The sequence below is a fragment of the Bartonella sp. AP88HLJMH genome (genome assembly GCF_042195605.1).
Taxonomy (GTDB): domain Bacteria; phylum Pseudomonadota; class Alphaproteobacteria; order Rhizobiales; family Rhizobiaceae; genus Bartonella.
Genome location: NZ_JBHIOR010000007.1, coordinates 1 through 101,645, shown reverse-complemented (window position 1 = coordinate 101,645; position 101,645 = coordinate 1). Strand labels below are relative to the sequence as shown.

Below are 101,645 nucleotides of genomic sequence, written 5' to 3'. Positions count from 1 at the left end.
ATCGGTATTCGTCCAACGTCTAAGACGACGGTTACAGGCGTTGAAATGTTCCGCAAGCTTTTAGATCAAGGTCAAGCGGGTGATAATATAGGAGCTCTGCTACGTGGTGTTGACCGTGAAGGGATTGAGCGTGGTCAAGTATTGGCAAAGCCAGGATCCGTTACGCCTCATACACGTTTTAAAGCAGAAGCTTACATTTTGACAAAGGATGAAGGTGGACGTCATACACCATTTTTCACGAATTATCGTCCTCAGTTTTACTTCCGTACGACGGATGTTACAGGTATTGTTACGCTTCCAGAAGGAACGGAAATGGTTATGCCAGGTGACAATGTTGCGATGGATGTTTCGTTGATCGTTCCGATAGCGATGGAAGAGAAACTTCGTTTTGCTATTCGTGAAGGTGGTCGTACTGTTGGTGCCGGTATCGTCTCTAAGATCATTGAATAAATAATGCTTGTTAAAGGGGTGTTAAAAGTGTTTTAGTTTTGAGAGTTAGGGGTATAGCTCAGTTGGTAGAGCGGCGGTCTCCAAAACCGCAGGTCGCGGGTTCAAGTCCTGCTGCCCCTGCCAAAGAGGGATTTTACATATAAGGGAGTGGATTTTGCTGCCTTTTTCGCTTTTTTTGATATGGGGCTTGTTTTTTTGTGTGTGAAACGGTATTGAATAGAAAGTAAGGAAATTGCATAAGTCTGAAAGTTGGCTTTTGCGTTTTTTTCCTGTTTATTTTGTTCTATAAAACACAATGGGACTAGAGAGAGTATAGTGTGACGATGGCATCTAAAACCAATCCGATTACCTTTTTGAAGCAGGTTTATGCAGAAACAATTAAAGTGAAATGGCCTACACGTCGTGAGACGGTTATTTCTACTATTATGGTTTTGTTGGTAACTGCATTGGCTTCAGCTTTCTTTTTTATTGTGGATCAGGTTATGCATTTTGGTGTTTGGCGGGTTATTGATCTTCTGAAATATCTTTTTAGTTGAGAATGTAAGGAAGTGTGACTGTGGCAGCTCGTTGGTATATTGTTCAGGCATATTCAAATTTTGAAAAGAAAGTAGCGGAAGCTATTGATAAGGAGGCAAAGCAAAAGGGACTTGATCATCTTTTTGAAAAGATTTTTGTTCCAACAGAGCGTGTTGTAGAGGTTCGTCGTGGACGCAAAGTTGATACTGAGCGAAAATTTTTTCCTGGTTATGTTCTTGTTCGTGCTGAGTTAACAGATGAAGTTTATCATCTTATTAAGAATACGCCTAAAGTGACAGGTTTTTTAGGGTCGGATGCGCGTCCTGTTCCTATTTCTGATCGAGAGGTTGAACAAATTCTCAAACAAGTTCAGGAAAGGGTTGAGTCTCCAAAGTCCTCTGTATTGTTTGAGGTTGGAGAGCAAGTTCGCGTTGCTGATGGTCCTTTTGTTTCGTTTAATGGAATTGTTCAAGAGGTTGAAGAAGAGCGCTCTCGTCTTAAGGTTGAAGTGCTTATTTTTGGGCGTCCTACGCCTGTTGATTTGGAATTTGGTCAGGTTGAAAAACTCTGATTAAACTTAGAGTAGTTTTAATTACTTTAAGGAAGGAGTGGGAGGTGATTTATAGCTTTTGTCGGCTTAATGATCCGAACCACGTGACTGCAAGCGGGTAACGGGCAAGATGAATTGTCAGTATACCAGTGAAATTAAGGGCAGATTGTTATGGCAAAAAAAAGTATAGGTCAGCTTAAGTTGCAGGTTCCTGCAGGAGCTGCTACTCCATCTCCACCAATTGGTCCAGCTCTTGGGCAGCGTGGTATTAATATCATGGAATTTTGTAAGGCGTTTAATGCAGCGACACAAGAAATGGAAAAGGGGGCACCGATTCCAGTTGTTATTACGTATTACCAAGATAAGTCTTTCACCTTTTCTCTCAAGACGCCTCCTGTATCCTTCTTTTTAAAGAAGGAAGCAAACCTGAAATCTGGCTCAAAAGAGCCTGGTAAAGTGTCTGTAGGAAGCATTTCTCGCGATAAAATTCGTTCGATTGCGGAATCAAAGATGAAAGATCTTAATGCGAATGACATTGAGGCAGCAATGCGTATGGTTGAAGGTTCTGCTCGCTCGATGGGCTTGGAAGTGGTGGGCTAATATTATGGCAAAAGTAGCAAAAAGAATAAAAAATATCCGAAAAGATATTGATTTTAATGAACTCTACGCTTTAAAAGATGCCGTTTCAATGGTTAAGGAGCGTGCCGTTGCTAAGTTTGATGAAACAATCGAAATTTCAATGAACTTGGGTGTTGATCCTCGTCATGCTGATCAAATGGTTCGAGGCGTTGCTCATTTGCCTAATGGAACAGGGAGAAATATTCGTGTTGCCGTTTTTGCTCGTGGGGATAAGGCTGAGGAAGCTAAGGCGGCAGGAGCTGATATTGTGGGTGCCGAAGATTTATTTGAAAGCGTTAATAGAGGGACTATAGATTTTGATCGTTGTATTGCAACGCCAGACATGATGCCTCTTGTTGGTCGTCTTGGTAAGATTCTTGGTCCACGGAGTTTGATGCCGAATCCGAAAGTTGGTACTGTAACACTTGATGTCGCCGGTGCTGTCAAAGCTTCTAAAGGTGGTGCTGTTGAGTTTCGCGTGGAAAAAGCTGGTATTGTGCATGCTGGTATTGGTAAGGCTTCTTTTGGTGTTGAAAAAATCGTAGAAAATATAAAAGCCTTTGCAAGTGCAGTTATTAAAGCCAAGCCGCAAGGTGCAAAAGGTGAGTATATTAAGCGCGTTGCTGTTTCGTCGACTATGGGAATTGGTGTTAAAGTTGATCCAGCAACGGTTCGTTCAGAGCTAGTATAAGCTGATTTATAATTTTGTTTTGGGGTATGGGAATATCAAAATTGTATTTAAAATGCTGATTTTGATCAGCTCGCTATCTAAGCTTTATAGGGCTTAGGTTGTACCGGGAGAAATTCCGGAATATCCTGTCCGAGATTGTAGGTGATGCTTTTAAGTATCTTAATCAAAAAAACCTGCATGAGACTGGGGTAAAAACTGAGAGTTAAAAGACTTAAAGGGTTTGAGCCAAGGTTGCCTTTGAACGCTGTGCGTGAAAAAGGGGACAGGATCCTCATCGGTGACATGAAGTATTTTATGTTATCAAAGGTAACCAACAGGTTTGTTTTAAGCAAATCTGTTAAATGGAGAGAGACAGTGAATAGAGCGGAAAAACGCGAATTTGTTACATGGCTTAACGAGGCTTTTCGGAAGTCTGGTTCTGTTGTTGTTGCACATTATTCCGGTCTGACAGTTTCACAGATGAATGATCTGCGTTCGAAAATGGGTGAAGCTGGCGGTGCCGTTAAGGTCGCCAAAAACCGTCTTGCTAAAATCGCTCTTCAGGGCACGGAATCTGAATCGATAGTGGGTTTGTTTACTGGACAAACACTTATTGCTTATTCAGAAGATCCAATCACAGCACCGAAAGTTGCTGTTGATTTTGCGAAAAGCAATGACAAATTTGTCATACTTGGCGGTTCAATGGGTGCAACAAGTTTAACTGTAGATGCTGTGAAGTCATTGGCTTCATTGCCTTCATTAAACGAGTTGCGTGCAAAACTTGTGGGTATGATTTCTACCCCTGCGACCCGTATTGCACAGGTTGTTAATGCCCCTGCTGGTCAGGTTGCACGTGTCATTGGAGCATATGCTCAGGAGGATAAGGCGGCTTAAGGCTGTTTGTATTCACGTTTATGGAAGAGCTTTAATGCTTTTCTGTTTTTTTGAATAAGATTTAATAATGGTTCAAATCTTTTAATTGAAGGAATTTAAAAATGGCTGATCTAGAGAAGATCGTAGAAGACCTTTCTAATCTAACCCTTTTGGAAGCCGCTGAGCTTTCTAAGTTACTTGAAGAAAAGTGGGGAGTTTCGGCTGCTGCTCCTGTAGCTGTAGCTGCTGTTGCTGGTTCTGCTGCTCCAGCTGCTGAAGAAAAAACAGAATTTGATGTTATTCTTGTTGAAGGTGGCGCACAAAAAATTAATGTTATTAAGGAAGTTCGTGCTCTTACTGGACTTGGTCTTAAAGAAGCTAAAGATCTGGTTGAAGGTGCACCTAAGCCTATTAAAGAGGCTGCTTCTAAAGAAGAAGCAGAAAAAATTAAATCTCAACTTGAAGCTGCCGGTGCTAAGGTGGAACTTAAGTAAATTTAATTTTATCGGCGGGCATTTATGTTCGCCGATTTTCTTTCTCTTAATACAAAGAGGGAAAATAATGAGTAAAAAACTTTTCCCAATGGTTTCGTAACAGGAATGGGATAGGTTTGGATTACTTACCCCTTCATCATAGAGTCAAAGAGATAAATGGCTTATGTTGGTGGGGAAAGTTAATGATGCTCATTATTGAGTGTCAAGTGAACTGGTCTGCATATGCAGGTTAATGGTATAAGGCTTTCAAGGTTGGTCTACCTTGAAGAGTAAAGATCAAGGAGCGACGATGGCTCAGACTCACGCAATGATGTCTCAATTCAATGGTCGTAAGCGCGTACGGAAATTTTTTGGTAAGATTCCTGAAGTAGCAGAAATGCCGAATCTTATTGAGGTTCAAAAAGCCTCATACGATCAATTTCTCATGGTTGAGGAACCGAAAGGTGGGCGACCAGATGAAGGTTTGCAAGCTGTTTTTAAATCGGTTTTTCCTATTTCAGATTTTTCCGGTACAGCTATGCTTGAGTTTGTAGGTTATGAATTTGATTTACCAAAATTTGATGTTGAAGAGTGCCGTCAACGTGATTTAACTTATGCTGCCCCATTAAAGGTCATATTGCGTTTGATTGTTTTTGATGTTGATGAGGATACTGGCTCCAAAGATATCAAAGACATTAAAGAGCAAGGCGTTTATATGGGCGATATGCCTTTAATGACGACGAATGGTACCTTTATTGTTAATGGTACGGAGCGTGTTATTGTTTCTCAGATGCATCGTTCTCCTGGTGTCTTTTTTGACCATGATAAAGGAAAGTCCCATTCATCAGGAAAGCTTCTTTTTGCTGCTCGTGTTATTCCGTATCGTGGTTCTTGGCTTGATATTGAGTTTGATGCTAAGGACATCATTTATGCGCGTATTGATCGACGGCGCAAGATTCCTGTTACTAGTCTTTTGATGGCATTAGGTATGGATGCGTCGGATATTTTATCGACGTTTTATGATAAAGTGACTTATGAGCGTGATGGAGAAGGATGGCGAGTTCCTTATTCTGTGGATCGCTTTAAAGGAATGAAGCTCATTTCTGACCTTATAGATGCAGATAGTGGTGAAGTCGTTGCGGAGGCTGGTAAAAAATTAACAGTTCGTACTGCGAAGTCTTTGGTAGAAAAAGGACTTAAAGCGGTTAAAGTTAGTGAAGATGATTTATTAGGTTGTTATCTAGCCGAAGATATCGTCAATTACGAAACAGGTGAAATCTACCTTGAAGCTGGTGATGAAATTGACGAAAAAGTATTAAAAGTTCTGCTCGATGTTAGTGCTGATCAAGTCAATATTCTTGATATTGATCACATGAATATTGGCGCTTACATCCGCAATACTTTGAAGGTGGATAAAAATGAAAGTCGGCAGGATGCGTTATTTGATATTTACCGGGTGATGCGTCCAGGTGAACCTCCAACAATCGATACAGCAGAAGCAATGTTCCATTCATTGTTTTTTGATCCAGAGCGTTATGATCTTTCAGCTGTCGGGCGTGTTAAGATGAATTTACGTATGGATCTTGATTGTCCAGACACAGTTCGCATTTTACGCCAAGAGGATATTCTTGCTGTTGTTAAGATGTTGGTTGAATTGCGTGATGGACGTGGTGAAATTGATGATATTGATAATCTTGGCAACCGTCGCGTTCGTTCCGTCGGGGAGTTGATGGAAAATCAATATCGCATTGGTCTTCTTCGTATGGAACGTGCGATAAAAGAGCGTATGTCATCGGTTGAAATTGATACAGTTATGCCACAGGATTTGATCAATGCAAAGCCTGCGGCAGCAGCAGTCCGTGAATTTTTTGGGTCTTCACAATTGTCGCAGTTTATGGATCAAACCAATCCATTGTCAGAAATTACCCATAAGCGCCGTCTTTCTGCTCTTGGTCCAGGTGGTTTGACTCGTGAACGTGCGGGTTTTGAAGTCCGTGACGTACATCCTACGCATTATGGTCGTATTTGTCCGATTGAAACACCAGAAGGCCCCAATATTGGTCTGATTAACTCCTTAGCAACATTTGCGCGAGTTAACAAATATGGCTTTATTGAAAGCCCATATCGAAAAATTATTGATGGAAAAGTCACAAAAGAAGTTATTTATCTTTCAGCGATGGAAGAAGCAAAGCATTATGTCGCTCAGGCTAATTCTTCATTAGATAACGAAGGTCGTTTTATAGAAGAGTTTGTTGTTTGCCGTCATGCTGGTGAAGTTTTAATGGCGCCGCGTGATCATGTTGATTTGATGGATGTTTCACCAAAACAGTTGGTTTCAGTTGCAGCAGCGCTTATTCCTTTTTTGGAAAATGATGATGCGAATCGTGCGCTTATGGGATCGAACATGCAGCGTCAAGCAGTTCCTCTTGTACGCGCTGAAGCGCCATTTGTTGGGACGGGAATGGAATCTATTGTTGCGCGCGATTCAGGAGCTGCTGTGAGTGCAAAACGTAGTGGTGTTGTTGATCAAGTCGATGCTACCCGTATTGTTATCCGTGCAACAGAAGATTTAGATCCTTCAAAATCAGGCGTTGATATTTACCGCTTACAGAAATTTCAGCGTTCTAATCAGTCCACTTGTATTAATCAGCGTCCTCTTGTACATGTCGGTGATAGGGTAGAGAAAGGTGATATCATTGCAGATGGTCCATCCACGGATCTTGGTGATTTGGCTCTTGGGCGGAATGTTCTCGTAGCCTTTATGCCTTGGAATGGATACAATTATGAAGATTCTATTTTGTTATCCGAGCGCATTGTTGCTGATGATGTGTTTACTTCAATTCATATCGAGGAATTTGAAGTTGCGGCACGCGATACAAAACTTGGACCTGAGGAAATTACGCGCGACATTCCTAATGTTGCGGAAGAAGCGTTAAGAAATCTTGATGAAGCTGGCATTATTTATATTGGTGCTGAAGTTCAACCAGGTGATATTTTAGTTGGAAAGATTACCCCGAAAGGTGAAAGTCCCATGACGCCGGAAGAAAAGCTTCTGCGTGCAATTTTTGGGGAAAAGGCATCCGATGTTCGTGATACTTCTATGCGTATGCCTCCTGGGACTTTTGGTACTGTTGTTGAAGTTCGCGTTTTTAATCGCCATGGCGTGGAAAAAGATGAACGTGCGATGGCAATTGAGCGTGAAGAAATTGAGCGTTTAGCAAAAGACCGTGATGATGAACAGTCTATTCTTGATCGCAATGTTTATGCGCGCCTCACCGATATGTTGACAGGTAAAGTTGCTGTAGAAGGTCCGAAAGGCTTTTCGGGTAGTAAAAAGCTTGATAGTACAGTAATGGGGCATTATCCGCGATCCCAGTGGTGGCAATTTGCTGTTGAGGATGAAAAGCTTCAAAATGAAATTGAAGCTTTGCGCAAGCAATATGATGAATCAAAAGAAGCATTACAACGTCGCTTTATGGATAAGGTTGAAAAGGTCCAAAGAGGTGATGAAATGCCTCCTGGTGTCATGAAAATGGTGAAAGTTTTTGTGGCTGTGAAGCGCAAAATCCAACCAGGTGACAAGATGGCGGGACGTCACGGGAATAAGGGTGTTGTTTCACGTATTCTTCCCGTAGAAGATATGCCATTTCTTGAAGATGGGACCCATGCTGATATCGTCTTGAATCCGCTGGGTGTGCCTAGTCGTATGAATGTTGGACAAATTCTTGAAACGCATCTTGGTTGGGCATGTGCGGGGATGGGCAAGAAGATTGGTGCTTTGTTAGAGTTATATCAAGAGACTGGGGATATATTGCCGTTGCGTCAGCGTATTGAAAATCTTATGCCTGATGATAATCATAATGAACCAGTTCGTCAGTATGATAATGAAAGCCTTTACAAATTGGCATTGCAGATGAAGAAAGGGGTTTCAATTGCAACGCCTGTTTTTGATGGAGCACATGAGTCTGATATTAACATGATGCTGGAAGACGCAGGCTTAGATAGTTCAGGGCAGGTTACGCTTTATGATGGTCGTACTGGGGAGCCTTTTGATCGTCCAGTAACGGTGGGATATATTTACATGTTGAAATTGCATCACCTTGTTGATGATAAGATTCATGCGCGTTCTATTGGTCCCTATTCACTTGTTACGCAGCAGCCATTAGGAGGTAAGGCACAATTTGGTGGTCAGCGTTTTGGTGAAATGGAGGTATGGGCGCTTGAAGCTTATGGTGCTGCATACACTTTGCAGGAGATGCTAACAGTAAAATCAGATGATGTGGCTGGTCGAACAAAAGTCTATGAGGCAATTGTGCGTGGTGATGATACATTTGAGGCAGGTATACCCGAAAGCTTTAATGTGTTGGTAAAAGAAATGCGCTCACTTGCTCTTAATGTGGAGCTTGATGATGCGCGTGAACTTATTGCACAGCGGGCATTGTCTGATACGGCAGAATAATAATTCAAGGAGCGCACTAGAAAAAGGCTGCGCTCTTATTACTTTAAGAGGCTCAATAACCTTATTAAGGCTATACAGGTCATTTTTAAAAGTAAATGTATTTTAAAGAAGATCTGTTATAAAATAAATGAGATATTACAACAGGTTCTAAGAATCTTTGAAGGAGAACAGCATGAACCACGAGGTCATGAATCTTTTCAATCCTCAAGCGCCAGCGCAGACATTTGACTCTATTCGTATTTCTATTGCGAGTCCTGAGAAAATTTTGTCCTGGTCGTATGGTGAGATTAAGAAGCCTGAGACGATTAATTATCGGACTTTTAAACCAGAACGTGATGGTCTTTTTTGTGCACGTATATTTGGCCCTATTAAGGACTATGAATGTCTATGTGGCAAATATAAACGCATGAAGTATAAGGGCATTATTTGTGAAAAATGTGGTGTAGAGGTTACTCTTTCGCGCGTACGTCGTGAGCGTATGGGGCATATTGAACTTGCGGCACCCGTTGCGCATATATGGTTTCTTAAATCATTACCAGGCCGTATTTCTACACTTTTAGATTTAACTTTAAAAGATATTGAACGGGTTCTTTATTTTGAGAATTATATTGTAACCGAACCAGGGTTAACATCTCTTAAGCTCCATCAGCTTCTTTCTGAAGAAGAATATATGCTTGCTATTGATGAATTTGGAGAAGATCAGTTTACAGCTATGATTGGCGCTGAAGCTATTTACGAGCTTTTAGCTAGTATGGAGTTAGATAAAATCGCTAATGATTTGCGTCTTGAATTAGCTGAAACAACTTCAGAGTTAAAGCAGAAAAAATTGATTAAACGACTTAAAATCGTTGAAAATTTTCTTGAATCTGGAAATAAGCCAGAGTGGATGATTATGAAAACAATTCCGGTTATTCCACCGGACTTGCGTCCATTGGTTCCGCTTGATGGTGGGCGTTTTGCGACATCAGATCTGAATGATCTTTATCGGCGTGTTATTAATCGTAATAACCGCTTGAAACGGCTGATTGAATTGCGTGCTCCTGGAATTATCGTACGCAATGAAAAGCGTATGGTACAAGAAGCTGTTGATGCATTGTTTGATAATGGACGGCGTGGGCGTGTGATTACTGGAGCCAATAAACGTCCTCTTAAGTCTTTATCAGATATGTTGAAGGGCAAGCAAGGGCGTTTTCGTCAGAACTTACTTGGGAAGCGTGTTGATTACTCGGGGCGTTCTGTTATCGTGACGGGTCCTGAATTAAAATTGCATCAATGTGGTCTTCCCAAAAAAATGGCTCTTGAATTATTTAAGCCTTTTATTTATGCGCGGCTTGATGCAAAAGGCTATTCATCAACGGTAAAGCAGGCAAAGAAGCTTGTTGAAAAAGAACATCCAGAAGTTTGGGATATCTTGGATGAGGTTATTCGTGAACACCCTGTTTTACTCAACCGCGCGCCAACATTGCACCGTTTGGGGATTCAGGCTTTTGAACCTATCTTAATTGAGGGAAAAGCTATACAGCTACATCCATTGGTGTGTACTGCTTTTAATGCAGATTTTGATGGTGATCAGATGGCGGTTCACGTGCCGCTTTCTCTTGAAGCACAGCTTGAAGCCCGTGTTTTGATGATGTCCACCAATAATATTCTTCATCCGGCAAATGGTGCTCCCATTATTGTTCCCTCACAGGATATGGTTCTTGGTCTTTATTATCTTTCAATTGTTTCTGAAAAAGAACCAGGTGAAGGAATGGCCTTTTCTGATATAGGTGAGCTTCATTATGCCTTGGAAAATAAGGTTATAACGCTTCATACGAAGATTAAAGGCCGTGTTAAGAATATGGGGAAGGATGGAAAAGAAGTCTCTAAACTTTATGATACGACACCTGGTCGTTTGATTATCGGTGAGCTTTTGCCAAAAAGTGCGGATATCTCATTTGATATTGTCAATCAAGAGATGACGAAAAAGAACATTTCTAAAATGATTGATCATGTTTATCGGCACTGTGGACAAAAAGAGACGGTTATTTTTTGTGACCGTATTATGCAGCTTGGCTTTTCTTATGCTTGTCGTGCAGGAATTTCATTCGGTAAGGACGATATGGTTATTCCTGATAGTAAGTCGCGTTTAGTCGCAGAAACAGAAGCTTTGGCTAAGGAGTACGAACAGCAATATAATGATGGTTTGATTACACAAGGTGAAAAATACAATAAGGTTGTAGATGCTTGGGGTAAATGTACAGATCGCGTCGCAGATGAAATGATGAAACGTATTCAAGCTGTGGATTTTGATCCTAAAACAGGTCGTCAACGGCCGATGAATTCTATCTATATGATGTCGCACTCTGGTGCTCGTGGTTCTGCTAACCAGATGAGACAATTGGCCGGTATGCGTGGATTAATGGCAAAACCATCGGGTGAAATTATTGAAACACCCATTATTTCAAATTTTAAAGAAGGTCTAACTGTTAATGAATACTTCAATTCCACGCATGGTGCACGTAAAGGACTTGCTGATACTGCGTTAAAGACGGCGAACTCTGGTTATTTAACACGGCGTCTTGTTGATGTTGCACAGGATGCTATTATTTCAGCAGTTGATTGTGGTACCGCAAAAGGGCTTACCATGCAGCCGATTGTTGATGCAGGACAAATTGTTGCCTCCCTTGGGCAAAGAATTCTTGGTCGTACAGCGCTTGTTGATATTCTACATCCTGTCTCTGGAGAGGTTATCCTTGAAGGTGGAGCAATGATTGAGGAAGCTGATGTCGCGAAGATTGAAGCAGCTGGGATTCAATCTGTTCAAATTCGTTCTGCATTAACATGTGAAACACGTCTTGGTGTTTGTGCAAAATGCTATGGTCGTGATTTGGCGCGTGGAACACCTGTTAATCAGGGAGAAGCGGTTGGTGTTATTGCTGCTCAATCCATTGGTGAGCCGGGAACACAGCTTACTATGCGTACTTTTCACTTAGGAGGAACTGCGCAGGTTGTTGATTCATCGTATTTAGAGGCATCTTATGAAGGTAAGGTGGAAATTCGTAATCGTAATGTAGTTCGTAATTCTGAAGGCCATTTGGTTGTTATGGGGCGTAATATGGCTATCCTTATCAAGGATGAGTTAGGAAAAGAGCGCGTTGTACATCGTGTTAGCTATGGTGCTCATATTTTTGTTGATGATGGTGATGTGGTTAAACGTGGCCAACGTATAGCAGAATGGGATCCTTATACACGTCCAATTTTAACGGAAGTTGAAGGCTATGTGGGTTTTGAAGATATGATTGATGGTTTATCTGTCACTGAAACAGCTGATGAATCTACGGGTATTACGAAGCGTTTGGTGATTGATTGGCGCGCTAATCCACGTGGTGCGGATCTTAAACCAGCTATTATTATTCACACGGATAAAGAAGGTGAATCCATTGCTAAATTGTATAAGGGAGGTGAAGCCCGTTATATGATGTCAGTGGAAACTATTCTTTCTGTTGAGCTTGGTGCTCATGTTAAGGCTGGTGATGTTATTGCTCGTTTGCCAATGGAAAGTGCCAAGACGAAAGATATTACGGGTGGTCTTCCTCGTGTGGCTGAGCTTTTTGAAGCGCGTCGTCCAAAGGATCATGCGATTATTGCTGAAGTAAGTGGTACAATTCGATTTGGCCGTGGTTATAAGAATAAACGTCGTATCATTATTGAACCAAATGATGAAACTCTTGAGGCAGTAGAATACTTGATTCCAAAAGGTAAGTTGTTCCACTTCCAAGAAGGCGATCAAATTGAAAAGGGAGATTATATCCTTGATGGTAATCCAGCACCTCATGACATCTTGGCGATTAAGGGGGTTGAAGCTTTGGCATCTTATCTTGTTAATGAGATTCAGGAGGTTTATCGTCTGCAGGGAGTTCTTATTAATGATAAGCACATTGAAGTGATTGTTCGTCAAATGTTGCAAAAAGTTGAAATTACTGAATCTGGAGATTCTGGTTATATTCCAGGTGATAATGTTGATCGTATTGAACTTGATGAAATCAATGATAATTTGATTGCAGAAGGGAAGAAACCTGCATCTGGTAATCCCATTCTTCTTGGAATTACAAAAGCTTCTCTTCAAACACCTTCTTTCATTTCGGCGGCATCGTTTCAGGAAACAACACGTGTTCTTACTGAAGCAGCAGTTTCTGGTAAAATTGATACTTTGCAAGGACTTAAAGAGAACGTTATTGTCGGTCGTCTTATTCCAGCAGGTACGGGTGGTACAATTTCTCAAATCCGTCGTATTGCTGCAGTTCGTGATGATTTGATTGTAGATGAGCAGCGTAAGTCTAGTAATAACGAAGTGGCTAAGGCTATGTTGACAAATATGACAACCGGGGCCGTTACTGAATAATTTAAATACAACACCACATAATATAAAAACGTCTGAATAGAAAGTTCAGACGTTTTTTATTTCGAAATGCAGAAGTTGTATATTTTCTTGAAAAATATCAAAAATTATAAGGCGATAGTTATTTTAAACATCTTTAGTAGCTTATTATTTTGTAATGATGCTTATCTTTTTTGTTACTTTATTTTAAAGTTTCTTAATTTCTAAAAGCAGTATAGAATTTTTCCAAAATATGTGAAACTCAAAAATCATATTCAAGGAAAAGAGTTGATTATCTACAAATCAAATAAGATTGATTTTGAACTTTAGGAAAATTTTTGATTGATATCTTCTATAAAAATTTAAAAGGACTTATGATGAAAGATCAAGAGTCTTTTCTATAATCTAAAAAATAATTGATTCTCTACTATACAATGTTTGTGAATGTATTTTCTTCTAAATTAGAATGCAGAAAAGTAGAGATTAAGGTGCTCACTAAGTTTTATAAAAAATAGACATATTTCTTATAACAATGTGATCTATGCAGACAGAATAATAAAATGTACGAATATTATTCAATTGGAAAATTAACACGTGAGTTTTCAATAATAGCTCGAACTTTGCTATGAAGAAGAGGGACTTCTTATCCCTTTTCGGTGTGGAAGTACACGGCTTTATACATAAACGGATCGTCATAAGTTAAAACAAATCCTGTATGCTAACAGAGTAAAATTTTCGTTGTCTGAAATATCTGATATGTTGACAATGGTTGGAAAACCACCTGATGATGAGAAAAAGCTTAAGAAATTAATTGCAGGAATTCATAAAAAACGAACTGATTTAAAGCAGATGCAGCATGATGTTGATGATCTTCTACAGGATTTAGAACGAATTGAAGAGAGTTTTTTTGAGAGCTTAGCGGAGTTGGGGGGTAGTCATTGATTATAAATTTATTTTGTCTTCTTTTAGACTAATTTCTTTCTCTTAAAAGAGATAGATTATACCGTCTCTAAGGGGAATATTTACCACTGCGTGAAATGTGTAAGTCATTTAAAGAAATAGAGTGTTTGAAAAAGCTGCAAAGGTATTTTCGCAGTATATTATTCTTGATAAGAAAAAACTATTTTTCATAAAGAAAGTAAAAACAATGACAGTTTCTCCTATGAGTGTTTTTCAATCTATATTGTCACGAAAGTCAATTCGCGCTTTTACTGATCAGCCAGTTAGTTTGGAAACAATCAAAGAAATCTTAAAACTTGCAGCACGTGCACCATCTGGAACAAATATTCAGCCATGGCAAGTAATTGTGCTTACAGGAAGTGTATTACAGAAAGTAGGGCAAGAGCTTTCACAACTTGTGCTTTCAGGTGTAAAAGGAGAGCGTGAATATAGTTATTATCCACGTCAGTGGCGTGAGCCCTATATTTCAAGGCGTCGAAAAGTTGGTTTGGATCTTTATCAGAGTCTTGGAATTCAAAAAGGTGATGAAGAAAAAATACTTCATCAAAAGGCGCGAAATTTTTTATTTTTTGATGCACCTGTAGGACTCTTATTTACAATGGATCACGACATGGAAATGGGGAGTTGGCTTGATTTGGGTATGTTTATGCAGACCATTATGTTAGCTGCACGTGGATTTGGATTAGATACCTGTCCTCAAGCTGCTTTTGCTGATTATCATAAACAGATTCGTACGCTTTTATCTATTCCTTCTGATCGCCATATTATCTGTGGTATGGCACTTGGTTATCGCGATATGAGTGCTCCAGAAAACAATTTTGAGACAGAACGAGAATCGTTAGAAAAATTTGTACGTTTCATTGAAACATACCCATAAAATATTTTATACAATTAAGCATATGTTTTGAAGAACTTAGTGCATTATGAAAAATATTTCCGATAAGATTTCTCATCCTTATTGAATTTTAATATTGCATATTAACACTTATTTTACTACGTTTGGAGCATTGGGAGTGGTGACTCTAGGGGCATTGTTCGTTTTAAAGGTTGGCTAATGGAAAACACTATAGAAAGAAAGTGTTGGGTGGTAGCAAGACGAGCGACATTCGTGTTTATTGTTGTCATTTTTTTAGTTTATCTCGCAATTTGATTTTAAGCGGAAGAAACGTTATGAAAAAGCATATATGCTCAAGCTGTACTATAGTTTAAGGTGATACGTGTTTCTATCTGTTTTTGAACTTTTTAAAATTGGGATTGGTCCTTCTAGCTCACATACGATGGGACCAATGACTGCTGCTAATATGTTTTTGCAAAAGATAGGGGATTTTTCTCAGTCGTCTGATGTTCAAGTTTCTCGTATACGTGTTTATCTTTATGGTTCTTTAGCTTTCACGGGTATTGGTCATGCAACAGATAGAGCTATCATATTAGGACTTTTAGGAGAAAAAGCTTCTACTGTTGATCCTGATAGCATGGGGTTTTTGTTAGAAAAAGTTATACGTGAAAAAAAAGTGCAACCAGAAGGTCATCCCGCTTATCAGTTTGATGTGCAACGTGATCTTATTTTTGAACGAAAGCAAATCCTCCCTGGACATACAAATGGACTATCCTTTGAAGGACTTGATACTGATGGGAATGTTCTGTTGCGGCAGATTTATTATTCTATCGGTGGTGGCTTTGTTGTGACTGAGGATGAATTAAGCCATATGAATGATAATATACAACCAGAAGCATTTGAGGTACCATATCCATTCGATTCTGCTTGTACAATGTTATCAATGGCAGAAAAATCAGGACTTTCAATTGCTGAAATGAAGCGCTTAAATGAAGAAACAAAGATAGAGCGTTCTTCTCTTGATGTAGGGCTTGATGAAATTTTTTCAGCGATGACAAATTGCATTGATAGAGGTCTTTCACAAGAAGGTGAGTTGCCTGGTGGATTGCGTGTTCTAAGGCGCGCTAAAAAGCTGCATGAAACGCTTTTGGAAAAACAAAAGAAAAATTACAATTATCCACTTTGGGCAAATGATTGGCTTTCGGTGTATGCTATAGCAGTCAATGAGGAAAATGCAGCAGGTGGTCGTGTTGTTACAGCACCAACAAATGGAGCAGCCGGTGTCGTCCCAGCCGTTTTGCGTTATTATCTTCAGTTTAATGATGATTCAGATCGAGAGGGAATACATAATTTTCTATTAACGGCAGCAGCTATAGGCGGTGTTATCAAACATAATGCCTCTATTTCTGGTGCAGAAGTTGGGTGTCAAGGTGAAGTTGGAACGGCATCTTCAATGGCCGCAGCAGGGTTGACCGCAGCGTTAGGTGGAACACCAGCTCAAATTGAAAATGCGGCAGAAATTGCGCTTGAACATCACTTGGGAATGACATGTGATCCTGTTGCAGGTCTTGTACAAGTGCCTTGTATTGAGCGTAATGCAATGGGAGCTGTTAAGGCGGTAACGGCTTCTTCTCTTGCATTATATGGTAATGGAGATCATTTTGTTTCTCTTGATGCTTGTATAGAAACAATGCGCCAGACTGGTCATGATATGAGTGAACGCTATAAAGAGACAAGTAAAGGTGGTCTTGCAGTCAATGCGATATCTTGTTAAGAGCTGGAACATTTTTCAATCCATAACTGGACTTTTTGGAGAGAGATCGTATTTCCTAATAAAGCTTATGTTTTTTGTTCCTTATAAATCAAAATTCCACTTTAATGCAGCAGTAGTTTGAAATAAATCTGAGATGATTCAGTGTTTTCTTAACGAATAATAGGTGTTGCATGCAAGCTTGGAGGGGAGAGTGTTGTACATCTGTTTGATTTGTCTCTAAAGTGGGGAAAAAGTGTAATTTGGAAAAAATAAGAAAGCGTAAAGTAAAATTAGTGATCAATCTGCCATTATTTTTAGCTGGGTTTTATGGCTTTAAAAAGTTTCCATAGCCATATATCTTTTAAGTAATGGAAGATTATGCCTGAGTATCCAAGAAAAATTTGTTTTAAGTCTGAATAATTATGATGAAGAAAGTAGAATTTTAAAGGTTTTAATTTTTTAAAAGTGAAGTTTTTTTCTACCTAGTATGGTAAAAAATGCCTTAAAAAAACACTAATTTACAATAATTAAGAGATATATTGGAAATATCTTTTTTATTTATAAATTTTGTACCGACAAAAAAATTAAAATAAATAATAACGTATACATTAAGAAATATTTATAAAAATTCTCATGAGAATAGAATGCAAACGATAGAACATTGTCGTGTTACGCGTTCGTGAGTTCGTTTTAAAAAAATATCTCTCAGGCCTCCCCCCAAGCTCATTTCGCGATGGCACCTGTGAATGATATAACGGTAAATCCATTGAGCTGTCTCTATCTTTATGCTTAATAAAAAGAAGTACGCTGGCATGGTTACACACTTTACCAGAGCCCCCCTCTGTACAGGGGGACTAAAGCACTTGGCATTTGAAACGGTTCATTATAGGCATTTTTAGTCTTTTTGGGACAGTTTCACGCTACACACTAATCTCGCTCATAACATGCAAGAGACGGGTTTGATTGATTCAACATAAACAGATTTTAAATGAGAGAATCTTACGATATTCGAGATTCTCATCTAACAAACAAAATAATTAATTATCTTTATAAATCAGTATCTTGCATATGAATAATATAATGTAAGTTTTCCATGAATGGTATAAAATCTATAGAGTATTAGCATCTTTATTTATAAAGGGAGAAAACCAGCACTATCATCCTTTTTTCAACTTTCAATATTACAAAAGATCCTAGTACTTGAAATGATTCATAAGGGATACTTTGATTCCTTTTGTAAATGCTTTATATGTCAATTTTGCTCGTGATGAGCAAGCGAGCGATTTTGACTGATTCAATATAAGAAGTAAAATAAGAGTATTTTACGAAAATCTCTTGTTCAATATGCAAAAAATAAATTATAATTATAAATTAAAATCTTATGGGAATCGTTATCATAATATTTAATCTGATAATTTATTTACGTTTTTTCATCGATAGTATTTGTATTTTCCAATTTTCTGTGCCTGTTGACATAAATACAAGTAAGAGAAGTGAGATTGTTTTTTTTACAGCGTTTATGTTGTATAGGGAGCGTTATTAAGAGGGATTTTCTTTATTGAACTTTTACAATAATCCCACCAAATGATAAGCTTTCATCTAATGAAGCTATTCATTTTTTCCAGAAAGATATCAAGGATAATTTTTTATATTAAATCCAAAAGTGGAAAAATATTGGGTATTTTTATGTCCTTAACAATGTTTTATTGAAAGCTTGGAGATATTGGATAGTTGGAAAAGCTGTCAGAAAATTCAACAATTTAAGAAAAAAGTATGTTTATCAAAAGGTTTTCTAAGGCTGTAGATAATGGTTAATAATAAAATAATTTTTTAGAGAGGGTCTGTAGAATTAAATATTTGTTGCTCCTAAACGGATTTTAATAGGCACATTACCAGTTTGGCTCGCAACGCGTAAATGAATGCGTACAGGAGGCATTATGAGACGACGGTTGCGCATTGTTTGGCAAATGAGAAGGTTAACAAGAGACTGTGTATCTAATGCAGTAGAATTATATTTTAAACCAGTAAGTTTTGCGGCAGCATCGTGAAGAGAACGCAGTGAAAGGAGGGATGATTGCTTCAATAAAACTTCTTTTTTATGGAATGAAGCAAAAGCATTATCTGTCATAATACTATCCTTAACGCAGAATTCAAAAATTTTTAGTAGGCTACAGTATAGCAGTTAAAATTTGCTTTCTTTAATGTAGAGCAAGCGTCAAATGCAGCTTTTTTTGATTGAAACCCTGTAAAGCGCGCTCGGTAATAACGCTGCCCATTTTTTTCAAACAGTTGCATATGTGAAGATGCGTTCTTTAAAGTGGAAAAAGCTGTATTTTTTGCTTTTAAAAGTAGAGTTTTTGCTTGTTCTTCACTAGGAAGAGAACCAATTTGGATAGCCCATCCGGCATTTTCGGACAAAGAGACTGTTACAATTTTATGAGTCTCAGCCGGTATAGTTTTTTGAGGATTCGGTATTGGTATAATTACCTTATTGACAGCCGTTATTGCGATATTGGAGTTTTTAGGTTGTTCTGCAAATGCTGTCAACATAGTCGAAATTTCATCGTCAAAATTACTTGAATCAGCTTTAATGGTCGGTATAGGAGTATTGGCCCCAGTGGGTAAGTGATAGCGTACAGAAGCTATTAAACGTTCACCACTTTTCATTTGGCTTGCTTTGGGCAAATATTGATTCAATAAGCTAGCCATATGCTCGTCACGTGCAGTAGATGATTTACCTCCCATAACAACAGCGACAATAGAGCGCCCCTCAAGACGCATCGAAGTTGCTAAATTAGAACCTGACATTTGTGTGTAGCCTGTTTTAATTCCATCGACACCTTTCATTATTTTAACAAGTTTATTATGGCTGTTAATTTTATGTCCACGGAAATTAAAACTTTTTGTTTTGAACAATTTATATTGTTTGGGAAAATGTTTACGTAAAGCTAATGATAAAGTCGCTATATCTCGTGCTGTAGAATAATTGCGCACATCCGGAAGTCCTGAAGCATTTGCAAAATGTGTATGTTTCATGCCAAGTTTACGGGCTTTTACTGTCATCATTTGAGCGAATTTTTTTTCACTACCTCCAAGATATTCTGCAATGGCAGCAGCAACATCATTTGCGGATCTTGTAATGAGTGCTTTAGCTGCTGATTCTGCAGAAATTGTTTGGCCTGCTTTAAATCCAATTTTTGTCGGTGGACGCATTGCTGCATAATGTGAAACAGGAATTGGTGTATTTGGTGTCACACGACGCATCTGCATAGCTTCAAAGAGTAAGTATAATGTCATCATTTTTGTTAAAGAAGCAGGATAACGTTTCAGTGTTGCATTGGCTTGAAATAAAGTTTTTCCCGTAGTAGCATCTATAACAATAGCCGCATACTTATCAGGATAGGCCCCTTGAGGTGTGGCGGATGCCCAACAGTAAGAAAAAGCTAACATAACAAAAGAAATTGCTATTGTTTTACAGTAGCGCATAATTTTTTGATAATTAATATACACTTGCAGTATCCTATTTCTCCATTTATCCTAAAAAACTTCTATAAAGCTTCCTTTTCTGTAATTTATTGATGCAGTTTAGACGAATGGTATTACTAATTTGTTTACAGAAGTTATTTTATGAGTGAGTGATTGAAGTCTAACCATAGAGGGAAATTTTTTTCTAATACAAACAGGTATTGCAATAGTTATGAAAGAATTTAAAATTAATAAAAATGTGCTGCATGGAAAACGATAATGGGACAGATGCTCATAATAAACTCTATAGCTCATATTATGCATAATGAAAAGGGCAAGAATTGGGATGAAGGTAGGCATGGTGCGGTTATAATGCCTAAGGCTAGAGAAAAACTCGAAAAACCTAAATTATGTCGAGTTTTTTTGCTTAATGATGATTACACACCTATGGATTTTGTTGTTTTCGTTTTGAAGAACTTTTTTAAAAAAAGTTTCGAAGAGGCAACGCGGATAATGTTAAATGTTCATCACAATGGGATAGGAGAATGTGGGACTTACACTTATGAAGTCGCTGAAATGAAAATATTACAAGTGAGGGAATGTGCGCGTCAAAATGAACATCCGTTACAATGTGTAATGGAATGGAAGTGAGGAGCTATGCCATCTTTTACACCTAGTCTTGAAGAGGTTTTGCATCGTGCATTAACAATTGCTACTCAAGCACGGCATGAATATGCAACACTAGAGCATCTTCTACTTGCGCTGTTAGATGATGCCGATGCAAATTCCGTTATTCAGGCTTGCCAAGTAGATGTGGAGGAATTGCGAGAGCGCTTAACCAATTATCTTCGCTCAGAGTTAGATGAACAGATTAGAGCTGATGAGGATACAAAGCCTACAGCTTTTTTCCAGCGTGTTATCCAACGTGCGGTGATTCATGCACAATCAGCTGGAAAAGATGAAGTATCGGGGGCAAATGTTCTTGTTGCAATTTTTTCTGAACGTGAAAGCCATGCAGCATATTTTCTTCAAGAGATGGGAATGACACGCTACGATGCTGTACGTTTTATTTCACAGGGTGTCACGCGTGATGATGGGTTATCCATGTTACTTGAAGGACTTGAAGAGCAATTAGATCAGCAGATTTCGGATAATGGTGAAAGAGGAACAAGTGCTTTAACGAATTATTGTGTTGATCTCAATTGTAAAGCACGTAATGGAAAAATTGATTTATTAATTGGCCGTGAAATAGAAATTTCACGCATGATACAGATTTTATGTCGAAGGTCAAAAAACAATCCGCTTTTGGTTGGTGATCCTGGAGTAGGGAAAACAGCTATAATTGAGGGGTTGGCAAAGCGTATTGTTGATGGGCAAGTGCCTGAAGTTTTATCAAATGCAACAATATTTTCTCTTGATATGGGGGGACTTGTTGCAGGTACACGTTATCGCGGTGATTTTGAAGAACGCTTAAAGCAAGTTATTAAAGAGTTTGAGCTGTATCCAGATGCTATTTTATTTATTGATGAAATTCATACCTTAATTGGAGCAGGAGCGACATTAGGGGGAAATATGGATGCAGCAAATCTTTTGAAACCTGTGTTATCTTCTGGAACTATGCGATGTATTGGTTCGACGACTTACAGAGAATATCGCAAATTCTTTGAACAAGATCGTGCTTTAGAGCGTCGTTTTCAGAAGATTGATATTAATGAACCTTCTGTTACAGATGCGATTAAGATTTTGCAGGGGATGAAGCCTTACTTTGAAGATTTTCATCAGATTAAATATACAGATCAGGCGATGAAGGCATCTGTAGAATTATCTTCACGTTATATAATTGACCGTAGGTTACCTGACAAAGCAATTGATATTATTGATGAAAGTGGCGCAGCGCAAAAGCTTTTGCCACAAAAACAACGCAAGAAGAGTATAGGTGTTAAAGAAATTGAAGCGACTGTTGCTACAATTGCAAGAATTCCATCAAAAACAGTTTCCCGGAATGATCAGAAGATACTGAGTAAGCTTGAAAGAGAACTCAAACATGTTGTTTATGGTCAAGATCAGGCAATTTCCGTCTTAGTTTCATCCATAAAATTGGCGCGAGCAGGTTTACGCGAACCGGATAAACCAATAGGAAGTTATTTATTTTCAGGACCAACAGGTGTAGGAAAAACTGAAGTTGCAAAACAGCTTGCATCATCTTTAGGCATTGAATTATTGCGTTTTGATATGTCAGAATATATGGAACGGCATACGGTAGCACGTTTAATCGGAGCACCTCCAGGTTATATAGGGTTTGATCAAGGAGGTCTCCTTACAGATGCCGTTGATCAGAAACCTCACGCAGTTCTATTGCTAGATGAGATTGAGAAAGCGCATCCAGAGTTATTTAATATTTTATTGCAGGTAATGGATTATGGTAGATTAACAGACCATAATGGTAAGAAAATTGATTTCCGCAATGTTATTTTGATTATGACAACCAATGCTGGTGCTTCAGATATGGCAAAATCAGCTATTGGATTTGGGAAAGTACATCGTGATGGTGAGGATATAGAAGCAATCAATCGGTTATTTACACCAGAATTTCGTAATCGGTTAGATGCAATTATTCCGTTTGCACCGTTATCTCATTTAATCATCAATCAGATAGTGCAAAAATTTATTTTTCAGCTTGAAGCACAATTAGCTGATCGGGGAATTTGTTTTGAATTAAGCCCTTCTGCAACTTTATGGCTTTCTAATAAAGGATATGATTCTCAGATGGGAGCACGCCCATTAGGGCGTGTTATACAAGAATATATTAAAAAGCCATTAGCTGATGAAATTTTATTTGGAAAGTTACGCAATGGTGGTACCGTTCGCGTATTGACACAAAAATCAAATGGTAAAAAAGAAAGCTTACAGTTAGAAATTTCATCTTCCGATATATCTGTAAGTTCAAAGAAAAGTAAAATGGAAAACTTTACAAAAAAACGTGTAGGAAAAAAAAGCACAACAACTTAAGAGTGTGTTATAAAGCTGCACGAATTTTTTTTGCATTCTCTTCAAGTATTTCTGGAGGCGTTACCATATCATTATGAGGGGTAAGCTCTATTCCCTCCATACGTGGTATAATATGAAAATGAAGGTGATAGACGGTTTGTTGACTAGCTGCTTCATTAAATTGCATGACAGTTATGCCATCTGCTTGAAAGGCTTTTTTGACAGCATTTGCAATTTTTTGAACAGCTTTAATAACAGGAAATAATGTTTCAGGATCTGCATCAAGTAAGTTTCTAGAGCCTTTTTTAGGAATGACCAGCGTATGACCTGGTGCCTGTGGCATGATATCCATAAATCCAATAACATCATCATCTTCGTAGACACGAACAGAAGGGATTTCATTGCGAATCAATTTAGCAAAAATATTGTTATTGTCATAAGCTTGTTTCATACAAATATTTCCTTTTATCGTAAGTTTAAGATTCTAATTTAAAAACGAAAAAATGCAAGGTTTATCAGAGTGTAAGACAAAGAAGTATTTTGACTTCAGTTATATTTAGGATAATGCACTGTCTTAATGAAGGTTTAGATTTCTATGATGGCTTCAACTTCTACAGGAACATCCATAGGAAGAGAGGCAACACCAATAGCAGAACGGGCGTGTTTTCCAATTTCACCAAGGATATTGACGAATAAATTAGAAGCTCCATTGGCAACAAAAGGAATATCGGTAAAATGAGAATCTACAGCCACAAAAACAGTAATTTTGACCACACGTTTTATTTTATTTAAGTCACCCAGAGTTGCCTTGAGTTGCGCGAGAATATTGAGAGCGCAAGCTTCAGATGCTTTTTGGGCTTGTTCGGTATTCACAGTTGCACCAACTTTACCGATGGCTATTGGTTTTCCATTAATAAGAGGGAGTTGTCCAGAAATAAAGAGTTGATTGCCACTTTGTGAAGTGGTGATGTAATTGGCAAGGGGGGAGATTACTTCAGGAAGAGTGATTCCAAATTTTTCTAAGTTTTTTTCAATCATATTGGTCATAATTTTAACTCCATAGCTGCTCTATAATATATTCATTGCATAATCTATTTTTTGATTTAAGAAAATGTGTGGTTAATTGAGAAATTAACCTTTTTTGCCTTATTGTATGATGTTATGCAACGGGGATAAAGTTCGGAAGTTGGGAATGATTAGATCATTATTTATAATAATTTTATATATTGTTTTTTTATGTACTGCGAGAGCTGAAGAGCGCATTTTTATTGTGCCTCATCGAGCAATTTATGATTTTCATCTCGATAGTGTTTCTCATGAAATGACAATTTCTGCGATGTCAGGACGAATGGTTTACGAGCTTACTGGTTCGGCATGCCAAGGCTATAGCACACGTTTTCGTTTCATTAGCCGTGTTCACATTGAAGATATGCCAGTACGTTTGACGGATCAACAGACGACGAGTTATGAAACAGGAGACAGCCGTACATTTCGTTTTAATATTACAGATCAAGAGGGAGAAGAGGTTGTGCATCGTGCCGAGGGGGTTGCGGAGCGTACGCAAGATGGTATCACAGTTACCTTAAAAAAGCCAAAGGAAAAAGAGTATAAGCTTGCAATGGCTGAATTTCCAATGATGCAACTAAAAAATATTATCCGCCATGCAAAAGCAGGAGATCATTTTTACAATGTTACTGTATTTGATGGGACAAATAAAGCAGATAAAGTTATAAAAGAAAGTATCGTCATAGGGGAAAAGAAGACACTTTTATCTGATAGCGAAACGGAAAAAGTAAGAAAATTGGATGAAGAAGAATATTGGCCTGTTACAATTTCTTATTTTGATGATGGAGAAAATAAAGATGGTTTGCCGGTTTATCGTAGCAGTTTTCTCTTACATGAGAATGGTGTCATGCGTGATCTTCATATAGATTATGGAACTTTTTCAGTGCGTGCAAAATTGAACAGTCTCGAATTCTTGGAACTTGGAAAAGATCTTAATCAATGTGAAAATGCAAATATTAAATGATTAAAGAAAATAACTTGAAAAAGAATCAAATATTAGTATGTTTGCGCTATTCCACACGCGGAGTCTGGGTGTTTGCAAATGATCTGTGAGAAACTTCTAGCAAGCATCCGCCGGTAGCAGGTCTTCCTGCTTTTTCCGCGGAGGTTGAACCGGAAAGGATAAGATTTATGGCACTACCCGATTTTACTATGCACCAGCTTTTAGAAGCCGGTGTGCATTTTGGTCACCAGACTCATCGCTGGAATCCCAAAATGACTCCCTATATTTATGGTCAGCGTAATAATATCCATATTATTGACCTTGCTCAGACCGTTCCACTTTTACACCAAGCACTTAAACTTGTTTCAGATACTGTAGCGCGTGGTGGTCGTATTCTCTTTGTTGGTACGAAACGACAAGCATCTGACATTATCGCAGATGCGGCGAATCGTTCTGCCCAGTATTACGTTAATGCACGTTGGCTTGGCGGCATGCTCACAAACTGGAAAACGATTTCCAATTCGATCCATCGTTTGCGGAAGCTTGACAAAATTCTTGCTGCTGAAGCGCAAGGCTTTACTAAAAAGGAACGTTTAAATCTTGAACGTGATCGTGAAAAGCTTAATCGTGCGCTTGGTGGTATTAAAGATATGGGTTCTGTTCCAGATCTTATCTTTGTTATCGATACGAATAAAGAAAATATTGCACTCCAAGAAGCAAAACGTTTAGGTATTCCAGTGATTGCTATTATTGATACCAATTGTGATCCCGATGACGTAACACATCCAATACCAGGTAATGACGATGCTTCACGTGCAATTTTTCTTTATTGCGATCTTTTTGCCCGTGCTGCTCTTGATGGTATTGCACGCCAGCAAGGAGCAATGGGTATCGATTTAGGAGCTCAAGTTGATGCACCTGTGGAGCCTATTTTGGAAGAAAATGCAGTTTCAGAAGTTTCTGAATAATATAAAATGCCTAATTAAGGTACTTTTATTGTCTAAAGAAGAAGTTATAGGCGTGCAGAGGGATTTTGCACGCTTTCACTGTTATAAAATAAAGAGGCAAATATGAGCATTACTGCTGCACAAGTAAAAGAACTTCGAGAACTATCTGGCGCTGGTATGATGGACTGTAAAGCCGCCCTAGCAGAGACCAATGGTGATATGGAAGCTGCTGTTGATTGGCTTCGTAAAAAAGGAATAGCTAAAGCAGATAAAAAGGCTGGTCGTACAGCAGCTGAGGGATTAATCGGAGTCGTATCAAAAGATTCATATGCAGTTTTGGTTGAGATTAATTCTGAAACAGATTTTGTTGCGCGCAATGATGGATTCCAAGACATCGTGCGTAAAGTAGCAACTGCTGCCTTAGATACGCCAGGGGATGTTGAATCTGTTTCTGTTTCTCTTTATCCAGGTTCTGAGAAGACTGTAGAGCTTACGATTAAAGATGCAATTGGTACAATTGGCGAAAATATGACATTTCGTCGTTCCGCTAAATTGTCTGTTGAGAATGGTGTTGTTGCGACTTATATACACAATAGTGTGGCTGATGGGCTTGGAAAACTTGGTGTTTTGGTTGCGATTGAAACAACAGGAAATAAGGAAGCTGCTCTTGCTTTTGGACGGCAGGTCGCGATGCATATTGCGGCAACCAATCCATTAGCACTTACAGCACAAGATGTTGATGCTGCTGCTGTTGAGCGAGAAAAAGCAATTTTTTCAGATCAAGCGCGTCAGTCTGGAAAACCTGAAAATATCATTGAAAAAATGGTAGAAGGACGTATGCGTAAGTTTTTTGAGGAGGTTGTTTTGCTTTCTCAAGCTTTTGTTATGAATCCTGATATAACTGTTGAGGCCGCTCTAAAGGATGCTGAGAAATCAATTGGTGCTCCAGCAAAAATTACAGGCTTTATTCGTTTTGCATTAGGTGAAGGTGTGGAAAAAGAGGAGTCTGATTTTGCTGCAGAGGTTGCTGCTGCTGTAAAAGGCTAGTTATTGCAAACTCTTGATCAGAGATTTAAAGTCATATCATTGGTTGTAGAATCTCTGAGGGGAACAATGTAATTGTTGAGAGGGCGTCACGTGAAAAAAGTGGTGCCCTTCGTGATGTCAAAAGCAAAAAGTAAATGGGCTTTTGGGGAGATTATGAATGGCATTAGCACTTCCGTATAAACGTATTCTTTTAAAGGCTTCTGGTGAAGCTCTTATGGGAGGGCAGAATTTTGGCATTGATGTTTCTGTTGTAGACCGTATTGCCGCTGATATTGCAGAAGTGCGCACAATGGGGATAGAAGTTGCGGTTGTTATCGGTGGGGGAAATATTTTTCGTGGCGTTGCTGTTGCTTCGCATGGTGGGGACCGAGTGACAGGTGATCATATGGGAATGCTTGCAACTGCTATTAACTCTTTAGCATTGCGAACATCTTTGACAAAATTAGGGGTTGAAACTGTTGTACTCTCTGCGATTGCTATGCCACAAATTTGTGAAAGTTTCTCGCAACGTAAAGCAATAGCTTATATGAATCAGGGAAAAGTTGTTATTTTTGCAGGTGGTACAGGAAATCCATTTTTTACCACTGATTCTGCTGCTACTTTACGTGCAGCAGAAATTGGTGCGGATGTCCTTCTTAAAGGAACACAAGTTGATGGTATTTATTCAGCAGATCCCAAAATAGACCCTACGGCTAAGCGTTTTGACCAATTAACACATGTTGAAGTTTTGCAATGGGGATTATCTGTTATGGATTCAACGGCGGTCACTTTAGCACGTGAGAACAATGTACCGATTATTGTGTACTCCATTCATGAAAAAGGCGGTTTGGCTAAGGTCTTGAATGGAACAGGACGCTTTACAATAGTATCGGAATAAGGGTAAGCTTCAAAGGACAATTGAAGGAGACAGAAATATGAATGTTACATCAATTATGGATGATCTGAAACGTCGCATGGATGGTGCCATTACGGCTTTTAAACATGAATTAGGTGGTTTGCGGACTGGACGTGCATCGGCCAGTTTATTAGAACCGTTGACCGTTGAATCTTATGGTTCTGTTGTGCATATAAATCAGGTTGCTAATATTTCTGTTCCCGAACCTCGGATGCTTTCTGTTTCTGTATGGGATAAAACGATGGTCGGAGCTATAGAGCGCGCTATTCGCGATTCTGGTCTTGGTTTAAATCCCATAACTGATGGTACGAATCTACGTATTCCTTTGCCTGAATTGAATGAAGAGCGCCGTAAAGAACTTGTAAAAATTGCGCATCACTATGCAGAGCAAGCGCGTGTTGCTACACGTCATGTTCGTCGGGATGGTCTGGACAATTTGAAAAAGTTAGAAAAAGATGGTGAAATTGGACAAGATGAAGCCCATAGTTTGTCTGAAAAAGTTCAAAAACTCACGGATGAAACTATTGCTGATATTGATAAAATTTTAGCCGTAAAAGAATCTGAAATTATGCACGTTTAAGACGATTTTGTCACTAGAAAAAGGATATTTACTCCCAGCCTGTAAATTGTTTCTAGGGATAATTGTAGGGAGTGGTGTGCTCTGTGGTAGCAAGGTGTGATGCAGGAAGGTGTTCTATCATTTTGATATGGGAGAGACTGATTTGATATGGGAGAGACTGATTTGAAAGGGCAGATGTTTTTATTTTTTAGTCTGCGTGATAAATCATGCCCTTTGCTGGGAGACACTATTTAACAGCATGGTGCGGGTTTTTAGTTGAGCACGTCTTTGTTAAAATGCATAATGAAAGCATTATTAGAAATTATTCAAATATTCTAAGATGAAGGTTGAGGAAAGAATATAATGCAAAAAAACAAGTCTAACCTTTCTCTTATTTCTCATTATAAAACATGTGAGTATAATTGATCAAGCAGATGTTATGTGGCGTAATTCATTTTTTAATGACGAATAGTTGATAGAAAAGTGTTTTTATACGAAACCTATATTAGTTAATTTGTATGGGGCAGAGGTAACTGCTTTTTCATTTTATATTTGAGAAAATATTAAAAAAATATTTTATAATTTTGACGGAGATTTTTGAAGCTGTTTTCATTGATTATTAGTTTCATAAGCGCTATCTTAGTAGACTGAATTATTTATGATAAATTATAAGAGAAATTATACAGGTATGAGATAAAAATACTGCGTAGGGGAGTTTTTCTTGCGTTAATTTTAGAGCTTGTATTTTCTATTTTTATTGTTTGGATGTTGTTTTGTCTAATTTGGTTTATCGTATTCTGACAGCTTTTGTTTTTGGCATTATTGCGTTGTATCTAACATGGTTGGGAGGAAACTTCTTTTTTTTATTTGTATGGTGTATTGGCGGTTTTGTTCTTTATGAGTGGATGAGTATTACTAAAGAGAAATGGTGTATTTTACAAAAAATATTAGCAAGTATCTTTTATTTAATCTTTGGCTTTTTTTTAGTATTGAGTGTATCTGCTTCATTGATTTTTTGTGTTTTAATCGTTTTAGCTACAGTGTTAGCTATTATATCTATAAAAAAGAGTGGTTGGGTTTTTTGTGGTTTTTTATATGCATCTTTTCCTGTTGTTGCTTTATGCTTTCTACGGGATCATGAAATGTTGGGGTTCCAAGTTGTTATTTTCTTATTTACGATAGTGTGGGGAACAGATATTGGTGGTTATTTTATCGGACGTGCATTAGGGGGCCCTAAATTAGCACCACAATTTTCTCCTAATAAAACATGGTCAGGAGCACTTGGTGGTACATTTGTCGGAGTTTTCGGTGGTATATGGGTTGCTTTTGGATTTTTTGATATAAATTTAGCCAGTTTTTTTGTGCCACTCCTTACACTTGTTTTGTCAATTGTTTCACAATTGAGTGATTTAGGGCAATCATGGCTCAAAAGACGGTTTTCTGTTAAAGATTCTAGTTCTTTATTGCCTGGACATGGTGGTTTTATGGATCGTATAGATGGATTGGTAGGGGCAGCTTTTCTTCTTTATTTAATTGGTTCATTTATGTCTGATATGGATGCGCCTTTTAATCTTTTTAGTATGATCTAATTGGGAGAAGATAGTTTGGAACTTTTAAATCATATCGTCACTATGGGTGATTTTCTTTTAAGAAGTTTGAGTATTCTTTTCATCATTATGATTATCATTTTTGTGCACGAATTTGGGCACTATCTCATTGGTCGGTGGTGTGGTATTAAGGCGTTAATTTTTTCGCTTGGATTTGGACCAGAAATAGCGAGTTATACAGATAAGCATGGCACGAAGTGGCGTTTAGCACTTATCCCCTTAGGAGGTTATGTAAAATTTGTTGGGGATGAGGAAAAAATCGATACGGAATCATCCCAATCATCTCTGATTGTTGATGGTTCATTTGCTAGTGCGCATGCTTGGAAAAAAGCAGCAACTGTTTTTGCCGGTCCTTTCTTCAATGCCCTTTTTACTGTTGTTATTCTAACATTTTTTTTCTTTATCTATGGTCGTGTAGCCATTGAGCCCGTTGTTGGTTCTTTGGTAAAAGATAGCCCTGCTCTTCAATCCGGTTTGGAATTAGGTGATCGTTTTGTTGAAATGGATGGACGACGGGTTGAAAGCTTTGAAGATTTGATGAATTATGTAGCTTTTCACGGAAGAGAACCCATAGAGTTTAAAATAGAACGCATGGGGCGAGTCTTTACAACGATGATTACCCCGAAAGTCGTTGAGCGAGATGATGGATTTGGTAATCGAACACGAAGTGCTATGATAGGTGTAGGTGTTCCTGTTGATTTAAATAATCCTGCACGTTTAGATCCAACTTATATAAAACATATTCGCTATGGTTTTGTAACAGCTGTAAGAAAAGCGTCAGACCGTACTGTGTTTATCGCCACTCAAACCGTTCTTTTTATGAGTCGTTTAATAGGAGGCAAAGAGGATCGTTGTCGGCTAAGTGGACCTTCTAAAACCGTTAAAATTGCTTGGAAAGTGAGCGAGACAGGTTTTATCTCTTTGTTGAATTTGGCAGCTTTTCTTTCAATAAGTGTTGGGCTTATTAACCTTTTTCCGATTCTACCGCTTGACGGTGGGCATCTTTTATTGCATGTCATTGAGGTCATTACTGGGAGGAAAATATCTGCTAAAATTCAGGGAATCGTTTTTCGTTTAGGTTTTTCCATTCTTCTCCTTTTTATGATCTTTGTCTTTTTTAATGATTATTTTTGTTGGTTTAGCTAATTAAATTATGGAAAACGCTTTATAAATTAAGTAATAATAGCAAAAACAAATTGAAGGTTGTTTACCATGTCTACAAAATGTTGTGGCGTTGTACATTATAATGAGTAATTAAGGAATGAAAAGTCTCGCTGTAAAAAGGTTGTTATGGCAGTTAGCTTTTAAGGCATCATGTCCAAGGAACGAGAGTAAGGTAAAAAAGCCAATGACTACGAATTCAAAGTTTTTAAATGCAGCATCTGTATTGGTGTTAAAGATGGGGATGATTGCCCCAGCAACGGTTTTTATGTCAATTGCTGCGGTCGGAGAAATACAAGCGTCTGTAGTCCGCTCTATTGAGGTTCGTGGGAATAAGTTTGTAAGTTCTCAGGCGATTCGAGACAATATGGGGATTAAGGTTGGGCAAGGTGTTTCCAGTGGTGATGTTGATAGTGCTGTGAAGAACCTTTTCGAATTGGGTTTATTTTATGATGTTAAAATAAATCCGGTGGGTGATAAATTGGTTGTATTCGTAAAAGAATATGAGGTTGTCAATCAAATATTGTTTCAAGGAAATAAATCTTTTAAAGACCCAGATCTTAAGCGGTTTATTTCTTTAAAACCGAATGAGCCTTTTAATTCTGCTAAGCTTTCTGCTGATATAAATACAATTCGTGAGGCTTATAAAACTCTTGGTCGTAATAATATCACTGTTAACGTTCAAACGATTAACCTTGGAAAAGGGCGGGTTAATGTGGTATTTAATGTCGTTGAAGGGAAAAAAACAAAGATTGGTGATATCACTTTTAAGGGAAATAATGTCTTTGGAAGTCGCCGTTTGCGTGATGTGATTTCAACAAAAACTTCGGGAATTTTTTCGAAGTTATTGGGAGGTGATGTTTACAGTGAAGAGCGCCTCGCTGTTGATGAAGAAGCTTTACGTCGCTTTTATTATAACCGTGGTTATGCAGATTTTCGTGTAGTCTCTTCTAAAGCAACTTTTGATGCAGCAAGCAATACGTATAAAATTTCTTTCGTTCTTGATGAGGGTGCGCTCTATAAAATTAGCGATATTCAGGTTGAAAGTGATGTTGATGGAATTGACGTTCAATCTGTGAAAAGGATACTTAAAACCCAGCCAGGTAATGTTTATAGTGCAGAAGATATTGAACAGTCTGTTGCAACTATTAATAACAAAGTTGCTGATTCGGGATATGCTTTTGCTAAAGTTGAACCGCGGGGAAATCGTAATTTAGCAAATCATACAATTTCAATTTTATATAATATTGAACAGGGAACACGTGCTTATATTCAACGTATTGATATACGTGGCAATGAGAAAACGCGTGATTACGTCATTCGCCGTGAGATTGATTTAAACGAAGGAGATGCTTACAATCAAACTTTATTACAGCGGGCAAAACGTCGTCTAGAAAGTTTAGGTTTCTTCAAAGCCGTTAATATTTCAATGGTTCCTACAGATCAATCTGACCAAGTTGTTTTGGTAATAGATGTCGTTGAAGCTTCAACAGGAGATCTCTCTCTTTCTGGAGGGTATACAACAGGGGGAACAAGTCCTGGTATGTCACTTGAAGTTTCTGTTACTGAACGTAATCTTGGGGGACGTGGTCAATATGTTCGTTTAGGATTAGGTGCGGGGCAAGAAAAATCTCGTAATTATAATTTATCATTTGTTGATCCTTATTTCTTAGGGTATCGTTTATCTGCTGGTGTTGATGTTTTTCGTAGTACTTATCGTGCTGATAAAGCCTATGATGTACGGCAGACAGGTGGATCGCTGCGGTTTTCGTTACCTATTAATAATCAATTATCTGCTAATGTAGCTTATTCTTATGTGCAGGAAGAATATGATTTTGGCGGAGAGTATGATTTTGACAAAGAGAGTGACATAATAGAATTATATGGGAAATATTCTGGTGCGATTGTTCAAGCTGCAAAACACAGCCCTTGGAAACGTTCATCAATTAGTTATGGTTTCACCTATAATACGATTGATGATATGAGATCCCCCCATGATGGGTGGTACGTGCATCTGCTTCAGGAATATGCAGGGCTTGGTGGGAGTGCAAAGTTCTTGAAGACCACGGGTAAGGCGATGATGTACAAGACTCTTTCTGACCAGAAGGATATTGTTGGTTTGCTTTCCTTTGGGGGTGGTTATATCCACGGAATGGGCCGAGATGGTGTTCGTATTTTCGATATGTTTAAAGTAAATTCTGATATGATTCGAGGGTTCAAATATAATGGAATAGGTCCGCGTCAGGTTTCTAGTAAGGGTGAGGTTTATTTCTTGGGGGGAACGACATATATGAATGCGACTGCTGAAGTACAGTTCCCTATCCCTGTCGTTCCTGAAGGATTTGGGTTGCGCGGTGCTTTATTTGCAGATATTGCCACGCTTTATGGCAATAATTATAAAGCCGTTTTTAAGGGTGAACCATCTGTTACCAATACCAAAAGTGCTTGGCGTTCATCTGCAGGTGTGAGTTTGATGTGGGATTCTCCGTTTGGTCCTTTGCGTTTTGATTATGCTTGGCCAATAACGAAGCAGGAAGGTGATCGTTTGCAACAATTGAACTTTGGTATTTCTACGAAGTTCTGATTTGAGCGATTTTAAGAAGGAAAAACTTGAAGAGAATAGCTTAAGCTGGGAGAGAAAGTGTTTTGATGGCGGATACATTTTTTTTTACGCCGTCCCGACGATTGACAGTTGCAAATGCTGCTGAGTTGACGGGTGCAAAGCTTCTTAATCCAGAGTTTTCTCATAAAGTTATCAATACTCTTTCTTCACTTGAGAGTGCTGTGGAAGGTTCGCTTGTTTTTGTAGAGCATCGGAAGTTTTCTGATGCTTTACTGGACAGTTCTGCTGTTGCTGTTTTGTGTACGAATGAGATTGTTTTTAAAGTTCCCGAAACTATGGCAATTTTGGTGACATCCACACCACAGCGTGACTTTGCTCAGATTGGTCGTATTTTGTTTCCAGATTCTGTCAAGCCAATGCCTTGGTTGGGGCAGAAGGGGATTTCATCGCATGCGCATATTCATCCAACGGCTAAGTTGGCACATGATGTGTGTATTGAAGCGGGAGCTGTTATTGGTAAAAATGTTGAGATTGGTGCAGGAACTCTTATTTCATCCACAGCTGTTATCGGTGAAAATTGCCGTATTGGATGTGACTGCTATATTGCTCCTAAGGTAACAGTTCAGTGTTCTATAATAGGTGATAAGGTTCAGCTTTACCCTGGTGTTTGCATTGGGCAAGATGGTTTTGGTTATGTTGGGGGCGTTTCTGGAATCGAAAAAATTCCACAGCTTGGTCGCGTTATTATTGAGGATGGTGTAGAAGTTGGTGCGAACACGACAATTGATCGTGGAACATTTCAAGATACTGTTATTGGTGAAGGAAGCAAGATTGATAATCTTGTACAAATTGCCCACAATGTAAAAATTGGCCGCTATTGTCTTATTGCCGCTCAATGTGGCATTGCGGGAAGTACATCTATAGGGGATATGTCTCAGCTTGGCGGAAGTGTGGGAGTAGCTGATCACATCATAATAGGTAAATCTGTTCAGATTGCTGCTCGTAGTGGTGTTATGAATGACATTCCGGATGGCGAAAAATGGGGAGGTAGTCCAGCGCGACCATTTAAACAATGGTTTCGTGAAGTAGCGGCATTGCGCAGTATGGGAAAAGTTAAAAAGGAGAAACGCTGATATGATCAGCAGTGAAAAAACTAAAAACTTAGAGGCTGTCGATATTGAAAAACTATTATCAATATTACCGCACCGTTATCCATTTTTATTAATTGATCGTATCGTTGATATTGATGGTGAACAAGAAGCGATTGGTATTAAAAATATAACGATTAACGAGCCACATTTTATGGGACATTTTCCCTCAAAGCCTGTTATGCCTGGAGTTTTGATTTTAGAAGCTATGGCACAAACGGCAGGAGCAATAGCACTTTTAAATTTAGGCAATAAGCAAACAAATTTAGTTTACCTTATGACGGTTGATAATGCGAAATTTCGTAAGCCTGTTATGCCTGGTGATCAGCTCAAGATTTATGTTCAGCTTTTGAAAAAAAGATCTGGTATGAGACGTTTTTCATGTGTTGCAAAAGTAGAAGATGTCCGCGTCGCTGAAGCAGAAATTGCTGCGATGATTGTCGAAGAAGAATAAACGATATTTGATGGGAATTTAAAAATGTCCGGTACGAAAATCCATCCAACTGCTCTTGTGGAGAAGGGAGCGCAGCTTGGTGAGAATGTACGCGTTGGACCATTTTGCCATATTAGTTCAGAGGCTGTTATTGGTGATGAATGTAGTTTGACAAGTCATGTTGTAATAATGGGAAAGACAACGTTAGGAGCCAAGAGTAAAGTATTTTCTCATGCCGTTTTGGGGGCAGATCCGCAAAATAATAAACATAAAGGAGGGGCTACAACTCTTTTTATTGGTAAGAATTGTACGATTCGTGAAGGTGTAACAATGCATAGGGGTTCCGATTCGAGTGTAGGAATGACAGTTGTTGGTGATAATTGCCAATTTTTTTGTTATGCGCATATCGCTCACGATTGTTATGTAGGCAATCATGTAACATTTGCCAATAACGCAATGATTGCTGGTCATGTTACTATTGGTGATTATGTGATTATTGGTGGTGGTGCTGCTGTTCATCAATTTGTTCGTGTTGGACATCATGCATTTATCGGCGGCGTATCTGCACTGGTTGGTGATCTGATACCTTATGGAACAGCTGTTGGTGTGCAGGCAAAACTTGCTGGACTCAATATTATTGGCATGAAGCGTGCAGGACTTGAGCGTCAAGATATTCATGCACTCCGTCATGCGGTTGCTATGCTTTTTGATCATAGCAAACCATTTAAAGAGCGTGTCAGTGATGTTGCTTCTTTCTATTCTTCTTCTCAGTCTGTTTCTGAAGTTGTTAATTTTATTAAAGAAGAAGGAAAGCGTTTTTATTGCACACCAAAATTTGAAGGTGTTAGAATAAAAGAACATAAGGATTAAAAATGCCTATTTGGGGAGCCAGAAGTTTTCTTTCCGGCCGTACTGCTATTATAGCAGGAAATGGTGTTCTACCGATTACTGTTGCGCAGACTCTTGAGAAGAATGGAGAAAATCCTTTTCTTGTGCTTTTGCATGGTGAGGCAGATTCTGTTCTTTATCGCTATGAGCATTGCGAGCTATCAATTGTAGAGCTAGCACGACTCGTTAAAATTTTAAAAGAGGCTGGTGTATATAATGTTGTTTTGGCAGGTGGTGTGAAAAAGCGTCCACTTCTTAAACAATTGCGACTGGACTGGACAACATTTTTAGCTCTTCCTAAGTTAATCGGAGCTTTGAAGAGGGGAGATGATGCGTTATTAAAAGCTTTTATACGGGTTATTGAAGCACACGGTTTTTGTGTTATTGGTGCTCACGAAATAGTCCCAGATCTTTTAGCTCCCATAGAATTTAATTTAACAGTACGGCGCGCTACTCCAAAAGAGAAAAAAGATATTTTTTTAGCAGTAGAAGCAGCAAAGCTTTTAGGTCAATTAGATATCGGGCAAGCCGTTGTCGTTGTCCAAGGAAGGGTGGTTGCTCTAGAGGGCGCTGAGGGAACTGATAATATGTTGTGGCGTATTTGTGAAATGCGAGAAAGAGGGCAAATTCCCCTTAAAGGTGGCATTCTTGTAAAATGCGCAAAACCACAACAGGATAATCGCGTTGATTTGCCATCAATTGGGCCCGCGACAATAATGAATATTGCAAAGAGTGGTTTATCTGGTGTTGCGGTGGAGGCAAATAGAAGTCTAATATTATCAGTGAAAACAACAATAGAAAAAGCCAACAAATATTCTTTATTTATAGAGACATTTGAAAAGTTTGGTCATGAATAATTGTTTCTTAAAGATTGCAGTGGTTTCAGGTGAGGAATCTGGTGATTTACTTGGGGCCGATTTAATTTCTTGTTTATCACAACAGATAGGATGCAATATTCATTTGATTGGTGTTGGGGGGAGCCATTTAAAGGCATTAGGCTTAAAAAGCTTTTTTGATTCCCATGATATTGCTTTAATAGGTTTAAAGGAGGTGTTGAAAAAACTACCATTGTTGTTGCTACATATTCGCAATTTATCCAAATTTATTGCACAAGAACAACCTGATTGTTTAATTATTATTGATAGTCCTGATTTCACGCATCGTATTGCAAAAAAGGTACGTGCTTTAGCGCCTTCTATTCCTATCATTAAATATATTGCACCAACCGTTTGGGCATGGAGGCCAGAGCGTGCAAAAGCTATGTGTGGATTTGTTGATCATGTTTTAGCGGTTTTTCCTTTTGAAGAAAAGATTATGCAAGATTTGGGAGGCCCTGCCACGACTTATGTTGGACATCGTCTTTTGACATATCCTCCCCTTTTGAGCGTTCAGTCAGAAAAAAAAAGCCAATTAGAACAAAGAAATTTGATCGATACACAAACATTATCGCCTGCATTAGTTATTTTGCCAGGATCACGCAATTCAGAAATTCGTTCCTTAATGCCTATTTTTCGAGAAACAGTAGAGATTCTTGTACAACGTATTCCTCATTTACGTATTATTTTACCAACCTTACCTCATTTGGTAGATAGAATCCGGGACTTTGTGCAGGGCTGGAAAAGCAAGATAGAAATTGTAGTTGGTGAAGATGAAAAATGGCGTGCTTTTGCACAAGCAGATGTTGCTCTTGCTGCACATGGAACTGTTTCACTTGAATTAGCCTTAGCAAAAGTTCCTATGGTTCTTTGCTATAAACTTGATTTCTTTTCTAAATTATTTATTTTTCCTAAAATGATGTTATGGAGTGCTGCTCTTCCAAATATTATTGCTGATAAGCCTATTGTTTCGGAATATTTGAATGAATTAATCCGTCCTGGCATGTTAGCAAGACAGGTAGAACAACTTTTGGCTAATCCTTTATTGCGACAGGCTCAACTTGATTCCTTTGAGATGGTAGAACAGAAAATGAAAACTGAAGTACCATCGGGGGTTGTTGGTGCACAAACAATTATTACTCTTTTAAAAAATAGGAATAAAATTGTATAAATAAAGCAATATGTTAATGATTAATATTTAATTTTAGCAAGAAAATCACAAGCACGTTGACTTTTAGGATTGGTAAAAAATTGTTCAGATTCTGTATCTTCAACAATTTTTCCATTTTCTAGAAAGAGTATTCTTTCTGAGACTTTACGTGCGAAGCCCATTTCATGGGTAACACAAAGCATTGTAATTCCTGTATCTGCCAATCGAGCCATCACGTCCAAAACTTCTCCCACACTTTCTGGATCAAGAGCAGAGGTTGGTTCATCAAAAAGCATGACTTCAGGTTCCATACAAAGTGCACGGGCAATCGCAACACGTTGTTGTTGCCCACCAGAAAGTTGTAAAGGATATTTTTCACAGTGTTTTTCAATACCAACATGCGTTAAGTAACGAATTGCCCGTTCTTGTGCTTGTTGTTTGGACAGCCCTTGAACTGTCATAGGTGCTAAAATACAATTTTGTATAACGCTCATGTGGGGAAATAAATTAAAATTCTGAAAGACCATTCCTATCTTACGAAGAACATTTTTTTGCTGTTGTACAGGGGCAGTATGGATATCAACGTTATGGATACAGATTGAACCTTTTTGTGCTTGTTCTAATTGATTAATACAACGAATTAATGTTGATTTTCCTGATCCGGAAGGTCCACAAATAACGATATGTTCACCAGCTTGAACATTAAAGTTGATATCATGTAGGACCTGAAAGTTTCCATACCATTTATTTAGATTTTGGATAGAGATCACAGGGTTTTTACTGGGAGAGATCGATTTATTATTTTTCAAATTCATCTTATTTTATTCTTTCATTGATGAAGAACTTGATTAATTCAACATTTTGATTTGATACTGTTTTTTATGATCATTTTATTTACCGTAAATATCGAGTGAGGCGCTGCTCGATAAAAACAATAAAACGATGAATGAGTTCAACGATAAAGAGATAGATAAGAGCAGCCCAAACGTAAACTTGAAAATCGAAAGTCCGTGAATAAGCGAGTTTAGCAACCCCCATTAAATCATAAACAGTAATAAGTGAGGCAACAGCACTGGATTTAATCATTAAAATCAACTCATTTCCTAAGGGGCGTAATGCTACAATCATTGCTTGTGGAAGAATAACTCTAAAAAATGTGACAGAGTTGCTTAAACCTAAAGCTTTTGATGCTTCGCGTTGTCCAGTTGTTACGGATAGAAAACTTCCTTTAAAGATCTCAGATTGATAGGCAGCAGAATTGAGTGTAAAAATAAAAAGACAACAATACCACGCGTTTTGAAAAAACCACCATAGCCCCACTTGTTGCCAAAAACTGTTCATTGAACCAAGCCCATAATAAAAAAGAAAGAGTTGAGCTAATAAAGGAGAGCCACGGAAAAAATAGACATAAGCATTTGCAAAATATTGTAAAAATGTATTCTCTGATAGACGTGCAAAAGCGATAATCATACCAAGAAAAAGGCCTAGAGAACAAGAAATAGAAACAAGTTCAACAGTAACAATAAAGCCATTAATAAATTTGGGTCCATAATGACTTAAAAGATCAGGATTAAAAAGAAAATAAAGCCACTCAGGAATCATTGACTTAGCACCTTTTTATAGCCTATTTGAGTGTATGTTTCCAAATGGCGTAAGATTGCAGTAAAAACCGCTGAAAATAACAAATAGAGTAAGCATGCTACAAAATAAAATAGCATGGGTTTATTGGTAGCAGCGACAGCTAGATTCGTTTGTCGCATGAGGTCAACAAGCGCGATGGTAGAAACAAGGGATGTATCTTTCAGTAAAGTAAGCCAATTATTAGAAAGTCCTGGCAAGGCATTTCGGATGAGCTGAGGGAAGACAATACGAAAAAATGTGGTTGACCGTGAAAGTCCTAAAGCTTTAGCTGCTTCATATTGACCTTTATCAAAAATATTAAATGCTCCAAGCCAAACTTCACAAGAAAAAGCTGCAAGAACCATACTAAGGGCAAGAACACCAGCAACAAAAGCATTGATACTGAACATGATTTCAAAACTAAAATAGTCAAATAAATTTTGAATAAGGCTTTGTAATCCGTAGTAAACTAAAAACAAAGTTAAAAGCTCTGGTAGCCCACGAAATATCGTTGAAAAGAGGCGTGCCATAGCTTTGGCCATCTTAATATTGGATCGAATCATCACTGCATTGAGAAGTCCTAGAGGAAATCCTAGAAGTCCACAACATAATGCCAATGACAAAGTCATTCCTGCACTGGAAAGTATAACTGCTCCCCATCCACCATTGCTAAATGATAGCAATGCTAAATTTTCAATCATTCTTGTATTCCTCATGAAAGAGTTAGATAATATTTTTTAGCAATAACCAACGGGTTTCATTAAAATATCATATTGATATTTAATAAACATCACTTGTAAAATATTTTCTCATAATTTTTTCATAAGTTCCATCCAAACGGATTTCTTTTATTGCTTCATTGAACTTATTTTTAAGATCATTATTATTTTGACGGACTGCAATTGCAACAGGAAATCTTGTTTCTTCTAGAGTTCCCAAGAGGAGACAACAATCTTTTCCTTCATTTTTAAGCCAATTTAATGCTTGTAATTTATCAACAATGATCACATCAAGTCGATGATTTAAAAGATCACGATTCACTTCTATTGTGGAAGGATAGAGTTTTATTTTCACCTCTTCAGAGGCAAAATGATCTTCTGCATAGAAAGCTTGTGTTGTATTTGATTGCACACCAAGATTTTTACCTCTAAAGTCTTTTGTCGAGATTTCTTTAATTCCCGAAGCTTTGGTAACAATAACAGCCAGTGCTGTATCGTAGTAAGGATCTGTAAAGTCAATTTTTTGTAAACGCTCTTGTGTGAGAGAGAGGGAAGCAATGATAGCATCATATTTTTTTGCAATAAGTCCAGGGATCATTCCCTCGAAGTCTTGTGTAACAATAGTACACTCAACATTCATTTTTTTACAAAGTGCATAAGATATATCAATATCAAGTCCCTGCAATTTATTATTTGAGTCAATATAACTGAAGGGAGGATAGGTGCCTTCACTCGCAATTTTTAATGTTTTCGCATCAGCCAATTGGGTGAATAGTGCGGCGCTTATTATAAGAGCTCCTGCTAATAGTTTCATGATGTTCTCCTATTGGATAAGCGGGCAATATGAAATCATTATGTTTTTATAATCTGTAAGCTTTTTGGGAGCAATTCAAAAATTTATTGATGTTTATTTTAGATCATTATGTTGGGCATTATTGATAAAAAAAGAATAAATATCTTATTGCTTGTATGATAGCTTAATTTTCACGAAATGATTGATTTGAATCATTTCATGAGTAAAAACTGAGGATTTTTCTTGAAAATAAGGCTATTAAATTTGAACATAAAAAAATTAGATTTTGATACGGTAAAAATACAACCTTATTGTTGTCATTAGATTCTACAAAATGTTTAGATCTCAAGGAGCAATTAAAAGTTATTTTGATAAATGTAAATTTTCTTATAAAAATGCCGAATTTCCAATTATACCTGCATGTTCAATAAAGAGTTAAAGATACCCCTTAAATATACAGATTGAGTTTTAATTCATAGTGATATCTAATTGATATCGAAAGTAAAATATTTTCTCATAATTTTCTCATAGGTTCCATCGGCGCGGATTTCTTCTATTGCTTTATTAAAACTGTTTTTAAGATCATTATTATTTTGACGGAGTGCAATTGCAATAGGAAAATTTGTTTCTTTTAGAGTTCCCAAGAGGAGACAGCAGTCTTTTCCTTCATTTTCAAGCCAATTTAATGCTTTTAATTTATCAAAGATGATGATATCAAGCCGATGGCTTAAAAGATCACGATTAACTTCTGTTGCTGTAGGATAAAGTTTGATATTAACTCCTTCAGAGGCATAATGATCTTCCGCATATGCAGCTTGTGTTGTATTTGATTGTACACCAAGGTTTTTACCTCTAAAGGCTTGTGTTGAGATTTCTTTAATTTCCGAATTTTTGGTAACGATAACAGCGAGTGCTGTGTTGTAGTAAGGATCTGTAAAATCAATTTTTTGTAAGCGCTCTTTTGTAGGAGAAAGGGAAGAAACGATAGCATCATATTTTTTGGCAAGAAGACCGGGAATCATCCCCTCAAAGTCTTGTGTGACAATAGTACATTCAACATTCATTTTTTTACAAAGCGCATAAGATATATCAATATCAAACCCTTGCAGTTTGTTATTTGAGTCAATATAACTAAATGGCGGATAAGAAGCATCGCTTGCAATTTTCAGCGTTTGAGAATTGGCCGATAGGGTAAACAGTGTCGCGCTTATTATAAGAGCTCCTGCTAATAATTTCATTATGTTCTCCTATTAGATAAGCTGGCAAATATGAAACCATCATGAATTTTTATAATCTGTAAGCTCTTTTGGAGCAATGTAAAAAATTTATCTATGTTCATTTTGCTATCATTATGCTGAATATCATTATCAAAAAAATAATTTCTTTTTATCAAGTATGGGAATAAAAAATACAGGAAAGAAAGTCACCTCTTATTGATTATAGGGTAATTTTTAATAATTTTATTTAAAAATCAATAATTTATCTTTAAAAGAAAAACTATCAACTTAAATACAAAGAAAATTTCAGCTTTTAACAGGACAAAATGTAAAAGTGTTTTTATTCTAATTAGAGAAGCACTTAATGTAAGCTTTTTGCAATTTTATCTGAAGAAGATAGAAAGAAAAATTCTGACATTGCTAGATTTTAATATGTAATAGGGCTTTTAAACATGGGGGAATGATAGGGAATACATTTCCATTAAAGGATAATGAGGATTATAAGGTAAAATTTTCAATTTCTTTTTGCTAAATGTTTGGCTAATTCGCAGAAAAGTACTCTCAATTTCTTTACAGAGCTAAAACTTAGAATTTTTTACTAAATTTTTATGATGATGTTATCTCTGTAGAAAGAGTTTTAAAATTACGTTTTATAAAAATTCTTAAAGGATGTTTTTTGATTACTCTCAATAAAGCTTCAGTAAACTGAAGCTTTATTGATTTCTTTTTTTAATTTGCACGTTCATCTATAGGAACATAGTCACGCATAGCATAGCCTGTGTAGAGTTGTCGAGGACGACCAATTTTTTGTGCAGGGTCTTCAATCATTTCTTTCCATTGTGCCACCCACCCGACACTGCGCGCCAATGCAAAAAGGACAGTAAACATTTCAGTTGGAAAACCTAGAGCTTTTAATGTAATGCCGGAATAGAAATCAACATTGGGATAAAGCTTTTTCTCAATAAAATATTCATCACTTAAGGCAATTTTTTCAAGCTCTATTGCAATATCAAGAAGAGGGTCATCTTGAATGTTGAGTTCTTTTAAAACTTCATGACAGGTTTTTTGCATGATTTTTGCACGTGGATCATAATTTTTATAGACACGGTGCCCAAAGCCCATAAGGCGGAAAGGATCATTTTTATCTTTTGCACGTGCAATAAATTCAGGAATTCTTTTAATAGAACCTATTTCTTGTAGCATTTTTAGGCATGCTTCATTGGCACCACCATGTGCTGGTCCCCAAAGGCATGCAACACCTGCTGCAATACAGGCAAACGGATTAGCACCTGAGGATCCAGCAAGACGTACCGTAGATGTAGAAGCATTTTGTTCATGATCTGCATGAAGGATAAAGATTTGATCCATCGCCCGAGCAAGCACAGGGTTTGTTTTATATTCTTCACAAGGAACAGCAAAACACATATGGAGGAAATTTGCAGCATAACTAAGATCATTACGTGGATAAACAAATGCTTGTCCAATACTGTATTTATAGGCCATAGCAGCAAGCGTTGGAACTTTTGAGATAAGACGAACAGAAGCAATCATTCTCTGGTGAGGATCTGTAATATCAATAGAGTCGTGATAGAACGCAGACATAGCGCCAAGGCAGGCAACCATGACGGCCATAGGATGAGAATCACGACGGAAGCCATGGAAGAAGCGTGCAAATTGTTCGTGGACCATGGTATGCTGCATAATACATCGATCAAATTCATTTTTTTCTTGCTGTGTTGGGAGTTCACCATAAAGTAAAAGATAACAACTTTCGAGAAAGTCTCCTTTTTCAGCCAATTGATCAATAGGATAACCACGATAAAGCAATATGCCTTTATCACCATCGATATAAGTAATTTTTGATTCACAAGAAGCTGTTGAAGTAAAACCAGGATCATAAGTAAAAATATCGGTTTTTTTATAGAGAGAAGCAATTTCAATGACTTCAGGTCCACTCGTGCCTTTACGCAAGGGAAGCTCTACTTTTTTATCATTCACAATAATATATGCGTTATTCTCAGACATTCGGTATTCCTTTCAGATCCTTCACTTCTAAAAATTAAGACTCTGCTTCATCAGAGTGGGGGATGTATAACTGAAGCTTTTCTTACTTATTTAAGGGTAGATTGCCTCTAAAAGTGAGTACATGCAATCTAAAAATATTTCCTTATTGATCATTATTACTCAATAAGAAATGTATTTCAATGATATAACATAAAAAACTCTTTTAGGGCGCGTTGAGATATCTGTATAGATCCTTATTTGAGGAAATATACTCAGTGCACATCATGGGCATATTGTTGTGATAAGTTGGTCCTTGATGCGATGAAGGGATTCATTGCGTCCTAATAAAATAAGAATATCCAAAACACCTGGTGATGTTGCACATCCTGTAAGAGCTGCGCGAAGTGGTTGGGCGATAGATCCAAATTTGAGATTCTGTGTTTGGACAAAAGAGCGAAGTGTTTCATCTAGAGTTTTTGTATCCCAAGAGGGGCACGCTTTCAGAGCAAGATAAAGATCGTTTAAAATGGTTCGTCCATTTTTATCTAAGAGCATTTGAGCTTTTTCATCAAGTTGTAAAGGTCGTTGCGTAAAAATGAAGGAGGCATTGTCAATCAGTTCGCACAGTGTTTTTGAACGTTCTTTCAAATGCGGGATTGCTTTTAAAAATTGAACACGGCGTTTTTCATCAAGTCTTTCAATAATTTGTGCTCCCCTATCGGTTTCTGGTAGAATATTAAGAGCGGCATCAAAAAGTTCTTGATCATTACTCATACGCATATAGTGTCCGTTGATGGAATCGAGCTTTTTGAGATCAAAACGAGCAGCACTTTTGTTAATATCCTCAATATCAAACCAAGAAATCATATCTTTAAGTGACATCAGTTCGTCATCACCATGACTCCAACCTAAACGGACAAGGTAATTGCGCAAAGCAGCAGGAAGATATCCCATTGTTCGGTAGGCATCAACACCGAGCGCACCATGTCGCTTTGATAATTTTGCACCGTTTTCACCATGGATAAGAGGAATATGGGCCATAACAGGAATGTCCCATCCCATTGCTTTAAAGATAATCGTTTGTCGGGCTGCGTTGGTAAGATGATCGTCACCACGTATAATATGTGTGATGCCCATATCATGATCATCAACGACAACAGCATGCATATAGGTAGGCGAACCATCAGAACGTAAAATAATAAAGTCATCGAGATCTTTATTAGGAAAACGGACATCACCTTGAACACGATCATGTACAATCGTTTCTCCATCTTGAGGGGCTTTGATGCGAATAACAGGCTTAACACCTTTAGGAGCTTCAGAACTATCACGGTCACGCCAACGTCCATCATAACGTGGTGGGCGCCCTTCTGAACGGGCTTTTTCACGCATTTCAGCTAACTCCTCAGGTGAAGCATAACAATAATATGCTTTGCCATTCTTGACCAACTGTTCAGCGATTTGGCGGTGACGTTCTGCTCGTTCGAATTGCGAAATAGGGGCGCCATCATAACTAAGACCCATCCAGTGCAAGCCATCTATAATAGCCTTTACAGCTGCTTCGGTTGAACGCTCTCGGTCTGTATCTTCAATTCGTAAAAGCATTTTTCCACCGGTATGTTTTGCATAAAGCCAATTAAAAAGAGCAGTACGAGCACCACCAATGTGAAGGAAGCCAGTGGGTGAAGGGGCAAAACGAGTAATAACAGACACGAATATTTTCCTTTAAACTAAGATATTACTTATGGAATTTTATAGAAAAGTCATGTTAGCATAAGTGATGGGGCGTGCAATAGCCGTATTGCGAGTTAAAGTGGGGGACTGATGTTTTATAAAAGTAAAGAGGGTTTATCCGAAAAATCTGTTACAGAAAGAAAAAAGCCATGTCAGATAGGGCAGAGTGTTTTTTCTAGGTATGATGATGCAAAGAACGGTAGCTATAATCAACAAAAACTTTTTTTATTGACACTCTTAAAAGAAGTAATCATTTTTTTTCGCAAATGGTTAGAAGATTGTATTAATAAAGAAGTTTCTTTTGGTATCCTTTTTTCGCTGATTTTAGTCTTTTTTGCCCTAGGAATCATTTTCTATTTTCATTTAGAGTGGGAACCAAGTTGGGGACAATTGGGGGCGTTGGTCAGTATTTTTCTGGGAATATTCTATGTAGCACGTTTTTATCGAAAAATATCGATTCCCGTGGGGTTTCTGTTTTGTATTATATTGGGTGCTTTAGCGGCAAAAATAGAAACGTGGCGTATTGCAACACCCATGCTAAGCAGTGACATTGTCACTACATTGACGGGAAGAATTGTTTCTATTGAGTCAGGTGCCAAAGGAGGATTTCGTTTAGTTTTGGATATTTTGAATACAGAAAATCCCGTATTACGCCATAGTCTTCATCGTGTTCGTTTATCGGCAAGATATTTGCCATCTGGCTTAGCGATTGGTGATGGACTGCATGGAAAAGTTAAGATTCGTGCATTCTCTGGGCCGGTGCGTCCAGGAGGCTACGATTTTAGTTTTCATAATTATTTTAAAAGAATTGGAGCACAAGGCGTTTATTTAGGAAAACCAAGAAAAATATCCGTTTCGCAGCCTGATGGAATATTCGCTATCATTCTACAGAAAATTGAAAATTTACGCACGAAGATGACACAAAGAATCCGTATAGCCCTTGAAGGAGAAAAGGGGAGTGTTGCAGCTGCCCTCATAACAGGGCAGCGTGCTGGTATTTCAAATGAGACAAATGAAGCATTACGTACAGCTGGATTAGCTCATATTTTATCAATATCAGGTTTACATATGGCGTTGTTAAGCGGCATAGTTCTTTTGAGTATCCGTAGTTTTTTAGCATTTTTTCCAGTTTTTTCTTCCTATTATTCCAGTAAAAAATTTGCTGCTATCGTTGCTTTTATGATAACAGCTTTTTATTTGTTATTGTCGGGCTTAGCAATATCAGCGCAAAGAAGTTTTGTGATGATTGCTGTTATGTTGGTTGCTATATTGTGTAATCGCTCTGCTATAACAATGCGTAATTTTTCCATTGCAGGGTTGATAACTCTGGCGATGACACCCCATGAAATATTAGGTCCTAGCTTTCAAATGTCCTTTTCTGCGACTGCTGCTTTGATCGCTTTTTTTGATTGGTGGAGTGGAAGATCATTTTTTCGTAAAAGAAAAACAACTCCCTCTTATGTTGGAGGGGGAGTGATAAATTTTGTTTTCTTATCGATTCTTTCAACATGTGCTTCTTCCTTTGTTGCAGGGAGTGCAAGTGGAATTTATGCTGCTTATCATTTTTCTAATATGGCATCTTTGAGCATTATCAGTAATGCCTTTGCTTTGCCTGTCATCTCAATTTTTGTCATTCCCTTTGGATTAATCGCAGTTCTTGCAATGTTAGGAGGATTCGAATGGCTTCCTCTTCAAATTATGGGTTTTGGAGTTGATCTTGTAATAAAGATTGCACATGCTATCAAGGCTATTTCTCCTGATTTGAATCCTGGTTTTATGCCGTTATCAGCGTTAGTTTTATTGAGCATAGGCTTGGTTGGACTGACTTTTTGCAAAACACCCATCCGGCTCTTTTTTAGTTTGTTTATTTTGGCAGGTATTTCTATTTGTGTATTGCATTCACCTGTACAACTGATTATAGCAGATAATATGCGCCTCGTGGGCGTTATTCATGATAAAAAATTATATATTGATCGTTACCATATTTCTAAGTTCACGACATCCATATGGAAAAAGTCATTTCGTGTGAATGAAACGATTAAACCAACAAAATATGGTCCTTCGTTACACGGACAATTTATTTGTGATTATCATGTATGTACATCTTTATTGGATAATGGATTAAAAGTGATCGTTTTACAGAGAGAAACAGATCAATGTGTAGAGGCAGATATTCTCATTCAGACATTTGTGATGCATAATCCAACTTGTTACAAGAAGGCAAAAATAGTATTTATACCTCAACAATTGTTATCACGAGGAAGCGTTATGATGACCAAAGGTGGAGATATTATTTGGTCTTCGCTAGGGTTTCATAGACCATGGAATATGCACAGACAGCATTCATAAAAACATATAATCAGTCATATTTTGCTTCACATTTGGATAATGACAAAACAAAAAATAACAGAAGACTTTTCTCATAATATTTTACGGTATTTAAATTGGTAAGTTTATCAACGTTATTGAAATGAGATAATAATCTACAGTTTTCTAGAAATAGATGATTTTTTATATCTGATCATTTTAATTTTTTCAAAAAAATTGATATGTGCATCTTTGTGCATCCTATTGATAGCACAAAATAAATCAAAAATTCTTATTGAATGAGAAAAATGCTAACAAATATTCTCAAAGAAATAAAAAAGATAATTGTTGATTATTCTATTTTATTCTTATCATATATTTCTATAACGAGTAACATCTCTTCAAGCAAGAGATGATGGTCAATTTAAATAGATTGCGTCAAGAGGTTATCTTTTATTATCATTATTATCGGTGGTAATAGGGGTGATAAATGCTGCTTATACGGATAGAAGGCAAAGTCATTCATGAATGTTCAGCAGTTAAAAAAAATGGCAGCTATTAAAGCGCTTGAGTTTGTTGAAGATGGTATGCGGCTTGGTATCGGATCTGGTTCGACAGTCAATGAATTTATTCATCTTCTAGGTGAGCGTGTTGCGGATGGTTTGCGGGTGACTGGTGTTGCTACTTCAAAATATTCTGAACAACTCTGTCATAAGTTTGGAGTGCCTGTTAGCACTTTAGAACAAATACCTGAGCTGGATCTTGATATTGACGGAGCAGATGAAATTGGTCCTGAGATGATGCTCATTAAAGGGGGAGGGGGAGCATTGTTGTATGAAAAAATTGTAGCGTCGGCATCTCGTGCAATGCTTGTCATTGCGGATGAAACAAAGGTGGTAAAAAGACTTGGTGCTTTTGCACTACCAATTGAAGTTAATCCATTTGGTATCCACACAACATGCAGAGCCATTGAAAAAGTCGCTGATGATTTAGGGCTTTCTGGAAAAATTGCATTGCGAATGAATGGAAAAAATCCTTTTGAAACAGATGGTGGCCATTTTATTCTTGATGCATTTTGGGGCTGCATTTTGCAACCAAAACCATTATCGGATGCACTTCTTGCTATTCCTGGTGTTGTTGAGCATGGCCTTTTTTTGGGGTTGGCTTCACGTGCAATTGTCGCTATGGCTGATGGTCAAATAAAAGTTTTAGAACCGTTTGATTTTTAGAAAAGGCATTTACATGATGAAAAGGCATTTACATGATGATATGTTAGCACAGTAAAAAAGGGTCTTAAAGATTTTAGGTAGAATAACGAATTAAAATTATAATTAGCGATCGGGGTAATCATTAAATGAAAATAATATTTTCTTTTCAGCGTTTTGTCGTATATTTTAGTGCAATTGCTATTTTTGTTGTGAATGTTGGCATGGCTTATGCACAAGGTGTGAGTGATCAACATTTAGATTCAGCGCGAAAGGCAATCAGAGCTATTCATGCAACGGATCAATTTGATAGCTTTTTACCAAATGCGGTCCATGATTTCAAAAATGAACTGATTAGCGATGATCCGAATTTGGCAACAGCTATTTCTGATATTGTTGATAAGCAGGCGCTTGCTTTAATTAAAAGGCGCTCTGATCTAGAAAAAGAGATTGCTCATGTATATGCAAAATATTTTACTCAAAAAGAGCTTGATGCGATAACAACATTTTATAATTCTGATACCGGTAAAAAGTTTTTGACAGAAGTCCCCAATATTGCACGTGATTCTTATTCAGCATTTGATATATGGCGTACTGCTCTTATGCGGGATCTTGTAGAAAATGTGAAAAAAGAGATGTCTGAAACACTTAATTTGAATAATTCTACTATGCCTACAAATATGCCTATAAAATCAGAATCTTCAGAAAATAAAAAATAGCTTGATCGATATCATGACAACAATGGGCAATTTCTGATTTTTTTAATAGCGGCGGTTTTCCCGCCGTTTTAAATATTTTAATGAGAATAAGTCTTTTTAAAATACTGCTTTATAAAAAAGGCTTCTTCAAAAGAAAAAAAGACTTTCATTTGATAATAAAAGATCTTAGCCTACTCTTGCAGATGTATAAGAAGGAATAATTCGTGGGCTCTTTTGACTTTGATTTATTTGTTATTGGAAGTGGTTCTGGTGGAGTGCGTGCAGCACGGCTTGCTGGAGGTCTTGGCAAGCGGGTCGCTATAGCAGAGGAATATCGTATAGGGGGCACTTGTGTTATTCGTGGTTGCGTTCCCAAAAAACTTTATGTTTATGCATCACAATATGTAAAAGAATTTAAGAAAAGTGTTGGTTTTGGGTGGGAATATGCGGATCCAATTTTTAGCTGGGAAAAGTTGGTTGCAGCTAAAAATAAAGAAATATCAAGGTTAGAAGGGTTGTATCGTAAGGGATTAGAAAATAACAATGTGCATATTTATGAAAGTCGTGCTACTTTTATAGATGATCACACATTAGAGCTTTCTGCCACGGGTGAGCGGGTAAGTGCAGAAAAAATTTTGATTGCAACAGGGGCAAAACTTGCACCAAATACGTCCATAGAAGGCGGTGAATTTTGCCTTACTTCTAATGAGATTTTTGACCTTGATCAACTCCCAAAATCAATAGTCATTGTTGGTGGAGGGTATATTGGTGTTGAATTTGCTAATATTTTTCATGAATTAGGTGTAAAAACAACACTCCTCCATCGGAGTGATTTAATCCTTCGTAATTTTGATCATGATTTGCGGCAATTGCTCAGCGATGCAATGATTGAAAAAGGGATTTCTATTCTCTACGGAATAACAATTTCTAAAGTGCAGGCTGCAGAAAATTGTTATGAAGTTGTTTTATCAAATGGGAAAATAATCAGTGCCGATCAGATTATGTTGGCTACGGGGCGTGTACCAAATACAACGGGTTTAAGACTTGATAGGGCAGGTGTTCAAGTGGATGAATTTGGTGCAGTTGTTGTTGATGAGAAAATGACAACAAATATCCCCCATATTTGGGCTGTTGGTGATGTAACAGGTCATATTCAATTAACACCTGTTGCGATTCATGATGCAATGTGTTTTGTTAAGACAGCATTTGAGAATATTCCCACAACACCTGATTATGATTTAATTACAACAGCAGTTTTTTCACAGCCAGAGATTGGAACGGTGGGTCTTTCAGAAGAAGAGGCGGTAAAGCGTTATAAGCGTCTTGAAATTTATCGTACAGTTTTTCGTCCTATGCGTAATGTTCTTTCTGGTAGTTCAGAGAAAATGCTTATGAAACTCATTGTTGATGGTGAAAGCCGTATTGTTGTGGGCGCTCATATTTTAGGGGAAAATGCTGGTGAGATGGCTCAGCTTATAGGGATATCTCTCAAGGGTAAGCTGACGAAGGATATCTTTGATGAGACGATGGCAGTGCATCCAACGATGGCAGAAGAATTGGTAACGATGTATAAACCAAGTTATATATATGAAAATGGGAAGAAAATAGAAAGTTAAACAGCATATATTGCGGTAAAAAGCTTTTGATATGCTAATCTGTAAGATTAATCTTTAGAGAGAGTGTAATGATAAAAGAATGGGCGCCTGACACTTGGAGAACAAGGCCAATTAAACAAGTTCCGACTTATCCGGATAAGTCTATGTTAGAAGATGTTGAGCGAAAACTGAGAAGGTATCCTCCTTTAGTTTTTGCCGGTGAAGCACGTGATTTAAAAAATGAATTAGCAGCCGTTGCGAAAGGCCAAGCTTTTTTATTGCAAGGTGGTGATTGTGCCGAAAGCTTTGCAGAACATGAAGCTGATAATATTCGTGATTTTTTTCGTGTATTTTTGCAAATGGCGATTGTTTTGACCTTTGGTAGTTCTAAACCGGTTGTTAAAATTGGTCGTATTGCTGGTCAATTTGCAAAGCCTCGCTCTTTTGATATTGAAAGAAAAGAGGGAGTTGAATTTCCTGCTTATCGTGGGGATATTATTAATGGCATTGAATTTGAAGCCGGTTCTCGTATTCCAGATCCGCAACGGATGTCTATGGCTTATCGCCAATCTGCGGCAACACTTAATCTATTGCGTGCTTTTTCACAAGGTGGCTATGCTAATTTAGAAAATGTTCACACATGGATGTTGAGTTTTGTTTCTAACAGTCCGCAGGGAGAACGTTATGAATTATTGGCAGAGCGTATTTCTGAAGCAATTGATTTTATGCGTTCTATAGGGATTACATCCAAAACACATTCTTCATTGCGTGAAACATCTTTTTATACCAGTCATGAAGCACTGTTGCTTGGTTATGAAGAGGCTTTGACTCGGATTGATTCAACTTCAGGAAATTGGTATGCAACATCTGGTCATATGTTATGGATTGGTGACCGTACGCGTCAGATTGACCATGCTCACGTTGAATATTGTCGCGGCATTAAGAATCCTATAGGATTAAAATGTGGTCCTTCCATTGAGCCTGATGAGCTTTTAAAATTAATTGATATTTTAAATCCTGAAAACGAGTTGGGGCGGCTTACTCTCATTACGCGCTTTGGTTATGATAAAGTTGAAAGTTATCTGCCTAAACTCATCCGTGCCGTTGAACGCGAGAAGCGTGCGGTTATATGGTCATGTGATCCAATGCATGGCAATACAATTACTGCCAATGGTTATAAGACGCGTCCTTTTGATTATGTTTTAAAAGAAGTAGAGAATTTTTTTGCAGTGCATCGTGGAGAGGGAACTTATCCAGGAGGCATTCATATTGAGATGACAGGTCGTGATGTTACTGAATGTACAGGAGGGGCGCACGCCATTTCTGTGGACGATTTATCTGATCGTTATCATACGCAATGTGATCCACGGTTAAATGCAGATCAAGCGTTAGAATTGGCTTTTCTTGTTGCTGAACTCCTTAAAAAAAATCGCGTGACTGACTCGTTAGCAATTGCTGCTGGGGGGTAGGCAAAAATTTGCCTAATATTTTTAGGTCATTATGGCAGAAAAGAATTTTAAAAAATGATGTTTCCGATGATGAAGAATAAAGTTGTGGTTGCTAAACTGATGAAATGATACAAAGGCTTATGAAAAATGATTTTCGGGTATCAATTGCCCAATTAAATCCTATTGTCGGTGATATTGAGGGGAATTTTTCTTTAGCTGTCATGGCGCATCAAAAGGCCAAAGAAGAGGGGGCTGATCTTGTTTTATTCACGGAACTTTTTATAAGTGCTTATCCGCCGGAAGATCTTGTTCTAAAACCTGCTTTTACAAAAACATGTGAAGAGACTGTTGAGAAATTAGCAAAGATAACCGTAGGCGGACCAGGAATTGTCATTGGTCTTCCATTAAGGCGCAATGGTAATATTTACAACGCTGTCATGGTTCTTGATGAAGGGAGAGTCATTGCCGAATGTTTGAAGTTTGATTTACCTAATTATGCTGAATTTGATGAAAAGCGTTTATTTTCTTCAGGTCCACGTCCTCAGCCTATTGTCTATCATGGAATTAAATTAGGAATAGTCATTTGTGAGGATCTTTGGAATGATTCCTCTCTTAGTACAGAGCTTAAAGATAAAGGAGCGGAAATTATTCTTGTCCTTAACGGATCTCCTTATTATCGTAATAAAACATTAAAACGTATAGACGTTGTTCATACACAGGCTCTACAATCTGGAGTGCCAATTATCTACGCTAATCAAGTAGGTGGTCAAGATGAGCTCGTTTTTGATGGTGGGTCTTTTGCCTTGAATGGACAAGGCAAAAAGATATTTCAAATGAAACACTTTGATAGCCATATTGCTTTAAGCCATTGGCAAAAAACAACGACGGGATGGCACTGTATTTCAGGTCCTAATGAAAGTCTTCTCAATGGATTAGCGGCTGATTATCAAGCTTGTGTTTTGGGGTTGAAAGATTACGTTAATAAAAACGGCTTTAAGGATGTTATTCTTGGTCTTTCAGGAGGAATTGATTCAGCCCTGTGTACGGCAATGGCGGTGGATGCTCTTGGTGCTGAGAGGGTTCGCACCATTATGATGCCCTATCATTATACTTCGCAAGAATCATTAAAAGATGCCAAAGAATGTGCTGATCTTTTGGGATGTCGTTATGAAATCATACCGATTGCACAACCTGTTGAGGCTTTTTTAAAGACAATGGCACCTGTTTTTTCAGGGTTACCCTCTGACGTCACAGAGGAAAATCTTCAAAGTCGTATACGCGGTACACTTTTAATGGCGCTTTCAAATAAATTCGGCTCAATGGTGGTAACGACAGGCAATAAGTCAGAAATGGCTGTGGGATATGCAACACTGTATGGGGATATGAATGGCGGGTTTAATCCTCTTAAAGATATTTATAAAATGCAGGTTTATGCATTAGCGGAGTGGCGCAATAAAAATCACTTGCACAATTTGAGAGGACCAGAAGGAATGATCATTCCATCCAATATTATAGAAAAAGCACCCTCTGCAGAGCTGCGGGAAAATCAAAAAGATGAAGATTCTCTTCCGCCTTATCCTATTTTAGATGATATATTACAATATCTTGTAGAAAATGACATGAGTATTTGTGATATTGTTAAACGTGGACATTCACGAGAAACTGTTGCGAAAGTTGAACAGCTTCTTTATGGTGCCGAATATAAAAGGCGTCAATCTGCGCCTGGTGTAAAAATCAGTTACAAAAATTTCGGACGCGATCGTCGCTATCCTATAGTCAATCATTTTCGCGATAAAAATTGAGTATTATTTTATGGTTAAAGTTCGTTTTGCTCCCTCTCCAACAGGTTATATTCATATTGGCAATATCCGTATTGCGCTTTTCAACTGGCTTTATGCGCAAGCGTATAAGGGAGAATTTATTTTACGCTATGATGATACAGATATTGAACGTTCTAAACAAGAATATATCGATGCTATTGCTGTTGACCTTGAATGGCTTGGTATTCAACCAGATGCAATTTATTACCAATCCAAGCGATTTAATCGATATGATGAAGTGGCAGAAATTCTCAAACAACGTGGCCTTCTTTATCCTTGTTATGAGACAACAGAGGAATTAGAGCGGCGTCGTAAAATCCAGCTTTCACGCAAATTGCCTCCTGTTTATGACCGTGCAGCATTGAAGTTGACAACAGAAGAGAGAAAAAACTTTGAATCACAAGGTCGTAAACCCCATTGGCGTTTTCTTCTTCCTAATTTTGAAAGTGATCCTTTACACACAAAGCGAACAGAAGTTTGCTGGAATGATGCAATAAAGGGAAAGCAGACGATTGATTTAGCTTCTCTTTCAGATCCTGTTCTTATTCGTGAAGATGGAACCTATCTTTATACATTGCCGTCTATTGTTGATGATGTAGATATGGCTATTACGCATATTATTCGTGGGGATGATCATATTACAAATACAGGCGCTCAAATTGCTCTTTTTAAAGCTCTTAATGCAGAATTACCGGTTTTTGCTCATACCAATTTATTGGCGACAGTTTTAGGAAAAGGATTTTCAAAACGTAATAATGATCTTTCTATTCGTTCTCTACGGGAAGAAGGATTTGAATCTATAGCTGTTCAATGCCTTGCCGTTTTGATTGGGACATCGCAAAATGTGCATCCCTATCCCAATCAAGCTGCGCTTTTAGAGCATTTTAATCTCCAAGATACGTCAAGATCCGTTGCAAAATTTGATATTGCTGATCTTCTTGCTTTGAATAGTCATCTTGTCCATGAGTTAACCTATGAGGAAGTAAAAATGCGCCTTAAAAAACTTTCTATTGAGGGAGATAAGGCGGAATATTTCTGGAACGCGATAAGAAGCAATATTAATAAAGTCAATGATGCTGTTTTTTGGTGGAAAATCATTCATGATGAACAGAATTTTGATACAGTAGCACTAGAGGATCGTGCTTTTGTGCACCAATCACTCGATTTCTTACCTGAAGGTGCTTTGAATGAGGAAAGTTGGAAAATTTGGACAACAGCATTAAAAGAAAAAACAGGTCGAAAAGGAAAAGCTTTATTTATGCCATTACGTCAGGCACTTACGGGCATGGATCATGGACCTGAAATGGGAAAAATTTTGCAGCTTTTAGGGCGTGAAAAGGTAACGGAAAGGCTCTCTAGGAAATAAGAGCGGATTTTTTAAAAGTATTTCGTTCATTTCACTCTAAAAGAGAGTAGAGAACGGGTTTATTTACACGTTTTTATAAGCATGAAAGCAGGAATATCATCACCAAATCCAATAGGTGTGTAATTCTTATTTTTTCGTGAGCGTTGTTGCTCAGATGGCTTCTCCTTATTATTTGCATTTTTGATATATTCTGTTTTATTCTCTTCTACAGATTTTTTAGTGTGAGCAACAGTCTCTTTTGGAGCAGTTTTCTTTGATGGTTTTGAAGATTTTTTCTTTACAACAATATCTTCTGTTTGATCATCGGCTATTAAAGTTGAGAGATCTCCATTGAGCCATTCAATTTTTTCATTACTCATTTCTTCGATGGCATTGATATATTTTTGATCAGCTTTTGTGACAATTGTAAAAGCTTTTCCGCTGCGATTTGCACGCCCTGTACGACCAATTCGATGGATATAGTCTTCAGCATGTGTAGGAACATCATAGTTAAATACATGACTTACAGCTGGAATATCGAGTCCACGGGCAGCAACATCAGAAGCAACAAGAAGTGTAAGTTTATTATTTTTAAAATCAGCTAGGGTGTTCATGCGCGAATATTGGTCCATATCTCCATGAAGTGCCCCTACATTAAAGTTATGTTTGATGAGCGATCTAAAAAGTTCAGAGATATCTCTCTTTCGATTGCAGAAAATGATTGCATTTTGAAGCTCTGCACCTTCATTTTGGATAAGCTCTCGTAAAACCGCTCTTTTATCCCATGATTTATTTCCAGATTTGACAAGCCGTTGTGTAATTGTGGTAGCTGTTGAGGAAGCTTTTGTAACTTCAACAGATACAGGAGAATGTAAAAATTGTTTCGTTAGCTTTGTAATTTCTGGCGCCATTGTTGCAGAAAAGAACAAAGTTTGACGCGTAAAAGGGGTTAGTTTACAGATGCGTTCAATATCAGGAATAAAGCCCATATCCAACATGCGATCAGCTTCATCAATCACAAGGATTTCAACGCCCATCAGGAGTAGTTTACCGCGCTCGCAATGATCAAGAAGGCGCCCTGGTGTTGCTATAAGAACATCAGCTCCCCGTTCAAGTTTGCGATCTTGGAGTTCAAAAGAAACTCCACCAATCAAAAGAGCAACATTTAAACGATGATTTATTCCGTATTTATCAAAATTTTCTTCAACTTGAGCTGCAATTTCTCTTGTTGGTTCTAAGATGAGTGTACGGGGCATTCGTGCTCTTGCACGACCTTTTTCAAGGAGAGTGAGCATAGGCAATACGAAAGAGGCGGTTTTACCTGTTCCCGTTTGGGCGATTCCTAAAACGTCTTTTCTTTGAAGGACATGCGGAATTGTTTCACTTTGAATAGGTGTCGGAGCTGTATACCCCGCTGATTTCACTGCATTAATAACCTTTGCGGAAAGACCTAAATCATCAAAACTGTTTAAAGATGGTATCATTTTTTTATCAACTGCTCTGTGATTTTAACTGCGCTATCTAATGATGATTATAACCAATATTTTACACTCTTTAAAAGTGTTAAGATGTTTTCACAAAAAAAACTAACTATAACAATCATATACATATAAAACGCATAATACAATCATTAATAGCGAAATTGTTCTGATAAAATGCGCTCATCCCATGAATGATTTGAGTCAAAAAGGATTGAAGCTGTTACTTCTGTTGCCATTGAAATAGTAACTGAATGAACAGATTTAACTTCAATATTATCTGCAGCAGCGTTTACAGGGCGTTTGTCAGGTTCAAGCATATCAAAGCGCACTGTTACTGTATCGGGAAGCAAAGCTCCATGCCAACGCCGAGGGCGAAAAGGGCTAACGGGAGTGAGGGCCATAAGGGGAGCCATAAGAGGTAAGATAGGTCCTTGTGCTGATAAATTATAGGCGGTTGATCCAGCTGGTGTAGCGACGAGGACACCATCACAACTTAATTGTTCCATGCGTACGTTGTTATCAATGGTGATGCGAATTTTTGCCGCTTGATAAGATTGCCGAAAGAGGGATACTTCATTAATTGCAAGCGCCTCGATAGAATCTTGACATTCAGATTTTGCAATCATGCGCAGGGGATGGATTTCTTTTTTATGTGCGGCAGCAATACGATTGGGCAATTTTTTTTCATGAAATTCATTCATAAGAAATCCTACAGAACCTTGATTCATACCATAAATAGGTTTGCCTGTGTTCATGACATCTCGTACGGTTTGTAACATTGTCCCATCACCACCGATTGCAACAACAATATCAGTTTCTTCCAGAGAAGAATGACCATAAACGGAAATTAATTTATGGGTAGCTTTGATAGCCTCCTCAGTTTCTGCGGAAATAAAATGAAAGCGACTTGGTAATGTAGCCATTTAAAAATTATCCTGATACTTATAATTTATGTTGTAACTTATTTTTGAGAGTTTTGAAGTTGTAATAAAAGCTCTTTTTATAATAAAAAGAGCATTGAATAAAGAGAAGTTATTTCAAGGTAAAGTATCATTAAAAAGTAAAAGGAATGCGTCGTTAGATAAATTACAAACGAGTAATTTTTTTATTAGAATGATAATTTAGCATTGAAGCTAAGAGTATGATTAGTTAAAAGACCATAACTGATTTTAATGATCAGTGTGAAGCACCCGTAGCTCAGCTGGATAGAGCGCTGCCCTCCGAAGGCAGAGGTCACAGATTCGAATTCTGTCGGGTGCACCAAATTCTTCAACTTCATATCATCCTAAATAACAAGATTACCTAAAAAGAAGCCAATTTCCTCTTTTATGAAAATGGTTATTTGAGTTGTTTATTAAGTTTTGCAGCGAATAAGCAAATGATTTTAAGAGAAGTAAAATTTACGGCTGCGTATATAATTTTTCGGTTAGTCATTTTGAATATCGAGATAAAAAAGCAAGGTTATCTAAATATGCTTTCAATTTAACTATAAACATTTAAAAAGTACATTTAATTCAATATGTTATTGTACAACTGATCTGGCGATGTTGATAGTAGATCACTAAATATATTGTTTTGAGCATTAAAATAGATAGCTAAATTTGCTTTTATTCTATTTTTGGAGTTAAAGGCTGTTATGGTGATATGGAACGCGGATGAGGAATATCACCAGTTAAAGGAATAATAAGGGGGAAAAAACAACCGTCAAGATTTGAATTGTTTCAAAATGCTGTATTCGATATGGTTTTGATATGGGTATCTGGTGATTTCTCTATACACCAATACTGCCAGTTATGTTGGATGAAGGATTATTTAGCTTTAATCAACTTTCTTATATACCGAACACTAATTATGGTGGTTATTTAGTTGGGAGTATGTTCTTTACGTTTGGCAGTAATTGGGATTATATCTCTTGCTCCTCGCATACTATCTTGTGCAGCTATAGTAATGAGTGCACTTAATTATTTTCATGGCGTTAACACTTAGTCCTTTTGATCCGTTTTGCTGCTGGTGTTGCGAGTGTAGCAATGATGGTTTTGGGTTCTATTATAGTCATACAGCATAGCCATATGGGCGGATTATTGCTTCGCTTTATGCAGGTGTAGAAGTTGGTATTCTACTACTAGGTAATGAATATGTTATTATTAGTTTGAACAGAGCGCTTGATGCAACAAACATTTGGTTTGGAGCTGGCTTAATGTCTGTTCAAAACTTTTAAAAACATACAGGTTTAATTATGATAACTATATCAAAAAACACCTCCGTTATTTCTTTCATTGCAAATGAAACCGCTCCTGTTAATCAGAAAAAACCATCCAAAATATGAATAGATCAATCAAATGGATTTCGTGACTGGTAATATATATATATATATTATCGCATTCGTGCTTTAAACGATTTTGGTGATGTAAAAAAAGCGATCTGGATGGCTTTTATTGAAAATGAAAGCAATCTCTCTCATGATGGTAATTGCTGGGTTGCTGATAATGTCTGTGTTGTAAAATCTGGTTGTGTTTATGAAAATATAAGGGGCTATGGCAATGCTGCCATTGGTGGCTATGTGTATGGCAATACCCTTATATGTGATAAAACCCATGTGTATTTTGGTGTTCATGTTTATGACAATGCTCATCTTTCTTATAACGTTTGAGTTTATCATTAAGCGCGGGTTTATGGGAATGCAAAATTATCCGGTAGTGCACGTATTCATAGCAATGCCGCGGTTTATGATCATGCGGTTGTTATAGGCAAGGTTTACGGCAATGCTAGCGTGGGGTGTCATACTAAGGTCTACGGCTCTGTTTATGGCAATGCCAAGATCTCCTGATTATATCGTGATTAGAAGTAATGTATATGGCAATGCAAGAATAAAAAGACATAGCGATTTATATTCGGTTCCCATAAATTGAGAGGTTTATGAAAGTGATGATGTTATCAAGATTGATAAACAGAATAAATGACAGACGTGGAGGGTGCTTCTTTGATGGTTATAAACGCATCATAAAAGAAAGCTGTGCCAATTGATATGACGCTGCTTTTAAATAGAGGTACTACAGATCATACAAAAGAAGTCAATAATGAATGTATGTATACAAAACGTATCATATTGCAAACGCTCTATTCTATTGATTAAAACTGATCAAAAGGAACGTAAATGACAGATATGATCTTTAATCACTCATTTGAATTACAGAACCTATAAACACTTTATGTATGGCTATAAAGCGTATTAAGAATAACGCTCGCATTTTTGAAGTGGTCATTTGACACAAAGTACATTATCAAAATGTCTCAACGCTTGGTAGGTTCATATCAAGACAATCAAGAGAAAATGCGTATTAAGTGAATATTTGTAACAAAACCCGTTGTTTACATTTACGAACATTGGTTTTTAAAAGCAGCTTTTCATAAGACAATAAACAACCGCTTTTTATAAAATCTAAGGCTTTTAAACTGTTATAAATCTAGGTTTCAAACGTATTTATAGAGATATCATTTTATGTCTCTAAACGTTTAAACGTTCATTTAGTGAGGTTCTCATAAGCGTATTTTCACTTTGCATTTAAACATAACTTCTTTTCAAATAAGCCGCTCTATATTTGGGCTGGTAAAATTAACCAGCTCAAATTCGAGTTCGTTAACTTTAGAATAGAGCATTCTTTAAACATTGTCGCTTTTGACTCAAAATTGAGTAAAACACCATGCCTTTGTAATATGATTGCAATCCTTTTGAAATTTATCTACTTATCTTTGTCTTAATAAGTATCCTCAAATTTTAGGGGACTTCATTTGGTTTCGTATTTTTAAACTGTAACTTTTAAAACGTTTTTTGCTTGTTTGCCTGCGTTATATCATTAAAAATCTTTTGATTTCTACGACATAACATTATCAATTTCATTACCTGTTGTGATGATAGTATCTATATAATGTCTGCTTATTATTGACTAACTTTTTAGTAAGCGGCGCTTTAAAATCGACTTGTCTTTAAATCCTTTTATGTGCCCTTAATGAATTAAAACCTATTCTATGATAGTTTCAAATGATTATTTCTTTTAAGGTTTAGCTCAAAAAAAGAGTAAACCCCATACCGTTTTTTAAACGCATGCAATTTATGTTATCGATAATTTCAAACGATTACGTTTTTAATAATGCGATTTGTGTGTGATACAAACGTATCATAAAATTTATGAACTGTTATGAATGATAGCTGCGTTCACTTCATTTGAATGTTTACATGCGTTTTATGGTCTATCCATACATGGTAATTGTTTATGAAAAATGGTTAATTAAATCACGTATAAAAGTGTAGATTTTAAATGGGATTCATATAAAATAATTGCATGCAAACTATTGACTTTATTGTATTTTTTATGAATAAGATTCCATCTCGTTTAGACGTTGTAAAAGAAATCACCAAAGACCTTATTGATAAGATTCTTCTCTTACACGGCGTTATCACTTTTGTTTGCAAAAATCTGCTTGTCTTTTGACTTTTGATATGGATACAACCTCTTTTGAGGTAGAGCAAAGAATTTTTTAATCATGGAGAGTGCAACAGTGTTCTTCAAAAATCTTGATTGGTTTGTTGAAAAAATTAAAGAGGTAGATAATTATTCAGCATGTTATCAACTACCAGATTGTGAAGTACAAATTCTTTATAATGACGCAATTATCAAAGGTTATCAGTAAGTTGATGTTGGAGTTTCGATTAGTACTGGTATTTTAGCTGCTGCCTGTATGGTAATTGATCCCTATCAATTCTCAGCACTTACAAGATCTACAACTTGATTTTTATAAAAAGGGGTTGAGAGTTTGTGAAGAAGGAATATATGCAGATTGGTTGGAATTAAGCGGGATTATGTCTTGAAATAGGCGATAGAAAAAATTGATCTTCATAAATGCTTTTATTCCAGATATGGAGCACCATCTTGGCGAAAGAATGAAGTTGGAGGTACATAAGGTTATCAAGGTAGATTATGCTGATTATAGCTTACTTCATATTGGTGCACTGGCTTTATTGGGTGATGTTGCAACCTTACAATCTTATTATCAAAGTTTCAGTGTAGAGGATCATTTAGGCTTTGATGAAAATACCCAACAGATTCATTTTGAACGTGCATTGGCTTTAGTCAAAGAAGTAGTCAAATCTAAGCAACTCAGCTACGCTTTCATTGCAAAAGTAGTAAAAAATATGAACCATCTGGAAGAAAAACAAAGTTCTTAATAAGAGCTTTCCAGAGAGGTGGAGTTTCATTCTTGCAAGGAAAAAAATAGCTAAATTTATCAAAACAAAAGCTAAGGAATAGCTCCTTAAGAAATATCAAGAAGATCTAAAAAGATTATAGGAGCCAGAGTCTGGTTTAAAGATGCCATCATCAGTTGAGTGAACTCAACAATGGTGGAGTTTTATCCATTGGCGGAAATCTGATGTTTGAAAGAGGCTTTCTTGATGTGAAGGTAATGTTGTAATAAATAATTATTATAAATCAATATGTTGTATATATTCATTGTTTTGAGATTAATGACCATTGACAAATAATTTTGCACCATTTTCTCTCTTCCAGCTTTTCGTCAATCATCAATGAAAATTTTTTATAATGGAAAGTTCATTGATAATATAACTTTTGTATGTCATTACTTTACGCTTAAAAAAAATATAAAAATAATGAAATGCAATTGAGTTATCAACTGCTTATTCGTTTCAATTTTTAATCATAAAAAAATCTTTTTATTCATTTTGCTTATAAAAAGAATTAGCTTTTTTCTGGTGATACAAGTGGAGAAATAAGGATTTTAGATATGTTTCGGCGTTCCATTTCAATCACTTTAAAGTGTAAACCATCAGTTTCAAAGCTTTCTCCCTCATTTGGTAAATGACCAAACTGCCAAAGCATAAAGCCTGCCAGAGTCGTATAACGATCTGCTTCATCCACAAGGTTACGCCCAAGATAACCACTTAAACGGCGGATATCAGCATATCCCTCAACAAGAAGACTGCCATTTTCAAGTTGTTCTGCGATCATGAGTTCTTCATCGTCATCAGGAAAGTCTCCTGCAATAGCTTCAAGAATATCGGTTGGTGTTGCAATTCCTTCAAAAGATCCATGCTCATCAACAATAATTGCAAGCTGAATCGAAGAATGACGTAATTGCTCCATCAATCGTAAAACACTTGTATTTTCATGAACAACGAGGGGTTCTCGCATAGCTTTTTTCCAATTAATCTTTTTCCCCTCAGCCAAATTCAAAAGAAGATCTTTTGTCAACGCAACGCCAACAAATTCATCCACTTTTTCACGCGCAAGAATTAAGCGGCTATGTTTAACCTTTTGTAATTCTTCACGCATTTCATTTTCATCAGCATTTAAATCTAACCACTCAATTTCATTACGCGGCGACATGATAGAGCGAACAGGGCGATCAGCTAAATCGAGAACACCACGAATCATCTCCTTTTCTTCTGGTCTAAACAACTCAGAAGCTGCGGCCTGTTCAGCAATAACATCTACAGTCTCAGCAAGGTGACTATCTTTGCTTCCTCCTCCTAAGAGTCTCAAAACAGCATCAGCTGTTCTACTGCGTAGATCATTCGTTTTAATCATTTTTTCACGGTTACGACGTCCAATTTGATTAAAAGCTTCGATAAGAACAGAAAAACCAATAGCAGCATACAAATACCCTTTTGGAATATGAAAACCAAATCCTTCAACAATGAGAGTAAAACCAATCATCATCAAAAAACCAAGACAAAGGATTACAATAGTGGGATGACGATTAATAAAACGCATAAGAGCACCAGATCCGCACATCATTACTCCCATAGCAGCTATGACTGCGATATACATAACTGCTGCCTGCTCTTTTGCAATCATACCTGTTGCGGTAATAATACTGTCTAGTGAAAAAACGGCATCCAGCACCACGACTTGGACGATTACTTGCCAAAAAACAGCATAACCAACGCCTGTTTTTCTTTCATGTGATACTCCTTCTAACCTTTCATGTAATTCTAGCGTTCCCTTTGCGAGCAAAAAGGCTCCACCACCGATTAAAATAAAGCTATGCCAACTAAATACAAAAGATGAAAGTGAAAGAATGACCCTATCGAGTCTCATAACCCATCCAATAACGGTAAGAAGGAAAAGCCGCATAATTAATGCTAAAGTAAGACCTATAAAGCGTGCGCGGTCACGCAAATGCAGTGGCAATTTTTCAGCTAAAATTGCAATAAAGATAAGGTTATCTATTCCTAAAACAATTTCGAGAAAAACCAGCGTGATCAAACCAAACCACGCATGGGGATCAGTGATCCATTCCATCATTCCTTACCTTTTAGAAGCTTAAAAGCGCGCGATTGACAAAAAAAATTCATAGGCTTTTATTCGTATATTGGATCATGAACATTGAATGTAAAAAACTTATATTCAAAGAAAAAAACAGCACAATATTGCTTGAATGCATGTGATTGTTGATAAAACAAAATGATGCCCCATCCCGCTTACAACCACAAGAAGGTTCCTCTAATTTTCGCTCGGGCATTATGCTCGATAATCCTCTAACTATAGGTTCTGTATAACAATCAGAACATTTATTTATAAAGCCTCTTATAATGGGTTTATTTTTATATAAGATCAAGTGGTGAATATCATATTTTTAACCTTACAGACAATGAGTTTATATAACAAACAACAAAATATCTGGACATCTATCCTTAGGAGCGTTATAGAAACGCTCATTCTCGTCTTTTGAGAAGCTTATGGGTGATTAGCTCAGTCGGTAGAGCAGCTGACTCTTAATCAGCGGGTCGTGGGTTCGATCCCCTCATCACCCACCATTTTATTTTATACCGTAAATAACTTATTGATTGCGTAATTTTTTTTAAGGTACGAGTTGCTAAATAAAATTGGGCAGTAGGATTTCCCCATATCTGTTTGTTTAAAAGTGAAGATTGTTGATATAGCTTAGTCATCGGTGTTTGTACTTTTTAGGGGACTCAAAGAACTTCCAAAGGACATTTTAAGATCTTTTAATGCGTATTGTTTCTTTTTTTAAGTTGCAATTGGTAAGGAGAAGCCTCTTACCGACAATTGTGTTATTTAAAGGGGTATAAAAATCAACAGTTTTCACTTCTTTTAATATAAATTGATTAAATTTTTTTGGATTTTTAGCATATTGTTTAAAGACAGAAGAAACTTTACACTTTAGTTGTGTCAGCAGCGTGGATATTTTTTGATAACTCTCCCGCTTAAACAAAAAAATTCTGTAATAATCATCAGTATTCCAAGAGGGTAAATCAAGATAAAATAAAGTAGTTAGCTGGACATACAAGTAATAAAATTAGATCAGTTTAATTGTTTAAAGCTAATACCTGTTAAACGAAAGACAATAAACTTTAATGAGGCTTAAAGTTTTAAAATATTAAGCTGTGTGGTTACGCTATGCTGTCTTTCCGTTAGCTAAACCTCTAAAAATATAAATATTAAGAAAGCCACTCAGATTCATTATAATATATTGATTTATAAAGAATTGATTATTCTTTATTTAAAAAAAACTTTACTATCATAAACTTCTTTTGTTTCAATCCCTCTTATAATGAATTAATTAAAATCATTCATTTTTGCATCATAAATGGGATTAACGTGTGGATAAAGACTATTGAAGAAAGGCATAAAAATAATTCTTATTAATGTTCTTAAGTGCTAAAAGTTATCATAACATTGGAAAAATAGTATAATGGCGCAGGCTTGCTCTTTTATTAAGTATAAAGATGATGGTGCAACAATAGCTTTACTATTATACCATTTACGGGTATTGTTGTGTAATGGAGAAGAGCGTTGAGAGAGGTTTCTTAAAAAAGATATGTAAATTGGCAACACGATGGTGTTTTGTTCTTTTATAGGTACATAAAAAAAGAAGTCATTGATAGCCTTTTATTTATTCAGGTGGTGTTTTGGGGGCTCTTTTCCAATATTGTTGCGCCTCAAAAATGACGACCACAAATAATGAAAGGATAAGCGGTATAATCAAATAAAACATTCTAAAGACAATAAGTGCTGCAATAACATCGGTTGGATTTATATTGGGCATGCCTGTTATGAAGAGAGCTTCAAGAACTCCTACTCCTCCTGCTGGAGCATTAGAGAGAAGAGTTATCGTAAAAGATGCTAGGAAAACACCAAGAACAGAGATAAAATGAATATCTGCGTTATGTGGGAGAACAGCATATATAATTCCTGCTGCTCCTAAAAGCTCTAGAGGGCTAATGAGAAGCTGTTGAATAACAATTTTCAGCCGGGGATAGGAGAGTTGAATTTTTTTACCCAAGCGTAAGGGTTTTAACTGAAGCCAGCTGCCAAACGTATAAAGTGCTATACAGCTGAGTAAAATTGCTCCAGCCGTTGTTCCGAGCCATTCAGGAAGTTCTTTATGAATGAGGGTGATAATTTCGGGTTGCAGCACCAAAACGATTCCCAAAAGTAAGATTGTGCCGATTACAAAAGTAAAAGAGCAAAAACCTACTAATATTGCGATTTCTGTTCCGTTTAATCCTTTCATTTTATAGGCGCGATAGCGTACAACGGCACCAGAAAAAACTGAAGCACCGATATTGTGTGAAAGAGCGTAGGTTGTAAATGAACATATAGCGATAAAAATCCAAGAAATTTTATGGCCTAGATGTTGCAAGGCAATTCGATCATATCCAGCAAGAGCAGCATAAGCTAGGAGAGAACATAAACAGGCTAATAACCAGTGCTGTGCATTTAAATTGCTCAAGCGCTCCAATACATCCCCAAATGAAATGGCAGAGAGCTTCATGTAAAGAATTCGAATAGATACCAGCATTGCTAAGATACCAATCAATGGCCATATAAATTGCTTTATTTTCACGATTCTGTATCCATTTTATGTTTTCTGTAAATTTTCATGATTGAGCATATTCCTTACAGATCTTCGTTCTGTTATATACTCTATAATACCATTGGCAATTTCTTCATCATCTGTTACTACAACATCAGCACCTAAATCAATGAGATATGTTGTTTCTGTGTCGGATAATGCATGTGTGATTATCTGGATATCTTTCTTCATATCACGGATATTTACGATACATTCTCCTACTTCAATGGTACTTCGCATTGTAATAACAACTTTATGTGCATTATTTATATTTGCTGCGTTCATTATTTCTTGTTGAATGATATTGCCGCAAATAGCCTCAAAGCCATCTGCAATCGCTTTATCAGAGAGGCGTTTTGATTCTTCTACGATCACTATAGGTTCACCTCTATTTATTAAAGATAATGCAACACACTTACCGATACGACTATAGCCAATAATTACGATATGGTTGTTTTTTAAGGTCATCGGTAAAAAATCTTGGTCAGGATCTTGTGGATCAATATCAATAATTGTTTGGGTATTTTGTGAAGATGCAGAATTTTTTTCTAGACGTTTTTTAATTTTATTACAGGCAATGAAAACAAGAGGATTGAGCAAAATAGAAAAAATTGCTCCTCCAAGAATTAAATCATGAGCGTCATTGTTTAAAAGTCCTAAGCTTAAACTTAAACCAGCAAGGATAAAGGAAAATTCTCCGATTTGGGCAAGGCTTGCAGAAATAGTCAAAGCTGTTGCATTAGAATAGCGAAAAGCTTTAACGATGAAAAAGGCAACAGCAGATTTTCCGATTACGATAATGAATAAGGTTGCTAAGAGAGGGAAAAAATGAGTTAAGAGTTTCTCGGGGTCAAATAACATGCCTACAGAAACAAAAAAGAGAACAGAAAAAGCATCGCGCAGTGGTAAAGATTCTTCCGCGGCACGGTGGCTTAATTCTGATTCGCTCATGACCATACCAGCAAAAAAAGCACCAAGAGAAAGAGAAACTCCAAATAAATGAGCGGCTCCGAAAGCTACTCCTAATGCAATAGCAAAGACGCTAAGACGAAATAATTCACGTGATCCCGATTGTGCGCTCATTTTTAAAAGCCATGGGATAACGCGTCGCCCAATGACGAGCATAAGTGCAATAAATACAATTACCTTCAGGATGGTGAGACCAAAAATACCCCAAATACTTAAATCCAACCATTGAACAAGAGGATCCAACGCTTCTTTTTTGGTATTGCTGAGGGCACTTGCCAAGGAAGGGATGAGGACAAGTATAAGGACCATTGCTAAATCCTCAATAATCAACCATCCAACGGCAATGCGTCCTTTTTCTGTTTCAATAAGATGACGCTCTTGCAAAGCACGTAGCAGGATAACGGTACTTGCTATGGATAAAGCAAGACCGAAAATCAAACTACCACTAAAGCCCCATCCCATAATCAGACCAAGGCACAAACCTAGAAAAGTAGAAAATGCCATTTGTGCAATAGCAGCGGGGACAGCAATAGCTTTGACAGATAAAAGGTCTTTTAATGAAAAGTGGAGCCCAACACCAAACATCAGCAAAATAATACCAATTTCAGCAAGTTGATTAATGATGACGGAATCTATTTTAAATCCGCCTGTATTGGGTCCCACAATAACACCAGCTAACAAATAGCCTACAAGGGGTGAAATACGTAAACGGCTAGCAATCATTCCCAAGAGAAATGCTAAACATAAGCCTGCAACAATAGTTGTGATAAGTGGTGTGTCGTGGAGCATGGATTATTTACTATTCTTGATCAAAAAGCGAATGAATGAAAACGACTATATTTCTATGAGAAGAGAGGCGAGATGTACCATACGCATTAAAGGGCATTTTTATTTCACTTTGATATTTGCACGATTATTTCGCTCACGCCACCAATTTCCTAGCAGGAGTAAAATAGGAGCAGCAATAAAGATAGAGGATGATGTTGCAATAATAATCCCAAAGACCATGGGTAATGCAAAATTATGAACAGCACTTCCACCCCATATCGCCATGGGGAGCATCGCAAGAATTGTTGTGGCTGATGTAAAAAAACAACGTACAAGAACCTGATTAATTGACAGATCAATCAGCTCGCGCAACGGCATTTTTTTATAAAGACGCATATTTTCGCGCATCCTATCATAGACGACAACTTTATCATTTATAGAATATCCAACAATTGTTAAGAGTGCGGCGATAGCCGTTAAATTAAAATCAAATTGAAATAAAGCAAAAAAGCCAATCATTTTTGTGGTGTCTAGAATGAGAGTGATAATTGCTCCAATGGCAAAGAACCACTCGAAGCGTAACCATATATAGAGAGACATGGCAATAGCCGCAAGAATAACAGCAGTAAAAGCAGCTGTGGCAAGCTCACCTGAAATTTTGGGACCAACAACTTCTATTTGATCGAATGTGGTATCGGGATAGATATTTTGTACAGCTGTTTTGACCTTATCAATGGCGGTGGTTTGTTGTGCTTCGCCACCGCTTTGTTTCTGCATGCGAATTAATACGGTATTTTCGTTATCAATATTTTGCAAGGTAACTTCACCAATATTAAGAGTAGAAAGCTTGGAACGCAGAGTTGCTAGATCTGCTGGTCCTTTCGTGGTAATACTCATTTGGCTTCCGCCAATGAAATCAATACCAAAATTTAATCCAGGCTTAAAAAAGAGAAAAACTGAAGCCATTGATAAAACAATTGAGACGCCAATACCAATGAAACGTGCTTTCATAAAGTGGAAAGTTGTGTTTTGTGGCATGATGTTGAAAGCAGAGTGAATATGCAGTTTTTTAATCTTCCATTTACGAACGATCCAAATCATGATGATGCGTACAATGGTGATATTTGTAAACATGGAGATGATAATACCAAGCAACATTGTTACGGCAAAACCACGAACGGGACCGGTCCCGAACCAAAATAGTAAGACGGTCGCTATAATTGCTGTAACATTTGCATCAACAATGGTTGCAAAAGCGTGTTTAAATCCACGATCTAGGGCTGCAAAAGCACCCACACCTTTTCGACTTTCTTCACGGATACGTTCATTGATAAGGATATTAGCATCAACGGCAATACCGATGCCTAAAATAATACCAGCAATACCAGGCAGCGTAAGCGTAGCTCCCAAAAGACTCAGTGCAGCAAATGTTAAAATTGTGTGCAGAGCTAGTGCTATATTGGCAATTAATCCCCAAATACGATAGAGAAGAAAAATAAAAATTGCAACAAGAATAAAGCCAATTATGCCGGTGTAAAGTCCCATTTGGATAGCATCAGCACCAAGATTTGGACCTACGGTTCTCTCTTCAATGACTGTGAGTGGTGCGGGGAGGGAACCAGCACGAAGCAGAGCAGCCAGAGTTGAGGCTTCTTTGGGGTCAAAGTTTCCTGTAATTTGACCTTGTCCATTGGGAATGACACTATTGATGGTCGGAGCGGTTAAAACTTTATTATCCAGAACAATGGCAAAAGGACGGTTAATATTTTGTCGTGTTATATCGGCAAATATTTTTGCACCAGCGGAATCTAGCGTAAATGAAATAATGGAACGTCCTGGTATTTGGGGGTCAAAACCTGCACGGGCATCTTTCAGGACATTTCCATCTAAAGCAATTTGATCATAAATTGCATAATGTTGTGTTGCATCAGTGTATCCAGGGAGAATAGAAACACCTATAGGGGGGTTATTGGGGTCCACATTAGAAGGAACAAGATGAAAACTCATCTTAGCGGTTGTTCCTAAAAGATCACGCAGTTGTTTTGGATCTTGTAGTCCAGGCAATTGGACCATAATACGATCATTTCCGACCTTTTGGATGGCTGGTTCTGAAACACCAACTTGATCTATACGACGACGGATGATTTCTAAGCTTTGTTCAATAGCATTGCTGACACGGTCTTTTATACCAGCTTCTGTTAATGTGACGCGGAGAGTTTCATTTTGAGCACTGATCGTGATGTTATGTTCTGTTGTGCCAAAGCTACTGTGTATGGGGGTTATTAATGTTTTCAAAGCAGAGAGTGCTTTTTCAGTTTGCGATGGGTCAGAAATAAGGGCAATAACGCTATCTTCAACGATACGCACACTTGAGGTGCGGATTTGTTTTTCACGCAATACATTGCGCACATTGCTTAAAACTATATGTAACTGATCGCGTTTTAACGTTTTGCTATCAACCTCGAGCAGGAGAGAAGAGCCTCCTTGAAGGTCAAGACCAAGTGCTACACGGGTGTCGGGTAAGAATTTCGAGTTTTTAACTTGTTCGTGTGAAAATAAATTGGGTAAGGCAACATAAATGCTGCTTAAAAGAATAAAACAATAAAGGGTAGTTAACCAACCAGGTGTACGCATGATATATTCCGTAAATAGGCAATCTAACAGTTATTCAAAGTTAAAAGCACAAGTAAAATAAGATGATCGTTTTTATATTCAAGGAAGAGAATTAAGTATGTTCATTGGGAGGAGCGCGTTTATTTGAGAAATATTGTGTTTTAACGTTACGAAATCGTGTGTCAACAGCTGGAATCTTTATTAAAAAGAAATCCAATGTTAGGATTTTTTGAAAGGTCCTCATAAAAATAGATTCTGTATGGAGTGTTACAAGTTTTTTGTTTTCAGTTGTGGTAACATTCACCTGATCACACTTATGATGTAAATCAAATCTATTCGTTTTAATGACATTATTGGTGTGTGATTGTTTGATTAAATAAGCACGCGTTTCTAGGTTGCTCGTCAAGAATACACCTAAACTGGATAGAAAAATCCAGGTTGTCAAAGGAAGAAAATCTTCTTTTTTGCAATAAAGGTGCAAAAAAAACATGCTAGAGTGCCTTCTTTAATCTTATTGAGTTCAGCTTATTTATCATTCTTTTATCTTATTACCAGTATTATAGGATAAGGGAAAGCTTTTATAAGATTATTCTATAAAAGTTGAAAATATCTACTTTATACCATATTTAAAAGAGAAAAATAAAATCCCTTTTGTGCTCATAAGGTAGATATGTATTCATTTTGTAGAAAAAACATCCACATACTTTTCCTTCTTTTGGGGATTATCTTTGTATTTAATTCTGGTGCATGGGGTAATAGGGGGGCACAAAATACAATTGTCGAACAAACGATAGCTTCTTATTCAGTTGATGAAATTATTCTGCAACAACAGTTGATTATTAAGACTCTTGAAGAAAATACTGAAACTTTAAAAAGAGATTTTGACAGAAAGCCAGAAGATGAGCGTGCTTTAGAAGAATTACGGTTACGTGCACAAGATATCAGTGAACGTGCTATTGAGGCAGCATTTGTTTTGCGTCCTCCTCTTAATGAGATTAATACACTTCTTGATCAATTAATGGAGCTCCATCGTGACGTGAAAAAACTGAAAAGCTCTGTGAAGGAATATTCCTATTTGATAGAGCAAAAAGCTAAAATTAACAGTATCATGCTTCGTTTTGAAGCAATTTTCTTAGCGGCAAATAGAATAGCTGAACTTTCTATTTCTCAATCTCGGGAGCTTTTTAAACGCACGCTTACGTATAGGCTTGAGTTTTCGATTCCGATGGTTAAACATCTCGTCCAAAAAACAAAAGAGGCTTCATCAGATTTTCTTGTGTTGTTAAATTCTTGGTGGAATTTTATATTTTACTTCAAGTTTTTACAACTATTTCTTTGCTTTTTAATTCCACTTTTTATTACTTTGGGACTTTCCTATTTTTCTCAAAAAGTTCTTGTTCATGTGTATTGCCACTTTACGAAGTCTAATGAGGAAATATCTTATTTACAACGCTTATTGATCGCCTTTATTTCAGTTCTCTTACCTTCACTTGTATGTATTCTTTGCGTTTATCTTGTGTTGTTTTTGTTTCGTAGTTTTAACTTAGATCCAGGTAAGCTTACAACAGTTTTTGATATGATAGGTTGTCAAATTATTTTATTATTTTTAATCAATCGATTAGCTGTTGTTCTTCTATCATCGAATAGGCCCCATGTGCGTCTTCTCAGTATTGCACCATCGTCTGCTTATCAATTAGTGATTTTACTCACGTCTTTAGGGGGGATTTTGGCATTTGACGCTGTTCTTGATAGTATTTATCAAATCATTTCAGCGCCTCTATCTTTAACAATTGCTAAAAGTTTTATTGCTGTTTTTCTTGTAGCGATATTGCTATTTATAATATCATTTGTACCTTTGCGGTTTAGACGTAGGCGTGTTCAAGAAGAAAAAAAAGAGCCATACTTTTGGCCATTTTATATACGCATTCCTCTTATTGGCTTGGGGTTACTGCTCTTTGTATTGAATTTTTTAGGTTACGTTGGACTTGCGCGTTTTATTACGCAGCAAATTATGATTGATGGAGCATTTTTAGTTCTCATGTATTTAGGAATACAAAGCGCTCAAGCACTTGGAACTAAAGACCAATTTATGAAAACAACGGTTGGTCATCTTTTGATGCAGAGGTTTCATTTAGAAGAAAAAACGATGAATCAATTGGGAGTTTTTGTGAGCGTTTTTCTCAATTTATTTGTTGTTATATTTTGTGCAATGCCAATTGCTGTCCAGTTTGGATTTTCCTATTCTGATTTAAAAGCAGTTTTGTGGCAATCGGTGACCGGTTTTCAGATTGGAAATATTAGTCTTTCTTTGATTTCTCTTGTAACAGGAATTATTTCTTTTTGTGTTTGCTGGTTTCTTATTCGCCGATTTATTGGTTGGTTAGATAATGTGGTGTTGGTTCATGGAGAGTTCGATTCTGGTATACGTAATTCTATCAAAACAGTGATAAGTTATGGAGGCGTTGTTGTATCTGCTTTGACCGGATTATCAATGGCAGGTTTGGATCTTAGAAATTTCGCTCTTATTGCTGGAGGACTTTCACTTGGTATAGGTTTTGGTTTACAGAATATTGTCCAAAACTTTGTCTCTGGACTTATTATTTTAGTTGGAAGACCATTTAAAATAGGGGACTATATAGAATCTGGATCAGTAGGGGGTGTTGTTAAGCGTATTAGTGTGCGTGCAACGGAACTTGAGACAATTCAGCGTAAGACGATTATTATTCCCAATTCAAGCCTTATTAATAACAACGTTAGTAATTGGACACGACGTAATAAAGTAGGACGAATTGATATACCAGTTACTGTATCATCTAAGGTTGCTCCAGAGCATGTTGCTGAAATTTTGTTAGAGATTGCTTCTGCGACAGAAGGCGTTTTAAAAAATCCTATCCCACAGGTGAGTTTTACAGCATTTGATCGTAAGAGTTTTTCCTTTAATTTGGCTATTTATGTGCCTAATATTACCTCATCTTCTCATGTAACCAATGCTCTTCGATTTAGCCTATATAAGCGTTTTGCTGAGGAAGGAATCTTAGAATGCTGAAATATACTTATATTTTGATTACAGTTATTCTATTAAGTATTTTTACCATAACAGCTTTTGCTGCAACAGTGAAGAATACTGATTTAAAGATACAATCTCTTATTGTTGTTGAAGGAAGTATACCTTCAAAAATTTCTTTAAATACTCATCAAACAATTACAATTTGTATGAAGGGATGTTTTATAACTTTTCCTAATAAAGACCGTTTTGCAATAAAGGCAGATGATAATATAGAAATCAGTAGGGGAAGAGCAATTTTTAAATAAAATGATTGAGAATTTTTGTTTGGGGACAAGATTTAGAAGGATCATGATATTGTGTGTAATTAATAATCTCATCCTTTAGAAAATGGTAAAAAAAGTATGATTTTAGTATAAAATGGATGTTTTTTTATACTATGTAGAATCTACAGTATGCATTTTGGATGTAAGAATATTGAGGTATTTATAGTATTGTTAATGAACATCGATTTTCTAAAAATAATTACATCATTTTTAGAATTTTTTCATGAAAAAAGGCATAAAATATACTATTTTGTGATTTTTTTGCGGTAATTTTAATACAAAATGTTTTATATTTCCTCCTTTTGACAAGATAATAGGTATTTTTATTAAATATTTATTATTTGAAGTAATCATTATTATAATATTTTAAAATTTATTTGATAATATTAAATTTTGATGTAATGATATATTAATATAGTAATAGATTTAAATGTAACTATAAAGGAGTACATGCGATTTTGCAGCATAAGATTTTATAAAACTTTGTTTTTCTAAATGTGATTTTTGATTATATTTAAATTTAGCAATGGGGTATAATTTTATGAATACAAAATTTATAACAGCATCTGTTTTTTCTTTGATTTCACCTTCTATAGTACAGGCTGCAGATGTGGTGGTTCACGAAGAGCCAGTACATGTTGCCTCAGAAGTTGTTGCTTCTTCACCTTTTTCTTGGGGAGGTGTTTATTTCGGGGGGCAAGTTGGTGGCTTTTCAAGTAAGATTTCTGCAACAGTGCCTGATGTTAATATTCCTCTCTATCCTGATGAGGGGAGTAAAAGTAAACCATGGATACCTGTCGAGAAACAGCATATGCCCGATCTTTCTGGGTTTATAGGTGGTTTTTATGCGGGTGTTAATTTTGATCTCGGTAATAATTTTATTATGGGGATTGATACGGATATCATTTTAACGGAAAAAAAGGATACAAAAACAAGATTTCATGCAGATGAATCGAGTGCTGGTGGAACTGAAGGATTGGGCACTGAAGGATCGGGTAGTGATACTGAGGAATTAGATACAGAAGAAAAAAGTCGAAAAAAGGCAAAAATTGTCAGGAGACAGGGCAGAGGCTTTTCTCGCTCTTCTGCAGAGGATAAAGAAGAGAAAGACAGTTTAACTTTTAATCATACGTTAAAACAAAAATGGACAGGTGCTACACGGGTGCGTGTTGGGTTTTCTGCAGGGCGTGTGATGCCTTATATTGCTGGTGGTGTTGCTTATGGACAGTTTCAGGATATTTTGTCGACAGTAATTACGGGAGGTGAGCCATTTAATAGGACATCGGATGTAACAAAAACGATGATTGGTTATACTCTCGGTGGTGGTGTTGATTTTGCAATGACAGACCATCTTGTTGTGCGTGCGGAATATCGTTACTCAGATTTTGGTAAAAGGAAATTTAAAGACGAGATTGAAGTTAAGTATAAGACGAATGATTTTCGCGCAGGAATAGCTTACAAATTCTAATTTTGTAGGATAAAGGAGCTTAAATTTAAGAGGTCCTATTTCTTTGATAGGGCCTTTATTTTTTAATTTATGCATTGTAAACACTATTTTATGGTGAAAAAAAAAGGGGGCTTTGACTTTGAGTGAGAATGAGGAGGTAAGGAAGAGTTACTCAGATTCTTAATTGTTAAGAATAAAAAATTTTTAGTTCACGAGGTGTGGTTGAAACATTTGTTGGCAAAGAAGGATTGCTTCGTCTTTCATATTATTACAGTTATCACTTTATAATACCGTTATAGAGTTGCAAACAGTAAACTTAAAGAGAGTTTTTACTATCTAAGTAATGAGAAAATAAAGAAAATTTACATAGAGTGGTGCGGACGGCGTGTACGTTTGTGCAACAATTTTTTCTTCCCTTAGAACTCTCTACAATATCACCTGATAGCACAGTTTATCTTTTTTCTGTTTAATAACTAATTGTTTTTATTTTATTTTATTTATTAAATTGCCTTTTATATATAATCTTGGTACCAGATGAAAGTGCTCCAAGTGCAATTCAAAAGGTGGTTTTTAAAAGGTGGTTCGAAGAACGTGATAGACTGTCTGTCTTATCTGTAAAAAATCTATCTAAAGGAAAATATGCTGACAGAGCTGGTTTATGGCTTATCAAAACTACACCAGATCAAGGATGATGGGTTTTTAGGTTTGACCTCAATATAAATACGACGAGAAATGGGATTAGGCTCTTGTCGCAATGTATCTTTAAAAGAAGCACTGTTCAAAGCTTTAGCTTGTCGTGATCTTTTAGATCAAAGAATTGACCCGATTCGCCGAAAACAAAAAGAAAATTTACGTCGAGCAGGGGGGTATTTCTTTACGAGAAATTGCCTCTAGTACTTTTGAAGCGAAAAAAAACGAATTGAAAAATGAAGGAAAAGCAGCAAACTGGTTAACACCTCTTGAGTTACATGTTTTTCCTAAACTTGGTGATACGCCAATCATTGAACTGACGCAAATTGATATAAAAGGATGCATTTCTCCCATTTGGAAGACAAAAAACGAAACAGCAAGTAAAGCTTTATCCCGCTTGAATATAGCTATAAAACATGCGGTGGCACTTAGTATAGATGTGGGTATGCAATTAAAAGCAAAAGCTTTATTAGAAAAGTTTATTCAAAATGCCCCAAATATTCCAGCTATGCCATGGAAAGAAATGCCTAAGTTTTTTCAATCTTAAAATGATGAGCTTGTATCACATCTAGCTTTAAAACTTCTTATTTTGACGGTTTTTTTTATACCAATCAGGCATATTTAGAGATTTATGGATCAATATGGATTATCCCAAAAGAAAATATGAAGAGAATTGTTGGAAAGGTTTCTGATTTTCATGTGCCGCTTACAGCTGAAGCGCTTGCTGTTATTGAAAAAGCAAAAAAATGGTTTTTTATTTGTTGAGAGTTTTGGAAAGCCTATATCTGATGTAGCACTTCCTAAATTCATGAAAGACAAAGGTTTTGATTATAGACTTCATGGTTTCAGATCGATTCTGCGGGACTGGATAGCAGAGACAACGTTAAAAAGCTTGATGATATGTCTGAAGTATAAGCACAAACGGTGTTACATCTTTTGAAAGATAAACAAAACAGGCAAAAGGTAGAAACAGATTCTACTATACAAGATGCCGATATAGCAACGCCACACGAACAGGGAACGGCGGTGTGAGATGGAACAAAGAACAGCGGAATGGTTTCAAGCAAGGCTAGAGAAAGTCACTGCTTAAAATGTTTACAACGTACTCAGTAAGACAGCAAAAGGTTTTCCTACAAGCAAATATGAAGACTACAAAACGAAACTCATGACAGAACGCTTAATAGAGGAAATAAGCCAATCTTATACAACACCTGCTATGCAATGGGGCATTGAACATGAAGAGAATGCCTTAAGAGAATATGAATTCATTTATGACGCAGAAGTCACAAGATGCGGGTTTATCCCCCACCCAAAAATGGAAATGGCGGGGGCTAGTCCTGATGGGTTGATTGGAGAGGACGGTTTAATCGAAGTCAAATGTCCACAATCAACCACGCATTTGCGCTTCTTTATGTATGACGAAATCAAGCCTGAATATATCGCACAGATGCAATTCCAAATGGCATGCACTGGACGCAAATGGTGTGATTTCATGAGCTATAATCCAAACTTTGTAGGCAAATCTACTGGTTTGAGAATGAAAATCAAACGCATCAATCGTGATGAGGAACACATTGAAGAGATTAATAAAGCGGTCGAAATCTTTTTAGGGGAAATAGAACAAGAGATGCAAAAGATTTTGACAAAAGCTGCTTAAACCTATGGGGGTGCTCTCTCCTCCCAGCACCCCCGCCCATTTAATTAATATAAAAAAGAGAAAGGTAATGAGATGATATTTGATGATGGAGATGGATATGTAATAACACGTGAGTGTGCAAAGTTTTTTAGTGTATCCACAACCACGATTCGTAATTGGGTGCTTCAAGGGGGCCAGAGCTATATAAGCTAGGGAGAGCAGTGAGATGGAGAAAGAAAGAGATCTTATCCTTCACTCCAAAGAAAAATAAGGAACAAATTAGCTAAAGTTGTATAAACCGTAGAAGGTGGTCTAAAAGTTGGTCTTAAAATAGCTCTTTAAAGAAAAAATCTATATATTTAATGTGTTAAAGATATAAAATGGTGCCCAAAAGAGGACTCGAACCTCCACGCCTTACGGCACAGGTACCTGAAACCTGCGCGTCTACCAATTCCGCCATCTGGGCTTATAAAATTCATCTAAGCGCATGAAGCAACTCTGTCAATAAAATTATAGAATTTATTTTTTCAGCTTAAAACGATAGCATTGAACTTTTGAGAGAGATCATGATTTTAGAAGTTTAAGGTGTGAGGACTGTCTTTGATAAAATTGTTGAATCCGGATTAAATGTGTAAATAATAGGAATGCCGGTCGCTAATTCTTGAGATATAATTTCCTCACCGGAGAGACCTTCAAGCGCCATAATAAGAGCACGAAGAGAATTTCCATGTGCTGCGATCAAAACAGTTTGAGAGCGCAAAATATAAGGCTGGATATGGTAAAGATAATAAGGCCAGATGCGCGCACCGGTGTCGCGTAGGCTTTCTCCATTCGGCGGCGCAATCGTATAGGAGCGGCGCCACATTTGCACTTGCTCTTGCCCCCATTGTTGGCGTACTTCATCTTTATTTAAACCAGAAAGATCACCATAATTACGTTCATTTAATGCGGGATTTTTTATCACTTCTAAATCTGATTGTCCCATTTGCTCTAAAATGTGCTGAGCGGTTTTTTGAGCTCGCTGTAAGGCAGATGTATAAGCGATATCAAACCTCAAACCATATTCTTTCAGTTTTTTTCCTGCTGCTATCGCTTCTGCATGACCTTTTTCTGTTAAATCGGGATCTTTCCAACCGGTAAAAAGGTTTTTGAGATTCCATTCACTTTGTCCATGACGAATTAGTGTAAGTATGCGTCCCATTATGAATTGCCTCTATTCTATTGATTGTTTAAAATTCATCGTTCAATCCCAAAACATCGAACATTGAATAAAGACCGCTTTCATGATTTTGTGCCCATAAAGCTGCTTTTAATGCGCCATTGGCAAAGATAGAGCGTTCTTGCGCTGTATGTGAAAGAACAATGCGCTCATTGGAACCGGCAAAAATGACACTGTGTTCTCCAACAACTGTCCCACCACGTGAACAGGAAAAGCCAATGGTACCTTTTTTGCGTTTACCTATATAACCATTGCGTTCGTTGACACACACATTTTTAAGCATAACATTGCGCCCTTCAGCTGCTGCTTGGCCAAGAAGAAGGGCTGTTCCAGAAGGGGCATCAACTTTGTTAGCGTGATGCATTTCATAAACTTCGATATCAAAATCATCGGCTTCTAATGCTTTAGCGGCTTTCTTTACAAGGTTGGCTAAAAGATTTATTCCAAGGCTCATATTTCCAGATTTGACAATAGTTGTATATTTCGCAAAATCTGCAATTTTTTCTTCTTCTGTTTTGCTAAATCCTGTGGTGCCAATAATATGGACAAGGCTTTTTTGAGCAGCGTAGTTAGCATAAAGAATACTGGCTTCTGGTTGTGAAAAATCTAAAATACCTTCTGTATTAGAAAAGGCATTTTCGGGATTGTCAGTGATACTAATCCCAAGAGAATCTGAACCAATTAATGCACTGGCATCTTTTCCTACAAACGGTGAGCCTTTACGTACAAGAACAGCACAAAGTTCTACATCTCTCCTCTGCTGGATTGCTGTAATGAGTTCACGTCCCATTCTTCCATTTGCACCAACAACTGTAAGGCGCATTTTTATCTCCTTATAATACTTTACTGTGCAGTATAGGCAAATTCTTGCCTTCTTTCCAATGGTTCTTTTTCTTTATAGAAAAATTTTTTTCCTGCTTTAATTTATCTTGTTGTGCTGTAAAATACTGTTGTTTAGAGCAAGTGATATAAGATCTACAAATTTAAATAGAGATGTTTTTCGTTGAGTGTGTGATGAATATTCCTAAGTAAGGTTTGCTTATGACACCTAAAGGAGATTGTGTATTACTTTACGCTTTTGTTTCTTTCGTTCTTTAAGGGGGGAGCGTTCTTCATGCAAAACAAGATCTCCCAAACAAAATACACCTATGTTGTCAATTCATGCGCTTTTCTTAAAGAAATATTTATCAATTCTTCTAAACTTATTTTATGATAGTGCTCGTGAGTGGTATCACGAGAGAGTATCCATGAATAATATAACATCTATTCTGCGCCACTATCTTTATGCTTCATAAATAGAGAAAATTAGCATTATCATACGTTTTGTAGCCTTTAATGTTTTAATAATTCTTGGCACTTAGGCATTTTCATTCTTTTCTTTAATATTCTTTCATTTACCAATTCCATTTGTGACGCATAAGAAAGCGATTTTGATTGTTTTAAATGTGATGAAGGTAATGAGAAAAAGGTATTTGGAATTGATGATTAAGGTAAAAAAACGATTATTTATCATTGTATATCAATATGTTATCCATAAATAAAATCACGTAAAAGGGGATAAAAACAAGGGGCTAACAAGAAGTTGGATTGTTTTCACACGAGAGTTGGTCGGATTCTTCATCTTTTAGGAAAGTCAGTTAAAAAAATTGTTATGTTGTAAAAACGCATGATGAGGATTTTTTTATTATAGAGCAAATAGTATATATGTTATGCAATGCGTTTTTTCATATATTGGGGAGACTTGAGGATAACATGCGTTAAGTATTGTTATTTTATTTGCCTAGCTTCTAATGATGCTACAGCTCTTGTATTTAAAGAGAGTCGTTAAAATGCTTTCTTAAATATTTTTTATTCCTGTGCTAATCTTTTTTTGTGACACGATAAGAAAGTGATTTTTGTGATTCAATTATAATGGGTTTTATTCTCTGTTTAATACGATCATAAATCAATGTATTATTATATTGTTTATACGCATGCATAAAAATTCATAAAACTATAAATATCCTTTAGATAAAATATCACTTTTATTTTTGTTTGTGAGAGAAGGCTAGAAATCAAGATCTGCATAGTGAGCACTTGCAACAATTCCGCGGACGCGATCTGTTAAAAGAGAACGAAAAGAAGGGCGTGATTTAATTCTCATATACCAGTCTTTGGCAGCAGGAGATTGTTCCCAGTCAATTTCCCCTAGAAAGTCAAGTACAGAAATAGAAGCTGCTGCTGCTAGATCTGCATAGGACAAGGCAGAACCGACTAAGCTATCGCGAGAGGCACAGAGCCAATTGAGATAGTTCATATGTGGTAAAATATTGGCACGTGCATTGCGTAAAATTTGTGAATTAGGAGCACCACCGCCGATGGCAAGTGGCATTTCACGTTTATGGATTCGTTCTCGTACGATATGGCGCGTTGCTTCATTTTCGAATTTATTTAAGAACCAGTCATTGAGACGGCGTACTTCCGCACGATCTAAAGGATTTTCTGGAAAGAGCTTATTTTCTTGTCGTAAACTTCCATGTGTTTCGTCTAAATATTCGCAGATAACAAGAGGACCTGATAATGGAACCTCGTGTTCATCGAGAAAAACAGGAACATGACCAGCGGGATTGAGGGCTAGAAATTCGTGTCTTCTTGCCCATTCATATTCTTCAATCAGTTGAGTGGTTACACCATATTCCCCAAGAATGAGGCGTATGAAGCGCGAGGCAGAGGATAGGGGAGAGTGAAAAAGTGTCAGCATAATTTACACTATCAAATAGAGTTGAAGAGAATTCTTTCAAGTAATCATTTTTATAAAGATGCTTGACTAGAAGTACAAGATCATTAGTAGCTGCTAGTAATTATAATTAATAAATTGCTAATGACTAGGAATTGTTCTCTTATGCGATGGTTTGCAAAATGGCAGCACGTAATTCTTCTAAACCGATAGCTTTTTCTGAAGAGGTTACAAGAAGCTCAGGATAAGCTGCTGGGCGTTTAAGAAGCTTTGTTTGTGTGCTCATAATTAATTTTTCCAAGGCATTTGATTTGATTTTATCGCTTTTTGTCAAAACAATGTGATAAGAAACAGCTGCTTTATCAAGGAGAGCAAAAACATCTTCATCATTATTTTTGATTCCGTGCCGTGAATCAATTAAGATATATACACGTTTTAACGTTGTGCGCCCCCGTAAATAGCTAAAAATCAAATTTGTCCACGCATCAACAAGATTTTTAGGAGCAGCAGCAAAACCATAACCAGGCATATCTACTAATGCTAGAGGGGGAAGGTCTCCTAGTTGCCCACTGAATCCATCGGGGACAAAATAATTAAGCTCTTGAGTCCGTCCTGGTGTATTTGAGGTACGTGCTAAGCTTTTTTGTTGGACGAGTGCGTTGATTAAAGATGATTTTCCAACATTGGAACGTCCTGCAAATGCAATTTCTGGTGGTCCTTCGGGGGGGAGAAAGCGTATTGCTGGTACACCACGAATAAAAATCCAATTGCGAGAAAAAATTCCAGAAAGGGAAGAATCTCTTGTCATTCATGCACTTCTTTTTTGGGTGATCTTCTCCAGATGGCTTTCAGATTATCAAAAAGCTCAATTTTAACTCCTTGGCGCTTCATCATGATACCTTGCTGAATGATTGATAATATATTGTTCCATGCCCAATAGATGACGAGACCAACAGGGAAAGAGGCGAGCATAAAAGTAAAGACAACAGGCATCCATGTGAATATCATCGCTTGGGTTTGGTCTTGAGGAGCGGGATTCATACGCATTTGTAAAAACATCGTTATTCCCATAATCAAAGGCCATGCACCAATCATAAGAAATGTTGGCGTTGTATATGGCAAGAGACCAAACAAGTTAAAAAGAGAAGTTGGGTCTGGTGCCGCTAAATCTTTAATCCAGCCAAAGAAAGGGGCATGGCGCATTTCAATAGTGATATAGAGAACTTTATAAAGAGCAAAGAATATTGGGAATTGAACCAACATTGGCCAACAGCCTGCAAGGGGATTTATTTTTTCGGTTTTATATAGATCTATTATTGCCTTTTGTTGTTTGGTTTGGTCATCGGGATACTTTTCTTTTATTTCTAGCAACCGCGGTTGTAAAAGCTTCATGCGTGCCATAGATTTATAAGATTTATTGGCTAGAGGGAAAAGAAGAGTTTTTAAGAGCACTGTGACAAGAAGGATGGCGATACCAAAATTCCCTGTTTGTTTATAAAGAATATCAATGAGGGAAAACATTGGTTTGGTGATGAAATCAAACCAGCCCCAATCAATTAAAAGAGCAAACTTTTTGATTTTTAGGTCATTTTGATAACTATTAATAATTTCAACTTGTTTTGCACCAGCAAAAAGACGATTTGTAACAGTTTTTGTTTCATTTGGGGCAATCGTTAAAAGCGACCCTAGCAAGTCAGACTGATAATGTGTTTGCAAACGATCAAAATAAATAAAACGGCTTGTATATTCTTTATTTTGCGGGGGAATAACTGCTACAGCCCAATATTTATCGGTAATACCAATCCAACCTCCTGTTACTTTGGAAAAAGTCACGCTCTTTTGCCCATTATCAGGATTTGGGTCAAGCTCTGCTAAGGTTTTATATTTTTCAGTTTTGAGCGAATCTCCAGCAATACCTATCATACCTTCATGAAGTAAATAGGTTGCATTTGTATGTTCTGGTGGTGCAGCACGTGCAACGCGAGCATAGGACGAGAGATGTATTGGTTGATCGCTTTCATTGCTGATAGAATCCTCAATGGTAAACATGAAATGATTATCAACAGAAAGGGTCCGCCGGAAGATTTGTCCCTGTCCATTATTATAAATTAAAGTGATGGGTGTTGAAGGAGTCAGGATTGTATTGTTTCCCTCTATTTGCCATTTTGTATCCGATTGTGGCAAGGCTTTTGCTGGCAAAGACGCACTTGCAAAACCAAATTCAGCAAGGTAGGTCGTTTTGAAACCTTTAGGATTTAGCAAATCGATTTCCGGTGATTTTTTATCGACTGTTAAACGATATTTTTTGAGGTGAAGATCATCAAATTGTGCACCAACAAGATTAATAGAGCCTTCCAGTTCATTGGTTTTGATCGCAATACGTTCTGTTTTGTCCAATACAGCTTTCCGGATTTCAGGTGTCATGGGCTGTTCGATGATAGATGTAGCTTGATACGTTGAGGTATCGTCAGAAAAATCCGTTGTGGTAGTAGAAAGGGCTGATTGTTGTTTTGACAATTGCTGTGTGACGACTTGTTGTTTTTGTAACTTTGCTTGTTTGGGAGCAACATGAAGAAATTGCCATGCGATGAGCACTACGAAAGATAAGCCAATAGCGATAAAGAAATTGCGGTTATATTCCATCCGTACACCCTTGTTGTTGTTGCTGATGTTTTATTTTTGGTTTTATTCGCCGATTTAATTCACTAATCAAGGATGTAAAAGGTGCATGTAACACATCACGGTACGCTACAATGACATAGTCTGTTCCTGCTTCCATGTGGTTTGTTACACCAACTCTCACGGCTTCACGCAAGCGCCTTTTAATACGATTACGTTTCACAGCATTACCGTTTTTACGGGTAACAGTGAAGCCTACACGTGCAAAAAGAGAATCTTTTCTTTCTGTTGTTTGTTCACGAGATTTAACTTCGAGCAAAAATAAAGGACCACGTCGTTTTTCTCCTGTACGGACAGCCAAAAAGTCTGCTCTTTTGCGAATACGGCAGGGATGTTTTTTCTTCATAAAAGAATATTTCGCAATTTCATTAAATGCCTGCAAGCAGACATTGTAGGTTCATAATAAAAGTGTCACAACGAAGAAACGATGAGCAATCCTCAACGGTTGTGAAAATTTAAATGGTTAAGCAGAAAGCCGCTTACGTCCACGAGCACGTCTTGCAGCAATAACTTTACGTCCTCCAGCTGTGGCCATGCGTGCACGAAACCCATGGCGGCGTTTACGGACAAGTTTAGAGGGTTGGTAAGTACGTTTCATTTATTTAAATACCGCGGAGTGCGGCCCTTCTTAATTTTCGTTTTATGAGTAGTTATGCGCGAGATAAACAATTTTATCCTATCATACGGCTGTTAACCCATAAGGAAAAATATAAAAAAAGTCAATCTTAGATTGTTTTTCTCTCTCTTGAAAGAATACAAAACACCTTATAACTATCTGTAACGCTTTTTTACAATACTGTAGGAGTGTTAGAAAATAACGATTGAATCTACAGAACATAAATAGCTAGGGCCTTAAAGAATTAAAGAAGGTGTGACTGATTACTGTATGCTCAATTTAAAATATCCTTTAAGATTAAGAGTTTTTTTCAGTTTTTGTTTTTACAAAATTTTTATCAGAATATTCATTAAAGTGGTTGTAGCACAAACGTGATTGATAGGATTTTATAGCAGATTTTATGTTTGAGCTTCTTTATTTTAAGGATGGTTTCATATTTTTAAAGAGATAAGAGATGTATACTTTATAATGCTGAGTAAAGTAGAAAATTATCAAGTGATGAACAAAATTATCAGGTGATGAACCTTGTAAGTATTTTTCGTTCTTATGCTTATATTTGCTGGTATTTTTATAGAGAGGAAAGAACATGGATCTTATCACAAGTGAGGCTGTCCGCAACGTATTACGTACAATCAAAGGACCAGATCTTGAAAGAGATATTGTGTCGTTGGGTCTTCTTTCAGAAATATTGATTGCTGATGGTAAGGTTTTCTTTTCCATTACAGTTCCTGATGGAGGTGTGCAAAAATGGGAATCATTGCGTCGTTCTGCTGAAAAGGTGGTATGTGCTTTGGAGGGAGTGAAATCTGCTGTTGTTACACTTACAGCAGAAAAAATAACAAAGACAGCACCTAGTCGAAGAGCAAATCTCTTACCGATCAAAATGCCCATAGAAGGTGTGCGGCATGTGATTGCTGTTGCTTCTGGAAAAGGAGGGGTCGGAAAATCTACGATGGCAATAAATATCGCCTTAGCTTTACAAGATTCTGGTTTCAAGACGGGGGTGATGGATGCTGATATTTATGGTCCTTCGTTGCCACGTTTGACAGGACTTGTTAATCAAAAACCACAGCTTATTGGAGAAAAAAAGATTCAACCTCTTGAAAAATTTGGACTTAAATTGATGTCGATGGGATTTTTGGTTGAGGAAGAAAAGCCGGTAGTATGGCGTGGTCCTATGGTTATGGCAGCTGTAACGCAATTGTTACGAGATGTTGTATGGGGCCCTCTGGACGTTTTAGTCGTTGATATGCCGCCCGGTACAGGGGATGCACAATTAACGCTTGCCCAACAGGTACAATTAACAGGTGCGTTGGTTGTCTCTACGCCCCAAGATCTTGCTTTAGTGGATGCACGTAAAGCAATAGAAATGTTCATGAAAGTTAATGTTCCTATTTTAGGACTCATTGAGAATATGAGTTATTTTATCGCTCCTGATACGGGAAAACGCTATGATATTTTTGGCTATGGTGGTGCACGGGCAGAAGCGGAACGTCGAGAAGTCCCTTTCTTAGCGGAAATACCGCTTGATGCAGCTTTACGATTTTCTTCAGATGAGGGAATCCCTATTTTTGTTGCTAAGCCTAGTGAAGAGCATGCTAAACTATATCGTAAAATTGTTGATCAAATAAAAAATCAACTCTTTTGAATGGGGGGGGGTGTTTAAGAGAGTTTATTAAAACACAATCATGAAAGACATAAAAATAGTCGCTTCTTTGTAAGAGGAAGTTTTAATGTGTGAATGGAGTATATAGGTTAAATAAACAAAAAATTATTCATGCGTTTGGATAACCTGAAGGGGAACAAAATTGAAGAGCTAGAGCTGTGAGGTAGAAAAAATATTGGACTTGAGGCTAAAAGAAGAAGACCGAAAATAAAAATATTTTAGAAAAATTGTAAAAGGTTGTAAAAAATATTTTAAAAATCATTTTTTGATACGAGTTTTCTTGATATAAATCTCAACATTTCTTTTTAGAAGCATTCATTTTTTGCAAAGTAGCTTCAAGAGCCATTGTTAAAGCATTCTTTCCCCCTTGTTGAGAAAAGTAATTTGACAAAAATTCATTTGTTCCACCCTTTGTTGAAAACTCTTTTTCAAGCAGTGCAAAATCGAGAGATACAGAACGATCCGTTGCTATAGTTTTACGCATTTCATCTGTAAGATTTCCAAACATCATGGTAAGGAATTCTGCTGATTGTTGTTTTTTTAACCCTTGTGTTATAAACCATTGATGGGCAGTTTTTATAAAATTAAAATATACTCCCATAAGTGAACCAGCTGTCATAAAAAGATTAAACTGCTCTTCCTTATCCAGCACCAATGTGCCCCCCAATGCATCAAATAAAGTGCGCAAAAAGGGATGATTGGGATAGATTGGTGTCAAATTTTTGCATTCTGCAACAAAAGGTAATGGAACAGCACGATAAACTTTATGATTAATCCACTCTTCTATTTCTGCTGCTTTTGCCATAGCAAGTACGGAAATAACCAGCTGTTCTGGACGAAAACAAAGAGAGCGCAAAACGTCTTCTGCAATTTGATTGGGCAAGCAAAGAAAAACACAATCACTAACATCGAGCAACGCTTGGTTATTTTCAGCAATCATAACTTTATCATAAGTGCGTGAAAGGCGCTTTGCTGTTTGTGCATTGCGAGGCGAAACAATAATGGAAGAAACATCAAAGTTGCTTGTCATTAAGCCATTCACCATTGAAGCACTGATTGTACCCGTTCCCAAAAAGCCAAGTCTCATTATCTATTTCTCAGTTTCATATTTTAAAAGGAATTTCAATCAACATCTCAGGTGTTTTAACTAACATAAACGCTAATTGAAGAAGCAACACATAACATAGCAAGAATAATCAAAACCAAATAGATTTTGGGCTTGTCAAAGAGAACGGCAAAAGCAGAAAACCAACCAACAACAGCTGCGGCTAATGCAAATAAAAAACCTGGTTTATTCATAAGCACAATATGCATTGCCATTAAACCACCAATAATTAGCGCTCCAAAAATGATGAGCAAACCTGTTGCAAACTTTTCATAATCATCCATATTTCGCTCCTTATAGCGCTCAATTATTACACACTTTTTAACGCATATGCACATAAAAACGAAATGTTTTTTATTGAATATGGTTAAAACGGGGGGTGCCGTTTATTGATCAGATGTAAAAAATGCAGGGATATGCTGTGGCCAACGCCAAGGTAAAATTGCAATTAAATCAAAGCGTACAGACAAAAGGGCATAATCTTTTTGCCGTGCGAGCCAAATATCGGCAGCTGCCTCAATTCGCTTTTCATTCATTCGGGAAACCGCTTCCATTGCTTCAGCCAACGTTGAACGTGCTTTAACTTCAACGATTAACACAAGATTTCCGCGTCGTGCAATTAAATCAATTTCTCCACATTTTGTTTTAAAACGCCTTTCGGCAATGTGAAACCCTTTGCAACGTAGCCACAAAGCTGCCAATTTTTCTGCACGTACCCCTCGATAAAAAGACTTTTGTCTGCGTTTTTTTTGCATCATTTTATGCATTTTTTAAAAAGATTAATCGCTGAAAAAGTTCCTGCTTTTTTAAACCGGTTTTTTTTGCAACAAAAGCTGCCGCTTGAGCAGCAGAATATGTCCGTGCGCGTTCTAGTAGCATTTCATCAATTTCTTGATCACTTATCACATTTAAAGAAGAAGATGATTCTCCTACAACTACAACAATTTCCCCACGAATATGTGCTTGTTTTCTGTAATTTTCCAACAAGTTCCCCAAATTGGAAACATCTACTGTTTCAAACTTTTTTGTTAATTCACGACAAATGGCAGCAGGTCGATCAGCCGAAAAAAGTGTGACCATATCCTGTAAAGTTTCAACAAGACGATGCGGTGATTCATAAAAAATCAAAGTTGCTGGAATCTCTTTTAATTGTTCCAACCGTTTTCGGCGTTGTAGCTTTCGTGCACTCAAAAAACCTGCAAAAAAAAAGCTATCAGTAGGAAGCCCTGTCGGTATAAGAGCGGCTAAAAGAGCGGATGCTCCAGGAATAGGAATGATTTTATGACCAGCTTTACGGGCCTCTTCCACCAATCGAAATCCGGGATCAGAAATAAGTGGTGTTCCGGCATCTGAAACAAGTGCTACTGTTTTGTTTTCTGCTAAAGCCGCTAAGAGCTTTGGACCCGCTTTTTGCGCATTATATTCATGATAGAGAAAAGTTTTTTTTTGAATACCGTAACGTTCTAACAAAACACGTGTTACTCGCGTATCCTCACACGCTAAAATATCAATTCCTGCAAGCACTTGCAAAGCACGAAGCGTAATATCTGCAAGATTTCCGATAGGTGTTGCCACAAGATAAAGCCCTGATTCTATAACGGGTGCAGAATAAGCATGCGCACCTATAAAATATGCTTTTTCACACATGCTCTTTTCTTTTCATTAAATTCTCCTCACCACAAGATTTTTATCCATACTCATAAGCCATTTTGGCTTATTTTTTACCAGCACATTTTTTATCATTACAAAGGCTTACCTTACTCGAATAATCGATTACACTACAATAAGATAATTTCATATTTAACGTCTTAATTTAACATTATTATCTATTTTGGTCCGCATTATTTTTTCCAGTAAAACAAATTCCAAATGTAACCAATATTCTATCAGCCCCATGATTTTCTATAAAGTTTTTCCTTCGAGAACCAAAAAACAATTTTACCCATGTTATCATCTCATGCTTGGTTATGCTCTTTTAAAAGCTAAGCTTTTTAGATTATTTTCATAATGCCGATTTTTCAAATATTCTATTGATATCCAAACTGTTTTTCTGAGCAAATATAAACAGCCTCTTTTGAAGCACAAACAGTTAACTGGCAGCTGACTGTATTGTTATTGATTAAATATAAGCTCTTATCAGCAAAATACTTTATTTTTTCATATTCTCTATAGCTTTAACAGTATAATGAGTACCTTAGAAACGTTTAAGGCTAATTTTTATCTTAAAGATTTGATTTGTAATGGAAAATTTATTATTTTGCCTATTAATTAGGAGCTTTCAATATCGTAACATTATCTCAGCTCTTCTTATAGTCATTAATCAAAATTATTTTCGTGCATCTTGAAACTTTCTCAAAGCAAAGATTATCGCATCATTGGGGATCGCAGAGAAAATGATGCTGCTAGCTTGTACTTTTTATCTCGTAAATATAGAACTGTTCGTTCACAGGAGTGTGTTATACCTTTTTCGGATAGTGTCGCGAAATAATTGTTTGATATGAGAGCTATCTCTTAAAAACAAGCCCATGATTGAACAACACAAGTCTGCTTTAATTTTGGATACCTTATTTTTTTGAAGGATATGCTCCTATAAAAAAACTTAAGTAATAAAAGCGGGGACAATACGTTATTTCTTCTTTTTAGAGGATATTGTGATGCTTTTGAAAGTTTAAAAACCAAATGGACAGATGATAGTAAAGAGGAAAACAGGTTTTTTCCTTTCAGGTTTCATATTCTTGCTAAATGAAACTGTATTTTCGTTTCAGAGGTTACTCAAATAGAATATGCAATATTTTTGCTCTAACTACAAAATCTGGAACGGCGTGCAGAGCTTTCATTCATCTTAATCTTTCTTTTAAATATACCACTATGTTCAATTTGGATGTTGATTTACAAGCAACAGCGAAAGCACAAGCTTTATAAACAAACAACTCTATAAAACGCGTCATAGAGTGGTTATGAAAGCTATTTTGATTTTTATCAGATGTTTTGCTAATAGCGATAGTCTCCATGGCTTGGTATCTGCTTATTCTTACGGTATTTGCATACATTCATTGCAGTATATTGGTAAAGGGCAGTATATTGGTAAAGGTTAGATGCAAGGCGATTATCTTTAATGCAAAAATAAAAGGTTAATGTAAGATTTTTTCGTGTCATTATCATTAGAAACATAAAAAGGGCTTGAGCAAGCATGCTCTTTATCTCTTTATCTCGCAATGTTTTTTCTACATTTGTTTGTGGTTTTCTTGAGTGAGCATTACTTGCCAAGTGTAGGAGAAAAAATAAACTTGAAGTGTACCTCCGTAGGTTTTGCTCTTGGCTAGTTAAAACGATTGATGTTTCTTATGAGAGGGCTAAAAGCATTTTGGATCATGTGGGAGAGGGGGTAAAGTAGAACGGGCTTATTTCCTTTCAGATTTTCGAGAACCGCAGTTTTTCCTTTATTGCAGAATTTTCAAGAATATATTCATTATTGTTTTGCCATTTAGATAAAAAAATTTTGATAAAAATATGTTATGTTTTTCTATTGAAAAAAGTTATGTGGTGAAGAGAGTATTTTATATGAGAATAGAGTTCTTTTTACATTGTGAAAGAACGTATGAAGGAAGGTGATTGATAGATTTCTGATCTGGGAAATATTTTTATTCAATGTGTTTTGTATATTTCAATTTTAGGAAAATGAACAATGATTATACATTGGGGAATTACATATTGGGATAGAAGGGGCCCTCATTACCTTGCGGACAGATCCAAGTGATATTTTGGTTTGGATCTTTGATATCGCATGTTTTACAATGTATGCAATTTGAAGCGTTTATCATATAAGTCAGATGATCATTATCCTCTAGCCACTCGTAGACAGCGGCGGGACAATAGCGTGTAGAGGGTCCTCCATAGATTGCATATTCAGAGTCCTTTTGCTTTTTTAATGAGGCTATTTTTAAATGACAAGGTTGATTTTCTTCATGATGCGTATTGGAAAGGGCAACACTTGAAAGGCGATCAAAGGTTACAACGCCATCTGGTTTTGGGTAAGAAATGGGTTGAAATTTTTCTGCTGGTTCAAGGCATGCATAATCTTCCTTTCCGTGGGAGAGTGTTTTAAATAAGGAAAATCCGAACAGTTGTTGCCACCACATATCAAAACCAGCAAGTTTAATTCCATATTTTGTCCCATATTTTGCCCAGAGCGGTTTGGCATTTCGCACTTTATAAAGATCTTTGCCAATGAGCCCTTTTCGCCATTGTTCTTCGATTTCTTTAACCTCATCATGGGCACGACCTTGTGCAAGAGCGGTAGCGATTTTATCGGCAGCTAATATGCCAGATAAGATGGCATTGTGTGATCCTTTGATACGAGGAACATTGACAAATCCAGCAGAGCAGCCAATAAGCGCTCCACCAGGAAAGGTGAGTTTTGGTACAGATTGCCAACCTCCTTCGCTGATAACACGTGCACCATAGGAAAGACGTTTTGCGCCTTTAAAGATTTTATAGAGTTTTGGATGTGTTTTAAAACGTTGAAATTCTTCAAAGGGAGAAAGATAAGGATTTTTGTAATCTAAGTGCACAACAAAACCGACAGAAATGATATTGTTTTCTTGGTGATAAATAAAGCCACCGCCACCGGTATTATTGTCTAAGGGCCAACCCGTGAAATGTTGTACTAAACCGCGTTGGTGTTTGTTGGGATCAATTTCCCAGAGCTCTTTGAGACCAAGACCAAATTTTTGTGGTTCACGGTTTTTGCTAAGGTTGAAATGTTGTATCAGTTGTTTTGCAATTGAGCCGCGTGCTCCTTCCGCAATCAGAGTATATTTTGCCAATAAAGCCATACCAGGCATATAATTTTTTCCAGGGGTTCCATCTTTGTTAAGCCCCATATCTCCGGTGAGAACACCAATAATAGCTCCGTTATCTTTTTGGATGATGGGTTCTGTTGCTGCAAAACCAGGATAGATTTCAACACCCAACGCTTCAGCTTTTTTGCTTAGCCAGCGGCAGACGCTCCCAAGCGAAACGATATAACATCCGTTATTTGATAAGATTTTAGGGTGCAAAATATTGGGAAATACTGTGGACTTTTGAGGCTTTAGAAAAAAAAATTGGTCCTGTGTGACAGGGGTTGTGAAGGGATGGTCGTTATCATTTCGCCATTCTGGTAAGAGTGTATCGATACCAATGGGGTCAACAACTGCGCCAGAGAGAATATGTGCACCAACTTCGGTTCCTTTTTCAACAATTGTGACAGAAAGCTCAGGATTAATTTGTTTAAAACGAATTGCGGCAGAAAGCCCTGCAGGTCCTGCTCCGACAATGACTATGTCAAACTCCATACTTTCACGTTGGTCATGCAGAGGTGCTTTCATGGCTTATAAAGCTTTCTCCAATTCTGGAATAATTTGGTGGAGATCACCTACAAGGGTGTAATCGGCAATTTGCATGATGGGAGCTTCTTCATCTTTATTAATGGCAACAATAATTTGTGCATCCATTATACCGGCTACATGCTGGATTGCACCGGAAATGCCAACGGCGATATAGAGTTCAGGGGCAACGACTTTTCCTGTTTGTCCAATTTGCCAATCATTGGGAGCATAGCCTGCATCCACTGCTGCGCGGCTGGCACCTAAAGCAGCATTTAATTTGTTTGCAAGAGGAAGAAGCAGGGCCATAAATTTCTCTTGAGAACCAAGACCACGCCCGCCTGATATAATAACACGTGCTGAGGTGAGCTCAGGACGATCACTTTTGTTTGTCTCTGCTTTTACGAAAGAAGAAAGATTTGGATTGGGAGCTGGTGTTATTGTTTTAATGGGAGCAGAATTATTTTGGGAAGGTGTTGGGGTGAAAGAAGCGGTGCGAACTGTTATAATCTTTTTATAATCATTGGTGCGTACAGTTTCAAATGCATTGCCTGCATAAATTGGTCGTTTGAAGGTATTGGGTGAAAGAATGGCGGTAATATCTGAAATTTGCATAAGATCAAGAAGAGCTGCTACGCGCGGCATCACATTTTTCCCAGTACTGCTGGATGCTGCCATGATCACATCATAATCCTTTGCTAACATGAGAATTGTATCTGACATAGGCTCGGCAAGTTGATGGGCTAAATAGTCTGCTTTTGCAATAAGAACTTTCCGCACACCATTAAGTTTAGCACTATTTTCCGCTATCGTTTGAATTTTTTCTCCGCAAACCAGAATATCGATATCATTACTGAGTACGCGTGCAGCGGTGAGTGCTTTTGCTGTTTCTTCTGTATTATGATCGGCCAATAAAAGAATTGCCATAAGTTTTTGCCCTTTTATGTGAGTGTTGCTTTTACTCTAGTGGTGAGAATATTAAATGCAGTTCTTCTGTTTTAAGGCTCTGACAAGTTCTACTACATTTGCCACTTTTATACCGGATTGACGGGGTTTTGGCTCTTCAACGCTTAAAATTGTTAAGCGTGCTTTCGTATCGACGCCAAGATCAGTAAGAGATTTTTGTTCAATGATTTTCTTTTTTGCTTTCATGATATTGGGGAGAGAGGTGTAACGCGGTTCATTGAGCCGTAGATCGGCGGTCATAACCATGGGAAGGGGAAGACAAAGGGTTTGTGTTCCATTATCAACTTCACGAGTAACTGTAGCATGCCCATTTTCTATGTTAAGATGTGAGGCAAAAGTTGCTTGTCCCCACCCAAGAAGAGCAGCGAGCATTTGTCCTGTTTGGTTGCTATCGTCATCAATTGCTTGTTTTCCTAAAAAGACCATGTCGGGTTTTTCTTCATCAACAATGGTTTTGAGAATCTTAGCAATTGCTAAGGGTTCAAGTGTTTGATCCGTTGTGACAAGAAGTGCGCGATCAGCTCCCATTGCAAGTCCTGTTCGTAGAGTTTCTTGAGCTGCTTCTGGGCCAATTGAAACAAGAAGAACTTCTGAAATTTTACCGGATTCTTTTTGGCGAACGGCCTCCTCCACGGCTATCTCATCAAAAGGATTCATAGACATTTTTACGTGAGACAGATCAACGCCTGTATTATCCGGTTTGACGCGTATCTTGATGTTATAATCAACAACACGTTTGACAGCGACAATTATCTTCATAATGATCCTCTTTGTTTGTATGTTACAAGTTTATAGCAATACTCATAAGAAACCAAATTGTTTAGAATGAAGTCTCAATTTATAACTTGTGTTCTCTTTCGTATAAGCTTTTTTATGTTTACTTGTACTTTCTCGTCGTCATTTTCAATCTTCATATTTTTGCATTGCCATAATTGCCTTATTTGCTTGAATAAAAAGTAAAAAAATCAAACTGTCTTGTGAGAATATTCTTTTTTAGTTTCTTATGCTTTGTTTATGATGGTGCAATAGGTCCTTTATGCAATGAAAAATTAAGTGAAAAAGATAAAAATGGGGGAATGATTTTGCTCTTCAAATCTTGAAGACAGAAAAATTAAAGATCTTTCTTTCAAATATTTTAGATAAAGATTGGGGAAAATATTTCTAACAAAAAAGTTTTTGGAAGTTCTTAAAGCTCTATTTACTAAAATAGAGCACACTTTCTCATCATTTGTTGCGATTCTTTTCAAAAAGGTTAATGAGGGGTAGGCGTTTGTGAATACGAAGGGTCATACGATCGACCAGGCGACCAAACAGGTTAGGAACGATAAAGTCTTTTCTTTTGTTGAACAGAAAGAGAGAATGGATACTTCTGTAGAAGTAACGATGTCGGATATTGCTCAAAAATTACGCACCGTTTATGCGCAAATGCAAATGAAGCATTCGCCTCGTTCTTTAATGCAGCAGAATTCGGTAGAAGAGCATTTTAAATCTTACTTAGATGATATTAGTCGGGCCATTTTGGCTGAACATTATATACGTCGTCAAAGAGAAAAAAAGCTTTTCCAGTCTTTAGAGCAGATTAAAACAATTGTTCAAAGTTTGCAGAGTGAAAAAAAAAGCTTAGAAGAAGCAGCGGTAACACGACAGGTGTCTCGTTCAAAATCACCTGATTCTGTTGTACAAAAACTTGCTCACATGGAATGTGAGGGAAATCAAGAACACTTATTACTTCAAAAGGTGCGAAATTTTTCGAAAGAAAACAGCATAATTTCACTCCAAACAAATGTTGAAAATACGTTGCAGCAAGAAAATAGAAGCCCTTTGCCCAGTGATACTCTGAAATCTTCTTTTAAAAAGGTTGAGGGAGTAGTGAGGCATGCTATGATAGAAGAAAAAGGTATGATGGGTGCTCAGGCATCTAATCATTGCATTGAGAATGATTTTTCTTCTTTAAGGACGCAGTCTCGGGAACATGTCTCGTTTTTATCTTATTTGGTAAAAAAAGGTGTTCTTTGTTTTTTAACCGTTGCATTTGTGGTAGCGATAACGTTATGTTTTTATAGCTTTTTAAAAGGAGCTCGTTTTTTTTAATTTTTATGATGTTGATGTTAATAGATGTGAAATGTATTGCGCATTCATGTTTGTGCGGAAGCTATAGCAACTAAAATTATCCTTTTAAACACGCAACAGAGATTATTGGAAAAGAGGATAATTGGAGAAGGATTCTCTAATTGTAAAAAAAACTCAAATTATCTTGAAGGTTCTGTAAGTGAGTATTTATTTACCAATTGCTGAAATGTCACTCAATATGCTGATCTTGATTGGTATGGGAGTCGTTGCTGGTTTTTTTTCAGGACTTTTTGGAATCGGTGGTGGGTTTCTCATCACGCCGTTATTGATTTTTTATAATATTCCTCCTGCTATTGCTGTTGGAACAGGTGCTAACCAGATGATTGCTTCATCTGTAACAGGAGCAATTACACATTTTAGAAGACGTACGCTCGATATTAAACTTGGTATTCTTTTGGCGATTGGAGGAGGGATTGGTTCTTTAATCGGGATTCAGGTTTTCTCTGTTTTGAAAAAGTTAGGTCAATTAGACTTAATGATTTCGCTTCTTTATGTGATTCTTCTTGGAAGTGTAGGAAGCTTGATGATCGTTGAAAGTTGGTATGATATGATGCGCAAGCGTAAGGCAGGAAAAGCCAATATTCGTCTTGCTGGTCGACATAATTGGATTCATCGCTTACCCTTAAAAATGCGTTTTCGGACATCTAGGATATATGTTAGCATTATTCCAGTTTTAGGGATTGGTCTCATTGTGGGGTTGTTGTCTTCTATTATGGGAATTGGTGGGGGGTTCTTTATGATACCAGCATTGATTTATCTTCTGCGTGTTCCAACCAGTGTGGTGATTGGGACTTCACTTTTTCAGATTACATTTGTGTCTTCTTTCACGACAGTTTTGCAAAGTATGACTAATCAGTCCGTTGATATTGTCTTGGCTTTTTTGTTAATGCTTGGAGGAAGTATTGGTGCGCAATATGGAACACGGGTTGGACGGAAGTTAAAGGCTGAACAATTGCGTATGGCACTTGCATTTTTAGTGTTGATTGTGTGTATGCGTCTTGCTTTTCAATTATTTATACGCCCTGATAATCTTTTCTCTCTGGATATTCTTATGAGATAAAAATGGGTAGATTATTTTCTTTATACATCATTACAGGTTGCTTTTGTTTTATTTCTTTTTCTACATGGTCACATGTTGGGACGCCAGCTACATTCATTGATCAAGTTGACCACGAAACTGTCCAAATTATTGTAACAACGAATACGATTACTGTGGATGCAAATTTTGCTGGTCGTGATCTTTATATTGCTGGTGTTTTAGAAAATATTGATCCGTTATATTCTCGACAGAACCGTTATGATATTGTTGTAAGCTTAGAGGGACAAGATCGAACAATGGTGATGCGAGAAAAAAAACGCAATGCCGGTGTATGGGTCAATACAGATTCTCTTATTTTTAAAAAGGTTCCTCTTTTTTACTCTATGGTCACAACACGTGAAATTGACGATATTACGAGCATTGAAGATTATAAACGCTTAGGGTTAGGATTACTCTATTTGCCATTGCAGACGGATGAACAAGATCAGAAAAAAATACAAATCTTTCGCGATGAACTTATAAAATTACAAAAAGCTAAAAGCCTTTATTATGAGGAAGTGGGTGGGGTTCGTTTTGGTTCTGACACACTTTTCACAGCGCATTTTCGTTTGCCAGCAAATATCCCAGTTGGACATTATAAAGTTCGTGCTTATCTTTTTCGTGATGGACAGTTTATTGATAGTGCTACAACGACTCTTGAAATTGTTAAAGCACATATCACCTATACAATTTTTTATGCAGCGCACAAGTATCGTTTTTTATATGGTATTGTTGCAGTGATTATTGCTATTACTACAGGATTTTTGTGTCGTTTGATTTTTCGAAAAGATTAACGCAAGGAAAATGTTAAGGCTTTTATTTTTTATGAAAAATTCGTAAGATAAGAAAAATAGGCACAACAACAATAGCTCCTGTCATAGTTATATGGAAGAAATTTGTAAGCGTTATAAATCCTGCTTCCCATAGTGATTGAAAAAAATCTACTATTTTTTGTATGAGGTTTCGAGGTGTCCATCCCAAAAAATTCATTACGATGCCAATGAAGAATGAAAGAATAAGCAATTTTAGACTAACGCGGCGTGATTTTCCTCCAAGAAACGCATGAAAAGAATCTAATAATTTTTTTTTTCGCTTCATTTTAATATACTTTCAAAGATCGTGTTTTTTATTGTATTATCATGGTACAGCGATGTTATTATCATAAAGGAAAAACATTTTTTTATTTTTTCTTACTTTTTGAGTTTATCACCTTAGTCTGGTTAACGGTGCTGGTTTTTGAAATATACACATGTTTTATTGCATTTTTTGCGATATTTTCATGGCGCTTCTTTTATTAAATGAAGGGATATCCTTTCGTCTCGAGAATTTGTAGAGAAATTTTATAACGTTTCAGCATTTCTTATCAGAGTGAGAGTTCTAGTATATTGAAGATTTTGTAACGAACTTATTATTGTCGTGTATAGAAATAATATTTCAAGACAGTTTACTTAAAAAAAGACTATCTATTCTAATAAGGGTATGCTTATATAGGTATTATATTTAGATATTTCAACCTTAGTGCATTGAAAAGATCTTTTTTTCTGAAAAAATGTAAGCAATGAATTGAGTGTTGTTAAAGGAGCAAAGATATTAAAAATACGATGTGGAAAAAAGTTTTGTTATGTGTGGGTGCGTAAAGGAATATCAGGGGGAGCCTATGCTCCTTTTATTTAGAAATAAAATATAATTTAAAAGCTGTTATTTGGCAGAGGATTATGGAAAAATTCAAAATTCCTCTTGTAGGGGGAGGAGGTCATGTCGGTTGATGGGTGAATTTTCCTGTTTTGTTAAAATGTCAAATTGTTAGTAGAGCTCTTTGTTATTAAGGCGCTTAAGCTAACAAAGAAGAGTCTTTTGATGGCATAAAAAGGCGAGAGGAAAGAAGAGACAAGCTTACCCGACAAAAGAGAGAAAATAGTGGTTTTATAGTCTTCAATCGTAGGCGTTATGACATCATGAATAGGCTCTGTTATGGGGGAGCATTCATTGTATGTCAGAGTGTTTGTTGTTGCATGTTTTGGTTTGTCTTGGCTTATAGCCATGGGTAGAAGTCCGTGGTTGGTAAGTGGTGTTGTTTGAAGGTTTTAATAATACTTTGTTTGAGGCGCTTATGGATCATCTAACCTTATTATTAAGCATGTGCTTGTTGTGTGGGAAATTTATATAGTAAACTTTAAAAGGAAAAGTCTATGAACTTGAAGAAAAAAATATTACAAAATAGCAGCTCTCTTGTTTCTGCTTTTATAGCTTTGGCGATGGTTGCACAACAAGTTTCAGCAAAAACACCCGCTGATACCCTTGTGATGGCTTGGAATCTTGATGCAATTAGTACGTTTGATCCCGCACAACTTAATGATGTTTATGGAAGTGAAATTGTTCGCAATGTTTGTGATAATTTGGTCGTTTCTGCTACAGATGATGCGGCTAAAATGGTTCCCGCTTTAGCAACACATTGGGATGTTTCAGGTGATGATCACAGTACGGTGATTACTTTTCATTTACGTGATGGTTTGAAGT

At 37.1% G+C, this 101,645-nt stretch carries 78 protein-coding genes, 4 tRNA genes and 3 pseudogenes; 51 read left to right on the top strand and 34 right to left on the bottom strand.

Annotated features, from left to right (window positions below):
• The 13 genes from ACFIMA_RS05085 to ACFIMA_RS05025 form a co-directional block, all read left to right on the top strand.
• A partial coding sequence (locus ACFIMA_RS05085) for an EF-Tu/IF-2/RF-3 family GTPase (protein WP_375693159.1) occupies positions 1-450 on the top strand: 450 nt, incomplete at its 5' end.
• Between the two features lie 47 nt (positions 451-497).
• Positions 498-573 (top strand) — tRNA-Trp (locus ACFIMA_RS05080).
• Between the two features lie 200 nt (positions 574-773).
• Positions 774-986 carry a preprotein translocase subunit SecE gene (gene secE, locus ACFIMA_RS05075; RefSeq protein WP_273790652.1) on the top strand — a complete coding sequence of 71 codons (213 nt, stop codon included), beginning with the start codon at positions 774-776 and terminating at the stop codon, positions 984-986.
• A gap of 20 nt (positions 987-1,006) precedes the next feature.
• The gene (gene nusG, locus ACFIMA_RS05070; RefSeq protein ID WP_273790740.1) at positions 1,007-1,537 is read left to right on the top strand and encodes a transcription termination/antitermination protein NusG; all 531 of its coding nucleotides are present in this window, start codon (positions 1,007-1,009) and stop codon (positions 1,535-1,537) included.
• A 150-nt stretch (positions 1,538-1,687) separates the two neighbouring features.
• A complete protein-coding gene (gene rplK, locus ACFIMA_RS05065) occupies positions 1,688-2,116 on the top strand; it encodes a 50S ribosomal protein L11 (protein ID WP_273723157.1) in 429 nt (142 codons plus the stop codon).
• Between the two features lie 4 nt (positions 2,117-2,120).
• Positions 2,121-2,825 carry a 50S ribosomal protein L1 gene (rplA, locus tag ACFIMA_RS05060; RefSeq protein ID WP_375613460.1) on the top strand — a complete coding sequence of 235 codons (705 nt, stop codon included), beginning with the start codon at positions 2,121-2,123 and terminating at the stop codon, positions 2,823-2,825.
• A 354-nt stretch (positions 2,826-3,179) separates the two neighbouring features.
• Complete coding sequence (rplJ, locus tag ACFIMA_RS05055) at positions 3,180-3,698, top strand: 50S ribosomal protein L10 (RefSeq protein ID WP_012755027.1); 519 nt, start codon at positions 3,180-3,182, stop codon at positions 3,696-3,698.
• A 101-nt stretch (positions 3,699-3,799) separates the two neighbouring features.
• Entirely contained in the window at positions 3,800-4,171 is a 372-nt protein-coding gene (rplL, locus tag ACFIMA_RS05050; protein WP_375668467.1) for a 50S ribosomal protein L7/L12, read from the top strand.
• Between the two features lie 289 nt (positions 4,172-4,460).
• Entirely contained in the window at positions 4,461-8,609 is a 4,149-nt protein-coding gene (rpoB, locus tag ACFIMA_RS05045) for a DNA-directed RNA polymerase subunit beta (protein WP_375612113.1), read from the top strand.
• Positions 8,610-8,781: 172 nt separating this feature from the next.
• Entirely contained in the window at positions 8,782-12,993 is a 4,212-nt protein-coding gene (rpoC, locus tag ACFIMA_RS05040; RefSeq protein ID WP_375612114.1) for a DNA-directed RNA polymerase subunit beta', read from the top strand.
• A gap of 714 nt (positions 12,994-13,707) precedes the next feature.
• Positions 13,708-13,911, top strand: coding sequence for a hypothetical protein (locus ACFIMA_RS05035; RefSeq protein ID WP_375613464.1), 204 nt, complete (start codon positions 13,708-13,710; stop codon positions 13,909-13,911).
• A 205-nt stretch (positions 13,912-14,116) separates the two neighbouring features.
• Entirely contained in the window at positions 14,117-14,806 is a 690-nt protein-coding gene (locus tag ACFIMA_RS05030) for a nitroreductase (protein ID WP_375612167.1), read from the top strand.
• 340 nt (positions 14,807-15,146) lie between these two features.
• Positions 15,147-16,538, top strand: coding sequence for an L-serine ammonia-lyase (locus tag ACFIMA_RS05025; RefSeq protein WP_375693158.1), 1,392 nt, complete (start codon positions 15,147-15,149; stop codon positions 16,536-16,538).
• Positions 16,539-18,366: 1,828 nt separating this feature from the next.
• On the opposite strand, the gene ACFIMA_RS05020 is transcribed toward ACFIMA_RS05025, so the two are convergent.
• Together ACFIMA_RS05020 and ACFIMA_RS05015 are read right to left on the bottom strand one after the other, a co-directional pair.
• On the bottom strand, positions 18,367-18,645 hold the full coding sequence (locus ACFIMA_RS05020; protein WP_375612117.1) for a hypothetical protein: 279 nt from the start codon (positions 18,643-18,645) through the stop codon (positions 18,367-18,369).
• Positions 18,646-18,677: 32 nt separating this feature from the next.
• Positions 18,678-20,027 carry a D-alanyl-D-alanine carboxypeptidase gene (locus tag ACFIMA_RS05015; RefSeq protein WP_375620781.1) on the bottom strand — a complete coding sequence of 450 codons (1,350 nt, stop codon included), beginning with the start codon at positions 20,025-20,027 and terminating at the stop codon, positions 18,678-18,680.
• 234 nt (positions 20,028-20,261) lie between these two features.
• Between ACFIMA_RS05015 and clpS the strand changes: the two genes are divergently transcribed.
• Positions 20,262-20,633 carry an ATP-dependent Clp protease adapter ClpS gene (gene clpS / locus ACFIMA_RS05010; protein WP_375612119.1) on the top strand — a complete coding sequence of 124 codons (372 nt, stop codon included), beginning with the start codon at positions 20,262-20,264 and terminating at the stop codon, positions 20,631-20,633.
• A gap of 6 nt (positions 20,634-20,639) precedes the next feature.
• On the top strand, positions 20,640-22,991 hold the full coding sequence (clpA, locus tag ACFIMA_RS05005) for an ATP-dependent Clp protease ATP-binding subunit ClpA (RefSeq protein WP_375613468.1): 2,352 nt from the start codon (positions 20,640-20,642) through the stop codon (positions 22,989-22,991).
• Between the two features lie 7 nt (positions 22,992-22,998).
• On the opposite strand, the gene ACFIMA_RS05000 is transcribed toward clpA, so the two are convergent.
• Both ACFIMA_RS05000 and ACFIMA_RS04995 read right to left on the bottom strand, forming a co-directional pair.
• Positions 22,999-23,421, bottom strand: a complete 423-nt coding sequence (locus tag ACFIMA_RS05000) for an HIT family protein (RefSeq protein ID WP_375607220.1) — start codon at positions 23,419-23,421, stop codon at positions 22,999-23,001.
• A gap of 134 nt (positions 23,422-23,555) precedes the next feature.
• The gene (locus tag ACFIMA_RS04995; protein WP_375607219.1) at positions 23,556-24,017 is read right to left on the bottom strand and encodes a RidA family protein; all 462 of its coding nucleotides are present in this window, start codon (positions 24,015-24,017) and stop codon (positions 23,556-23,558) included.
• Positions 24,018-24,162: 145 nt separating this feature from the next.
• Between ACFIMA_RS04995 and ACFIMA_RS04990 the strand changes: the two genes are divergently transcribed.
• The 13 genes from ACFIMA_RS04990 to lpxB all read left to right on the top strand — a co-directional run bounded on the left by ACFIMA_RS04990 (position 24,163) and on the right by lpxB (position 38,272).
• Complete coding sequence (locus tag ACFIMA_RS04990; RefSeq protein ID WP_375612121.1) at positions 24,163-24,999, top strand: cell envelope integrity EipB family protein; 837 nt, start codon at positions 24,163-24,165, stop codon at positions 24,997-24,999.
• A gap of 167 nt (positions 25,000-25,166) precedes the next feature.
• Positions 25,167-25,946 carry a 30S ribosomal protein S2 gene (rpsB, locus tag ACFIMA_RS04985; RefSeq protein WP_375693157.1) on the top strand — a complete coding sequence of 260 codons (780 nt, stop codon included), beginning with the start codon at positions 25,167-25,169 and terminating at the stop codon, positions 25,944-25,946.
• A 102-nt stretch (positions 25,947-26,048) separates the two neighbouring features.
• Positions 26,049-26,972, top strand: coding sequence for a translation elongation factor Ts (gene tsf / locus ACFIMA_RS04980; RefSeq protein WP_375693156.1), 924 nt, complete (start codon positions 26,049-26,051; stop codon positions 26,970-26,972).
• Between the two features lie 157 nt (positions 26,973-27,129).
• A complete protein-coding gene (gene pyrH / locus ACFIMA_RS04975) occupies positions 27,130-27,849 on the top strand; it encodes a UMP kinase (RefSeq protein WP_273790666.1) in 720 nt (239 codons plus the stop codon).
• A gap of 37 nt (positions 27,850-27,886) precedes the next feature.
• Positions 27,887-28,447: a ribosome recycling factor gene (frr, locus tag ACFIMA_RS04970; RefSeq protein ID WP_375693155.1), complete on the top strand. Its 561-nt coding sequence runs from the start codon at positions 27,887-27,889 to the stop codon at positions 28,445-28,447.
• A 752-nt stretch (positions 28,448-29,199) separates the two neighbouring features.
• Positions 29,200-30,015 carry a phosphatidate cytidylyltransferase gene (locus ACFIMA_RS04965; protein WP_375613469.1) on the top strand — a complete coding sequence of 272 codons (816 nt, stop codon included), beginning with the start codon at positions 29,200-29,202 and terminating at the stop codon, positions 30,013-30,015.
• A 15-nt stretch (positions 30,016-30,030) separates the two neighbouring features.
• Positions 30,031-31,179 carry an RIP metalloprotease gene (locus ACFIMA_RS04960; protein WP_375613470.1) on the top strand — a complete coding sequence of 383 codons (1,149 nt, stop codon included), beginning with the start codon at positions 30,031-30,033 and terminating at the stop codon, positions 31,177-31,179.
• A 202-nt stretch (positions 31,180-31,381) separates the two neighbouring features.
• Positions 31,382-33,778, top strand: a complete 2,397-nt coding sequence (gene bamA, locus ACFIMA_RS04955) for an outer membrane protein assembly factor BamA (RefSeq protein ID WP_375653107.1) — start codon at positions 31,382-31,384, stop codon at positions 33,776-33,778.
• A 65-nt stretch (positions 33,779-33,843) separates the two neighbouring features.
• Complete coding sequence (lpxD, locus tag ACFIMA_RS04950) at positions 33,844-34,890, top strand: UDP-3-O-(3-hydroxymyristoyl)glucosamine N-acyltransferase (protein ID WP_375612127.1); 1,047 nt, start codon at positions 33,844-33,846, stop codon at positions 34,888-34,890.
• Position 34,891: 1 nt separating this feature from the next.
• Entirely contained in the window at positions 34,892-35,359 is a 468-nt protein-coding gene (gene fabZ / locus ACFIMA_RS04945; RefSeq protein WP_375632372.1) for a 3-hydroxyacyl-ACP dehydratase FabZ, read from the top strand.
• Between the two features lie 24 nt (positions 35,360-35,383).
• A complete protein-coding gene (gene lpxA, locus ACFIMA_RS04940; protein WP_375609506.1) occupies positions 35,384-36,208 on the top strand; it encodes an acyl-ACP--UDP-N-acetylglucosamine O-acyltransferase in 825 nt (274 codons plus the stop codon).
• Positions 36,209-36,210: 2 nt separating this feature from the next.
• Positions 36,211-37,083: an LpxI family protein gene (locus ACFIMA_RS04935; protein WP_375612129.1), complete on the top strand. Its 873-nt coding sequence runs from the start codon at positions 36,211-36,213 to the stop codon at positions 37,081-37,083.
• The gene (gene lpxB / locus ACFIMA_RS04930; protein ID WP_375677727.1) at positions 37,076-38,272 is read left to right on the top strand and encodes a lipid-A-disaccharide synthase; all 1,197 of its coding nucleotides are present in this window, start codon (positions 37,076-37,078) and stop codon (positions 38,270-38,272) included. Before ACFIMA_RS04935 ends, lpxB begins: the two co-directional genes overlap by 8 nt.
• Positions 38,273-38,292: 20 nt before the next feature.
• On the opposite strand, the gene ACFIMA_RS04925 is transcribed toward lpxB, so the two are convergent.
• The 7 genes from ACFIMA_RS04925 to gltX (ACFIMA_RS04895) form a co-directional block, all read right to left on the bottom strand.
• Positions 38,293-39,066 (bottom strand): amino acid ABC transporter ATP-binding protein, encoded by a 774-nt coding sequence (locus ACFIMA_RS04925; protein ID WP_375653099.1) that lies wholly within the window; start codon positions 39,064-39,066, stop codon positions 38,293-38,295.
• A 79-nt stretch (positions 39,067-39,145) separates the two neighbouring features.
• A complete protein-coding gene (locus ACFIMA_RS04920) occupies positions 39,146-39,853 on the bottom strand; it encodes an ABC transporter permease (RefSeq protein WP_375612132.1) in 708 nt (235 codons plus the stop codon).
• Positions 39,850-40,572 carry an ABC transporter permease gene (locus tag ACFIMA_RS04915; RefSeq protein ID WP_375612133.1) on the bottom strand — a complete coding sequence of 241 codons (723 nt, stop codon included), beginning with the start codon at positions 40,570-40,572 and terminating at the stop codon, positions 39,850-39,852. Before ACFIMA_RS04915 ends, ACFIMA_RS04920 begins: the two co-directional genes overlap by 4 nt.
• 79 nt (positions 40,573-40,651) lie before the next feature.
• On the bottom strand, positions 40,652-41,404 hold the full coding sequence (locus tag ACFIMA_RS04910) for a transporter substrate-binding domain-containing protein (RefSeq protein WP_375612134.1): 753 nt from the start codon (positions 41,402-41,404) through the stop codon (positions 40,652-40,654).
• Positions 41,405-41,868: 464 nt separating this feature from the next.
• Positions 41,869-42,621 (bottom strand): transporter substrate-binding domain-containing protein, encoded by a 753-nt coding sequence (locus tag ACFIMA_RS04905; RefSeq protein ID WP_375618360.1) that lies wholly within the window; start codon positions 42,619-42,621, stop codon positions 41,869-41,871.
• 708 nt (positions 42,622-43,329) lie between these two features.
• Positions 43,330-44,625 carry a citrate synthase gene (gene gltA / locus ACFIMA_RS04900; RefSeq protein ID WP_375632366.1) on the bottom strand — a complete coding sequence of 432 codons (1,296 nt, stop codon included), beginning with the start codon at positions 44,623-44,625 and terminating at the stop codon, positions 43,330-43,332.
• Between the two features lie 261 nt (positions 44,626-44,886).
• Positions 44,887-46,317 (bottom strand): glutamate--tRNA ligase, encoded by a 1,431-nt coding sequence (gene gltX / locus ACFIMA_RS04895; protein ID WP_375693154.1) that lies wholly within the window; start codon positions 46,315-46,317, stop codon positions 44,887-44,889.
• Between the two features lie 111 nt (positions 46,318-46,428).
• Here gltX (ACFIMA_RS04895) and ACFIMA_RS04890 point away from each other — a divergent pair, with 111 nt between their 5' ends.
• The 7 genes from ACFIMA_RS04890 to gltX (ACFIMA_RS04860) all read left to right on the top strand — a co-directional run bounded on the left by ACFIMA_RS04890 (position 46,429) and on the right by gltX (ACFIMA_RS04860) (position 56,777).
• A complete protein-coding gene (locus tag ACFIMA_RS04890; protein WP_375693153.1) occupies positions 46,429-48,687 on the top strand; it encodes a ComEC/Rec2 family competence protein in 2,259 nt (752 codons plus the stop codon).
• A gap of 482 nt (positions 48,688-49,169) precedes the next feature.
• Entirely contained in the window at positions 49,170-49,874 is a 705-nt protein-coding gene (gene rpiA / locus ACFIMA_RS04885) for a ribose-5-phosphate isomerase RpiA (protein ID WP_375613478.1), read from the top strand.
• A gap of 125 nt (positions 49,875-49,999) precedes the next feature.
• On the top strand, positions 50,000-50,569 hold the full coding sequence (locus ACFIMA_RS04880) for a DUF2059 domain-containing protein (RefSeq protein ID WP_375612140.1): 570 nt from the start codon (positions 50,000-50,002) through the stop codon (positions 50,567-50,569).
• 203 nt (positions 50,570-50,772) lie between these two features.
• Positions 50,773-52,164: a glutathione-disulfide reductase gene (gene gor / locus ACFIMA_RS04875; protein ID WP_375693152.1), complete on the top strand. Its 1,392-nt coding sequence runs from the start codon at positions 50,773-50,775 to the stop codon at positions 52,162-52,164.
• Positions 52,165-52,232: 68 nt separating this feature from the next.
• Complete coding sequence (locus ACFIMA_RS04870; RefSeq protein WP_375693151.1) at positions 52,233-53,612, top strand: class II 3-deoxy-7-phosphoheptulonate synthase; 1,380 nt, start codon at positions 52,233-52,235, stop codon at positions 53,610-53,612.
• Positions 53,613-53,731: 119 nt separating this feature from the next.
• Positions 53,732-55,393, top strand: a complete 1,662-nt coding sequence (locus tag ACFIMA_RS04865; RefSeq protein WP_375638425.1) for an NAD+ synthase — start codon at positions 53,732-53,734, stop codon at positions 55,391-55,393.
• 10 nt (positions 55,394-55,403) lie between these two features.
• Complete coding sequence (gltX, locus tag ACFIMA_RS04860; RefSeq protein ID WP_273790689.1) at positions 55,404-56,777, top strand: glutamate--tRNA ligase; 1,374 nt, start codon at positions 55,404-55,406, stop codon at positions 56,775-56,777.
• A 59-nt stretch (positions 56,778-56,836) separates the two neighbouring features.
• On the opposite strand, the gene ACFIMA_RS04855 is transcribed toward gltX (ACFIMA_RS04860), so the two are convergent.
• Both ACFIMA_RS04855 and ACFIMA_RS04850 read right to left on the bottom strand, forming a co-directional pair.
• Positions 56,837-58,240 (bottom strand): DEAD/DEAH box helicase, encoded by a 1,404-nt coding sequence (locus ACFIMA_RS04855; protein ID WP_375620798.1) that lies wholly within the window; start codon positions 58,238-58,240, stop codon positions 56,837-56,839.
• Positions 58,241-58,386: 146 nt separating this feature from the next.
• Positions 58,387-59,160, bottom strand: coding sequence for an NAD kinase (locus ACFIMA_RS04850; protein ID WP_375612145.1), 774 nt, complete (start codon positions 59,158-59,160; stop codon positions 58,387-58,389).
• Positions 59,161-59,423: 263 nt separating this feature from the next.
• Here ACFIMA_RS04850 and ACFIMA_RS04845 point away from each other — a divergent pair.
• The 4 genes from ACFIMA_RS04845 to ACFIMA_RS04830 all read left to right on the top strand — a co-directional run bounded on the left by ACFIMA_RS04845 (position 59,424) and on the right by ACFIMA_RS04830 (position 63,461).
• Positions 59,424-59,500, top strand: a tRNA-Arg gene (locus tag ACFIMA_RS04845).
• Positions 59,501-60,030: 530 nt separating this feature from the next.
• The gene (locus ACFIMA_RS04840) at positions 60,031-60,198 is read left to right on the top strand and encodes a hypothetical protein (protein WP_375613483.1); all 168 of its coding nucleotides are present in this window, start codon (positions 60,031-60,033) and stop codon (positions 60,196-60,198) included.
• 464 nt (positions 60,199-60,662) lie between these two features.
• Positions 60,663-60,887 (top strand): hypothetical protein, encoded by a 225-nt coding sequence (locus ACFIMA_RS04835; protein ID WP_375638426.1) that lies wholly within the window; start codon positions 60,663-60,665, stop codon positions 60,885-60,887.
• 2,289 nt (positions 60,888-63,176) lie between these two features.
• The gene (locus tag ACFIMA_RS04830; RefSeq protein ID WP_375677733.1) at positions 63,177-63,461 is read left to right on the top strand and encodes a DUF6990 domain-containing protein; all 285 of its coding nucleotides are present in this window, start codon (positions 63,177-63,179) and stop codon (positions 63,459-63,461) included.
• 529 nt (positions 63,462-63,990) lie between these two features.
• On the opposite strand, the gene ACFIMA_RS04825 is transcribed toward ACFIMA_RS04830, so the two are convergent.
• A complete protein-coding gene (locus tag ACFIMA_RS04825) occupies positions 63,991-65,559 on the bottom strand; it encodes a TerC family protein (protein ID WP_375612149.1) in 1,569 nt (522 codons plus the stop codon).
• 436 nt (positions 65,560-65,995) lie between these two features.
• Between ACFIMA_RS04825 and ACFIMA_RS04820 the strand changes: the two genes are divergently transcribed.
• Positions 65,996-66,071: transfer RNA gene (locus ACFIMA_RS04820), tRNA-Lys, on the top strand.
• Between the two features lie 1,100 nt (positions 66,072-67,171).
• On the opposite strand, the gene ACFIMA_RS04815 is transcribed toward ACFIMA_RS04820, so the two are convergent.
• The 4 genes from ACFIMA_RS04815 to ACFIMA_RS04800 all read right to left on the bottom strand — a co-directional run bounded on the left by ACFIMA_RS04815 (position 67,172) and on the right by ACFIMA_RS04800 (position 72,974).
• Positions 67,172-68,125, bottom strand: coding sequence for a YbhN family protein (locus ACFIMA_RS04815; RefSeq protein WP_375613484.1), 954 nt, complete (start codon positions 68,123-68,125; stop codon positions 67,172-67,174).
• A 15-nt stretch (positions 68,126-68,140) separates the two neighbouring features.
• Positions 68,141-69,892 carry a YbaL family putative K(+) efflux transporter gene (gene ybaL / locus ACFIMA_RS04810; RefSeq protein ID WP_375613485.1) on the bottom strand — a complete coding sequence of 584 codons (1,752 nt, stop codon included), beginning with the start codon at positions 69,890-69,892 and terminating at the stop codon, positions 68,141-68,143.
• Between the two features lie 99 nt (positions 69,893-69,991).
• Entirely contained in the window at positions 69,992-72,505 is a 2,514-nt protein-coding gene (gene secD, locus ACFIMA_RS04805; RefSeq protein WP_375620802.1) for a protein translocase subunit SecD, read from the bottom strand.
• Positions 72,506-72,596: 91 nt separating this feature from the next.
• Entirely contained in the window at positions 72,597-72,974 is a 378-nt protein-coding gene (locus tag ACFIMA_RS04800; protein WP_375613487.1) for a hypothetical protein, read from the bottom strand.
• A 180-nt stretch (positions 72,975-73,154) separates the two neighbouring features.
• Here ACFIMA_RS04800 and ACFIMA_RS04795 point away from each other — a divergent pair, with 180 nt between their 5' ends.
• The 6 genes and pseudogenes from ACFIMA_RS04795 to ACFIMA_RS04770 all read left to right on the top strand — a co-directional run bounded on the left by ACFIMA_RS04795 (position 73,155) and on the right by ACFIMA_RS04770 (position 79,874).
• Positions 73,155-75,530: a mechanosensitive ion channel domain-containing protein gene (locus ACFIMA_RS04795; RefSeq protein ID WP_375693150.1), complete on the top strand. Its 2,376-nt coding sequence runs from the start codon at positions 73,155-73,157 to the stop codon at positions 75,528-75,530.
• Entirely contained in the window at positions 75,524-75,796 is a 273-nt protein-coding gene (locus ACFIMA_RS04790) for a hypothetical protein (RefSeq protein WP_375612155.1), read from the top strand. The genes ACFIMA_RS04795 and ACFIMA_RS04790 overlap by 7 nt, the downstream gene beginning before the upstream one ends.
• A gap of 559 nt (positions 75,797-76,355) precedes the next feature.
• Positions 76,356-77,282 carry an outer membrane protein gene (locus tag ACFIMA_RS04785; RefSeq protein WP_375681404.1) on the top strand — a complete coding sequence of 309 codons (927 nt, stop codon included), beginning with the start codon at positions 76,356-76,358 and terminating at the stop codon, positions 77,280-77,282.
• A gap of 796 nt (positions 77,283-78,078) precedes the next feature.
• Entirely contained in the window at positions 78,079-78,498 is a 420-nt protein-coding gene (locus tag ACFIMA_RS04780) for a phage integrase central domain-containing protein (protein ID WP_375693149.1), read from the top strand.
• A gap of 486 nt (positions 78,499-78,984) precedes the next feature.
• Positions 78,985-79,608 (top strand): annotated as a pseudogene (locus ACFIMA_RS04775) (lambda exonuclease family protein).
• 72 nt (positions 79,609-79,680) lie between these two features.
• A pseudogene (locus ACFIMA_RS04770) lies at positions 79,681-79,874 on the top strand (helix-turn-helix transcriptional regulator).
• A gap of 94 nt (positions 79,875-79,968) precedes the next feature.
• On the opposite strand, the gene ACFIMA_RS04765 reads toward ACFIMA_RS04770, so the two are convergent.
• The 8 genes from ACFIMA_RS04765 to rpmH form a co-directional block, all read right to left on the bottom strand.
• Positions 79,969-80,053: transfer RNA gene (locus ACFIMA_RS04765), tRNA-Leu, on the bottom strand.
• Positions 80,054-80,167: 114 nt separating this feature from the next.
• Positions 80,168-80,788 (bottom strand): 2,3-bisphosphoglycerate-dependent phosphoglycerate mutase, encoded by a 621-nt coding sequence (locus tag ACFIMA_RS04760; RefSeq protein ID WP_375633246.1) that lies wholly within the window; start codon positions 80,786-80,788, stop codon positions 80,168-80,170.
• 28 nt (positions 80,789-80,816) lie between these two features.
• A complete protein-coding gene (dapB, locus tag ACFIMA_RS04755) occupies positions 80,817-81,629 on the bottom strand; it encodes a 4-hydroxy-tetrahydrodipicolinate reductase (protein ID WP_375677737.1) in 813 nt (270 codons plus the stop codon).
• A gap of 1,224 nt (positions 81,630-82,853) precedes the next feature.
• Positions 82,854-83,546: a glutathione S-transferase family protein gene (locus ACFIMA_RS04750; protein WP_375612254.1), complete on the bottom strand. Its 693-nt coding sequence runs from the start codon at positions 83,544-83,546 to the stop codon at positions 82,854-82,856.
• A 139-nt stretch (positions 83,547-83,685) separates the two neighbouring features.
• Complete coding sequence (yihA, locus tag ACFIMA_RS04745) at positions 83,686-84,330, bottom strand: ribosome biogenesis GTP-binding protein YihA/YsxC (RefSeq protein WP_375693148.1); 645 nt, start codon at positions 84,328-84,330, stop codon at positions 83,686-83,688.
• A complete protein-coding gene (yidC, locus tag ACFIMA_RS04740; RefSeq protein ID WP_375693147.1) occupies positions 84,327-86,165 on the bottom strand; it encodes a membrane protein insertase YidC in 1,839 nt (612 codons plus the stop codon). Before yidC ends, yihA begins: the two co-directional genes overlap by 4 nt.
• Positions 86,155-86,547 carry a ribonuclease P protein component gene (gene rnpA, locus ACFIMA_RS04735; protein WP_375612257.1) on the bottom strand — a complete coding sequence of 131 codons (393 nt, stop codon included), beginning with the start codon at positions 86,545-86,547 and terminating at the stop codon, positions 86,155-86,157. The genes yidC and rnpA overlap by 11 nt, the downstream gene beginning before the upstream one ends.
• A gap of 117 nt (positions 86,548-86,664) precedes the next feature.
• A complete protein-coding gene (gene rpmH, locus ACFIMA_RS04730; RefSeq protein ID WP_005864709.1) occupies positions 86,665-86,799 on the bottom strand; it encodes a 50S ribosomal protein L34 in 135 nt (44 codons plus the stop codon).
• Between the two features lie 604 nt (positions 86,800-87,403).
• Between rpmH and ACFIMA_RS04725 the strand changes: the two genes are divergently transcribed.
• Positions 87,404-88,465, top strand: a complete 1,062-nt coding sequence (locus ACFIMA_RS04725; protein WP_375632515.1) for an Mrp/NBP35 family ATP-binding protein — start codon at positions 87,404-87,406, stop codon at positions 88,463-88,465.
• A 310-nt stretch (positions 88,466-88,775) separates the two neighbouring features.
• Here the strand turns inward: ACFIMA_RS04725 and ACFIMA_RS04720 are convergent, their stop codons facing one another.
• The 7 genes from ACFIMA_RS04720 to ACFIMA_RS04690 form a co-directional block, all read right to left on the bottom strand.
• Positions 88,776-89,570 (bottom strand): pyrroline-5-carboxylate reductase, encoded by a 795-nt coding sequence (locus ACFIMA_RS04720; RefSeq protein ID WP_375652914.1) that lies wholly within the window; start codon positions 89,568-89,570, stop codon positions 88,776-88,778.
• A gap of 56 nt (positions 89,571-89,626) precedes the next feature.
• Positions 89,627-89,872 (bottom strand): hypothetical protein, encoded by a 246-nt coding sequence (locus tag ACFIMA_RS04715; RefSeq protein ID WP_375612261.1) that lies wholly within the window; start codon positions 89,870-89,872, stop codon positions 89,627-89,629.
• A gap of 102 nt (positions 89,873-89,974) precedes the next feature.
• Positions 89,975-90,343: a YraN family protein gene (locus ACFIMA_RS04710; protein ID WP_375613510.1), complete on the bottom strand. Its 369-nt coding sequence runs from the start codon at positions 90,341-90,343 to the stop codon at positions 89,975-89,977.
• 4 nt (positions 90,344-90,347) lie between these two features.
• A complete protein-coding gene (rsmI, locus tag ACFIMA_RS04705) occupies positions 90,348-91,235 on the bottom strand; it encodes a 16S rRNA (cytidine(1402)-2'-O)-methyltransferase (RefSeq protein WP_273790716.1) in 888 nt (295 codons plus the stop codon).
• Positions 91,236-93,292: 2,057 nt separating this feature from the next.
• Complete coding sequence (locus tag ACFIMA_RS04700) at positions 93,293-94,957, bottom strand: 4Fe-4S dicluster domain-containing protein (protein ID WP_375613499.1); 1,665 nt, start codon at positions 94,955-94,957, stop codon at positions 93,293-93,295.
• 3 nt (positions 94,958-94,960) lie between these two features.
• Positions 94,961-95,881, bottom strand: coding sequence for an electron transfer flavoprotein subunit alpha/FixB family protein (locus ACFIMA_RS04695; RefSeq protein WP_375632511.1), 921 nt, complete (start codon positions 95,879-95,881; stop codon positions 94,961-94,963).
• 51 nt (positions 95,882-95,932) lie between these two features.
• Positions 95,933-96,679, bottom strand: coding sequence for an electron transfer flavoprotein subunit beta/FixA family protein (locus ACFIMA_RS04690; protein ID WP_375677738.1), 747 nt, complete (start codon positions 96,677-96,679; stop codon positions 95,933-95,935).
• Positions 96,680-97,192: 513 nt separating this feature from the next.
• On the opposite strand from ACFIMA_RS04690, the gene ACFIMA_RS04685 reads away from it, so the two are divergent.
• The 3 genes from ACFIMA_RS04685 (at position 97,193) to ACFIMA_RS04675 (ending at position 99,922) form a co-directional block, all read left to right on the top strand.
• Positions 97,193-98,011 carry a hypothetical protein gene (locus ACFIMA_RS04685; protein ID WP_375693146.1) on the top strand — a complete coding sequence of 273 codons (819 nt, stop codon included), beginning with the start codon at positions 97,193-97,195 and terminating at the stop codon, positions 98,009-98,011.
• A 178-nt stretch (positions 98,012-98,189) separates the two neighbouring features.
• The gene (locus tag ACFIMA_RS04680; RefSeq protein ID WP_375632509.1) at positions 98,190-99,110 is read left to right on the top strand and encodes a sulfite exporter TauE/SafE family protein; all 921 of its coding nucleotides are present in this window, start codon (positions 98,190-98,192) and stop codon (positions 99,108-99,110) included.
• Between the two features lie 2 nt (positions 99,111-99,112).
• Entirely contained in the window at positions 99,113-99,922 is an 810-nt protein-coding gene (locus ACFIMA_RS04675) for a TIGR02186 family protein (RefSeq protein WP_273790722.1), read from the top strand.
• Between the two features lie 22 nt (positions 99,923-99,944).
• Here the strand turns inward: ACFIMA_RS04675 and ACFIMA_RS04670 are convergent, their stop codons facing one another.
• Positions 99,945-100,226: a DUF6460 domain-containing protein gene (locus ACFIMA_RS04670; RefSeq protein WP_375621636.1), complete on the bottom strand. Its 282-nt coding sequence runs from the start codon at positions 100,224-100,226 to the stop codon at positions 99,945-99,947.
• A gap of 1,091 nt (positions 100,227-101,317) precedes the next feature.
• Here ACFIMA_RS04670 and ACFIMA_RS04665 point away from each other — a divergent pair.
• Positions 101,318-101,645 (top strand): annotated as a pseudogene (locus ACFIMA_RS04665) (ABC transporter substrate-binding protein); the annotation flags it as partial.

Excerpts from the sequence above, each read along its gene's own strand:
- secE (WP_273790652.1), top strand. The coding sequence starts at position 774 with ATGGCATCTAAAACCAATCCGATTACCTTTTTGAAGCAGGTTTATGCA.
- rplK (WP_273723157.1), top strand. The coding sequence starts at position 1,688 with ATGGCAAAAAAAAGTATAGGTCAGCTTAAGTTGCAGGTTCCTGCAGGA.
- rplA (WP_375613460.1), top strand. The coding sequence starts at position 2,121 with ATGGCAAAAGTAGCAAAAAGAATAAAAAATATCCGAAAAGATATTGAT.
- rplL (WP_375668467.1), top strand. The coding sequence starts at position 3,800 with ATGGCTGATCTAGAGAAGATCGTAGAAGACCTTTCTAATCTAACCCTT.
- rpoB (WP_375612113.1), top strand. The coding sequence starts at position 4,461 with ATGGCTCAGACTCACGCAATGATGTCTCAATTCAATGGTCGTAAGCGC.
- rpoC (WP_375612114.1), top strand. The coding sequence starts at position 8,782 with ATGAACCACGAGGTCATGAATCTTTTCAATCCTCAAGCGCCAGCGCAG.
- ACFIMA_RS05030 (WP_375612167.1), top strand. The coding sequence starts at position 14,117 with ATGACAGTTTCTCCTATGAGTGTTTTTCAATCTATATTGTCACGAAAG.
- ACFIMA_RS05020 (WP_375612117.1), bottom strand. The coding sequence starts at position 18,645 with ATGACAGATAATGCTTTTGCTTCATTCCATAAAAAAGAAGTTTTATTG.
- clpS (WP_375612119.1), top strand. The coding sequence starts at position 20,262 with ATGGGACAGATGCTCATAATAAACTCTATAGCTCATATTATGCATAAT.
- clpA (WP_375613468.1), top strand. The coding sequence starts at position 20,640 with ATGCCATCTTTTACACCTAGTCTTGAAGAGGTTTTGCATCGTGCATTA.
- ACFIMA_RS05000 (WP_375607220.1), bottom strand. The coding sequence starts at position 23,421 with ATGAAACAAGCTTATGACAATAACAATATTTTTGCTAAATTGATTCGC.
- ACFIMA_RS04995 (WP_375607219.1), bottom strand. The coding sequence starts at position 24,017 with ATGACCAATATGATTGAAAAAAACTTAGAAAAATTTGGAATCACTCTT.
- ACFIMA_RS04990 (WP_375612121.1), top strand. The coding sequence starts at position 24,163 with ATGATTAGATCATTATTTATAATAATTTTATATATTGTTTTTTTATGT.
- rpsB (WP_375693157.1), top strand. The coding sequence starts at position 25,167 with ATGGCACTACCCGATTTTACTATGCACCAGCTTTTAGAAGCCGGTGTG.
- tsf (WP_375693156.1), top strand. The coding sequence starts at position 26,049 with ATGAGCATTACTGCTGCACAAGTAAAAGAACTTCGAGAACTATCTGGC.
- pyrH (WP_273790666.1), top strand. The coding sequence starts at position 27,130 with ATGGCATTAGCACTTCCGTATAAACGTATTCTTTTAAAGGCTTCTGGT.
- frr (WP_375693155.1), top strand. The coding sequence starts at position 27,887 with ATGAATGTTACATCAATTATGGATGATCTGAAACGTCGCATGGATGGT.
- bamA (WP_375653107.1), top strand. The coding sequence starts at position 31,382 with ATGACTACGAATTCAAAGTTTTTAAATGCAGCATCTGTATTGGTGTTA.
- lpxD (WP_375612127.1), top strand. The coding sequence starts at position 33,844 with ATGGCGGATACATTTTTTTTTACGCCGTCCCGACGATTGACAGTTGCA.
- fabZ (WP_375632372.1), top strand. The coding sequence starts at position 34,892 with ATGATCAGCAGTGAAAAAACTAAAAACTTAGAGGCTGTCGATATTGAA.
- lpxA (WP_375609506.1), top strand. The coding sequence starts at position 35,384 with ATGTCCGGTACGAAAATCCATCCAACTGCTCTTGTGGAGAAGGGAGCG.
- ACFIMA_RS04935 (WP_375612129.1), top strand. The coding sequence starts at position 36,211 with ATGCCTATTTGGGGAGCCAGAAGTTTTCTTTCCGGCCGTACTGCTATT.
- lpxB (WP_375677727.1), top strand. The coding sequence starts at position 37,076 with ATGAATAATTGTTTCTTAAAGATTGCAGTGGTTTCAGGTGAGGAATCT.
- ACFIMA_RS04925 (WP_375653099.1), bottom strand. The coding sequence starts at position 39,066 with ATGAATTTGAAAAATAATAAATCGATCTCTCCCAGTAAAAACCCTGTG.
- ACFIMA_RS04920 (WP_375612132.1), bottom strand. The coding sequence starts at position 39,853 with ATGATTCCTGAGTGGCTTTATTTTCTTTTTAATCCTGATCTTTTAAGT.
- ACFIMA_RS04915 (WP_375612133.1), bottom strand. The coding sequence starts at position 40,572 with ATGATTGAAAATTTAGCATTGCTATCATTTAGCAATGGTGGATGGGGA.
- ACFIMA_RS04910 (WP_375612134.1), bottom strand. The coding sequence starts at position 41,404 with ATGAAACTATTAGCAGGAGCTCTTATAATAAGCGCCGCACTATTCACC.
- ACFIMA_RS04905 (WP_375618360.1), bottom strand. The coding sequence starts at position 42,621 with ATGAAATTATTAGCAGGAGCTCTTATAATAAGCGCGACACTGTTTACC.
- gltA (WP_375632366.1), bottom strand. The coding sequence starts at position 44,625 with ATGTCTGAGAATAACGCATATATTATTGTGAATGATAAAAAAGTAGAG.
- ACFIMA_RS04890 (WP_375693153.1), top strand. The coding sequence starts at position 46,429 with ATGTTTTATAAAAGTAAAGAGGGTTTATCCGAAAAATCTGTTACAGAA.
- rpiA (WP_375613478.1), top strand. The coding sequence starts at position 49,170 with ATGAATGTTCAGCAGTTAAAAAAAATGGCAGCTATTAAAGCGCTTGAG.
- ACFIMA_RS04880 (WP_375612140.1), top strand. The coding sequence starts at position 50,000 with ATGAAAATAATATTTTCTTTTCAGCGTTTTGTCGTATATTTTAGTGCA.
- ACFIMA_RS04870 (WP_375693151.1), top strand. The coding sequence starts at position 52,233 with ATGATAAAAGAATGGGCGCCTGACACTTGGAGAACAAGGCCAATTAAA.
- ACFIMA_RS04865 (WP_375638425.1), top strand. The coding sequence starts at position 53,732 with ATGAAAAATGATTTTCGGGTATCAATTGCCCAATTAAATCCTATTGTC.
- gltX (WP_273790689.1), top strand. The coding sequence starts at position 55,404 with ATGGTTAAAGTTCGTTTTGCTCCCTCTCCAACAGGTTATATTCATATT.
- ACFIMA_RS04855 (WP_375620798.1), bottom strand. The coding sequence starts at position 58,240 with ATGATACCATCTTTAAACAGTTTTGATGATTTAGGTCTTTCCGCAAAG.
- ACFIMA_RS04850 (WP_375612145.1), bottom strand. The coding sequence starts at position 59,160 with ATGGCTACATTACCAAGTCGCTTTCATTTTATTTCCGCAGAAACTGAG.
- ACFIMA_RS04840 (WP_375613483.1), top strand. The coding sequence starts at position 60,031 with ATGTTGGATGAAGGATTATTTAGCTTTAATCAACTTTCTTATATACCG.
- ACFIMA_RS04835 (WP_375638426.1), top strand. The coding sequence starts at position 60,663 with ATGGCTTTTATTGAAAATGAAAGCAATCTCTCTCATGATGGTAATTGC.
- ACFIMA_RS04830 (WP_375677733.1), top strand. The coding sequence starts at position 63,177 with ATGAAGTTGGAGGTACATAAGGTTATCAAGGTAGATTATGCTGATTAT.
- ACFIMA_RS04825 (WP_375612149.1), bottom strand. The coding sequence starts at position 65,559 with ATGATGGAATGGATCACTGATCCCCATGCGTGGTTTGGTTTGATCACG.
- ybaL (WP_375613485.1), bottom strand. The coding sequence starts at position 69,892 with ATGCTCCACGACACACCACTTATCACAACTATTGTTGCAGGCTTATGT.
- secD (WP_375620802.1), bottom strand. The coding sequence starts at position 72,505 with ATGCGTACACCTGGTTGGTTAACTACCCTTTATTGTTTTATTCTTTTA.
- ACFIMA_RS04800 (WP_375613487.1), bottom strand. The coding sequence starts at position 72,974 with ATGTTTTTTTTGCACCTTTATTGCAAAAAAGAAGATTTTCTTCCTTTG.
- ACFIMA_RS04795 (WP_375693150.1), top strand. The coding sequence starts at position 73,155 with ATGTATTCATTTTGTAGAAAAAACATCCACATACTTTTCCTTCTTTTG.
- ACFIMA_RS04790 (WP_375612155.1), top strand. The coding sequence starts at position 75,524 with ATGCTGAAATATACTTATATTTTGATTACAGTTATTCTATTAAGTATT.
- ACFIMA_RS04785 (WP_375681404.1), top strand. The coding sequence starts at position 76,356 with ATGAATACAAAATTTATAACAGCATCTGTTTTTTCTTTGATTTCACCT.
- ACFIMA_RS04760 (WP_375633246.1), bottom strand. The coding sequence starts at position 80,788 with ATGGGACGCATACTTACACTAATTCGTCATGGACAAAGTGAATGGAAT.
- dapB (WP_375677737.1), bottom strand. The coding sequence starts at position 81,629 with ATGCGCCTTACAGTTGTTGGTGCAAATGGAAGAATGGGACGTGAACTC.
- ACFIMA_RS04750 (WP_375612254.1), bottom strand. The coding sequence starts at position 83,546 with ATGCTGACACTTTTTCACTCTCCCCTATCCTCTGCCTCGCGCTTCATA.
- yihA (WP_375693148.1), bottom strand. The coding sequence starts at position 84,330 with ATGACAAGAGATTCTTCCCTTTCTGGAATTTTTTCTCGCAATTGGATT.
- yidC (WP_375693147.1), bottom strand. The coding sequence starts at position 86,165 with ATGGAATATAACCGCAATTTCTTTATCGCTATTGGCTTATCTTTCGTA.
- rnpA (WP_375612257.1), bottom strand. The coding sequence starts at position 86,547 with ATGAAGAAAAAACATCCCTGCCGTATTCGCAAAAGAGCAGACTTTTTG.
- rpmH (WP_005864709.1), bottom strand. The coding sequence starts at position 86,799 with ATGAAACGTACTTACCAACCCTCTAAACTTGTCCGTAAACGCCGCCAT.
- ACFIMA_RS04725 (WP_375632515.1), top strand. The coding sequence starts at position 87,404 with ATGGATCTTATCACAAGTGAGGCTGTCCGCAACGTATTACGTACAATC.
- ACFIMA_RS04720 (WP_375652914.1), bottom strand. The coding sequence starts at position 89,570 with ATGAGACTTGGCTTTTTGGGAACGGGTACAATCAGTGCTTCAATGGTG.
- ACFIMA_RS04715 (WP_375612261.1), bottom strand. The coding sequence starts at position 89,872 with ATGGATGATTATGAAAAGTTTGCAACAGGTTTGCTCATCATTTTTGGA.
- ACFIMA_RS04710 (WP_375613510.1), bottom strand. The coding sequence starts at position 90,343 with ATGCAAAAAAAACGCAGACAAAAGTCTTTTTATCGAGGGGTACGTGCA.
- rsmI (WP_273790716.1), bottom strand. The coding sequence starts at position 91,235 with ATGTGTGAAAAAGCATATTTTATAGGTGCGCATGCTTATTCTGCACCC.
- ACFIMA_RS04700 (WP_375613499.1), bottom strand. The coding sequence starts at position 94,957 with ATGAAAGCACCTCTGCATGACCAACGTGAAAGTATGGAGTTTGACATA.
- ACFIMA_RS04695 (WP_375632511.1), bottom strand. The coding sequence starts at position 95,881 with ATGGCAATTCTTTTATTGGCCGATCATAATACAGAAGAAACAGCAAAA.
- ACFIMA_RS04690 (WP_375677738.1), bottom strand. The coding sequence starts at position 96,679 with ATGAAGATAATTGTCGCTGTCAAACGTGTTGTTGATTATAACATCAAG.
- ACFIMA_RS04675 (WP_273790722.1), top strand. The coding sequence starts at position 99,113 with ATGGGTAGATTATTTTCTTTATACATCATTACAGGTTGCTTTTGTTTT.
- ACFIMA_RS04670 (WP_375621636.1), bottom strand. The coding sequence starts at position 100,226 with ATGAAGCGAAAAAAAAAATTATTAGATTCTTTTCATGCGTTTCTTGGA.